Annotated in this window: 108 protein-coding genes and 1 pseudogene (1 of these 109 cut by a window edge); 63 read left to right on the forward strand and 46 right to left on the reverse strand. The window is 65.0% G+C overall.

The genetic code is table 11. The annotated features are described in order from the left end of the window. The 4 genes and pseudogenes from QCE64_RS24930 to QCE64_RS24945 all read left to right on the forward strand — a co-directional run. Positions 1-2,102 (forward strand): hemagglutinin repeat-containing protein (locus tag QCE64_RS24930; RefSeq protein WP_310006815.1); only part of this gene is annotated, 2,102 nt, incomplete at its 5' end. Further along, a complete protein-coding gene (locus QCE64_RS24935) occupies positions 2,099-2,365 on the forward strand; it encodes a hypothetical protein (RefSeq protein ID WP_310006816.1) in 267 nt (88 codons plus the stop codon). The genes QCE64_RS24930 and QCE64_RS24935, both read left to right, overlap by 4 nt. Further along, the gene (locus QCE64_RS24940; RefSeq protein ID WP_310006818.1) at positions 2,353-2,628 is read left to right on the forward strand and encodes a hypothetical protein; all 276 of its coding nucleotides are present in this window, start codon (positions 2,353-2,355) and stop codon (positions 2,626-2,628) included. Before QCE64_RS24935 ends, QCE64_RS24940 begins: the two co-directional genes overlap by 13 nt. 371 nt (positions 2,629-2,999) lie before the next feature. Continuing rightward, positions 3,000-4,788 (forward strand): annotated as a pseudogene (locus QCE64_RS24945) (ShlB/FhaC/HecB family hemolysin secretion/activation protein). A gap of 52 nt (positions 4,789-4,840) precedes the next feature. On the opposite strand, the gene QCE64_RS24950 reads toward QCE64_RS24945, so the two are convergent. Next, positions 4,841-5,092 (reverse strand): hypothetical protein, encoded by a 252-nt coding sequence (locus QCE64_RS24950; RefSeq protein WP_310006821.1) that lies wholly within the window; start codon positions 5,090-5,092, stop codon positions 4,841-4,843. A 198-nt stretch (positions 5,093-5,290) separates the two neighbouring features. Between QCE64_RS24950 and QCE64_RS24955 the strand changes: the two genes are divergently transcribed. The 4 genes from QCE64_RS24955 to QCE64_RS24970 all read left to right on the forward strand — a co-directional run bounded on the left by QCE64_RS24955 (position 5,291) and on the right by QCE64_RS24970 (position 8,112). After that, positions 5,291-5,737, forward strand: coding sequence for an SOS response-associated peptidase family protein (locus QCE64_RS24955; protein WP_309936099.1), 447 nt, complete (start codon positions 5,291-5,293; stop codon positions 5,735-5,737). A 2-nt stretch (positions 5,738-5,739) separates the two neighbouring features. Then, positions 5,740-5,979, forward strand: a complete 240-nt coding sequence (locus QCE64_RS24960) for a hypothetical protein (RefSeq protein ID WP_309921876.1) — start codon at positions 5,740-5,742, stop codon at positions 5,977-5,979. Positions 5,980-6,129: 150 nt separating this feature from the next. Continuing rightward, positions 6,130-6,633 carry a DUF1993 domain-containing protein gene (locus QCE64_RS24965; RefSeq protein WP_310006823.1) on the forward strand — a complete coding sequence of 168 codons (504 nt, stop codon included), beginning with the start codon at positions 6,130-6,132 and terminating at the stop codon, positions 6,631-6,633. Positions 6,634-6,810: 177 nt separating this feature from the next. Next, complete coding sequence (locus tag QCE64_RS24970; protein ID WP_310006825.1) at positions 6,811-8,112, forward strand: sugar efflux transporter; 1,302 nt, start codon at positions 6,811-6,813, stop codon at positions 8,110-8,112. Positions 8,113-8,184: 72 nt separating this feature from the next. Here QCE64_RS24970 and QCE64_RS24975 read toward each other — a convergent pair whose 3' ends face one another. Next, complete coding sequence (locus QCE64_RS24975) at positions 8,185-8,346, reverse strand: DUF1328 family protein (RefSeq protein WP_035508907.1); 162 nt, start codon at positions 8,344-8,346, stop codon at positions 8,185-8,187. 531 nt (positions 8,347-8,877) lie between these two features. On the opposite strand from QCE64_RS24975, the gene QCE64_RS24980 reads away from it, so the two are divergent. From QCE64_RS24980 to QCE64_RS24990, 3 genes are all read left to right on the forward strand, one after another. Beyond that, complete coding sequence (locus tag QCE64_RS24980; protein ID WP_309936096.1) at positions 8,878-10,794, forward strand: AAA family ATPase; 1,917 nt, start codon at positions 8,878-8,880, stop codon at positions 10,792-10,794. Between the two features lie 72 nt (positions 10,795-10,866). Then, entirely contained in the window at positions 10,867-11,778 is a 912-nt protein-coding gene (locus QCE64_RS24985; protein ID WP_309921886.1) for a LysR substrate-binding domain-containing protein, read from the forward strand. A gap of 97 nt (positions 11,779-11,875) precedes the next feature. Next, on the forward strand, positions 11,876-13,117 hold the full coding sequence (locus QCE64_RS24990) for an MFS transporter (protein WP_309921888.1): 1,242 nt from the start codon (positions 11,876-11,878) through the stop codon (positions 13,115-13,117). Between the two features lie 10 nt (positions 13,118-13,127). On the opposite strand, the gene QCE64_RS24995 is transcribed toward QCE64_RS24990, so the two are convergent. The 4 genes from QCE64_RS24995 to QCE64_RS25010 all read right to left on the reverse strand — a co-directional run bounded on the left by QCE64_RS24995 (position 13,128) and on the right by QCE64_RS25010 (position 19,695). Further along, positions 13,128-13,478, reverse strand: a complete 351-nt coding sequence (locus QCE64_RS24995; RefSeq protein ID WP_309921891.1) for a hypothetical protein — start codon at positions 13,476-13,478, stop codon at positions 13,128-13,130. Between the two features lie 24 nt (positions 13,479-13,502). Then, positions 13,503-14,345 carry a serine hydrolase gene (locus QCE64_RS25000; protein ID WP_309921894.1) on the reverse strand — a complete coding sequence of 281 codons (843 nt, stop codon included), beginning with the start codon at positions 14,343-14,345 and terminating at the stop codon, positions 13,503-13,505. Between the two features lie 295 nt (positions 14,346-14,640). Next, the gene (locus QCE64_RS25005) at positions 14,641-15,009 is read right to left on the reverse strand and encodes a hypothetical protein (RefSeq protein WP_310006828.1); all 369 of its coding nucleotides are present in this window, start codon (positions 15,007-15,009) and stop codon (positions 14,641-14,643) included. Between the two features lie 471 nt (positions 15,010-15,480). Beyond that, entirely contained in the window at positions 15,481-19,695 is a 4,215-nt protein-coding gene (locus QCE64_RS25010) for an RHS repeat-associated core domain-containing protein (RefSeq protein WP_310006830.1), read from the reverse strand. Positions 19,696-19,727: 32 nt separating this feature from the next. On the opposite strand from QCE64_RS25010, the gene QCE64_RS25015 reads away from it, so the two are divergent. From QCE64_RS25015 to QCE64_RS25030, 4 genes are all read left to right on the forward strand, one after another. Continuing rightward, on the forward strand, positions 19,728-19,868 hold the full coding sequence (locus QCE64_RS25015) for a hypothetical protein (RefSeq protein ID WP_310006833.1): 141 nt from the start codon (positions 19,728-19,730) through the stop codon (positions 19,866-19,868). Between the two features lie 228 nt (positions 19,869-20,096). Then, positions 20,097-20,384, forward strand: coding sequence for a hypothetical protein (locus tag QCE64_RS25020; protein ID WP_309924185.1), 288 nt, complete (start codon positions 20,097-20,099; stop codon positions 20,382-20,384). After that, positions 20,384-20,782, forward strand: a complete 399-nt coding sequence (locus QCE64_RS25025) for a hypothetical protein (protein ID WP_310006835.1) — start codon at positions 20,384-20,386, stop codon at positions 20,780-20,782. The genes QCE64_RS25020 and QCE64_RS25025 overlap by 1 nt, the downstream gene beginning before the upstream one ends. A gap of 280 nt (positions 20,783-21,062) precedes the next feature. After that, complete coding sequence (locus QCE64_RS25030; RefSeq protein ID WP_310006837.1) at positions 21,063-21,449, forward strand: hypothetical protein; 387 nt, start codon at positions 21,063-21,065, stop codon at positions 21,447-21,449. A 33-nt stretch (positions 21,450-21,482) separates the two neighbouring features. On the opposite strand, the gene QCE64_RS25035 is transcribed toward QCE64_RS25030, so the two are convergent. From QCE64_RS25035 to QCE64_RS25055, 5 genes are all read right to left on the reverse strand, one after another. Then, positions 21,483-22,718, reverse strand: a complete 1,236-nt coding sequence (locus QCE64_RS25035; RefSeq protein WP_310006839.1) for an MFS transporter — start codon at positions 22,716-22,718, stop codon at positions 21,483-21,485. After that, entirely contained in the window at positions 22,715-23,935 is a 1,221-nt protein-coding gene (locus QCE64_RS25040; RefSeq protein ID WP_310006841.1) for a YbfB/YjiJ family MFS transporter, read from the reverse strand. The genes QCE64_RS25035 and QCE64_RS25040 overlap by 4 nt, the downstream gene beginning before the upstream one ends. A gap of 133 nt (positions 23,936-24,068) precedes the next feature. Beyond that, the gene (locus tag QCE64_RS25045; RefSeq protein ID WP_310006843.1) at positions 24,069-24,983 is read right to left on the reverse strand and encodes a LysR family transcriptional regulator; all 915 of its coding nucleotides are present in this window, start codon (positions 24,981-24,983) and stop codon (positions 24,069-24,071) included. Between the two features lie 70 nt (positions 24,984-25,053). After that, positions 25,054-25,473, reverse strand: coding sequence for an organic hydroperoxide resistance protein (locus QCE64_RS25050; protein WP_310006844.1), 420 nt, complete (start codon positions 25,471-25,473; stop codon positions 25,054-25,056). 44 nt (positions 25,474-25,517) lie between these two features. After that, positions 25,518-25,790, reverse strand: coding sequence for a hypothetical protein (locus QCE64_RS25055; protein ID WP_309933634.1), 273 nt, complete (start codon positions 25,788-25,790; stop codon positions 25,518-25,520). Positions 25,791-26,115: 325 nt separating this feature from the next. Between QCE64_RS25055 and QCE64_RS25060 the strand changes: the two genes are divergently transcribed. Genes QCE64_RS25060 through QCE64_RS25070 form a run of 3 tightly spaced genes read left to right on the forward strand, consistent with a single transcriptional unit; the run spans position 26,116 to position 28,350 of the window. Further along, entirely contained in the window at positions 26,116-26,259 is a 144-nt protein-coding gene (locus QCE64_RS25060; RefSeq protein WP_309924204.1) for a hypothetical protein, read from the forward strand. After that, a complete protein-coding gene (locus QCE64_RS25065; protein WP_309933636.1) occupies positions 26,246-26,986 on the forward strand; it encodes a response regulator in 741 nt (246 codons plus the stop codon). The genes QCE64_RS25060 and QCE64_RS25065 overlap by 14 nt, the downstream gene beginning before the upstream one ends. Further along, positions 26,983-28,350, forward strand: a complete 1,368-nt coding sequence (locus QCE64_RS25070) for a HAMP domain-containing sensor histidine kinase (protein ID WP_309933637.1) — start codon at positions 26,983-26,985, stop codon at positions 28,348-28,350. Before QCE64_RS25065 ends, QCE64_RS25070 begins: the two co-directional genes overlap by 4 nt. Here the strand turns inward: QCE64_RS25070 and QCE64_RS25075 are convergent, their stop codons facing one another. The 6 genes from QCE64_RS25075 to QCE64_RS25100 form a co-directional block, all read right to left on the reverse strand. Next, complete coding sequence (locus QCE64_RS25075) at positions 28,351-29,127, reverse strand: glycosyltransferase family 2 protein (protein ID WP_309924210.1); 777 nt, start codon at positions 29,125-29,127, stop codon at positions 28,351-28,353. It abuts the gene before it with no gap. A gap of 62 nt (positions 29,128-29,189) precedes the next feature. After that, on the reverse strand, positions 29,190-30,005 hold the full coding sequence (locus QCE64_RS25080; protein ID WP_309933638.1) for a lysophospholipid acyltransferase family protein: 816 nt from the start codon (positions 30,003-30,005) through the stop codon (positions 29,190-29,192). Further along, positions 29,998-30,855: a MipA/OmpV family protein gene (locus QCE64_RS25085; RefSeq protein ID WP_309933639.1), complete on the reverse strand. Its 858-nt coding sequence runs from the start codon at positions 30,853-30,855 to the stop codon at positions 29,998-30,000. The genes QCE64_RS25080 and QCE64_RS25085 overlap by 8 nt, the downstream gene beginning before the upstream one ends. Next, a complete protein-coding gene (locus QCE64_RS25090) occupies positions 30,852-32,180 on the reverse strand; it encodes an NAD(P)/FAD-dependent oxidoreductase (protein WP_310006845.1) in 1,329 nt (442 codons plus the stop codon). Before QCE64_RS25090 ends, QCE64_RS25085 begins: the two co-directional genes overlap by 4 nt. Before the next feature lie 41 nt (positions 32,181-32,221). Then, positions 32,222-32,938, reverse strand: coding sequence for a 3-oxoacyl-ACP reductase FabG (fabG, locus tag QCE64_RS25095; protein ID WP_309924218.1), 717 nt, complete (start codon positions 32,936-32,938; stop codon positions 32,222-32,224). A 118-nt stretch (positions 32,939-33,056) separates the two neighbouring features. Continuing rightward, on the reverse strand, positions 33,057-33,317 hold the full coding sequence (locus QCE64_RS25100) for a phosphopantetheine-binding protein (RefSeq protein WP_309907769.1): 261 nt from the start codon (positions 33,315-33,317) through the stop codon (positions 33,057-33,059). Positions 33,318-33,777: 460 nt separating this feature from the next. Here QCE64_RS25100 and QCE64_RS25105 point away from each other — a divergent pair, with 460 nt between their 5' ends. The 10 genes from QCE64_RS25105 to QCE64_RS25150 all read left to right on the forward strand — a co-directional run bounded on the left by QCE64_RS25105 (position 33,778) and on the right by QCE64_RS25150 (position 44,295). After that, positions 33,778-34,428 carry a hypothetical protein gene (locus tag QCE64_RS25105; protein ID WP_309924220.1) on the forward strand — a complete coding sequence of 217 codons (651 nt, stop codon included), beginning with the start codon at positions 33,778-33,780 and terminating at the stop codon, positions 34,426-34,428. Between the two features lie 19 nt (positions 34,429-34,447). Continuing rightward, on the forward strand, positions 34,448-36,127 hold the full coding sequence (locus tag QCE64_RS25110; protein WP_310006847.1) for an AMP-binding protein: 1,680 nt from the start codon (positions 34,448-34,450) through the stop codon (positions 36,125-36,127). 20 nt (positions 36,128-36,147) lie between these two features. Then, complete coding sequence (locus QCE64_RS25115) at positions 36,148-37,137, forward strand: acyl-CoA synthetase (protein ID WP_310007375.1); 990 nt, start codon at positions 36,148-36,150, stop codon at positions 37,135-37,137. A 4-nt stretch (positions 37,138-37,141) separates the two neighbouring features. Next, positions 37,142-37,735 carry a LolA-related protein gene (locus QCE64_RS25120; protein WP_310006848.1) on the forward strand — a complete coding sequence of 198 codons (594 nt, stop codon included), beginning with the start codon at positions 37,142-37,144 and terminating at the stop codon, positions 37,733-37,735. 5 nt (positions 37,736-37,740) lie between these two features. Further along, entirely contained in the window at positions 37,741-40,143 is a 2,403-nt protein-coding gene (locus QCE64_RS25125; protein ID WP_310006850.1) for an MMPL family transporter, read from the forward strand. Next, positions 40,140-40,961, forward strand: a complete 822-nt coding sequence (locus QCE64_RS25130; RefSeq protein ID WP_310006851.1) for a polysaccharide deacetylase family protein — start codon at positions 40,140-40,142, stop codon at positions 40,959-40,961. Before QCE64_RS25125 ends, QCE64_RS25130 begins: the two co-directional genes overlap by 4 nt. 32 nt (positions 40,962-40,993) lie before the next feature. Beyond that, complete coding sequence (locus QCE64_RS25135; protein ID WP_310006853.1) at positions 40,994-41,734, forward strand: class I SAM-dependent methyltransferase; 741 nt, start codon at positions 40,994-40,996, stop codon at positions 41,732-41,734. A 73-nt stretch (positions 41,735-41,807) separates the two neighbouring features. Continuing rightward, positions 41,808-43,016 (forward strand): beta-ketoacyl-[acyl-carrier-protein] synthase family protein, encoded by a 1,209-nt coding sequence (locus QCE64_RS25140; RefSeq protein ID WP_310006855.1) that lies wholly within the window; start codon positions 41,808-41,810, stop codon positions 43,014-43,016. Continuing rightward, the gene (locus QCE64_RS25145; protein ID WP_309933651.1) at positions 43,013-43,813 is read left to right on the forward strand and encodes a beta-ketoacyl synthase chain length factor; all 801 of its coding nucleotides are present in this window, start codon (positions 43,013-43,015) and stop codon (positions 43,811-43,813) included. The genes QCE64_RS25140 and QCE64_RS25145 overlap by 4 nt, the downstream gene beginning before the upstream one ends. Beyond that, positions 43,807-44,295 carry a hotdog family protein gene (locus tag QCE64_RS25150; RefSeq protein ID WP_309924232.1) on the forward strand — a complete coding sequence of 163 codons (489 nt, stop codon included), beginning with the start codon at positions 43,807-43,809 and terminating at the stop codon, positions 44,293-44,295. Before QCE64_RS25145 ends, QCE64_RS25150 begins: the two co-directional genes overlap by 7 nt. Here the strand turns inward: QCE64_RS25150 and QCE64_RS25155 are convergent. The 4 genes from QCE64_RS25155 to QCE64_RS25170 all read right to left on the reverse strand — a co-directional run bounded on the left by QCE64_RS25155 (position 44,253) and on the right by QCE64_RS25170 (position 47,727). Next, the gene (locus QCE64_RS25155) at positions 44,253-45,023 is read right to left on the reverse strand and encodes a class I SAM-dependent methyltransferase (protein WP_309924234.1); all 771 of its coding nucleotides are present in this window, start codon (positions 45,021-45,023) and stop codon (positions 44,253-44,255) included. The genes QCE64_RS25150 and QCE64_RS25155 overlap by 43 nt on opposite strands. A 551-nt stretch (positions 45,024-45,574) precedes the next feature. Next, complete coding sequence (locus tag QCE64_RS25160) at positions 45,575-45,877, reverse strand: hypothetical protein (protein WP_310006857.1); 303 nt, start codon at positions 45,875-45,877, stop codon at positions 45,575-45,577. Between the two features lie 314 nt (positions 45,878-46,191). Next, entirely contained in the window at positions 46,192-46,929 is a 738-nt protein-coding gene (locus QCE64_RS25165; RefSeq protein WP_309924236.1) for a hypothetical protein, read from the reverse strand. A gap of 216 nt (positions 46,930-47,145) precedes the next feature. Then, positions 47,146-47,727, reverse strand: coding sequence for a flavin reductase family protein (locus tag QCE64_RS25170; RefSeq protein ID WP_309924238.1), 582 nt, complete (start codon positions 47,725-47,727; stop codon positions 47,146-47,148). Positions 47,728-47,906: 179 nt separating this feature from the next. Here QCE64_RS25170 and QCE64_RS25175 point away from each other — a divergent pair, with 179 nt between their 5' ends. The 3 genes from QCE64_RS25175 to QCE64_RS25185 all read left to right on the forward strand — a co-directional run bounded on the left by QCE64_RS25175 (position 47,907) and on the right by QCE64_RS25185 (position 51,341). Beyond that, positions 47,907-48,650, forward strand: a complete 744-nt coding sequence (locus QCE64_RS25175; protein WP_310006859.1) for a PadR family transcriptional regulator — start codon at positions 47,907-47,909, stop codon at positions 48,648-48,650. 40 nt (positions 48,651-48,690) lie between these two features. Further along, positions 48,691-49,521, forward strand: a complete 831-nt coding sequence (locus tag QCE64_RS25180; RefSeq protein WP_309924241.1) for a siderophore-interacting protein — start codon at positions 48,691-48,693, stop codon at positions 49,519-49,521. 83 nt (positions 49,522-49,604) lie between these two features. Next, positions 49,605-51,341, forward strand: a complete 1,737-nt coding sequence (locus QCE64_RS25185) for an IlvD/Edd family dehydratase (protein WP_310006861.1) — start codon at positions 49,605-49,607, stop codon at positions 51,339-51,341. Here the strand turns inward: QCE64_RS25185 and QCE64_RS25190 are convergent, their stop codons facing one another. From QCE64_RS25190 to QCE64_RS25215, 6 genes are all read right to left on the reverse strand, one after another. Beyond that, on the reverse strand, positions 51,342-52,118 hold the full coding sequence (locus tag QCE64_RS25190) for an ABC transporter permease subunit (protein WP_309924244.1): 777 nt from the start codon (positions 52,116-52,118) through the stop codon (positions 51,342-51,344). Next, entirely contained in the window at positions 52,115-52,873 is a 759-nt protein-coding gene (locus tag QCE64_RS25195; RefSeq protein ID WP_310006863.1) for an ABC transporter permease subunit, read from the reverse strand. The genes QCE64_RS25190 and QCE64_RS25195 overlap by 4 nt, the downstream gene beginning before the upstream one ends. Beyond that, entirely contained in the window at positions 52,870-53,730 is an 861-nt protein-coding gene (locus QCE64_RS25200; RefSeq protein ID WP_309933665.1) for an ABC transporter ATP-binding protein, read from the reverse strand. The genes QCE64_RS25195 and QCE64_RS25200 overlap by 4 nt, the downstream gene beginning before the upstream one ends. A gap of 7 nt (positions 53,731-53,737) precedes the next feature. Further along, positions 53,738-54,733 carry an ABC transporter substrate-binding protein gene (locus QCE64_RS25205; RefSeq protein ID WP_309933669.1) on the reverse strand — a complete coding sequence of 332 codons (996 nt, stop codon included), beginning with the start codon at positions 54,731-54,733 and terminating at the stop codon, positions 53,738-53,740. Positions 54,734-54,921: 188 nt separating this feature from the next. Next, on the reverse strand, positions 54,922-55,671 hold the full coding sequence (locus tag QCE64_RS25210; protein ID WP_309924252.1) for a GntR family transcriptional regulator: 750 nt from the start codon (positions 55,669-55,671) through the stop codon (positions 54,922-54,924). Positions 55,672-55,741: 70 nt separating this feature from the next. After that, positions 55,742-56,617 (reverse strand): LysR family transcriptional regulator, encoded by an 876-nt coding sequence (locus QCE64_RS25215; RefSeq protein ID WP_310006865.1) that lies wholly within the window; start codon positions 56,615-56,617, stop codon positions 55,742-55,744. 500 nt (positions 56,618-57,117) lie between these two features. On the opposite strand from QCE64_RS25215, the gene QCE64_RS25220 reads away from it, so the two are divergent. Next, on the forward strand, positions 57,118-57,813 hold the full coding sequence (locus QCE64_RS25220) for a GntR family transcriptional regulator (RefSeq protein WP_310006867.1): 696 nt from the start codon (positions 57,118-57,120) through the stop codon (positions 57,811-57,813). Positions 57,814-57,826: 13 nt separating this feature from the next. Here QCE64_RS25220 and QCE64_RS25225 read toward each other — a convergent pair whose 3' ends face one another. Then, positions 57,827-58,291, reverse strand: coding sequence for a universal stress protein (locus QCE64_RS25225; protein ID WP_310006869.1), 465 nt, complete (start codon positions 58,289-58,291; stop codon positions 57,827-57,829). Positions 58,292-58,468: 177 nt separating this feature from the next. On the opposite strand from QCE64_RS25225, the gene QCE64_RS25230 reads away from it, so the two are divergent. Next, the gene (locus QCE64_RS25230; protein ID WP_309924262.1) at positions 58,469-59,737 is read left to right on the forward strand and encodes a LysR family transcriptional regulator; all 1,269 of its coding nucleotides are present in this window, start codon (positions 58,469-58,471) and stop codon (positions 59,735-59,737) included. Between the two features lie 130 nt (positions 59,738-59,867). Further along, on the forward strand, positions 59,868-60,536 hold the full coding sequence (locus QCE64_RS25235; protein WP_309924264.1) for an O-methyltransferase: 669 nt from the start codon (positions 59,868-59,870) through the stop codon (positions 60,534-60,536). A gap of 59 nt (positions 60,537-60,595) precedes the next feature. On the opposite strand, the gene QCE64_RS25240 is transcribed toward QCE64_RS25235, so the two are convergent. Continuing rightward, positions 60,596-62,170, reverse strand: a complete 1,575-nt coding sequence (locus tag QCE64_RS25240) for a SulP family inorganic anion transporter (protein ID WP_309924265.1) — start codon at positions 62,168-62,170, stop codon at positions 60,596-60,598. 82 nt (positions 62,171-62,252) lie between these two features. Beyond that, positions 62,253-62,900, reverse strand: a complete 648-nt coding sequence (locus QCE64_RS25245) for a carbonic anhydrase (RefSeq protein ID WP_309933678.1) — start codon at positions 62,898-62,900, stop codon at positions 62,253-62,255. Between the two features lie 277 nt (positions 62,901-63,177). On the opposite strand from QCE64_RS25245, the gene QCE64_RS25250 reads away from it, so the two are divergent. Together QCE64_RS25250 and QCE64_RS25255 are read left to right on the forward strand one after the other, a co-directional pair. Then, positions 63,178-63,999 carry an alpha/beta hydrolase gene (locus QCE64_RS25250; RefSeq protein WP_309925291.1) on the forward strand — a complete coding sequence of 274 codons (822 nt, stop codon included), beginning with the start codon at positions 63,178-63,180 and terminating at the stop codon, positions 63,997-63,999. A gap of 77 nt (positions 64,000-64,076) precedes the next feature. Then, on the forward strand, positions 64,077-64,487 hold the full coding sequence (locus QCE64_RS25255) for a hypothetical protein (RefSeq protein WP_309924269.1): 411 nt from the start codon (positions 64,077-64,079) through the stop codon (positions 64,485-64,487). Between the two features lie 24 nt (positions 64,488-64,511). Here the strand turns inward: QCE64_RS25255 and QCE64_RS25260 are convergent, their stop codons facing one another. Next, entirely contained in the window at positions 64,512-65,267 is a 756-nt protein-coding gene (locus QCE64_RS25260) for a FadR/GntR family transcriptional regulator (protein ID WP_309924270.1), read from the reverse strand. A 550-nt stretch (positions 65,268-65,817) separates the two neighbouring features. On the opposite strand from QCE64_RS25260, the gene QCE64_RS25265 reads away from it, so the two are divergent. Next, positions 65,818-66,243, forward strand: a complete 426-nt coding sequence (locus tag QCE64_RS25265) for a hypothetical protein (RefSeq protein ID WP_309924272.1) — start codon at positions 65,818-65,820, stop codon at positions 66,241-66,243. A gap of 52 nt (positions 66,244-66,295) precedes the next feature. Here the strand turns inward: QCE64_RS25265 and QCE64_RS25270 are convergent, their stop codons facing one another. Next, positions 66,296-66,544 (reverse strand): hypothetical protein, encoded by a 249-nt coding sequence (locus tag QCE64_RS25270; RefSeq protein WP_309933682.1) that lies wholly within the window; start codon positions 66,542-66,544, stop codon positions 66,296-66,298. Positions 66,545-66,716: 172 nt separating this feature from the next. Here QCE64_RS25270 and QCE64_RS25275 point away from each other — a divergent pair, with 172 nt between their 5' ends. Continuing rightward, positions 66,717-69,386 (forward strand): excinuclease ABC subunit UvrA, encoded by a 2,670-nt coding sequence (locus QCE64_RS25275; protein ID WP_309933683.1) that lies wholly within the window; start codon positions 66,717-66,719, stop codon positions 69,384-69,386. On the opposite strand, the gene QCE64_RS25280 is transcribed toward QCE64_RS25275, so the two are convergent. Then, positions 69,377-70,120: a YdcF family protein gene (locus QCE64_RS25280; protein ID WP_310006872.1), complete on the reverse strand. Its 744-nt coding sequence runs from the start codon at positions 70,118-70,120 to the stop codon at positions 69,377-69,379. The genes QCE64_RS25275 and QCE64_RS25280 overlap by 10 nt on opposite strands. 399 nt (positions 70,121-70,519) lie before the next feature. Between QCE64_RS25280 and QCE64_RS25285 the strand changes: the two genes are divergently transcribed. The 5 genes from QCE64_RS25285 (at position 70,520) to QCE64_RS25305 (ending at position 76,628) form a co-directional block, all read left to right on the forward strand. Continuing rightward, positions 70,520-70,771: an acyl carrier protein gene (locus tag QCE64_RS25285; protein ID WP_309817013.1), complete on the forward strand. Its 252-nt coding sequence runs from the start codon at positions 70,520-70,522 to the stop codon at positions 70,769-70,771. Further along, positions 70,768-72,021 carry an acyl-CoA dehydrogenase family protein gene (locus tag QCE64_RS25290; protein WP_310006874.1) on the forward strand — a complete coding sequence of 418 codons (1,254 nt, stop codon included), beginning with the start codon at positions 70,768-70,770 and terminating at the stop codon, positions 72,019-72,021. The genes QCE64_RS25285 and QCE64_RS25290 overlap by 4 nt, the downstream gene beginning before the upstream one ends. 4 nt (positions 72,022-72,025) lie before the next feature. After that, positions 72,026-73,093, forward strand: coding sequence for an amino acid--[acyl-carrier-protein] ligase (locus QCE64_RS25295; protein WP_309924280.1), 1,068 nt, complete (start codon positions 72,026-72,028; stop codon positions 73,091-73,093). Next, positions 73,090-74,094: a DUF1839 family protein gene (locus QCE64_RS25300; protein ID WP_309924281.1), complete on the forward strand. Its 1,005-nt coding sequence runs from the start codon at positions 73,090-73,092 to the stop codon at positions 74,092-74,094. Before QCE64_RS25295 ends, QCE64_RS25300 begins: the two co-directional genes overlap by 4 nt. Positions 74,095-74,162: 68 nt before the next feature. Next, positions 74,163-76,628: a glycosyl hydrolase 2 galactose-binding domain-containing protein gene (locus QCE64_RS25305; protein WP_310006875.1), complete on the forward strand. Its 2,466-nt coding sequence runs from the start codon at positions 74,163-74,165 to the stop codon at positions 76,626-76,628. Here the strand turns inward: QCE64_RS25305 and QCE64_RS25310 are convergent. Genes QCE64_RS25310 through QCE64_RS25320 form a run of 3 tightly spaced genes read right to left on the reverse strand, consistent with a single transcriptional unit; the run spans position 76,623 to position 80,300 of the window. Then, on the reverse strand, positions 76,623-77,564 hold the full coding sequence (locus QCE64_RS25310) for a Gfo/Idh/MocA family oxidoreductase (protein ID WP_310006877.1): 942 nt from the start codon (positions 77,562-77,564) through the stop codon (positions 76,623-76,625). The genes QCE64_RS25305 and QCE64_RS25310 overlap by 6 nt on opposite strands. Positions 77,565-77,599: 35 nt before the next feature. Beyond that, a complete protein-coding gene (locus QCE64_RS25315; protein WP_310006879.1) occupies positions 77,600-78,529 on the reverse strand; it encodes a dihydrodipicolinate synthase family protein in 930 nt (309 codons plus the stop codon). A gap of 37 nt (positions 78,530-78,566) precedes the next feature. Continuing rightward, positions 78,567-80,300: an IlvD/Edd family dehydratase gene (locus QCE64_RS25320; protein WP_309933695.1), complete on the reverse strand. Its 1,734-nt coding sequence runs from the start codon at positions 80,298-80,300 to the stop codon at positions 78,567-78,569. 121 nt (positions 80,301-80,421) lie between these two features. Here QCE64_RS25320 and QCE64_RS25325 point away from each other — a divergent pair, with 121 nt between their 5' ends. Next, positions 80,422-81,396, forward strand: coding sequence for a LysR family transcriptional regulator (locus QCE64_RS25325; RefSeq protein ID WP_309924290.1), 975 nt, complete (start codon positions 80,422-80,424; stop codon positions 81,394-81,396). Here QCE64_RS25325 and QCE64_RS25330 read toward each other — a convergent pair. Further along, positions 81,360-84,902, reverse strand: coding sequence for an indolepyruvate ferredoxin oxidoreductase family protein (locus QCE64_RS25330; RefSeq protein WP_310006881.1), 3,543 nt, complete (start codon positions 84,900-84,902; stop codon positions 81,360-81,362). The genes QCE64_RS25325 and QCE64_RS25330 overlap by 37 nt on opposite strands. Positions 84,903-85,005: 103 nt before the next feature. On the opposite strand from QCE64_RS25330, the gene QCE64_RS25335 reads away from it, so the two are divergent. The 11 genes from QCE64_RS25335 (at position 85,006) to QCE64_RS25385 (ending at position 94,154) form a co-directional block, all read left to right on the forward strand. Further along, positions 85,006-85,911, forward strand: coding sequence for a LysR family transcriptional regulator (locus QCE64_RS25335; protein WP_309924295.1), 906 nt, complete (start codon positions 85,006-85,008; stop codon positions 85,909-85,911). Between the two features lie 157 nt (positions 85,912-86,068). Further along, positions 86,069-87,373 carry a dicarboxylate/amino acid:cation symporter gene (locus QCE64_RS25340; RefSeq protein WP_309817039.1) on the forward strand — a complete coding sequence of 435 codons (1,305 nt, stop codon included), beginning with the start codon at positions 86,069-86,071 and terminating at the stop codon, positions 87,371-87,373. A gap of 13 nt (positions 87,374-87,386) precedes the next feature. Next, entirely contained in the window at positions 87,387-88,343 is a 957-nt protein-coding gene (locus QCE64_RS25345) for an amino acid ABC transporter substrate-binding protein (protein ID WP_309933702.1), read from the forward strand. Between the two features lie 229 nt (positions 88,344-88,572). After that, positions 88,573-88,821 (forward strand): hypothetical protein, encoded by a 249-nt coding sequence (locus QCE64_RS25350; protein ID WP_309933704.1) that lies wholly within the window; start codon positions 88,573-88,575, stop codon positions 88,819-88,821. A 26-nt stretch (positions 88,822-88,847) separates the two neighbouring features. Beyond that, positions 88,848-89,072: a hypothetical protein gene (locus tag QCE64_RS25355; protein WP_310006883.1), complete on the forward strand. Its 225-nt coding sequence runs from the start codon at positions 88,848-88,850 to the stop codon at positions 89,070-89,072. A gap of 41 nt (positions 89,073-89,113) precedes the next feature. Beyond that, the gene (locus QCE64_RS25360) at positions 89,114-90,106 is read left to right on the forward strand and encodes an amidohydrolase family protein (protein ID WP_310006885.1); all 993 of its coding nucleotides are present in this window, start codon (positions 89,114-89,116) and stop codon (positions 90,104-90,106) included. 775 nt (positions 90,107-90,881) lie between these two features. Continuing rightward, entirely contained in the window at positions 90,882-92,141 is a 1,260-nt protein-coding gene (locus QCE64_RS25365; RefSeq protein WP_309924312.1) for a hypothetical protein, read from the forward strand. A 58-nt stretch (positions 92,142-92,199) separates the two neighbouring features. Continuing rightward, positions 92,200-92,892 (forward strand): NAD(P)-binding domain-containing protein, encoded by a 693-nt coding sequence (locus QCE64_RS25370; RefSeq protein WP_309933709.1) that lies wholly within the window; start codon positions 92,200-92,202, stop codon positions 92,890-92,892. Positions 92,893-93,297: 405 nt separating this feature from the next. Then, a complete protein-coding gene (locus tag QCE64_RS25375) occupies positions 93,298-93,555 on the forward strand; it encodes a hypothetical protein (RefSeq protein ID WP_309924315.1) in 258 nt (85 codons plus the stop codon). 42 nt (positions 93,556-93,597) lie between these two features. Further along, complete coding sequence (locus QCE64_RS25380) at positions 93,598-93,855, forward strand: hypothetical protein (RefSeq protein WP_309924317.1); 258 nt, start codon at positions 93,598-93,600, stop codon at positions 93,853-93,855. Positions 93,856-93,896: 41 nt separating this feature from the next. Beyond that, positions 93,897-94,154 (forward strand): hypothetical protein, encoded by a 258-nt coding sequence (locus QCE64_RS25385; RefSeq protein WP_309924319.1) that lies wholly within the window; start codon positions 93,897-93,899, stop codon positions 94,152-94,154. An 83-nt stretch (positions 94,155-94,237) separates the two neighbouring features. Here the strand turns inward: QCE64_RS25385 and QCE64_RS25390 are convergent, their stop codons facing one another. The 4 genes from QCE64_RS25390 to QCE64_RS25405 all read right to left on the reverse strand — a co-directional run bounded on the left by QCE64_RS25390 (position 94,238) and on the right by QCE64_RS25405 (position 99,097). Then, positions 94,238-94,609: a BON domain-containing protein gene (locus QCE64_RS25390; RefSeq protein WP_309924322.1), complete on the reverse strand. Its 372-nt coding sequence runs from the start codon at positions 94,607-94,609 to the stop codon at positions 94,238-94,240. A 203-nt stretch (positions 94,610-94,812) separates the two neighbouring features. Next, entirely contained in the window at positions 94,813-96,360 is a 1,548-nt protein-coding gene (locus QCE64_RS25395) for a DHA2 family efflux MFS transporter permease subunit (RefSeq protein ID WP_309924324.1), read from the reverse strand. Between the two features lie 25 nt (positions 96,361-96,385). Next, a complete protein-coding gene (locus tag QCE64_RS25400; protein ID WP_309933711.1) occupies positions 96,386-97,546 on the reverse strand; it encodes an HlyD family efflux transporter periplasmic adaptor subunit in 1,161 nt (386 codons plus the stop codon). Positions 97,547-97,576: 30 nt separating this feature from the next. Next, on the reverse strand, positions 97,577-99,097 hold the full coding sequence (locus QCE64_RS25405; RefSeq protein WP_309924327.1) for an efflux transporter outer membrane subunit: 1,521 nt from the start codon (positions 99,095-99,097) through the stop codon (positions 97,577-97,579). Between the two features lie 744 nt (positions 99,098-99,841). Here QCE64_RS25405 and QCE64_RS25410 point away from each other — a divergent pair. Then, the gene (locus QCE64_RS25410) at positions 99,842-100,117 is read left to right on the forward strand and encodes a hypothetical protein (protein ID WP_309924330.1); all 276 of its coding nucleotides are present in this window, start codon (positions 99,842-99,844) and stop codon (positions 100,115-100,117) included. 60 nt (positions 100,118-100,177) lie between these two features. Here QCE64_RS25410 and QCE64_RS25415 read toward each other — a convergent pair whose 3' ends face one another. Continuing rightward, entirely contained in the window at positions 100,178-101,635 is a 1,458-nt protein-coding gene (locus tag QCE64_RS25415; RefSeq protein WP_310006887.1) for a PLP-dependent aminotransferase family protein, read from the reverse strand. An 87-nt stretch (positions 101,636-101,722) separates the two neighbouring features. Here QCE64_RS25415 and QCE64_RS25420 point away from each other — a divergent pair, with 87 nt between their 5' ends. Further along, complete coding sequence (locus QCE64_RS25420; RefSeq protein ID WP_309933714.1) at positions 101,723-102,352, forward strand: FMN-binding negative transcriptional regulator; 630 nt, start codon at positions 101,723-101,725, stop codon at positions 102,350-102,352. A 73-nt stretch (positions 102,353-102,425) separates the two neighbouring features. Here the strand turns inward: QCE64_RS25420 and QCE64_RS25425 are convergent, their stop codons facing one another. Then, the gene (locus QCE64_RS25425) at positions 102,426-103,457 is read right to left on the reverse strand and encodes a porin (RefSeq protein WP_309933716.1); all 1,032 of its coding nucleotides are present in this window, start codon (positions 103,455-103,457) and stop codon (positions 102,426-102,428) included. A gap of 233 nt (positions 103,458-103,690) precedes the next feature. On the opposite strand from QCE64_RS25425, the gene QCE64_RS25430 reads away from it, so the two are divergent. Continuing rightward, positions 103,691-104,992, forward strand: coding sequence for an aspartate aminotransferase family protein (locus QCE64_RS25430; RefSeq protein ID WP_309924341.1), 1,302 nt, complete (start codon positions 103,691-103,693; stop codon positions 104,990-104,992). Positions 104,993-105,001: 9 nt separating this feature from the next. Here QCE64_RS25430 and QCE64_RS25435 read toward each other — a convergent pair whose 3' ends face one another. From QCE64_RS25435 to ampC, 3 genes are all read right to left on the reverse strand, one after another. Beyond that, a complete protein-coding gene (locus QCE64_RS25435; RefSeq protein WP_310006890.1) occupies positions 105,002-106,972 on the reverse strand; it encodes an aconitase family protein in 1,971 nt (656 codons plus the stop codon). Between the two features lie 93 nt (positions 106,973-107,065). Next, positions 107,066-107,959 carry a LysR substrate-binding domain-containing protein gene (locus tag QCE64_RS25440; protein ID WP_309924346.1) on the reverse strand — a complete coding sequence of 298 codons (894 nt, stop codon included), beginning with the start codon at positions 107,957-107,959 and terminating at the stop codon, positions 107,066-107,068. Between the two features lie 3 nt (positions 107,960-107,962). Further along, entirely contained in the window at positions 107,963-109,153 is a 1,191-nt protein-coding gene (ampC, locus tag QCE64_RS25445; protein WP_404987437.1) for a class C beta-lactamase, read from the reverse strand. 102 nt (positions 109,154-109,255) lie between these two features. Between ampC and QCE64_RS25450 the strand changes: the two genes are divergently transcribed. From QCE64_RS25450 to QCE64_RS25470, 5 genes are all read left to right on the forward strand, one after another. Further along, positions 109,256-110,137 (forward strand): LysR family transcriptional regulator, encoded by an 882-nt coding sequence (locus tag QCE64_RS25450; protein WP_309933722.1) that lies wholly within the window; start codon positions 109,256-109,258, stop codon positions 110,135-110,137. 110 nt (positions 110,138-110,247) lie between these two features. Beyond that, the gene (locus QCE64_RS25455; RefSeq protein ID WP_309924349.1) at positions 110,248-110,757 is read left to right on the forward strand and encodes a MarR family transcriptional regulator; all 510 of its coding nucleotides are present in this window, start codon (positions 110,248-110,250) and stop codon (positions 110,755-110,757) included. A 4-nt stretch (positions 110,758-110,761) separates the two neighbouring features. After that, positions 110,762-112,864 (forward strand): FUSC family protein, encoded by a 2,103-nt coding sequence (locus QCE64_RS25460; protein ID WP_310006892.1) that lies wholly within the window; start codon positions 110,762-110,764, stop codon positions 112,862-112,864. Positions 112,865-112,898: 34 nt separating this feature from the next. Further along, a complete protein-coding gene (locus QCE64_RS25465; RefSeq protein WP_309817100.1) occupies positions 112,899-113,108 on the forward strand; it encodes a DUF1656 domain-containing protein in 210 nt (69 codons plus the stop codon). Beyond that, positions 113,105-113,186: the beginning of an HlyD family secretion protein gene (locus tag QCE64_RS25470; RefSeq protein ID WP_309924354.1), read on the forward strand. Its footprint extends 884 nt past the window's final position; 82 of the gene's 966 nt are visible here — the first part of the coding sequence; it begins with the start codon at positions 113,105-113,107; its stop codon lies beyond the right edge, outside the window. Before QCE64_RS25465 ends, QCE64_RS25470 begins: the two co-directional genes overlap by 4 nt.

Here is a 113,186-nt window from a genome sequence, read left to right on the forward strand (position 1 = left end):
TCGCCGGCTCGAACATCAGCGCAAGCGACGTGGTGCTCGCCGCGAAGGATCAGGTGAACGTCGTCAACACGACCGACACGGCGTCGACGCGCAGCTCCAGCAGCACCAAGAGCACGAGCGTCGGTCTGTCGTTCGGCACGAACGGTTTCGGCATATCGGCGGCGATGGCGAACGCGCACGGCGACGCCAACAGCGACGCGGCAATTCAGAACGCGTCGCACGTTACGGGCGCGAATAGCGTCGCGATCATCTCAGGCGGTGATACGAACGTGATCGGCTCGCAGATCGCCGGAAGACAGATCGCGGCGGACGTCGGCGGCAATCTGAACATCGCAAGCGTGCAGGATACGACCGTCAGCGCGGCGCATCAGAGCAGTACCGGCGGCGGCTTCACGATCAGTCAGGGTGGCGGCGGCGCGAGCTTCAGCGCACAGAACGGCCACGCGGACGGGAACTTCGCACAGGTCAAGGAACAGGCGGGACTCTATGCGGGCGACGGCGGCTTTGACGTATCGGTCAAGAGCAATACGGCGCTCACGGGGGCGGTCATCGCGGGGGCGGATGACGCAGCGAAGAACAGTCTGTCCACGGGAACGCTGACGTTCGCGGACGTCGGCAACCACTCGCACTATTCGGCGAACAGCATCGGCGGATCGGTGGGCCTGTCGCCGGGTCCGAGCTCCGACAAGGCTGTCGGCACTGCTTCAGTGCCGGGCTCGGGCGGGCCGGTGCCGATGATCGGCCAGCATGAGAGCGGCGACCAGAGCGCGACGACACGCAGCGCGATCAGCCCGGGCACGATCACGCTGACTGACGGCGCCTATCAGGCGCAAGACATCGCGAGCCTGAGTCGCGACACGACGAACACGAACGGGACAGTAGCGAGCACGCCCGACGTGAATGAGATCCTGAACAAGCAGGCAGACACGATGCAGGCCGCACAGGCGGCGGGTCAAGTGGTCGCGCAAGGTATTGGCGCGTACTTTGATATGAAGCACGCGCTGGCCGTCGCCGATCACGATCAGGCGACAGCCGACGCGACGGCTGAGGGCGGAAGGGACCGGGTGATTGCGCACGTCATCGGCGGCGGCTTGATTGGCGGATTGGGCGGCGGCGGCATCGACACGGCAGCCGGCGGCGCTGCGGGCGCGGGAGTGGCGTCGGGATTCGCGCCACAGCTGAGTGAAATAGCCGAGGGTGTGGGAAACGCGACCGGCTCGAAGACGCTTGGAAATTTCGCAGCGAATGTAGTCGCGGGCGCGGGCGGCGCGTTGGCAGGTGGCGAAGCAGGCGCCGTGACCGCCAGTAACGCGGATTTGTACAATCGGCAGTTGAACCAGAAGGAGAAGAAGACGATCGCGGACCAGGCGAACGGAGATGCGGCCGAGGCCAGTCGGTTGACCAAAGCGGCGTGCTATGCGGTGAAATGTTGGGCCGAATACGCGCCGGGCAGTGAGCAATATAACGCTAACTTTGTGAGTCAGCTTGAGGCGTCACAGCTCGGGCCGGAACTCGCGTGGGTGAACAATCAGAAGGAGGCGGGATTGTTCAATTACACGCCCGGGCAGAAGGTCACGGATATGGTGAAGAGTGATCCAACGGGCGTGGCCCGGGATCTGGCGAAAACGATAACTGGTGGCGTGACGACTAAGACTGGTGCGACGCTTTGTACAAATGGCCTCGGCTGTGTTGTTGGGGGCGCGATGGTTGCCCTCGGATTAAGTGATATGGCCGAGGCGGGAAGCGATCTCTATAACCGTTACAACGGCATCAACTTGCCTGGTGTAAATCCGTTGCGCAATGGCTTCAATGAAGTCCTCCCCTCCGGATGGGGAAACATCGCATACGATGGGCTGAGTCTTGCTGCCGCTGTCGGCGCCCTCTATGCGCCCGTGCCACTCAAAATGGGCACTGCGGATGGCCTTGGACGCCCCGGGTCTATGTTCGGTGTCACAGTGTCAAGATTCAACAACAAGTGGTTAGTTCCATTCACCGGCATAGCAGCCCCCTATGGAGTCAATCAGGGCATCTTGATCTATGGAGTCGGATCAAAAGGAGCGACCGTTGCAAACGACATCAAAAAAGCAGGAGGCGATAAGTGAACTGGAGACGTCTCTACGCCGTTATTCAGATACTTGGCACCGTCGGCTGCATCTCGATCGCGGCTGCCGGCCTGTACTCTGTGATCTTGATCGGCATATGCAGAAGGCTTATCGGATTGAGCGAGAACGTTTCTGTATTTGCCATTGGTATCCCGAGCTTCCTGCTTCTGCTAACAGTCTTTGTTCGGTATTTGCCGGCTCACCTTCGCAAGGCTGGCATGCTGAGCGATGCCCCGGAGAAATTTGGTCCTTGGTTCAAATGAACTGGAGACGTCTCTACGCGACGGTTCAAATTTGGTTCATGGTGCTCTTAACCTCAGGTGCGACGGCCTTATTCTGGGCGTTCGTGATTGCAGGCATTTGCCGCCTAGCGCTCGGGATAGATGAGAATCGCGCCATGCTGTTCATTGGTGGGCCGCTCTTCCTGGCATTGCTTGTCTGGCTCATCAGATCGCTACCTAGCACCCTACGTAAGGTCGGCATGCTGAGCGATGACCCTAAAAGCTTCGGCCCTTGGTTCAAATGAATTGGCGAAGCATTCTCGCGGCAGAGCGCACGATTACGATAGTTGGCAGCATAGCTGTTGGTTCGAGTGTTCTTTATGCATTCATAGTGGCTGGCTTATGCAGAATCATGTTTGATCTAGGAGACGTTACGGCGTTGCTCTCGATCGGACTTCCCTTGTTTTTGGTGTCGCTAGTCCTACATGTCTGCCTCCTTCCAAAACATCTCCGTAGGGCTGGAGTGATCGATTAGCGTCTGACCTTGTATTTCGGACATTGCTTGTTACGTGTCCGACGCCGCTTCGCTAAAGTAGTTCTCGCGTATCCCAAGGGATGCGCGACCTCGATGTCTTTGCCTCGCCGCGCGCCAGGTTTCTTAGTCCGAACAAGCCACATGAAGGTAAACAACCGCCTGACGGCCCTTCCCCTTACCGCCCTTGTGTCATTCGCCAGTCATGCACAGCAGGCTCCGGCGATCGCGGACGAAGCGGCGGCCGTGCGCCAACGCCGAGCAAAACCAGCAGGTACAACAGCAACGCGACGCGCAGCAACGTGACGCGGCCGTGCGCGCGCCGGTCGTGCGCTCGACGGTGCCGGCGGTCACGGCCTATCCCGACTTGCCGCACGAAGCGCAGTGCTATCGCATCGACACGTTCGCGTTGATGGTCCCGGATACGCTATCCGACAACGCGCGCGTGCAAGGTGCGTCGGCGCTGCCGTTCGATCACTTCGCATTCGCGCGTGAGTGGGCGGATCACTATCGCGGGCAATGCGTCGGGCGCGAGGGAATCGCGGTGCTCACGAAGGGTTTGCAGCAGGCGATACTAAGCCGCGGCTACGTGACAACGCGGGTGCTCGTGCCCGAGCAGGACATCGCAAGCGGTACGTTGTCGTTCGCGCTCATGCCCGGCGTGATTCGCGAGATTCGTTTCGTTGAACCCGTCACGCGGGCGTCTTGGCGCTCTGCGTATCCCGCACGGCCGGGCGACCTGCTCGACGTGCGTGCGCTTGAGCAAGGCATCGAGCAGATGAAGCGGCCCGCGAGCCAGGACGCCGACATGAGAATCGAGCCGACCGACCGGCCCGGTGAGAGCGACATTCTGATTTCGCTCAAGCGCTCGAAGCCGTGGACGCTCGTCGCCTCGATCGACAATTCGGGCAGCCGCGCGACCGGCAAACTTCAAGGCAATGTCAGCCTCGGCCTGGACAACCCGTTCGGGCTGAACGACGTCCTGACCGTCGGCGCGTCGCAAGACCTTTACTTCGACGACAAGGGACTCGGCTCGCACGGCTTCACCGGCTCGTATGCGGTGCCGTGGAGCTACTGGACGGCGTCGCTGTTCGGCTATTCGAGCACGTACTACCAGCAGATCGCGGGCGTCGCGCAAACCTTCGTCTCAAGTGGCAACACGCAGACAGCGGGGATCAGAATCGCGCGCGTGCTACGGCGGTCTCAGAGTGACGTGCTCGGGGCCTATGTGCAGCTGTCGAAGCGGTTCGGCGCGAGCTTCATCAACGACACCGAGATCGAGATCCAGCGTCGCAATAATACGTTCATCGAGGCCGGGCTGACGGACCGGCACTACTTCGGCGGCGCGCAGCTTGACGCCTCGCTCGGCTACCGGCAAGGCGTGGGCGGCCTCGGTGCAACGCCCGACCCGGCGCCGCTTCCGCAGATTCCGGCTACCTCGACGAGCCAGCCAAGCGGCCCGACGTATCGCTACCGGATGGCCGTGCTCGATCTCAACCTCTCCATGCCGTTCGTCCTGGCGGGACAGCCCTTGCGCTATGTGACGAGCTTTCGCGGCCAGTACTCGGCTGATCGGCTGTTCTACGTCGACGACCTCGCGATCGGCAGCCACTACACCGTGCGCGGCTTCGACGGCGCGCAGATGCTCGCGGCCGAACGCGGTTTCTACTGGCGCAATGAGGTGCAGGCGCCGCTCGGACAAACTCGCCAGTCGCTTTACACCGGTGTCGACTATGGGCGGGTTTTCGGGCCGAATACGGCGTTTCTGGCCAGCACGCAGTTGGTCGGCGCCGTGATCGGGATCCGCGGCGGCGTTCCGTTCAAGGCCGGCGGTTTGAGTTATGACCTGTTCGCCGCGACGCCGATCCATAAGCCGGCGTCGCTCGTCACGGCGCGCGTGACGTTCGGTTTTCAGGTGACGGCGCAACTCTGAGGCGTCCGGGACGCGTGGTGTCCCGCCTCAACGTGCCTTGATGAGCGCCACGCTACTTGCTCAAGGCCGGGCTGTTGTGAAAGCTCATCTCTCGCATGTCCACCGGCGCATACGGGTCTTTGACCCGTTCCACGATCGTACCGACGCGCTCCTTTTCCGCCAGCATGCGGGCTTCGAGCTTTTTCATCTGCCGCCATTCGGTTTCCAGCTCGCGCATGCGCCGCCGGATCGACGCCTCGATCGGGTCGATCTGGTTGCACAGGTCGTTGAGCACCAGGCGGCTGCGGATCAGGTCGAGCAGCACGGCCCGCGTGATGGGCCGCTCGCGATATTGCTCCTGTAGCGCGCGCAGCCTGGCCATCGGAAGCGGATCAACGCCGGCAAGCGATAGTCGGGCAATTCGGAGGGGTTCATCATCGGGGCGACATACTGTATGGATGAACAGTATGTCGCTGTGCTCGGGTCGGGCCCACTGCGTAAATGAATCTGACCCGGGGGACGCATGTGCACGAGCTACAAAGTAGGCGACAAAACCCGCTGGGCGGGCTTCCCGGCCTTCAGCGAGTTTCCGCAGCCTGATTTTGACTACCGCGACGAGGTCTATAAGGACTATGCGGCGCCGATCTTCCGCCGGCTCGACGGCGCGCCCATGACCAGTCCGGCCAGCTTCGGCATCGTGCCGCGCAAGCACATTCCCGAGAACGTCAAGGTCTTCGACACCATGAACGCGCGCGCCGAGACAGTCGGCGAAAGACGGAGCTTCAGCGGCGCATGGAAGAAGCTGCAACTGTGCCTGATCCCGTGTATCGGCTTCTACGAGCCGAGCTATGAGACGGGCAAAGCGGTACGGTGGCGCATCGGCATGGCAGACGGTTCACCGCTGGCGATCGCGGGTCTGTGGCGCGAATGGGATGACCCGAAGGCACAGCGCTCAGTTTCACCATGTTGACAGTGAACGCGCAGGATCACCCGCTCATGTCGCGGTTTCACAAGCCCGGTGACGAGAAGCGCAGCGTCGTGATCGTGCGCCCCGACGCCTATCAGGACTGGTTGTCGTGCAGATCGACCGACGAGGCGCGCTCCTTTCTCACCCTTTATCCGGCGGGCGCGATGATGGCCGAAGCGGCGCCAATGCCGCCCCGCAAACCCAAGCCAAGCGCTGACGGCACGAGTCAGCCATGGTTGATCTAACGACGCGTTAGCCGGGTGACGTTCGATTCCTGGTGAGCACCTCGTCCGCAATGGATGATGTTGTCCGGCAGACATCAGTTACAAACGCACTAATCAACTGGAGTGGTGTCTCCTTAAGCCCCTGCGAACCTCTGTTACGGGAGAACGGCAATGTATGCACTGGCTATCGCGCAGTGCGCGGAAGCAGTCAGGACGATGGACACTTATCTGGACCGCGCCGAACGCTTCGCGCAGGCGAAGAAGTTCGATGTCGCCGTGTTGCTCTCGACACGGCTCGCGCCCGACATGGCGGGATTGCTGTATCAGATCCAGAGCGCCTGCGACTATCTCAAGGGCGGCGCTGCCTATCTTTCCGGACAGCAGCCGCCGCGGCACGAAGACAACGAACAGACGCTTGCCGAAGCGCGCGAACGCATCCGCAAGACACTCGCGTTCGTCGGGAGCGTGACGGCAAGTCAATACGATGACGCAGCCAGCCGGATCGTGAAGGTATCGTGGGTGCCGGGCACACTGTCGGGCGAGAACTACCTATTGCAGATCGTGATTCCAAACGTGTACTTCCACGTCGCGATGGCGTATGCGATCTTGCGTGCCAATGGGGTCGATGTCGGCAAGCTGGATTTCATCGGCAAGGTGAATGCCATCGACGAGTAAGACGCGTGACCCTGCCGTGAAGCACCGCCAAATATTTTGTTACAGCAAAACCGCCCGGCGATGGGCACACTGCGCACTGGCCCGCAAGTCTCTGCCCTGCCAAGTGCGCGGAACATCGCTTGCGGGCCCTGCACGCTTCAAACGCTTTGAACGCCACGGCCCACCCTTCCCCGCCCGATGAACGCCCGCCTGCTCAGCCTCACCCGCATTCCGTTTTTCCTGCCGCTCTCCGCGGCGACGCTGATGCTGGGCATCGCCATGTCGTTCACCGCGCCCTATCTATCGCTCTTCAGCGTCGAGCAGGCGGGCATGACGCCGCTGCAACTCGGCCTCTTCATGACGATGATCGCGGCGAGCGGCGTCGTGACGAGCGCCTTCGCGGGCAAATGGACGGACCGTCGCGGACATCATCGCGAGTTGTTGCTGGCGGCGTTGATTGCATCGGCGCTCGGCTTCCTGCTGCTGTGCCTGGTGCGCAACTACGCGGGGCTGATGAGCATCGGCATCGCGTTCCTCGGCGCGGGCGGCGCGGCCATGTCGCTGGTGTTCTCCTTCGCGCGCTCCGCGCTGCCCATCGAAGACGAAGCCCAGCGCGCCTTCGCGCTCGCCACGCTGCGCACGGTACTTTCCATGGCATGGGTGTTCGGTCCGTCGGTGGGCGCGCTGGTGCTGGCGGGCGCGGGCTTCTACGGCCTCTTCCTGTTCGCGGCGGCCTGCTTCGCGGCATGCGGTGTGATCGTCTGGCGCATGCACGATTCACCGAAGGGCGACCCGCACAGCGCACCCGCGCATTACGCCGGCGACCCGTCGTCGCTGCTGGAAGTCACCGCGCCCGATACCGAAACGCTCGCGCCGCCGCATGCCGGCATCTCACATCCGCGCGCGGACATCTGGCGCGCCACGGTGGCGCTGACGCTCATCGGTCTCGCCGCCAGTGCGACCATGATCGTGCTGCCGCTCTATGTCGTGCACGGCATGCACGGCACGCGCATCGACGTGTCCATCATGCTGGGTCTCGGCGCCTTCCTCGAAATCCCGATGATGCTCGCGCTCGGCGCGCGCGGCTCGCGTCTCGACAAACAGCGCTGGCTCGCCGCCAGCGCCGCCGTGCACATGGTGTACTTCGTCGCGGTGGCGGCGTCGCCCGGCATTCACATCCTGATTCCGATGCAAGCGTTCAGCGCCTTCGTAGTGTCGGTGACGTCCTGCCTCGGCATGACCTACATGCAGGACCTGATGCCGCGCAGCCCGGGCGCCGCGACTGCCTTGTTCTTCAATGCATCGCGCGTCGGCTCGATCCTGTCCGGCGTGCTATCGGGTGTGCTGGTCGCGGCGCTGGGCTATCGCGGCACGTTTCTCGTGTGCGGCGCATTGACGCTGGGCGCATGGGTGCTGTTCATCAATCCGCCGATCGCGGACTATGCGAGGCGCGCGCATCGGTACTGGAAGGCGCGTCGAAGCGAACGGTTGGCGAAATGAAAGACGGGGAAATCCGGACAAAAAAAAGCGTCGTGCCGCGTGGCGCGGACACGACGCTGGCCAGCCGAAGCGTCATCGCCTCATCAGGCCCATCACCAGCGTGACGAGGAAGATCACGAGGAAGATGAAGAACAGGATCTTCGCGATGCTTGCCGCTCCCGCGGCAATGCCGCCGAAGCCAAGCGCCGCGGCGATGATCGCGATGATGAAGAAGACCAGCGCGTAGTAGAGCATGACGGTATCTCCCGGGTTATCGAATGTTCCGCGCTTCGCCTGTCGCACGGATCGTGCCTGTAGCAAATCATGGACAAGCAAGCAGTATTCCTTACCGGATGGAGCGGACAGTTTTGCCGTGCTATCCTTGGCTCGCCCTTGCGTACGCCATCGAACCTGCATCGATTTGCGAGCGTGGAGCGCCCGCCTGCGAACGGCCGTTAACTAACGCGGACCGTTTGCCGTTAGATAAAAACAGGACGTTAAATCGACAAGGCGCGGGCCCGCTCCCGTCCCTCGTGCCGTTCCGCGTTAATGAATGGTCATGCAATACGGGCGCCATTCCAGCGGAGCCTCCCGAACAGGGCCATGCCCGCATGGTTGACGATCTGCGGTTCAAGGTCGATCGCCTTGCCATCTGAAGCGCCATACGAGTCCTGGCGCGTACGGCAGGCATCCCGCCACCGTGACGAGTCCGGCATGCCCGGATGTCTCAGTCCCCGACGAAAGCTTTGAGTGCGGCGCCCTCGCGGCCCCATTAGGAACGAATTGATGAAATCGGTAAGGAATTCGCTGCGGTCGCGCGTCGGCCGCCTTGTCGCGTGCGGCGTGCTTGCCGTCGCGCTCGTGGCCACCGTGGGCTTTGTCCATTGGCGGCACGAACAGCGCCTCGCAGCGCCCTCGGCCGCTGCCCTGACCGGCGTCGCGCACCAGATGCGGCATGACGCGTCGGCGTGGTCGCATCAGGAGAAGGATGCCTCCGCCATGCTCGCCGATATCCGCGCCGGCCAGGTGGCCGCCATCGGCGTGAGCCGCGAGGCGATCCTCGTCTCGACGCTCAAGGGCGACAAATACTATGTCGCCGATCACAACGGCGCGTTCTCGAATTCCCTGCTGCTCGGCGACCTGAAGCCCGGCAGCGCCACGCCCTATCAGCTGGTCTGGCTGCCGGACGCGGAGGTACGCACGGGCACGGCGCAATGGAGCGAAATGTTCGACCGCTCGCGCGATGCGCTGAGCCTGCTGCTGCCGCTGCTGATGATCGGCGGCCTGCTGTGGTTCATGCGCCGCGAGATGCGCGGCGGCGCGCAGTTGCTCGGCAAGTCGCCGACGCTGCGCTTCGACGACGTGATCGGCGCCGGCGAGGCGAAAGCCGCGCTCACCGACGTCCGCGCCTGGCTTTCCGAGCCCGCGCAGTTCACCGGCATGGGCGTGCGCGCGCCGTGCGGCATCCTGATGACGGGCGGTCCGGGCGTCGGCAAGACGCGGCTGGCGCAGGCGCTGGCGGGCGAATGCGGCGCGAACTTCATCGCCATCACGGGCAGTTACTTCAGCGCGAAGTACTACGGCGTCGGCATCCAGAAGGTCAAGCATCTGTTCGAACTGGCGCGCAAGAATGCGCCGACCGTCATCTTCATCGACGAAGCCGACGGCCTCGGCAAGCGCACCGACACGGGCGGCGGCCCGGTCGAGGCGGAAAGCAACCGCATCATCAACCAGCTGCTCGCGGAGATGGACGGTTTTGCGTCGAATGAAGGCGTGATCATCGTTGCGGCGACCAACCATCCGGACAATCTCGACGAAGCGCTGCGCCGTCCCGGTCGCTTCGACCGCACGGTGCAAGTGCGCCTGCCGAGCCTCGAAGACCGCTCCGAGATCCTGCGCTTCTATGCGGACAGCCTGAAAAAGAAGAGCGACGACATCGACTTCGAACAGCTCGCGCGGCTCACGACGGGTCTCTCGCCGGCGTCGCTCTCGATGATCGTCAACCAGGCGGGCCTCGTCGCGCGCAAGGCCGGCACGCGGGAAGTCGCGGCCGCGCACTTCCTGGAAGCAATCAAGATCGCGCGGATCGGCGACATCAACGGCGCGGAACGCGCGCTGTCCGACGACGAACGCACGCGCATTGCGGTGCACGAGGCGGGCCATGGACTCGTGGCGGCGCTGCTCGGCACCGGCGTGCTGGAGGAAGTCACGATCCTGCCGCGCGGCGGCGCGCTTGGCGTCGCGCTGATCACGAAGATGCAGGACAAGCATCTGTATCGCGAGACGGAATTGCGCAACGAGATCCAGGTGCTGCTCGGCGGACGCAACGCCGAACTGCTGATGTTCAACGAAGCATCGAGCGGCGCCGCACATGACTTGCAGGAAGCGTCGCGCATCGGGCTCGACATGGTGTCGAAGCACGGCTTCAACAGCGACGGCAACCTCTTCAGTCTCGCGGCGCTGCCGCAGCAGTACGCGGGGCTGCAACTGAAGAACTCGATCGAACACGCGAACGCGCTGCTGCACGAGCTCAACGATGCGTGTTTCGCGCTGTTGCAGGCGAACGCGCCGGTCCTGCGGTCGATCGCCGAGCAGTTGCTCGACGAGGAGACCGTGCCGGGCGAAACGGTGTACCGGCTGATCCGCGAGCATGCGGATTCGCTCGCCAATCTCGAAAGCGACGACGAAGCGCTGGCGGCGTAAGCGCCGCATCGGCGGGCGGCCCGCCCGGAGCGATGGCACACTAGGCGGCAACGCCGTCGCTCCCGGTCTTCCATGCCCCTTCGCCTGCCTCCGCTCAATGCGCTGCGCCTCTTCGAGTGCGCCGCGCGTCATCGCAGCTTCAAGCTCGCCGCCGCCGAACTGAACGTGACGCCGGGCGCCGTGAGTCACGGCATCGGCGCGCTGGAGGACATGCTCGGCGTCGAACTGTTCGTGCGCGAGCCGCGCGGCCTGTCGCTCAGCGCGGCCGGCGAGCTCTATCTTCCCTATATCGCCGAGGCGTTTTCGCTGATCGCCATCGGCACCCGTTCGCTGCCCGACCGGCGCAACCGCCGCTCCATCTCCGTCACCTGCGCGCCGACGCTCGCCGCCCGCTGGCTGGTGCCGCGTCTCGGCGATTTCCGTGCGCGCTGGCCCGAAATCGACGTGAGCATCGATACGTCGCGGCGGCAGGCGGGCTTTCCCGTCGATGGCTTCGATTTCGGCCTGCGCCTGAGCCGCGGCCCGGTGGACGGCGCCGCGTGGCTGCGCCTGTTCGGCGAGCGGCTCGTGCCGCTGTGCAGCCCCGCATACCGCGCGATGCTCGCCGCCAGCGGCGACGCACCGGATCTCACGCGCGCGACACTGATCCACGTCGATACCGCCAGCCAGGACTGGCAGGCGTGGCTCGATGGCGCGGGCATGGCGGGGCTCGATCTGCGCGGGGGCCTGCGCTTCGACACCGTGCAACTGGGCTTCGAGGCGGCGGCGGCCGGACTGGGCGTGGTGATCGGCCGGCTGCCGCTGGTCGAGCGCGAACTGGCGCAGGGCACGCTGGTGCAGGCATCGGAGAAGGTGGTCGAAACGCAGACCGCCTACTGGCTGTGCGACACGCCGCAGGCCGGCGAGCGCGCCGATCTCGCCGCGTTCAAGGCCTGGCTGATCGAGCAGGCGGCCGGATTCGACCCGAGCGAGCCGCGCGGTTGAAGCTGGGTTGAACTGCGCTCAACCGCCGGCGAAAACTTTTCGTTTGTCAGCACGCCCGTGCGCCTGCGACGATGCCCGGCAAGGAGGAACACCGTCCATGTCGTCACTTTCATTCGATGCAAAACGCACCCGCATCGCGGCCTGGGCGCTGATCGGCGCGGCCGGCCTGATCCTGAGCGCCGCCATGGGCGTGCGTCAGACCTTCGGGCTGTTCATCGGCCCGTTTTCCTTCGATCGCGGCCTGCCGGTCACGCTGATCGCCTTTGCCATTGCGCTGCACAACCTCGTCTGGGGCTTCGCGCAGCCGTTCGCGGGCGCCGCCGCCGATCGCTACGGCGCTGCCCCTGTCGTCGCCTTCGGCGCCGCGACCTTCGCCTGCGGACTTGCCATCGCGGGCGCGGCGACCTCGGGCTGGATGTTGATGCTCGGGCTCGGGCTGCTGGTCGGCATCGGCATCAGTTGCACGAGCTTCGGCGTGGTGCTCGCGACGGTGGGACGCGTAGCCTCGCCGGAAACCCGCAGCCTCGCGATGGGTCTCGCCAGCGCGGGCGGCTCGCTCGGGCAAGTGCTGATGGTGCCGTTCGCGCAGGCCGTGCGCGTGCACGCGGGCGTGCCGGCATCGATGTATGCGCTCGCCTTCGTGCTGCTGCTGATCGCGCCGCTGGGCATCGTGCTGGATCGCGCCAGCCGGAGGCGCAAGGGGCAGGTTCAGACGCAGCCCGCGGCATTGCCGCTGCGCGAGACACTGGCTTACGCGGCGCGCCATCGCGGCTACCGGCTGCTGACGCTCGGCTTCTTCACCTGCGGCTTCCAGCTCGCGTTCATCGCGACGCACCTGCCCGGCTATCTGCTGCTCTGTCACATGCCGGTGGGACTCGGCGCGACGGCGCTCGCGCTCATCGGCTTCTTCAACATGATCGGCAGCTGGGGATGCGGCTGGCTCGGCGGACGCTGGCGGCAACATCATGTGCTGGCGTGGCTCTATCTGATCCGCGGCGGCACCATCGCGCTGTTCGTGCTGTTGCCGACGACGAGCGTCTCAGTGGTGCTGTTCGCCGCCGTCATGGGCCTGACTTGGCTCGGCACCGTGCCGCTCACCAACGGCCTGATCGCGAAGGTGTTCGGCACGCGCCATCTCGGGACGCTGTTCGGTGTCGTGTTCCTGAGCCATCAGCTGGGCTCGTTTCTCGGCGCATGGCTCGGCGGCTATGTGTTCGATACCACCGGGTCCTACTCGCTGATCTGGGGCGCGACGGCCGTCGCAGGCCTGGTCGCGGCGCTGCTGCACTTTCCGATCGACGACCGTCCGCTCACCGGCGACTCGCTCGCCACGGCGTGAGCGTATTGGCTTACGACGGATTCAGGCAGCCGCGCACCATCGTCGCGTAAAGCGGATCGGCGACGCGCCGCTCGAAGTATTCGACGAGTGTCGAGCCCGCGTCCTGCCGCACGCTCACGCCGATGGTCACGCCCTTGAAGTAGGTCTCCGCGCGCAACCGGACGGCGCCGTCGTGCTTCACGCGGCTGAACTCGCGCGTGCCGTTCTTCCAGCGCGCGGCGATGCACTCCGCCACCTCGGACACCTTCGCCGCCGTGCGTTCCCTGAACACCGGCGAGCGCGCGAACACGCTGTCTTGACGCGAGCACGCCGCGATCATGATGCACAAGCCGATCATCGATACGACATGCCGCGTTTTCATCGGGAGCTCTCCGGGGTGGCGCGTTCAACGGCGACGCGCCGCGTGGTTCGCGTTTTTCATTAACCAGCTGCGCAGGTTCACGGCATCCTGGACGTGCGCGTGCGCGTCAGGTGCGCCGAGAATCACGAACACGACCTGCCGCCCATGCACCGGCGCGATCACGATGAGGCAATGGCCCGCCTCGTTCGTAAAGCCGGTCTTCTGCAGGCCGACGCGCCATGCCGCGTTGTACACCAGCGGATCCGTGTTGCGATACATCAGCGGGCCCGCGCCGCCGAGCACGAGCTTGTGATGCGAGGTCGCATAGTCGCGGATGGTCGAATAGCGATACGCCGCGCGGGCCAGCTTGGTGAGGTCGCGCGCCGTCGAGACGTTGTGCGGCGACAGGCCCGTCGGATCGACGAAATGGCTGCGCTGCATGTGCAGACGCTTCGCGGTGCGGTTCATCGCGCGCACGAAGCCAGGACGTCCGCCCGGATAGTCTCGGCTCAGCGCGAACGCCGCCCGGTTCTCCGACGACATCAACGCAATGTGCAGCATCGTCCGGCGCAGCAGCAGCGAGCCCACCGGCAGGCGCGAGCGCGACCACTTGAGGCGGTCGACATCGGCATCGGTGATGCGCGCGGGCTTGATGAGAGAACGCTTCGAGTCGAGGACGACCATGGCTGTGAGCAGCTTGGTCAGCGAGGCGATCGGCAGGCGCCGGTCGGCGTGGCGCGCGTACAGCGTCCGGCCCGTGGCGAGATCCACGGCGATGGCGGCGCGTGCGTGCACAAGCGGTTTTGAGACGGCGCGCTTCGCGTGCGCAATGAGCGGCACGAGACTCGCGAAAAGGAAGATGAAGAAGACGAGGTGGAATCGGATCATGACGCGTTCAGTTACGCGTCGGGTGGGAAGGGGTATGCAAGGGCGACGGCATGGAGGTGGCGGCGGAAGCGGCGACAAGCGGGAAGCACGCTACCGTAAGGGGCGAGGCTTAAGTGGGACTTAAGGGCGTGGTTTAAGGGAATCTTCAACCTTCTGGACTCGGAGAGAAAGCCTTCAGGTTGCCCGGCCGATGCGCCTCCGCCGATGCTTCCAGTCGATTCACACTCGCTCAAGTCGATTCGTTGCAGGATGGCTCATTTTCAGAGCAAAGATATTGGAAAAATTTTTAGAATATTCAATAGAGAAAAGTGACTATTTCCTGGAGGGTCCAGAATTCGCGTCCATTCTCCCCTACCTTAATGTACTCAGCGCTCATCTTCAATTTCTCCGGCGACAGATTGTCAGGGTTGCCTGTGCATAAATTTCCCAATGAATCGAGATCGATCACAGATAGAACTCCTTCAATCACACCCACCGAAAATTGATCAGCAACGACTGTCCATGTGTTATTTTTTTGGCAAAAAATGATCAAAAACCTTCCATGGGAATCAAGCAACTTCTCCATATTGCTGGCTGCTTCCTTCTCCTGACGAAGAAAGTGCTCCATAGATGAGAACGCAGATGAAGCTTCTCTGCACGCCATAGGATTCTGTTCTCCTACCATTCTGTCTTTTTCATTTATCCGAAAGGGAGTGAATATGTAATGATGTGATGATGTGTGGTGTCCAGGCCGATTCAGCGCCCCGCTTTCTTGACGCTCAATCCTCGCAAGTAAGTTTTTCAGGCCATATTGGCAAAAGATCTTATAACATGTTGCTTGGCTTCACTTTAAACGAACGATAGGCCGCGCAAGCGGCTCTCCGTTTATTTGTGGCACCCGATTACTTATTTGTAATCGTCAGGCACATGTGAAAGCTGACGCTCACTATCCCAAACCGTCGGCTTTTTCTTTTCGTTAAACCATTTTTCTCCACCCGAGATCCACTTAGCCCGTTTTGCTCTTGCGCTTTCTGGAGTGCAATCTTCATAACCGAATTCAGTGCCGCAGCAATCACATATCTCCCATGATGGAGTCTTTCCGTCATCTCCCCACGGAAGAAATGATAGATCGTAACCGCATACTCTGCAATGACAACTATTGCGCATGATAATAGTCCAGGTTCGTTGGGAAGCCGTGATCTGCCGGATTCGGCCTGAACATGGTTTTCGGCGTGCCGTCTGGAAGAGTCACGGCGAAAGTATTTGTTGACGGCTCATAATACACTTTCTCACCATTCGACCTTGCTTTCATCAAAGTACCAGTTGATGGCGATTTCGTAAATTCTCGAGTTCCTTCAAGATATTGCTTCGCATTTTTAAATTCGGGAAATTCACCCTCATGTTTCGTCCAATGATCGAAAGCATTCTTGACGGGCGACTTATTCCTGGTAGCACTCCAGCAAGTCAACCCCCAAGGATCAATCCAGCTTATGGTATTCGGTGCGTATTGATACGGATTCGGGCCGCCAAGCAAGCCGATAGGGTCTCGAGAGACAAAACTGCCCGTCTGCGGGTCGAAGTACCGGTGCCGGTTATATCTCAGCCCACTCTCATAGTCTTCATATTGACCTTGCAGCCGGATCGGTTGCTCGATGCGCTCCGTCTCGACCCGATCGACTCCGCCGGTCACGCCGTAGTGTACTTCCCATACGATCTCGCCGTTCGTAATGCGCAGGCGTACTGGCGCGCCGTTCGGGTCGTTTTGGTAGAAGTAAAGATGCTTCGATGAGGCGGACTTTGTCTGCATCGCCAGGGGCTCGAAGCTGCCCAGGTGGTAGGCATAGAAGCGTGCTGTGTCGTGTTTGTTCGAAGCGCTCCGTACCTCACCCGCCATCGCATCGCCGTCCCACAGGAACCAGGTTTGCGAACCGTGCTGGCTATGTTTTCCATGCCACGCCTCGGTCGCCCGCTTGCCGATGCGCCGTCCCAGCGCGTCATAGCGATACGCCCAGCGCTCGTTGTGCGTGTTCTCGAAGCCCACCAACCTCCCGAACGCATCCCACTCGAAGTGCTGCACACCCTGTCCGCCGCCTTGGCGTATCACCAGTTGGCCCGCCGCATCCAGTAGCCAGCGCGCGCCATCGTTGTGGTGTAGTTCTCGCCCGCGGTCGTCGTCGCATACGACCTTGAAGCGGTCTCCGTGGGCGTCGTAGGCGAAATACTTCAGCCACCCGACCGGATCTGTGTGCGCCACAATACGCCCGAGCGGGTCATAGCTGAATTGATCGCTACCGGAGCGGCTGTCGCGGCGTTCAATCAAATTGCCGCTGATGTCATAGCGGAAGTGCGTGTCGTCGTCGTGCACGCCGGCGCGGCGGGTTGCATGACGCGCCAGGCGTCCTGCGTGGTCATATTCGTAGACGTGTTCGAGGCTTCCGGTGAACTGTGTACGAGCCAGCCGTCCCGCAATATTGCGCGTGAAGCGGATTGGCTCGTTGTCGTCGATCTGGATGGATTGCGGCGCGCCCAGCGCGTCATACGTGTACGTGAGCGTCTGCTCGAACACGGAATCGGCTGTTTGCAGCTTGCGCGTCTGCTCAGTCAGACGCCCGGCCCCGTCGTAGGCATACGCGAGCGTTCCCGTCGCGTCGACGTGCTGTTGCAGCTCCATCAGCAGTTGCCCATCGAGGTCATAGGCGCGCTTGACTATGCCGTTTGCATTGCTTGCGCGGATCAACTGGCCGCGCTTGTCGTACGTGAAGGCTTCGCTTTGATCGCTGCCTGCAACTGCGCGCCGTGTGATACGCCCCAACGGATCGCACGTCACCGTCAGCACCTGCCCCAACGGATCGATGCTCTGCGTCAGATGCCCCGCCGGATCGTAGACGTAGCGGCGCGAGCGCTTGTCATAGCCGATTTCCTCGATCAGCCGTCCCACCGCATCGCGCTTCAGATGCCACGTTTCTCCTCGCGCATTGGTCACGCCGACCAGTTGCTCTTCCGTGTTGTAGCGATAGTGGGTGACATTGCCATTGGCGTCGATGCGGCTCGCCAACTGGCCCTGTCCAAAGAAGCTGAAGCGCGTGATGTGGCCCGCTTCATCGGTGTACTGCGTGAGGTTGTCCTCGGCGTCGTATTCGCAGTACACCAGGCGATACCCCGGCAGCATGCAGGCCGTAAGTCGCCCCTTGGCGTCCCATTTATAGGTGGCGGCTTCCTCGCCCGGCGATTGCCGTTCGATCAGCTTGCCGCGCGCGTCGTGCTTCAATCGCGTGGTGCGACCCAATGCATCCGTCAAAGCGGCGACATAGCCCAGTGCGTCATAGGCGAGTGTCGTGACCTGTTGCGCGGCGTTGCGCACCTTTACGAGCTGGCCGCGGGTATCGTGGCCGAATGCGGTGACAAGGCCCGAGGGCGTGATCTGCTCAACGAGATTTCCGCGCGTGTCCCACGTTTGCTTCCACTGGCCGCCTTCCGGATCAGTAATAGCGATAGGCCGCAGATTGTCGTCGTACTCCGTGCGCGTCGCGCTGCGATCCGGCAGCGTGTGCGTCAGCAGATTGCCGCACAGATCGTATTCCCACGTGGTCCGGTTCCCGGCAGGGTCCACTGCTGCAACGGTGCGTCCCAGCCCGTCATAGCGATAACTGGACATGCCACCCAACTGATCGATCAGCATGACCGGCAACCCGCGTTGATCGCATTGCAGGCGCATGAGTCCGCCCAGCGAATCGGTGATGCGCGTTTCGCGATAGGTCAGGTCATAGTCGAAGCGATAGTCATGAAGACCGCCATCGCCCCATGCGTGATCGACGCGCCACAGACCGTCGTCATGCATTTGATGCGAGTAGTAAAACGACAGACCATTGCGATCCGTATGCCGCACCATGACGTGCTCGCCGGCATAGCCGAAGCTGTAGGGATGATCGAGCGCATCGTGGACCGCGATCAGATCGCTGCGCGCATTCTGCTCATAGCGCACCAGCGGCCAGCGTTGGCCTTGCGCGTCGTGCAATGTCACCCTACCGATGCAGCCGGGCACATCGCCCGCAGCGCAGTGCACGAGGCGGCCCGTCGTGGCATCGCCCGACCATTCGATGAAGCGCAGTGCGCCTTCACTGGGTAACTCGATACGCCACGCATTGCCGTTCAGATCATTGAATTGCGTAAGCCACGACTGGAGCGGTTGCTGCGGACTGGCGGCAAGCGCCTGATCGCGCCATTGCTCGGGCATCGCGAAGCGGTGTTCGATGCCTTCCCGACTTCGCACGATCAACCGCGTGCCATCGAGATAGAGCGCATAGCCGCCTATGCCTTCGATGATGCGCGCACCCCAGCCTTCATCCGCTGGCATCTGATCGAAGCACACCCATTTGTCAGGGAAGCAGACAATGCTGCCAATTTCCCCATCGTGCTCAAAGAGTTCGATACGGATATCAGCAGGCGATTGCCAGCCGCAGCCCACTGCGCCCAGACGGGTGTCGTGACTTGCGTAACGACGGTTCCACACGAGCGGCAGCCGTCCCGGCACGGTGAAATCGTGCTGCTGCACCACGACCTCACCCGTGATGCCGTTGACCGGTTCGCCAAAGACCCATCTGGCGACCAGACTGACGAAGTTGCCCCATCGTCCGTTGCCCACGCGATCCTGAATCGCCCTGGACACGTGGCAGGCACGCGACGGTTTGGACAGGCCATGGGAGAAGGCTGCACGCATCGCCATGCCCGCGAGCGCCGCGATGCTGGGCACGGGCGGTCCACCGACGAGTACGGGGCGGGATGCCGGAATCGGCAGCATGATCGAGGTGGGCAGCGACATGCTTCCACGCCGCGTGTGCTCGCTGTTGTGCGACAACGAGAGCATCCCTGCGAACCAGCACGTCAACGCCGGCAGCACCGCATAGGCCATCGGATCGCCATTGGCATGCACGGTCATGCTGCCGAGGACGGCTTCGCCGTTACCCGCGGGCTTGGGCGCGTCGGACCCGGTGAACACGCCGCCAATCGGAAAATGCAGCCCAGGCAGATGCATGGTCTGCGTGCCGGCGGTCGAGCGCATCAGGCCATTGATCCAGATCGGACCACCCCCACCGCCGGCGGTCACCGCAACGGCCATCACGCCCGCCGCGACTGTCGCTGCACTCACACTGCGCATCCCAAGCTTGACGATGGCTCCCGCACTCATCGCCACCATGCCCGTCGACACCATGCTGCCGACACCTTCCGGCAGCGTCGACAGGTATTCCATCGGATCGAGCACGAAGCCCACGTGCGGATGCGGCAGCGGCAAGACGACGCCCACGGGCGTCTGAATCAGATGCACGTCCACGCCGACGACGGGCGTCAGGTGCGTGACCGCCAGCATGCCCATCAGGCTTCTTCCCTGCCGATTGGCTGCTGAACATGGATTTCCGCCATGCTCAGCTTGAGATCGATCCGGCAATGGTCAACCAGATGGATAAGGTGCCCTGCCTGCATCATGCGCCCGAAGCCTCGTTGATCGAAGCTATCAAGCCTCCTGCATCCAGCCCTGCAACGGAATGATTAAAGTCTGAATTGTGAAATTGATGAAGGGAAGCAGATGCGCTGCATTCCCGGGGACAGTTCCGACAGCTTCTTGATGGCCCTTGCCACTACCCCAACCAATGCCGCGATCACGCCCGGGCCCATCGTTCCAAACCGACACTGTGACGGCGGCGCGTCGTGCGGCCGTGTTGCCGGTGGCGGCGGCACAAATCCCATTTCCTCAACTTCCTCGAACAGGAGAATGCCATGCGCGTTGGTCAGAGCCCCTATCCTCAGCAAACCACCACCGACTATCTCGATCCTCAAAGTCATCAGAACCTGAACCGCGTCACTCAGAAACCCGACGGCGGTTACAGCGTTAAGGACTATAACGGCCGCCGCAACGTCGGCTCGCTGCACGAATACGACGCCTCGCGCAAGCCCCTCCAGTCGACGGTTTCGATCCCGGCGAAGGCCGGGGCGGCACGCTTACCAAGGTCAAGTTCCATCCCGACGGCAGTCGCACGGTGTCCAAGCTGGGGCAGAACGCGTTGATGACTTATGACGTCGGCAAGGATGGCAAGGAAACGAATATTCAAAGCCGGCCATTGACGGCGAATGAATTTCGGGATTATTTGAAGTGGCGATCCGAGGCTGACACGCCGGAAAACGGAGCCGATACGCAATCGGAGGCCGCGCCTTCACCTCAGGCAGCAACTCAGCAACAGACGGCCCAGGCTCCCGAGCCTCCGGCTCAGCAACCCATGGACGATGTCTCACAGAACACCGGGCAGCAGCCGACGATGACCCCGCAGACCGCGCTCCAGCAGCAACCGGCGACGGCCATGCAAACCGCAGCGCAGCGGCAGACAACACCCGATCAGCAGACCGCCTTGCAGCCGTTGAAGCGACCACGCAGAGTTATTTCGATCCGCAAAGCGGCCGCGAATTGAACCGCCTGGTTACACGGCCTGACGGCAGTCACACCATTTACTCGTTCAACGAAAATGGCAAGGAAGCGAGACAGGACAGCTTTGACAGCAGCGGCAAGCCCACGCATTTGATCGGCTACGATCACGGCGAGGGTCCGGGGGGGACGTTGACGGTTTCCAACTTCAAGAACGACGGCCGCGACGTAACGAAGGCGAATCAAGCCGGCATGACAACTACTCGGTCGACGCCAACGGCAACGAGTCGAATATTCATGGGCAGGCGCTGACGCCGCAAAACAACGTGAACTATGCGACATGGCAGCAGCCGGGCGCCGCGGCACCACAGCTCGCCAGCGCACAGGCGCAGACTCCAACGCGGTTGCAGTTGGCACCGGCTCCGACGCAACAGCAGCAGCCGGCAACACAGACTCCGTCGCAACAGGATCAACGGGATCAACAGGAGCAACAGGAGCAACAGGAGCAACAGCCAACACAAACTCCGACACAGCAGCAACAGCCGGAAGCCCAGCCCTCCGCTGAGCAATCGCCCGCCGCAGCCGACCCTGCCAACCAGCCCGACACCACGGCTGTGAACAGCGACGCTCCGGCCAAGGAAGCTCCGGAAGCCCCCACCGCTTCACAACCGGACACAAACTCCGTCGATACGTCCTCCACCCAGAGCGACTAACCTTCCCAGGCGCGCCCACCCGGGCGCCGAACCTCACCGCGTGCGCGCCCACCCCGCAAGCCCCGCGCACGCGATCAACAAACTGCCCGTCACAAAAAACACCGAATGCAGGCCGAGCATCACGCCGATCTGCCCGCCGATCACCGGCCCGATCACCTGTCCGCTGAACTGCGCGGATTGCAGATATCCGAGCAGCGTGCCGCTGCTGTTCTCATCGACGGCACTGCGCGCGAGCTTGGCGATGGACGGCAGCAGTCCCGCCAGCGTCATGCCCATCACCACGCGCAGTCCGGCGAGCTGCCACCAGTGGTGCACAAAGGCTTGCGGCAGCATCGCGAAACCCGTCAGCACGAGACAGCCGACGATCACGTTCCAGCTGCCGATACGATCCGCCAGCGCGCCCAGCCGCGCCGCCGTCAACATGCTGCCAAGCGCCGAGCACGCCATCACGAGGCCCGCGATGCGCGTCACGTGATCGCCCGCCACGCCGAGACCGCTGATGTACACCGTGATGATCGGCTCGATCGACATGTTGGCGAGCAGCACCATCATCGCCGTCGCGAGCAGCGCGGCGACCACCGCGTAATTCGTGCGCCGGGCCGATTCGGCAACATGGCGCGCGCCGCGGCGCTTGGCATCGCCGGGATGGAAGTCCTCCCTGACGAACACGATGCTCAGCAGCGCGGCCACCGCGATCATCCCCGCGCCCGCGAAGAAGGTCCCGCGTATGCCGATCAGCCCAGGCAGGAACCCGCCCACCAGCGGCCCGGCGAGATTGCCGGCGAGCGCGCCCGTCGAGAGGATCCCGAGCGCCCAGCCCGCACGTTCGCGCGGGGCCTGCGTGCCGATCAGCACCGTCGAGGCCGACGCATAGCCGCCGATCAACCCCGCCAGCAGCCGCAGCGCCACGAGCTCATACACCGAATGCGCGACGCCGATCAGCGACATCACCACCGCCATGCCGATGGCGGCGCGCACGAGCATCGGCTTGCGGCCGTAGCGGTCGGCGAGCCGGCCCCAGAGCGGCGCGGTGACGGCGGTGCCGAGAAAGGTCGCGCTGAACGCGACGCCTGACCACTGGATCACACCCGCCCGCGACTCGACGCCCAGCTGCCGTACGTAGAGTGGCAGGAACGGCAGCAGCATGCTGAGACTGACGAGCGTCGTGAACGAACCGAACACGCAAACCGCGAGATTGCGCCGCCAGTAGCCGGCGTTGCGTTCGGCGTAGCCAGTCGGCGGCACGGCCGCTGACATGATCTGGCTCATCGCGTTTCTCCCCGTGTCGCCGCGAACAGGTCGATGGCGAGCGCCATCACGAGCGCCCCCGCGCCGATGCCGAACAGCACGCGGTAGTCGCCGCCGCTGTTCGCAAAGAGAAACGACATGCCGTACGCCGCGAGCGCCTGCAGGATGGCGAAGGACGTCGTCGCGGTGCGCCACGCGCCCTTCTGCTCCGCCGGATGATGCGCGAGCAGTTCGTTGACCCGCCCCAGCACGAGCGGCACGATGCCCGGCGTGAACGCGCCGACCATCACGCTCGACACCATCAGCAGCGCCGTGTTCGAGGTCAGCGCGGGAATCGCGACGGCCAAGGCCTGCAGCAGATAAGCCACGCGCAGTGCCGGCCCGAAGCCGGCGCGATCGGCGAGATGACCGGCCAGCAACGGCCCGGCAATCGCGCCGATGCCGTACAGCACCCAGAACTCGGCGCCGGCATCGACACCCTTGCCGAGACCGCGCGCGACGAAATCCACCAGGAAAATCATGTGCGGCACCAGACCGGCCGCGTTCAGCGCGTATTCGGCGAAGAGCGCGCGCAACGCGGTCGGCCGCGTGGCCTTCGCGTGACGGCGCGGCGCTGCTTGAGTCACATGAGTCACATGAGCGGGTGCATCCTGCGCAGGCCAGCCCCGCCACGCGACAACGGTCAGCAGCAGCGACACCACCGCGAGCCCGAGCCACGTCGCCGTGAGTCCATGCCGCAGCAGCAACGGCACGATCGTGCCCGAGGCCGCGATGCCCAGCCCGATGCCCGTGAAGATCGCCCCGCTCGCAAAGCCGCGCCGCGCGGGCGCGACGTGCGCGATGATCGTCGGCGCGGCGAGCACCATCAGCGCGCCGCCCGCGATGCCCGAGAGAAAGCGCCACGCGAAGAACCATACGAACGACAGCGGGATCGCGCAGGCGACGAATGCCAGCGTGGCGAGCACCATCATCGCGCGCAAAACCGTCGCGGCGCGCGCGTGGCGGGCGAAGACACCCGCCATCAACGCGCCGGCGAGATAGCCGCCGAGATTGGCCGCGCCGAGATAGGCGGCCGTCGAGGCCGGAAACCACTGCGCGCCGATGATCGCCGGCAACAGCGGCGTGTACGCAAAACGCGCCAGCCCGATGCCCACCAGACTCGCACTCGCGCCGGCCAGCACGCCGCGCCACACCTGAAACGTGCCGCGTTCCGTCCGATTGAAAACTGCATCACTCATACCGCCTCCACGACTGCGGCGAACGCGGTCTACGCATCCTGCCCATGGAGTCAATATAGTTTCAACCGGTTGTCGAGAGAATCAGCACTCAATGGAAGACACTCTTCCGAGCGGCGGTTGAATCACATGAAAATCAATCCAGTCGCAGCCGCTTGAATTCGCGGCGCAGGCGCGGTGTCGCGAAATCGACGAATGCGCGCACCTTCGGCACGGCAAGGCGTCCGTGCGGTGTGAGCAGATGTACGGGCAACGGCGCGTGCTCGCGATCATCGAGCACGATCTGCAGCGACGCATCGCGCACTTCCTTCGCGACGTGATACGAGAACAGCCGCACGAGGCCGTGCCCATCCACCGCCGAAGCAATCGCCGCCCGTACCGTATTGACGATGAAACGCGGCGCGAACTGCACGACTTGCGGAATCGCCGCGCCGCCCGAGGTTGGAAAGCTCCACGAATCCAGGCCGAAATGGGTCATCGAGACAATCTCGTGGCGGGCGAGATCGGCGGGCTGGAGAATCGGCGGATGCTTCGCCAGATAGCGCGGCGACGCCGCCACGACGCGCCGCACCTCGCCCACTGGCACCGCCACCAGGGTCGAGTCCGGCAGATGCCCGATGCGCAGCGCGATATCGATGCCCTCGTCGATCAGGCTCACCGGCCGGTCCAGCAGTTGCAGCCGCACGGCAACCGCCGGAAAGCGCGCGATGAAGTCGTCGAGCATGGGGCGCAGCAGATCTTCGCCCGCCGCGACCGGCGCGGTCAGCGTCAACAGGCCGCGCGGTGCGGAGCGTTCGTGGGCGATCAGGAGATCGGCTTCCTCGAGATCGGTGAGGATCCGGCGGCACGCGGCGGCATAGCGCTCGCCGGCGTCGGACAGCTTGATGGTGCGCGTCGTGCGATGCAGCAGCGCCGTGCCCGTGTGCTCCTCCAGGAACGCGATGGCCCGGCTCACGGCGGCGGGCGAGCGGCCGAGCCGCCGTCCCGCGCCCGCCAGGCTGCCTTCGTCCAGCGTGGCGATGAAGACTTTCATCGCGTCGATTCGGTCCATTGGGGGATCGGCGGCGCCGGGTCGTCTCGAGAAGCGCCCAGTCTAACGCGGGCGCCCCTTCCGGGCCGCGTCAGACCACGGTGATCGTCACGTCGATATTGCTCTTCAGCGCCTTCGAATACGGACAGGTCTGATGCGCCATCTGCGCGATCTCTTCGGCCAGCGCGCGCTCGATGCCCGGCAGGCTCACGTTCAGGCGCGCACGCAGCAGATAGGCATCGCCGTTCATGCCGAGATCCACTTCCGCGTCGACGGCCGTCCCGGCGGGAAGGCGCGTTGTCAATTTCGCGGCGGCCTTGCCCATCGCGCCGATGAAGCACGCCGACCAGCCCGCGGCCAGCATCTGTTCCGGATTCGTGCCCGGTCCGGTCGAGCCCTGCGGCGAGAGCTTCACGTCGAGACGGCCGTCGGTGCTGCGCGCATGGCCTTCGCGGCCGCCGACGACGCGGGTCTTGCCGGTGTACAGCACGGTATCGATCTGGGTGGTCATGATTAATCCTTGTCCTCTGTTGATGACTGGTTGAACTGAATGGTTTAGTGATGAGCGAACAGCCGGGCGGTGTCGCTGACCGCCACGGCGCGCGCGCCGGATTGCGACCGGGTGTCGTCCATGCCGCCGTAGGCCTCGGCCGGCGCGGCTGCGGCTTCCTGCGCGAGGGTCTGCACGCTGACGCCGCGCTGCGAGGCGGGCGCGCCGGCCAGCGGGTCGTAGTGCGGCGCGGGGCCGTAGCCGCTGCTGGCGAAGGCGGAACCGGCGGCGGCCGCGCTGGCGGCGATGATGGCGGCGGTAACGAAGTGCTTGATCATGATCGGTGCTCCATACGAGAGAGTGATTAGTGATGACGGGTGCGTCGGCTGAAAGTCCCTGCTGCGCCGTCGGTGGATGCATTTGAATGCCCGGAGGTATCCGGCATGTGTCCGGCAAGCGGGTCCGCTGCAATGTTTTGTATCGGCCACGCGGCAGATACAGTGAGATACGAAGGCCGCGCGCGCTGCCGTTCGCCGCGACATGCGATGGCAACCTTATGTATCGCCCGGCATGCGGGATACACTGCGATACAAACCATCCGCCGGGACGCGCTATAACGCATTCATCGACGCAAACAACGCGTCACCCGCCGGAGCTTCCCGCATGAAACGCTTGCTCGCGATGTTCGCCTTCCTCGCAGGCGGCCTCGCCACCGAATTGGCCCATCCGGTCCAGTGCCTGCTCGTCAATCCGGGCCGGATGCAATCCTGGCGTCAACGACCACGGTCCATCGATGGAAAACACTGACCACGTATTGATCGTCGACGACGATCGCGGGATCCGCGAACTGCTCGCGTCCTATCTCGAGAAGAACGGCATGCGCGTGTCGCTGGCCGCCAATGGCCGGCAGATGCGCACAGTGCTGGAGCAAGGCGCGCCGGACCTGATCGTGCTCGACCTGATGCTGCCCGGCGAAGACGGTCTCGTGCTGTGCCGCGAACTGCGCGCGGGCAAGTTCCGCGACGTGCCGGTGCTGATGCTCACCGCGCGCAACGAGGAAGCGGACCGGATTCTCGGCCTCGAAATGGGCGCCGACGACTACCTGCCCAAACCCTTCGCGGTGCGCGAGCTGCTGGCGCGCATCAAGTCGGTGTTGCGCCGCACGCGCATGCTGCCGCCCGGCATGGAAGTGAGCGAATCGAGCTCGATGCTCGGCTTCGGCGACTGGAAACTCGATACCACCGCGCGTCATCTGCTGGACGCCGAAGGCACGATGGTCTCGCTGTCCGGCGCGGAATACCGGCTGCTGCGCGTGTTTCTCGATCATCCGCAACGCGTGCTGACGCGCGATCAACTGCTGAACCTGACGCAGGGACGCCAGGCCGACGCCTTCGACCGCAGCATCGACCTGCTCGTGTCGCGGGTGCGCCAGCGGCTGCGCGACACCGCGCGCGAGCCGCGTTACATCAAGACGCTGCGCAGCGAAGGCTATGTGTTTTCTGCCGAAGTCAAACCGCTCGGACCCTCAGAATGAGCACACTATCCACCGCTTCCACGACTGCCGCCGCCGCTCCGGCTGCGGCGCTGCTGCGCGGGCCGCGCACGCTGTTCGCGCGACTCGCGCTGATTCTCGTCGTCGGGCTGGCGCTCGCGCAGACCTTTTCGTTTCTGCTGACCATGCACGAACGCGACGACTCGATGACCCACATGATGGTCGGCTACGTCGAGCGCGAGGTGGCCACGTCGGTCGCGCTGCTCGATCACCTGCCGCCGGACGAACGCGCGCAATGGCTGCCACGCCTCGCGCGACGCAGCTACAGCTTCGTCCTCGGGCCGGGCGAGAGCGGCACGCCGCCCGCCGCGCCGCTCTCGGCGCGCTTCGCGCAATCGATGGTCGCGGGCGCCGCAGCGGGCCTCGGCACGCACGTTCCGCCCACCGTGAACGCCGTGCCCGGCGGCAAGGAACACTTCCAGGTGCATCTGAAGCTCTCGGACGGCACGCCGCTCACCATCGACATGCGGCCGATGGTCGGCATGCCGCTGTCCGACTGGCTGCCGCTGGTGCTGCTGCTGCAGCTCGTCGTGCTGGGCGCGTGCTGCTGGCTCGCGGTGCGCATCGCGACCGGGCCCCTCAAGCAGCTCGCGCGCGCCGCCGACACCCTCGGCCCCGATCTCAAGGCCAGCCGCCTGCCGGAAAGCGGACCGGAGGAAGTGGCGCATGCAGCGAAAGCGTTCAACGCGATGCAGGACCGCGTCGCGATGTACATGACCCAGCGCATGCAGATTCTCGCGGCCATCACCCACGACCTGCAGACGCCGATCACGCGCATGCGGCTGCGCGTCGACACGATGGACGACGACGCCACCGGCGCGCGCCTGCGCCAGGACTTGCAGGAAATGGAATCGCTCGTGAAGGAAGGCGTGACCTACGCGCGCACGCTGCATGGCACCCAGGAAGCGCCGCGGCGCATCGACCCGGACGCGCTGTTCGAGAGCATCGCCGACGACTATCGCGATGCCGGGCAGGACGTGACGCTGCGCGGCAGCATCGGCGGCGCGCTGATGGCGCCGCCGCAGGCGCTCAAGCGCGTGGTGGGCAATCTCGTCGATAACGCGCTGAAGTATTCGGGCGCCGCCGAGATCGAGACCGGACGGCAGGACGACGGCCGCGCGTTCATCGCGGTGCTGGATCGCGGGCCGGGGATTCCCGAGGAGTCGCTCGCCGCCGTATTCGAGCCCTTCGTGCGGCTGGAGGAATCGCGCAACCGGCAGACGGGCGGCACCGGACTGGGACTTGCGATCGCCCGTCAGCTGACGCTCGCGATGGACGCCTCGCTGACGCTGCACCGGCGCGAAGGCGGCGGGCTGGAAGCGCGGCTGGTGCTCAGGCCGGCGTAGTCATCGCCCCATGAGAGCCATGAGTCTGCGGACGGCCAGAAGCGGAAGCCGCAGCACGAAGCCCGCCAGCAGCCTGAGGTGCATCCACGTCAGCAGCAGGTTGTCACGGCCATACTGGAAGTGCGACACGCCGCCCTCTTCCGCCGTGAAATAACGCACCGGCGCGTCCAGGTTGATCGGGCGCACACCGCGCCAGCACAGCCGCACCACCGCTTCGGGATCGAAGTCGAAGCGGCGCATGAACGGCTGCGAGCGCATCACGGCGGCGAGCGGCGCGATCGGATAGACGCGAAAGCCGTACAGCGAATCGCCGATGCCCATCCACAGCGTCTCCAGATTCGCCCAGCCGTTCGATATGCGCCGGCCCTGCACGCGCAGTTGCGGCGCGCTCGCGTCGAAGCGCGGACGGCCGAGGATCATCGCGTCCGGCGCGGCGCGCGAGCTTTCCATGAATTGCGGAATCAGCGCGGCGGGATGCTGGCCGTCGGAGTCCATCGTCAGCGCGTGAGTGAAGCCCAGCCGCGCCGCTTCCTCCAGCCCTGCGAGAATCGCCGCGCCCTTGCCGCGGTTGTGCGGCAACACGATCACGCGCAGGCCCGCATCGGCTTCGGCCATCTGCGTCAGGCGTTCGGCGCTGCCGTCGGTGCTGCCGTCCACGACGACCCACACCGGATTCCACTGCTCGCGCGCGCCGCGCACGGTTTCCTCGACTTTCACACCGGGGTTGTAGCTCGGAATGAGGACGAGGTGCGTGGACGATGCGCGTGACGAAAGCATTGAGAAGAAATCGAACGGAACGGGATGCGACGAATTTTAACGGCTGTGGGACAACCCGCCCGTCAGCTGCGTGGACGATGCGGGTCCAGTTCGCCGGCATAGAAGCGCTGCAATTCGGCGATGAAGCCTTGCAGCGCGGCGTGATCGCGTGCCGGCGGCGCGAAACGGCGACCGAGCGTGACGCGGTAGGTGATCGGCAGCGCGGGCTTGCGGAAGATCTGCCAGCCCTTGCCGAGAAAGCCCGAATCCGTCTCGATGATGAGCGTCTGCACCGGCGCCTGCGCGCGCGCCGCAATCAGCGCAATGCCGCCCTTCAGCGGATTCACGGACCCCGAGCCGACGCCGGTGCGCGTGCCTTCGGGAAACAGCAGCAGTGGACTGCCGCGCTGCAATTCGCCGACGGCCGCGCGAATCAGCCCGACCGGCGAGTCGTTGACGATATAGCCGGCGAGCAGCGCGCCCGGCCCGAGGAACACGTTGCCCGCGACATCGCCCTTCATCACGCAGCAGGTGTCCGGCACGCGCGACGCGATCAGCAATGCATCGAGCAGGCACGGATGGTTCGGCGCGAGGATCATGGCCGGCTGGCCGGCGAGCGCATCGAGGGCCGAGAGATCGAAACGGCACGCGCCAAGCGAACGCAGCAGCACGAAATACAGATGCCAGACGCGCTGCACCGCCGCGCGGCCGACGCGCCGCCCGTCAGCGGCAGACAGCACGCGCCGCAGCAGCCACGCGAGCGGACACCACGTCAGACACACGAGCGCCAGCACCAGCAGCGCAAAGTAGAACGCCACGCATTGCCACGCGTATTCGAGCCCGCCGCCCGCCGTGATGCGTTCGCCCGCGCCGCCGATCTTGCGCTGCGCGTCACTCATCGCTCGCCACCATCTTCGACGACTGCCCGAACACCCACGCCACCGCGATGCCGCCCGACAGCACGCTCTTCTGCCGCACGAGCGGGCTGTCGTCGAAGTGCGCGCCCGCGAGATTCGCATAGCGCACGAACGCGCCGACCCAGTAGCGGCTGAAGCGCCGCGACATCGACACCAGCGCCTGCGAGCCGGCGTAACCGCCGCTCGCATGGAAGGCCGGACGCGCGGCGGTCGCGTATTGCGGGGCGACGGTGTAGTAGTGATCGCTGTACTTGCTGTCGGCGAACATCGGGCCGGCGAACACGGCCGCGTGCAGCCCGGAGACGTGGCCGACGTCGGTGAAATCGAGATTCAGGTTCGGCGTGAACTGCCAGCCGACCGTCTTCGGCGACGACTCCAGCGTGATGCCCAACCGCACCGGCATGCGCAGGTCCAGTTGCATGTCGCGCGATGCCGAACGCCACAGATGCACCTCCACCGAAGGCCCGACCTCGATGGTCGGCTTCAGGTCGGGCATGCCGGCGCGGGCGTTGTCGTCGCGGCTCGACACGGGCAGCGAACCGAGCACGCTGATGTTGAAGTTCACGCGATCGGTGTCGAGCAGTTGGCCGCGCACGCCGTCGCGATCGGCGCGCAGATACTTGCCGCGATACACGATGTACGGAAACGGAAAGACCCACGCGCGCGTCTGGTCCGAGCCGGGATAGTGCGGAAACGCGGCCACGCCTGCGCCGACGCCCACTTCCCAGAGCGGCTTTGAAGGCGGCGGCGCTTCATCGGCTGCGGCGGAGGCCGTCATGACTAGCGCGAGCCACGCGAGATGCGCTGGACGGAACACGGTCGGCGTGATCAATTGGCCGGCCGCTCCATGTGCTCCGCCTCGCTCAGGTTGCGCCGCCGCATGCGCCACGCGCGCAGCGAATTGCGAAAGTCGAGCGCCGCCGTCACGTAATAGACGCCCTTGAACGCGCGCAGCGAATGCCAGATCGGCGTCTTGCCGAAGATGTCGCCCGCCAGCAGCGACAGCAGCGCCTCCTTCATGCGCAGCGGATTGCGCGGGCCCATGAAGAGATTGCGCATCGTCGGCGACGTCATGCGATAGATGAACCACGAGAATTCGCGCGGGCCATGGCGCACGTCGCGGTCGAACTTCGCGAGCGCGGCCTGGGCGCGCGCCGGATGCGCCAGCGCCGTGTCGATGGCTTCCGCGCCCGCGAAGGCGCTTTGCATCGCCAGCATCACGCCGGAGGAGAACACCGGGTCGATGAACGCGAAGGCATCGCCGAGCAGCAGGAAGTTCGGCCCGTGCGTCATCTCGCCGGTGTACGAATAATTGCCGGTGGCGTGGACTTCGCTGACGAGCTTGGCATCCTTCAGGCGTTCCGCGAGCGGCGCGCACAGCGCGATGGTGTCGCGGAAAAACGCTTCCACCGAAGTGCCCTTCGGCCGCTGCCTGAGATACGCGGGCCATACGACCGCGCCGATGCTGGTCGTGCCGTCCACGAGCGGAATGAACCAGAACCAGCCGTGCTCGAACCAGAACACGGTGATGTTGCCTTCGTTCTCGCCGGGGTTGCGCTGCGCGTGGCGGAAGTGCGCATAGAGCGCCGACGAATTGTGCCGCTCGTTGCGCCGCTTGGTCTTGAAGTGATTGGCGAGCAGCGTGTCGCGGCCCGAGGCATCGACGACAAAACGCGCCTGCACCGTCTCGCTGCGGCCGTCATCGTGCTCGGCGTGGATGGTTGCGCTCGCGCCGTCCGCCGCGAACACGACTTCGCGGGCGCGGCACCCTTCGCTCACTTCCGCGCCGTGGCGGGCCGCGTTGCGCAGCAGGATTTCGTCGAGTTCGGAGCGGCGCACCTGATAGGCGCTCGGCATCGACTTGTCCCAGGCGTCGGCGAACAGGAAGCGCTGCATGCGCCCGTCATGTTGCGGCGACACGAATTCCGCCGCCAGCTTGACCATGCCGATGCGGCGAACCTCGTCGGCCACACCGAGTTGCTCGAACAGGCGCAGGTTCGCGGGCAACAGCGACTCGCCGATATGAAAGCGCGGATGCCGCGCCTTCTCCAGCACGCGCACGCGATAGCCGCGCCCGGCGAGCAGCGTCGCCGCTGTCGATCCGGCCGGTCCGCCGCCGATCACGGCCACGTCCCAGGCCTGCGTCGCTTCAGTCATCCACGCTCCTTGTTTTGTCTCGTTTCGGCAGATGCGCCGGTTCAGGCGATCCCGCCATTGATCGACAGTACTTGCCCGGTGACATACGCCGCCGCGTCCGACACCAGGTACGCGACCATGCCCGCGACTTCCTCCGCCGTGCCCGCGCGCTGCGCCGGCACCAGCTGCTTGATGCGCTCGGGTGGAAACGCCGCGCCGAGCATCGGCGAATCGATGACGCCGGGCGCCACCGCGTTCACCGTGATGCCGCGCGACGCCAGTTCCTGCGCGAGCGCCCGCGTCGCGCCGATCAGCCCGGCCTTCGCCGCGGCGTAATTGACCTGTCCGCGATTGCCCATCAGCCCCGCCACCGACGACAGATTGACGATGCGTCCGTGGCGTGTGCGGATCATCGGCAGGAGCAGGGGCTGGGTGACGTTGAAGAAGCCGTCGAGCGTGACATCGAGGACGCGTTTCCATTGCCGGCGCGTCATGCCGGCCATGGGCGCGTCGTCATGGATGCCGGCGTTGTTTACCAGGATCTGCACCGGCCCGTCCGTCAGGATGCGTTCGATGGCGTGCTGGGCGGCGTCGGGATGGGTGACGTCGAAGGCGATGGCGTGCGCCGTGCCGCCCGCCGTGCGAATGGACTCCACGCACGCTTCGGCCCGCTCGACGCCGCCGTTGGCGTGCACCCAGACTTCGTGTCCCGCGGCGGCCAGGGTCCGGCAGATGGCCTGTCCGATGGCGCCGCTGCCGCCCGTCACGAGCGCGCGCATGGCTCGGCTTGTGTCATCGATTGCACTCCGCTGGTTGATTGCGCCGTCCAGTCTCGAGGCACTGGATTTCACCCGCGTGAAGGCGCCCGAGCCAAGAGGCTGAGCGCCGTTATGGGGTCTAGCGCGTGCGATGCGCCGCGACGTGTGCCGCGAGCGCGCCCAGGCTGGCGAAAATCTTCTGGTTGTCGGGATTGTCCGAGCGCAGCTCGAACCCGTATTTTTTCGAGATCAGCAGCGCGATCTCGAGGATGTCGATGGAATCGAGCCCGAAACCTTCTTCATACAGACGCGTGTCGGCCGATACGGCCTTGGGATCGACGTCCTCGAGATTCAGATCGGCGACGATCAGCTCGGCCAGCTCTCTTTCCAGTTCGTTCATCGTATTTGCAGAGCGGCGCAAAAAAACGCGCCAAAGGCCGCCCGGCGATAGTGCCCCGCGCGCTTGCGCACGCTTCCGGCGGCCTGATTTCGAGATAATTGCGGTTCGCGAAATTCTAGACGAAGCCCCTTGGGACGCCTAGTAGGAAAGGTAACCGCTCGTACGGCAGGCCCCTATGCGAAATTTCTGAGAAGAATCAGTGATTTCCACGCGGGACCGGGCGCAGGTGGCCGTAGGGTAGAATCCGGCCCGTCCGACGGTTGTAAGAGCATCGAACAATCGGTTACAGACCGGGCGCGCACCCGCACGAGAAAATAAGCGTCAGGCAGGCGACTGCCGCATTTTTGTTCAACAAACGGGCGTTTTCGACAACGCCGCAGCCGCAATTCATGGTGCGTACTCTTTTTCTTCCGCGAGCCTGCTCGCAGCCGTTGGTGCATCTGCTTCCGGAGTCCGGCCGGTGAAGGCCGCCCGCGTCCTGCGCGCGGCGGGCGTCGTCGCCGGCATCGTCGCGTACCAGTGCGCCGCGCATTACGCGGTGTCCACGCCGGGCGCGCACGGCATCGGCCTGGCGCTGGTCCTCGCGCCGCTCGCGCTGATCCTTTTGAACGCCGCCGCGCGTTCCTCGGCGCGCGCCTGGCTGCTGCCGCTCTGGGCGCTGGCCGGCGTGGTGCTGTGGCTCGGACGGGCGCCGCTCGTCGAGCATTTCGGCTGGGGGTTGTGGATCGAGCACGCGGGCTTCAACCTCGCGCTCGCCTGGACCTTCGGACGCACCCTCGCGGCCGGTCGCGAGCCGCTCTGCACCCAGTTCGCCACCCTCGTCCACGGCCGCATCGAGCCGCGCGTGATGCGCTACACGCGCGGCGTCACGCTGGCGTGGACCCTGTTCTTCAGCGCCACGGCGCTGGTCTCCACGGTGCTGTTCGCGGGTGCGTCCATCGTCACGTGGTCGACGTTCGCGAACTATCTCGCGCTGCCGCTCGTCGGACTGATGTTCGTCGTCGAATATGCGTGCAGGCGCATCGCGCTGCCGGGCATGAAGCCGTCGAGCATCATGGACGCCGTCCGCGCGTATTCGCAGTCCACGCAGATGCGCCGCGGCGCGCCATGATCCGCCGGGCCCGTTACTCATGCAGACCTTTCCGCTGGTTTTCCACGCATCGCCCGATCAGACGCTCGCCTGGCGCGATGGCGCGCCCGTCAGCGTCCGCGCGTTCCTCGCCGACGTGCGGCGCGTGGCCGCCGCGCTGCCCGAGGGCGGGCATGTGTTCAACGTCTGCGCGGACCGCTACCGCTTCACCGTGAGCCTGTGCGCGACGCTGTTATCGGGCCGCATCAGCCTGCTGCCGTCCACGCACACGCCCGAGATGGTGCGCGCGCTGGCGTCGTTCGCGCCGGACGCGTTCTGCCTGCACGACAGCGACGACTGCGCGATCGACCTGCCGCGCATGCGCTATCCCGAAGACGCCGCGCCCTGTGACGGCGCCGACGATCCCGATGTGCCGATGATCGGCGGCGCGCGCGTCGCGGCCTATGTGTTCACGTCGGGCTCGACCGGCGCGCCGGTGCCGCATCGCAAGACCTGGGGCTTCCTGGTGAAGAACGTGCGCGCGGCGGCGGCGCGTCTCGGTCTGCTCGGCGGCGCGCCCGCCACGCTCGTGGGCACGGTGCCGCCGCAGCATATGTACGGTTTCGAATCGACGGTGCTGCTCGCCCTGCTCGGCGGCCTCGCGTTCAGCAACCGCCAGCCGTTCTATCCGGTCGATATCCGCGCCGAACTCGCCGCCGTGCCCGAACCGCGCGTGCTGGTGAGCTCGCCGATCCACCTGCGCGCGCTGTTCGCCAACGAAGCGCCGCTGCCGCCCGCCGCGCTGGTGCTGTCCGCTACCGCGCCGCTGTCCGAGAAACTGGCGCTGGACGCCGAGGCGCGGCTCGCCGCGCCGCTGATGGAAATCTACGGCAGCACGGAAACCGGCCAGATCGCGACGCGCCGCACCTCGCGCGGGGCGGCGTGGGAATTGTTCCCCGATGTCACCCTGACGCCGCGCGCCGATGAAACCGGCGACACCACCATGTGGGCCTCGGGCGGACACGTCGAGACGCCGGTGCCGATGGGCGACGCACTCGAACTCATCGACGGCGCTTTTTTCCTGCTGCACGGACGGCGCGCGGACCTGATCAACATCGCGGGCAAGCGCACTTCGCTGGCTTACCTGAATCATCAGCTGAATGCCATTCCGGGCGTCATCGACGGCGTGTTTCACATGCCCGACGACACCCACGCCGACGACGAACCCGTGCGCCGACTGATGGCGCTCGTCGTCGCGCCGGAACTCGACGCGGCGGAATTGCAACGCGCGTTGCGCGAACGCATCGACGCCGCGTTCATGCCGCGTCCGCTGCTGTTCTTCGATTCGCTGCCGCGCAACGCCACCGGCAAGCTGCCGCGCGACGTGCTGACGCGGCTGGTCGCGCAGGAACGCGAGCGGCGCGCGGCGCTGTCGTTTTCGGTGCCGCCCGGCCATCCCGCGCTCGCCGGGCACTTTCCTGGGCGGCCGATCGTGCCGGGCGTCGTGCTGCTCGATCACGCGCTCGATGCGCTCGGCATCGCGCTCGGTCAGCGTTTCGATGCCTGCCGGATCGATTCGGCCAAGTTCCTGAGTCCGGTGGCGCCGGGCGAGGCGCTGGACGTCGCGTATGAGACGGCGGCGAGCGGCGCGATCCGCTTCACGATCCGCGCGGGCGCGCGTGCGGTGGCGAGCGGTTCGCTTACCGCACCGTCCGCACCGTCCGCACGGTCCGCGACGTGAGCGACATGAAGCGCGCGCGCATGAACCGCGACGACTGGGCCGAGCGCCAGGAACGCAGCAATTTCGCGTTGCTGCGCTTCATGACGTGGATTTCGCTGCGCTTCGGACGCCGCGCCGGGCGCGTGCTGCTGCGGCTCATCACCGCCTATTTCGTGCTGTTTTCGCCGGCGGCGCGGCGCGCGTCGCGCGGTTATCTGAATCGCGCGCTCGGGCGGCATGCGGGCTGGCGCGACGGCTATCGGCATGTGTTTTCGTTCGCCTCGACGATCCACGACCGCATCTACCTGCTCAACGAACGCTTTGACCTGTTCGACATCCGCACGCACGGCGTCGCGGACGTCGAGGCCGCGCTCGCGGACGGCGGCGGCGCGTTCCTGATGGGCGCGCATCTCGGCAGCTTCGAGGTGGTGCGGGCGATCGGCCGGGCGCAGCCACACATTCGCATTGCGATCACGATGTACGAGGAGAACGCGCGCAAGATCAACGCGATCCTCGCCGCCGTGAATCCCGCCGCGCATCACGACGTGATTGGCCTCGGCAAGGTGGACGCGATGCTCAAGGTGCGCGAGCGGCTCGAAGCCGGCAGCCTCGTCGGCATCCTGGCGGACCGCACGCTGCGCCAGGCCGGCGACACGCTCAAGGAACGCGACTTCCTTGGCGCGCCTGCCGCGTTTCCGCTCGGCCCGCTGCACATGGCGGCAGTGTTGCGGCGGCCGGTCATCTTCATGACGGGGCTGTATCTCGGCGGCAACCGCTACGATATCCACTTCGAGACGCTCGCCGATTTCTCGAAAGTGGAACGCGGCGAGCGCGCCGCCGCCGTCGATGCCGCGCTCACGCGTTACGTGGCCTTGCTGGAGAAGTATTGCCGGGCGGCGCCGTACAACTGGTTCAACTATTTCGACTTCTGGCAGGCCAATGCGGCGTCCGCGCCGCAACGCGCGTCCAAGGCATCCGGCGCCGCCCAGGCTGCAGATGCCTGCGTGCCCGAAGTCGCACGGGATTCCTGAGCTTATGCGAGTTTTGATCGCGGCCCTGACCACTGCGCTGGTGTGCGGCGCTTCCTCACTCGCCACCGCCGCCGACGCGCCTTCCTCCGCGTGGACGCTCGACCGCCTGATGAACACGCTCGGCGCGAAGAAATCCGGCCGCGCGCATTTCACCGAGACGCGCTATCTGAAGATCGCGCAGGAGCCGCTGGAGTCGTCGGGCGAACTGGTGTTCGTCGCCCCGGATCATCTGGAAAAGCATACGGTCAGTCCGAAGCCGGAGAACCTGGTCGTCGATGGCGACATGCTCACCGTCGACCGCAACGGCCATACGATCACCATTCCGCTGCGCAATTACCCCGAACTGGGCGCGTTCATCGAGAGCATCCGCGCGACGCTCGCCGGCAACCGCTTCGCGCTGGAGCAGGCGTACCGGGTGTCGGTGACGGGCAAGGGCAACGACTGGACGCTGACGCTCGTGCCGATCGATTCGCGCATGCAGAAGAAGGTCAGTGAAATCACGCTCGCCGGGACCGGCGCGGCGCTGGCGCGCGTCGAGATCAGACAGGCCGACGGCGATCATTCGCTGATGCGCCTGCAAGACGCTTCCGCCCACTGACGCCGATGTCCTCAGGCACGCGCGGCCTCGTCGCGGTGTGGCGGGTGCTGCGCCAGCCCGCCGTGATCCTCTGGGTGTGCCTGCTCGCGGCGTGCGCGGGCGTGATTGCGCGCACGCAGTTTTCCGCCGATCTCTCCGCCTTCCTGCCGCGCACGCCGAGCGAACAGCAACGCGTGCTGGTCGAGCAACTGCGCGACGGACTGGTGTCGCGGCTGATTCTCGTCGGCATCGAGGGCGGCGACGCGGCCGGGCGCGCCGAGGTGTCGCGCAAACTGGCGGCCACGCTGCGCAATGACGCGCGTTTCTCCGCGATCCATAACGGCGAGCCGGTCGCGCAGGCGCGCGACGAGCGCTTCGTGTTCGAGCATCGCTATCAGCTGAGCCCCGACGTGACGCCCGAGCGTTTCAGCGAGGCGGGCCTCAAGGATGCGCTGGCGGGCAGCCTCGACCTGCTCGAATCGTCGGCGGGCATGATGGCGAAGGACCTGCTGCCGCACGATCCGACCGGCGAAGTCACCGCGCTCGTCAGCCAGCTCGACAGCGGCGCGCAGCCGCCGTTGCAAGATGGCGCGTGGGCGTCGCGCGACGGCCGGCGCGCCGTGCTGCTCGCGCAGACCGCCGCCGCCGGCTCCGATACCGACGCACAGTCCGCCGCGCTCGGCGCCCTTCAACATGCCTTCCGGCAGGCCGCGCCTTCGGCGTCGCCATATCGCCTGCTGCTGACGGGTCCGGGCGTGTTCGCCGTCGAGACCCGCGACACCATCATGCGCGAGGTGCGTTGGCTGTCGGCGGCGAGCATCGCGTTGATCGTCGTGTTGCTGCTCGCCGTGTACCGCTCGCTGCCTACCCTCTTGCTCGGCCTGATGCCGGTGCTGACGGGCGTCGCGGCCGGGGTCGCCGCCGTGAGCCTCGTGTTCGGCACGGTGCATGGACTGACGCTGGGCTTCGGCACGACGCTGATCGGCGAGGCTGTCGACTATTCCATCTACCTCTTCGTGCAGTCCGCCGGCATCCGTTTCGGCGGCCGGCGCGAGTCGCTCAAGGACTGGGTCGCGGGCTTCTGGCCGACCATCCGTCTGGGCGTGCTGACGTCGATCTGCGGCTACGCGTCGATGCTCTTCTCGGGCTTTCCGGGCCTCGTGCAACTCGGGCTGTATTCGATCGTCGGCCTGGCGACGGCGGGCATCGTCACGCGTTTCGTGCTGCCGTATCTGCTCCCGGCCAACTTCGCGATTCGCGATGTCTCGCGCCTCGGCACGCTGCTCGCGCGCGGTGCGGCGCGCGCCTCGAAGCTGCGCGGCGCGCTCGCGGTGCTGCTGATCGCCGCGCTCGCCGTGCTGCTGATGCAGCGCCACGGCCTCTGGAGCCAGGAACTCGCGGCGCTGAGTCCGGTGCCGAAGGCCAGCCAGGATCTCGATGCCCGCCTGCGCGCGGATGTCGGCGCGCCGGACGTGCGCTATCTCGTGGTGGTGTCGGCGGCGACGGAGCAGGCGGCGCTCGAACGCGCGGAGGCGGTCGCGCGGCCATTGCAGCCGCTCGTCGATGCACACGTGATCGCTGGTTTCGAAAGCCCGGCGCGCTATCTGCCGAGCGAGGCGGCGCAGCGCGCGCGCATCGCCAGCCTGCCGCCCGCCGACACACTGCGCACGCGGCTCGCCGACGCACTGCGCGAGCAGACCGTTCGTATCAAGCCGGAGGTGTTCGAGCCGTTCATCGCCGATGTCGACACGGTCCGCGCCCAGCCGCCGTTGCATCGCGCCGACTTGCAGGGCACGTCGATGGCGCTGGCCGTCGATTCGCTGCTCACCGGAAGCAATGGCCGCTGGACCGCGATGCTGCCGCTGCGCGCCGCCGCGGGATCGGACCTGCAGGCGCAGCGGATTCGCGCGGCGCTGGCAGAGGCGCACGTGCCGGACGCGCTGTTCGTCGACATGAAAGCCGAAGCCGACCGGCTCTACCAGAACTACGTGCACGAGGACATCCGGCTGTCGCTGGGCGGCTTTGCGGCGATCGTCGTGCTGCTCGTGCTCGCGCTGCGCTCGCCGGTGCGCGCGGCCCGCACGCTGGCGCCGCTGGTGGCGGCGGTGATCGTCGTGATCGCCGGGCTGGCGGCGGCGGGCAAGGCGCTGACGATCCTGCATCTGATCGGCATGCTGCTGATCGTCGCGGTCGGCTCGAACTACGCACTGTTCTTCAATTACCGCCCGCACGCTGAACGCGGCGCCGTTTCGCCGCAGACGCTGGTCTCGCTGCTGATCGCCAATCTGGCGACGGTGCTCGGCTTCGGCCTGCTGGCGCTGTCGCATGTGCCGATGCTCGAAACCTTCGGACTCACGGTCGGCCCCGGCGCGATTCTCGCGCTGCTGTTCTCGGCGATTCTCGCGCCGCGTCCGGAGTCCCGACGATGAGTTCGCCCCTTGCACCGCCCGGACAGCCGCGCCGCTGGCGGCCAGCGCCGCTCGTCGGCGGCGCGGCGACCGTGCATGCGGGCGCGCTGGCCGCGCTGCTGGCGGCGCCCGCAAGCTGGCCGTGGGCGGCGGGCGGCGTCGTGGCCTCGCATCTGGCGCTGACGGCGGCGGGACTCTGGCCGCGCAGCGCGCTGCTCGGCCACAACTGGACGACGCTGCCGGACACGGCCGGCGCGTGCGTGGCGATCACCATCGACGACGGTCCTTCTCCCGAAGTCACGCCGCGCGTGCTCGATCTGCTCGACCGGCATCAGGCTCGTGCGACCTTCTTTTGCATCGGCGAGCGGGCGCGCGAACATCCAGGCATCGTGCGCGAGATCGTCGCGCGCGGGCATGCGGTGGAGAACCACAGCCAGCGGCATCGGCATCATTTTTCGCTGCTGGGGCCGCGCGCGATGCGGCGCGAGATCGAAGCCGCGCAGGACACGCTCGGCGATATCACGGGCACGCGGCCGCTGTTCTTCCGCGCTCCGGCCGGCTTGCGCAATCCGTTTCTTGAGCCGGTGCTGTGCGGGCTCGGCCTGCATCTCGCCAGCTGGACGCGGCGCGGCTTCGACACCCGCACCGGCGACGCGGCGCTCGTCGCGCGCCGTCTGCTGGACGGCTTTGCGCCGCGCGACATCCTGCTGCTGCACGACGGCCACACCGCCCGCGATGCATCCGGCGCGCCGGTCATCCTCGCCGCGCTCGACACCGTGTTGCACGCGGCCGGCGCGCGCAGCCTCGCGACCGTCACCTTGCGCGAGGCGATCGCGTAGACTGCACGGGCCCATCGTTCATCAGGTCCCGCATGGTCCCGGCCGAGCTCATCGAGACAGCCCGTCGTCCTTTCCGCGCCGCAGGGCGCTTTGCGTGGCATTTCGCGGCCGCCAAGCTGCGGCACGATCCCTTCTTCTCCCATCTGCTCGCGCACGGCCTGATTCCGGACGGCGCGCGCATCCTCGATCTCGGCAGCGGTCAGGGGCTGCTGGCCGCCTGGCTGATGGCCGCGCATGCCTGGCATCGCGATGGCGCGCCCGGCACATGGCCCGGGCATTGGCCCGCGCCGCCGCTGCTGGGCTCGCTGCATGGCATCGAACTGACGCCGCGCGATATCGAGCGCGCGCGCATCGGCTTGCGGGCGCATCGGGCGCGCGTGCAGTTCGTCTGCGACGACATTCGCGCCGCGCCGTTTCCGCAGGCGGACGTGATTGTCGCGTGCGACGTGCTGCATTACGTCGATGCCGACGCCCAGGAATCGGTCCTGCGCCGCATCCGCACGAGTCTGGCGCCGGACGGCATGCTGCTGCTGCGCGTCAGCGACGCGGCAGCGGGCTGGCGAGCGGGCCTCGACCGGGCCGTCGATTTCGGCATGCAGATTGCGCGCTCCGGCCGCGCGAACGGTCTGACCTGCCGCAGCGAGGCGCAATGGCTGGCCTTGCTCGACGCGCTCGGCTTCAACGTGACGACCCGTCCGATGGGCGACGGCGCGCATGAGGCAAATCGGCTGATGATCGCCCGCCTTGGGCGCATCGGCCGCCTCGGTCGCTGAGCCCCTGAGCCCCGCCCGGCGCGCGACAGAGCGTTTGTTACAATTCATCGAATATCGAATGCCTGAGCCCGTAGTGAACCCTTTTCTGCTGACGCACTTCACCGCCACGAGTTGCGCGGGACGCGGCCTCGACGCGACGCGCGCCGCGCTCGTCGAAGGACGCGGCGGACTCGCCCCATGCGACTTCGACGGGGCCAATCTCAAGACCTATACAGGCAGGGTTGCCGGCATCGAGGACGAACCCGTCCGCGCCGATCTTTCCGCCTTCGACTGCCGCAACAACCGGCTCGCGCAGATCGCGCTGACCCAGGACGGTTTCGACGCGCGCGTGCGGGACGCCATTGCGCGGGTGGGCGCGGCGCGCGTCGGCGTGTTCATGGGCACGAGCACGGCGGGCATCCTCGAAACCGAGCTTGCCTATCAGCGCCGCGATCCGCTCACCGGCGCACTGCCCGCCGACTTCAACTACGCCGCCACCCACAATCCGTTTTCCCTCGCCGCCTTCGTGCGCGTGTATTTCGGCGTGCGCGGGCCGGCGGTGTCGGTGTCGTCGGCGTGTTCGTCGGGGGCGAAGGTGTTCGGCTCGGCGCGCCGCATGCTCGATACCGGCCTGATCGACGTGGCCGTGGTGGGCGGCGTCGATACGCTGTGTCTCACCACGCTCTACGGCTTCAATTCGCTCGAACTGCTCGCGCCGGGACCGTGCAGGCCGTTCGATCTGCATCGCAACGGCATCAACATCGGCGAAGCGGCGGCCTTCGGGCTGCTGGAACGCGATACGCCCGAGGCCGACGCTCACGCGATTCGCTTCCTGGGCATCGGGGAAACGAGCGATGCGCATCATATGTCGTCGCCGCATCCCGAGGGTCTCGGCGCGCGCATGGCGATGGAACAGGCGCTGGCGAGCGCCGGACTCGATGCACGCGACATCGGCTATGTAAACCTGCACGGCACCGCGACGCCGAGCAACGACGCCGCCGAAAGCCTCGCGCTGAACAGCGTCTTCGACAGCGTGCCGTGCAGTTCCACCAAAGGCGCGACGGGGCATACGCTCGGCGCGGCGGGGGCGCTCGAAGCCGTCATTGCGGCGCTGGCGCTGCAACACCAGATGATCCCGGCGGGCGCGAATACGACCGAACCGGACCCGGCGCTCGGCCTCGATTACGTCACGGCGACGCGCCGCGCACCGTTGCGCGCGGTGCTGTCCAACTCGTTCGGGTTTGGGGGCACCAATTGCAGCCTGGTGTTCGGGCTGGGCGCGCGCGAAGGGGGATCGGCATGATTCCGCTGCGCGCGTATATCGAAGGGATCGGGGTGATCGGGCCGGGGCTTGCGGACTGGCCGCAGGCTGCGGAGGTGCTGACGCAGCGCGCCGCGCTGCATGCCGCCCGGACCGTGTTGCCCGCGCCGGCCGGACTGCCGTCCGCCGAGCGTCGGAGGACGGGTCCGGTAGTGCGCGCCGCGCTCGCCGCCGCGCATGAAGCGGTGGCGCAGAGCGGCCGCGACGCCGCGACGCTCGCGGCCGTGTTCGCGGCATCCGGCGGCGATGGCGGCAACTTCCACGCGATCTGCGAAACCCTCGCGAGCGACGAGCCGCAACTCTCGCCGACCCGTTTTCACAACTCGGTGCACAACGCGCCGGCCGGCTACTGGAGCATCGCGACGCGCGCGATGGCGGCGTCGAACGTGCTGTGCGCGTATGACGGCAGCTTCGCAGCGGGGCTGCTGGAGAGCCTGGCGCAGGTGAGCGTCGATGGCGCTGCAACCCTGCTCGTCGCCTACGACACGGACTACCCGGAACCCTTGCGCAGCGTGCGTCCGATCGACGATGCCTTTGGCGTGGCGCTCGTGCTCGCGTCGCAGAAGAGCGAGCGCTCGCTCGCGTGCATCGAGGCGCGGCTGTGCGCGACGCCTGTCTCCGCGCTCGATGATGCCGCGCTGGAAGCGCTGCGCGTGTCGAATCCGGCGGCGCGGGCGTTGCCTTTGCTCGAAGCAATCGCCGCCTCGCGCACAGCGAGCGTGGTGCTCGATTATCTCGACGACACGCAGCTTGCCGTGGAAGTTGAATCGGTATGTTGAGCGCGGCCCGGACGTTGAATCGCGATGAAATCGCCGCGCGCATTCCGCACGACGGCGCGATGTGCCTGCTGGAATCCGTCGTGGCGTGGAATGCGGAACGCATCCGCTGTACTGCGACGAGCCATCTTGCCGCCGATAACCCGTTGCGCTTCAAGGACCGGCTCGCGTCGGTGTGCGGCATCGAATACGCGGCGCAAGCCATGGCGACGCACGGTGGGCTGATCGGCACGGAACGTGGGCAGCGTCCACGCGCCGGTCTGCTGACGAGCGTGCGCGGCGTGGACCTGTTCGTTGATCGGCTCGACGGGCTGGATGGGCCGCTCGATATCGAGGCCGAGCGTATCGGCGGGGATGAGAACACGGTGCTGTATCGCTTCAGCGTGCAATGCGCCGGGCGGCTGCTGCTGAGCGGCCGCGCTGCTGTGATTCTCGATGCGGGTCAGTCGGCAGGTTGTGCTGCGCCGGGTTTGACTGCGCAGTAGGCTGAGAAGATGCCGAGTTCCACCTCGCGGCGCACTTCGATGAAACCGGCGCTCCTGATTGCCGCCAGCACGGTCGCAGGCGGCACGCAGGCTTCGATGCTGTCCCAGTAATAGCGCATCAGCTCGACGCTTTCCCCCTTCTTCCCCACGACACGCGCAATCAACGGCACCACGCCGCGCATGTAAAACTTCAGTGCTGCGAGGCCCAGGCCATGTTCGGGGCGCGTGATTTCCAGCACGCACAAACGGCCGCCGGGCGCCAGCACGCGGAAGTATTCATCGAACACACGGGTCAGGTCGCCGACGTGGCGCAGCGCGAAGCCCATGCTCAGGAAGTCGTATGAGACGTCATCGCAGGGCAGCTGCTCGGCACTGCCGATACGCGTCTCGACGCCAACCGGCAACTGCGCCTGTCCGACCATGCCCGGGCTCGGATCGACTCCGGTGACGAGCGCCGCGTCGCCGGTGATCGCGACGGCCTCCTTCGTGACGAGACCGGTGCCCATGCCGACATCGAGCACGCGCATGCCCCGCTTAAGGCCCGCCGAGCGCAGCGCCCGATTGCGATACCACGGGCCGGAACCCAACGCCATCGCGCGTTCGATGGCGTCGTAGTCGCTCGCGGTGCGGTCGAACATGCCGCGCAGCCAGGTGCGTCGGTTGGATTCGTCGGGGTAGTAGGCGGTCAGGGGTTCGTGCGGGACCTCGGGGCGGGAGGGTTCACGCATGGTGGTTGGGGGTTGGTGGGGTGTTCGTCGAATGACGAGCATTCGGTTGCAGCGATTGGGTCATGAGAATCATGAAGGGAAATCCGCTGGAAGGGTTGACAACGGAGTATCGCGGGTGGAGGGGCTGGAGTAAATGGGTGGTTGGGGTTGGGGCATGCATGCAGCGTTCGTTCGGTCAGCGCTGCTGGATTCCAGACTACCCCTGTCTCTTATGAATGAATTGAAGATCTTTTGATGAGAATTCTCCATTTTCAATAAAAATGAATTGCAGCTCCTTATTAGAGAAATACGATGGGCTATGCAGTCCATCTTCTCTTGACATCGAATACTGGAGATATTCTTGAGAGCTAGCGAAAAACCCTCGTCTCTCCTTCCTTTGTTCGAAAAGGACAACGGTGTTTCCGTAGCTATTTTCCAGGAGAAATTGCGAATTCACCCGTTCGACCGGATGACTGACCCGCGTCCACAGGGGTCCGCAGGTGGAAGTATCCAAAGCGCAGTATTACGGCGGGGAAGGAAAGAAGCGCAGATATGCCTCTATCGCCCGGGCCTCATTGGACTGTGTTTCCCTTAGCGCCTGCGACGCCAGAAAATACATCCATCTTTGAAATCCGCTTCGATTCAAGTTCACATTCGTCGACGGCCAGTGCGCTGCGAAGTAGTGAAGGAACTCTGGCCGGAGTATAGAGTTCGGGTCGCTCTGGAATCTGCCAGCGGTTTTTCGATTCAGGCGCTTGCGATGCCGCATTCAGAACGCAGAAATTCATTTGGCATTGAGCATGCAAAAGGCTTGATGCAAGGGCGCTTCTAACAGGGAAGCTGGCACTCCACTCCGCCTCGACGGCGCGCCACATTACCTCGATCTCCAGTGCAGCATGTCGCCGCGGTAGTCACCACTGCAGCCAGCACTGCATTCATCGAGGCCACCGTCGACCAATCCCGTGCAGCAACGCCGCCGTGCCGGCACGGCGTGCGCGACGCAATCCGACGCCGATGGGTCCTTCCTGACTGGTCAGCCGCCCTTGCTCAAGAGCGCGACGGACAACGCGCCCAGCACCTTGCATCATGCAATCCCGCACGCAGAACGCGAAATACTCTTTGGCATTCGGTATGCAAAAGGCTTAATACCGAGTCCCATCCGAAGCAAATGGAAGCGATTCGCAGTGCGTCAATCAGCCGCGACCGCAGCATGTTGTACTGTCCTTGCACTTCCGCCGACGGCCGCCGCAGCAAAGCCCGGATCCATCGTCCCAGAACTCACCACCGATCGATCAGCTGCAGGCGCCGGCAACGCCAGCGTCATCGCACGCTGTGCGCGCCGCATCGAGTTGCGGACACGCCGCTCCGGCCGGCTCAGCATTCCGCCGCCCACGAGCGCCACGAATGAAGCCACCAACGGAACCGCGAGCAGCATCGTCGCGAACTTGAACAACCCGAGCCGCAGCGGACTGCGCGCCGCCCATGCCGACCAGCCGGTTGCAAAAACAACATAGGCAAGGCCGGCGGGCGCGCCGGCAAGCTCGGGCGCACCCACCCACTGCGCGAAGGGCAAAGGAAAAACGAGTACGAAAAGCGCGACGCTCGCGAGGGCATGCACCAGCAGCGCCCGCCGACGTCTTGCCAGACCGCTCAACGACCAGAACGCCAGCACCAGCACGAACGGCGGACACGCGGCTACGACGATCGCCAGCGTCAGATAGACCAGCACGCCTGCCAGCAGATTGCGCGAGTAACCCGCCGACGACGCATACCACACCAGATACGCCGCCGCGGCCGCCCCCACGCAGGCGAAGTACGCCACCATGCCGCTCTGCCCGTCGGGCGCGACGACGAGTCTCAGCAACAGCAGGCTCGTGAAGGCGATGAGATAAACCAGAAAACGCAAGACCGAAAAACGTTGCTGCATGCCACACCCCAGTTCCCCTGACGGCTTCGCGGTCCTGGTCCGGCTGATGTGCCGGGGAGACCGTCTGCGTCCGTCTGTCGCCTGCGTCCGCGTTCGGATGACGGATCGCGAGGCTCAAGATGTCGCCGCCAATGGCCAATGAGGCGTTCGCGATCGACTTTTATTTATCGACTGAGGAATGGGAAATCTTTAGTGCGCAATAAAACGCACCGGCAGTCAGCGCGGCAGCGTCCTGGCCTTTTTCATCGCGGACGCACTCACGAAATTTCCCGCGCCGAGATGGTGCAGCGTATGCAGCGGCTCGTTGGACTCGTCAAGGTGCCAGTGGCCCTCCGAGAACACGACAGGGTCCGCGGCCGCCGCGACGACTTCCGCGAAACACGTGTCGTACGCGTCCTCGGTGTGCTTCTCGTCGATGAGCCTGCACTCGAGCCACGCCGCACAGTTCTTCTCGATCAGCGGCAGCCCGAGCACCGGACCTTCCACCGTTTCGATGCCGAAGGTATCGAATTTGTCGAGTTCGCGTCCGTCCGTCGTGCCGACCGCGTAGGTCATGTCCATCGCGGCCGCGCCCGGCACGATCACGCCGAATATCCCGCTCGCAGCGGCGAGTTCGCGTGTGAACGTGCGCTTGTCGATGACGATGGCAATGCGCGGCGGCGTGAATTCCACCGGCATCGACCAGGCAGCGGCCATCACGTTGCGGCGGCCGCCGTGTGCGCTCGTGACGAGCACCGTCGGACCATGATTGATGAGGCGGCTCGCGTGTTCCAGCTTGACGGGAAGAAAGTGGCTCATGGGGTTTCTAAAAAAAGTGGAACGATTTGCGTGGAAAAAAAGCGGAACAGATGACGTGATTTTAGGCGGCGACCGGCGCACACGCCCTGGATCCGCTCGAAGCCGATAATTCAGCTTGACAGACACTCTTACGATATATATCTTTAGATATGTTTTACGACATATCTGGAGCGTACCTCATGAAATCCCGTTGCTTTCAACATGCACGTGAAGTCGGCTTCCGTGCATCTGGTTTCGATTTCCCCTTCGATGCACCCGAGTGGTTCGAACGGTTTGCCATCGAGCGCCGCGGCATGATCGGGCGCCATGGCCGTGGCGGCGGACGCTTCGGCGGCGGCCCTGGCGGTCCCGGAGGCATGGGTGGGATGGGCGGCATGGGCGGGTTCGGCGAAGACGGCATGCCGCGCGGCCGCAAGTTCTCGTCCGACGACCTGCAATTGCTTCTCCTCGCCATGCTGGCCGAGGCGCCGCGTCACGGCTACGAACTCATCAAGGCACTGGAAGACCGTTCGAACGGCTTCTACGCACCCAGTCCCGGCATGGTGTATCCGGCGCTCACGTATCTGGAAGAACTCGGCCACACCACCGTCGAACTGGAAGGCAACCGCAAGCGTTACGCGCTGTCCGAGACCGGCCGCGAGTACCTCGCGGCGAATCGCGAACGCGTGGACATCATGCTCGCGAAGCTCACGCATTTCGCACGCAAGATGGATCTCGTGCGCCGCGCCTACATGGGCGAGGACGTCGAGGACCCGAGCGGCGACACCGGCTGGGTGCCCGAGCTGATCGCCGCGCGGCGCGCGCTGAAGAAGGCCATGCTGCTGCGCACGAACGCATCGGCGGACGAACAGCGCCGCATTGCCGCGATCCTCGCCCGCGCCACGGCCGAGATCGAACAGAACCCCGCGCCCAAGCAGGCGTAACCAGGACGCAAGAAAAAACGGAAAAAAGGAAACGCATACGATGATCGATTCCATCCTCCAACACCGGCCCGACCTCGAAGTCACCCGCGTCCGTCACCCGCTCAGGTTTCGCCTGGTGCGAGTGCAGCGCGTGCAGACGCTGAACCCTTTCCTCGTGCGCGTGACCTTCAGCGGCGACGATCTCGCTGACTTCGTCAGCGCCTCCTTCGACGATCACGTCAAGCTGTTCTTCCCGGCGCCGGGCGAGTCCATGCCCGCGCTGCCGCAATCGAGCCCGGACGGTCCGGTCTTCGATCCGTCGAAGCCCCGTCCCGTCGCGCGCGACTTCACGCCGCGCCGTTTCGACCCGGCCGCCCGTGAACTCGACATCGAGTTCGCGCTGCATGAAGCCGGTCCCGCCACCGACTGGGCGTCGCAAGCCGCGCCAGGTCAGTATCTCGGCATCGGCGGGCCGCGCGGGTCGTTCGTGATTCCAGTGCAGTTCGACTGGCATCTGCTGATCGGCGACGAAACCGCCTTGCCTGCGATCGCCCGACGCGTCGAAGAGCTGCCTGCCGGCACGCGCGTGGCTACCTTGATCGAGGTGGCCGAGCCATCCGCGCGCATTGAATTCGACACCCATGCCGACCTCTACGCGCAATGGCGTTATAGAAACGAAAGCGAGCATCCCGGCGGCGCGCTGTTGCTCGCCTTGAGGGAGACCTACATGCCCGAGGGCGAAGGCTATGTATGGGCCGCTGGCGAAGCGACGCTGATGCGCGCAGTGCGCCAGTTGCTGACCACCGAGCGCGGCATCGACAAGCGGCGCATCCGCGCGTCCGCCTACTGGAAGCGCGGCGAGCAAGGCGTGCATGGCAGCATCGAGGACTGAGCACACGCGGTCCGCTTTCATGGCGCGGACAGCCGGACCCAAAGCCGCGATAATCGCGTCATGGAGACAACCGGCAACCAGACATGACCGACGACACCAGCAATAAGCCACGCGGCCTGCGCAAATCGCTGACGAGCTATGGAGACAACGGCTTTTCGCTCTTTCTGCGCAAGGCCTTCATCAAGGGCGCGGGCTATACCGACAGCGCGCTCGACCGCCCGGTCATCGGCATCGTCAACACCGGCAGCGCGTACAACCCCTGTCACGGCAACGCGCCGCAGCTGATCGAAGCGGTCAAGCGCGGCGTGATGCTGGCAGGCGGCCTGCCGATGGACTTCCCCACCATCTCCATCGCCGAATCGTTCTCGCAACCGACGAGCATGTATCTGCGCAACCTGATGTCGATCGACACGGAAGAGATGATCCGCGCGCAGCCCATGGACGCCGTGGTGCTGATCGGCGGTTGCGACAAGACCGTGCCCGCGCAGTTGATGGGCGCGGCATCGGCGGGCATTCCTTCCATTCAACTGATCACCGGCTCGATGCTCACCGGCGCGCATCGCGGCGAACGCGTCGGCGCATGCACCGATTGCCGGCGCTACTGGGGCCGCTTTCGCGCTGAAGAAATCAATGCCGATGAAATCGCCGCGGTCAACAACCAGCTCGTCGCGAGCGTGGGCACCTGCTCCGTGATGGGCACCGCGAGCACCATGGCATGCATCGCCGAGGCGCTCGGCATGACGGTGCCCGGCGGCGCATCGCCGCCGGCGGTGACATCGGACCGCATGCGCATCGCCGAACTCACAGGCGCCCAAGCCGTGAAGATGGCGCACGAGCAGCTCACCATCGACAAGATCCTCACCGCCGAGGCCTTGGAGAACGCCATGCGCGTGCTGCTCGCGATCGGCGGGTCGACGAACGGCATCGTGCATCTGACGGCCATCGCGGGACGCATGGGCTATGAAGTCGATCTGAAGGCCCTCGACCGCATGGGGCGCGAGACGCCCGTGCTCGTCGACCTCAAGCCTTCCGGCGCGCATTACATGGAAGACTTTCACAAGGCCGGCGGCATGGCGAGCTTGCTGCGCGAGCTCAAGCCGCTGCTGAACCTCGACGCCCTCACCGTGACGGGACGCACCCTCGGCGAGGAGATCGACGCGGCGGGCCCGGCGTTCGCGCAGGACGTCGTGCGCCCATTCGACAGGCCGGTCTATCCCCAAGGCGGCATCGCCGTGCTCGAAGGCAATCTCGCGCCGGGCGGCGCGATCATCAAGCAATCGGCGGCCGACGCACGGCTGATGGAACACGAAGGCCGCGCGGTCGTATTCGAGAACGGCGCGGACCTCGCGGCGCGTATCGATGCGGACGACCTCGACGTCACGCCGGACGACATTCTCGTGCTGAAGAACATCGGGCCCAAGGGCGCGCCGGGCATGCCGGAAGCCGGCTATATCCCGATCCCGCGCAAGCTCGCGGTGCAGGGCGTGAAGGACATCGTGCGCATCTCGGATGGCCGCATGAGCGGCACTGCGTTCGGCACCATCGTGTTGCACGTGACGCCGGAGTCCGCCATCGGTGGACCGCTTGCGCATGTACGCAATGGCGATCGTATTCGTCTGAGCGTATCGAAACGGGAATTGAGCCTGCTGATCAGCGATGAAGAACTGGCGGCGCGCGCGCAGGCATCGCCCGTGACGGAACCGAGCGCGGATCGCGGCTATCGCAAACTCTTCTACGACACGGTGACGCAGGCAGACAAGGGCGTCGACTTCGACTTTCTGCGCGCGGCACGCATGCGCGGCGTGACGCCGCGCGGCTGATCAGTCTTCATGCGTGAGATGTCGCTGCCACGCCAGGAACAGCATGTTCACCAGCGTCGCGAACACGAACAGCATCAGCGCGAGCGCCATGATCGTGCTGGTCTCGTTGCGGTTCATCGCGATCATCAGCAGGCGGCCGATGCCGCTCTGCGATGCGAACATCTCGCCGATCAGCGTGCCGAGCAAGGTCAGCGAGAAGCCGATGCGCAGGCCTGCGACCACCTCGGGCACGCACGCGGGCAACAGCACGAAGCGCGCGAAATCGCCGGGACTCATGCGATAGGTTCGCGCCGCCCGCGCGTAAATGGGCGGCATGTTGCGCACGGCATTCATCGTAAACAATGCAATCGGCACGATGCCATGCATCACGCCAAATACGATCTTGGCCCATAGCCCAAGGCCACACGCGAGCAGCACCACCGGGTATAGCGTCACCTTCGGGATCGAATAGAAGCCCATCATCAGCGGCTCCATCACATCTCCGGCGAGGCGTCGCGCCCCCAGCAGCAAGCCGATGCCGACGCCCGCCACAGCGGATATCGCAAACGCCGATGCGAATGCGAGCGACGTCACATAGAGACTCTGCGGGAAGTCCACATCGCTCACGATATGCACGGCGCGCTGCACGGTATGCAAAGGCGTCGTCAGCACATCGGGGCCGAGCCATTCGCTCAGGATCTGCCACAACGCGACGAGCACGACGATCAGCACGAGCGCATCCGTCCAGCGTCGCGCGGCGCGCGGCTTCGCGACAGCGGAGGCAAGCGCCGTACTCATGCCGCCTCCCTGCGGATACGCCGGTACAGCCGCTTCTCGACTTGCCGCAGCAAGCCGTTGATCGTCGTGACGAAGACCAGCATCAGCACCATGAGGCCATACATGACGGCGTTGTCGAACGCGTTGTAGGCGAACGCGATCTGATAGCCGAACCCCGAACCCGACAACACGAATTCGCCGGCCACGACCGCAATGAACGCATACACCACGGTCAGCTTGATGCCGGTGAAGACGAACGGCAGGCTGGCGGGCAGCGTAATCAGGCGAATCTCGTCGAGGGTGCTCAGGCGGCATACGCGCGCGGTGCGCAACAGAACACGCGGTACGCGCTCGAGACCGTTGAGCGTGTTGACGGCCATCGCGACCACCGCGAACAGGAAGCCGATGCCCACCAGCGGCCAGCGATTGAGCCCGAAGATCACGATCAGGATCGGATACAGCACGAACACGGGCACCGCGTAGTACGAGAGCAGCAAAGGGTCGAGCACCCGGCGCAGGCGCGGCAGCCTGAACAGCACCACCCCGCCGATGAAGCCCGCAATCACCGCGAGCACCACGGCCAGCAGGGCGCTGCTGAGCGTCTGCACGATATCGAGCGTGAACTGCCCCGACGTAAGGATCTGCCACGCGCTGAGCGCCATGCGCGAAGGCGGAATGAACGATACCGGGTTGATCCAGGCGAGACGCGTCGCCACTTCGAGCAAGGCGAGCAGCGCGACGACCAGCCCGATGCGCCAGCGCGCCGCCTCGTTCATGGCCGGCTCCCGAGCGCCTTCAATGCCTCGTCGCGCAGCAGGCCCCACACTTGCGCGGTCAGCTCGCCGAAGCGCGGATCAAGCGCGATGGTGCTGTCGCGCATACGCGACCAGCCGGTCTCGATGGTCGCAATGAAGCGCCCCGGACACGCCGACATCACGCCGATGCGATCCGAGAGCAGCACCGCTTCATCGATCGAATGCGTGATCAGCATCACGGTCGCGCCGGTATCGCGCCATAGCTTGAGGGTTTCGTCGCCCATCAGGAGGCGGGTCTGCTGATCGAGCGCGCCGAACGGTTCGTCGAGCAGCATGAGACGCGGCCGGACCACCATGGCCCGCGCAATGCACACGCGCTGCCGCATGCCGCCCGACAATTGCGCGGGATAGGCGCGCGCAAACGACGCCAGGCCCATGAACGAAAGCGCATGCTGAACGCGTTCGCGCACTTCGTTTTCCGGAACGTTGGCGCGACGCGCGGCGAACGCGGCGTTATCGAATACATTGAGCCAAGGGAAGCTCGCGTCTTCCTGGAACACGACCGCCACGCCGTCGGGCACCTGTCGTCCCACCGGCTGCCCCTCGAACTCGACCGTGCCGCCGCTCGCCGGATTCAGGCCCGCGAGCACGTCGAGCAACGTGGACTTGCCGCAACCCGAAGGACCGACGACAGAGAAGAATTCCCCCGCGCGCAATTCGAGGCTCACCGGTCCGAGCGCATGAAAAGGCGGCTTGCCCGCGGCGCCGGGATAGATGCGCGTGACGTCCGTCAGGCGCGCCTGGATGCGCTGCTCGCCGGACGCGGCGGGCTCGCTCGACACCACCGATATCTTCGTGCGACGGGGCAGCACGCTCATTGCTGACTCACTTCGCCGCGCGCAAGTCGGCGGGCAACTGCGATTCGTCGATGATCTTCGTCCAGTCGAACGCACCATCGGGGATGGCCTTGACGAGAATCAGGCCCTTGAGCACTTCGTCCATGCTCTTGCGATCGAAGCCGCCTTCGCTCCAGTATTTCGGATCGGCATCGAGCACGTTATTGATCGCCGAGGCCGCGACGCCGGGGTCCATCTTGTACTGCTTCGCGAGAATCTGCGCGGACTCCTCGCGATGCGCGGCAATGTACTGCACGGCCTTGCGGCGCGCCTTGATGATGCCGCGTATCACTTCCGGATGCTGCTTCAGGTAGTCCGTGCGCACGATGCCGACGGTCTGCGTTTCGTTGGGCACGATATCGCTCGAACGGAACGCGATGCGCAACTGATCCTTCTTCGCGCTATAAGACGGCTCGGTCATGTAGGCCACGTCCACGGCGCCCTGCTGCAGCGACGTCAACATGCCGCTCGAACTGCCGACCGGCTTGCGCTGCACCTGCCCCGTCAGACCGGCACGATCCAGCGCGATGGTGACGATGGTATCGGTCGTGGACTTCGGACTGCTGTAGCCGATGGTCTTGCCCTTCATCTGCTGGATGTTGGTGATCGTGCCGTTCTTCTGTTCGACCCACACGAGATCCGCGAGGCTTTGCACGCCGCCATGCACGATGGTCAGGTCGACGCCCTGCTTGACCGCCGAAATAGCCGCAGGCAGCGCGACTTCGCCGTAAGGAATTTCGGATGCCATCGCGTTGCGCACTGTCGTGCCGCCGCCTTCGGAGGTGATGAAACCCGTGACATCGACGCCTTCTTCCTTGAAGAAACCCTTGTCCATGGCCACCGCGAAGGGCACGCCGTACATGCCGTCGCCCCAGTGCGTGACGGTGAGCGGCGCGGCCTGAACACGAGCGGTCCCTGCTATGAGTGCAGCGGCCGCCATGAAGGAAAACAGACCGGCTCTCCCAAGCTTCCCAAGGGCAAACATGGAGGCGTCTCCGTGCATGAACGGCGGCTTCGTCCGTCGTGCGCGAAGTCGCGCACAGGCGGCCGCCTTTTGATTCTGGACACAGTTATCGCGGATAACCGTGCAAGTTAATGTATGCATTAAATTCGTGAAAGTCCAGTTTGATGCAGGGCGTAGATACCCTTGTCTGGCACGCGCCAGACGATGTATCAGGCCTGCTGAATGCCGTATTGCTGCAGCACGGCGGTTTGATCACGCCAGCCCCGTTCGCGATGAGCGCGGTAGAGCGCACTCGCCTTCGCTGCATCGCCGCAGCGCAATGCTTCGATGATCGCGCGATGTTCCTCGATCGACTTGGCAGGCTGCGGATGCGGTCGGACTCGCTGCGTGAAGCGCCTGACGCGATGCACCTGGTCACGGCAATTCATCACGATGCTACGCAGCCGCGCATTGCCGCTGAGCGCCACGAGGCTTTCGTGGAAGACCTCGTCCGCTTCGGCCCAGGTCAGCATGTCGCCGGCTTCGAGTGCGCGGACCATCGTGTCGCAGGCATCGACGAGCGGCGTGAGATCGACGTCGGGCTGCGCGGCGACGAGCCCCGCGGCCGTGGATTCGAGGCTGATCAAGACCTGATAGATGTGTCGGATGTCGGAGATCGACGTGGGAACGATGCGAATGCCGTGACGCGGCACGATCTGCACGAGTCCCTCTCCCTGGAGTCTCAACGCGGCCTCGCGGATGGGCGTGCGGCTGAAGCCCAGCATCAGGCCCAGTTCCTGTTCGAGCAGATAGGACCCCGGCGTGAGTTCGCTTTCGATGATGCGGCGACGCAGTTCGCCGTAAGCGAGATCCGCTGTGTTGAGCCGGGCGGGCTTGGCGGTGGCGACGGGATGATCGTTCGAGATGACCTTCACGCGCCTTGCTGGATGCGGCGCGACCGTGCTGCGCGATGCGGCCATGCTGGACTCCCTGAAGGAAACTCCGCGTTGAGCCGATGGTACTGCATCGGAACCTTCATCATCCAACCCATCAAGCGCGCGCAAGATGGGCGACCAGTTTCCTGCACGCCTCGGGCAAGGCATCGGGGGAGCGTATGGCGATCAGCAGTTCGCGCATCGCCCAGGTATCCGTGAGCGGAACGAAGCCCAGCCCGTGCTGCCGCGCCACCGCTTCCGGCATGACGCCGAAACCAAGCCCCGCTTCGATCATCAGGCACTGGGCGTCGTAGCTCGACACCTGCATCCGCACCCGCACCGAGCGCCCTATTTCGTTGGACGCCCGCGTGAGACTCAGCGTGATGGCGGCGTCGACGGGCAGCGTGATGAACTCGTGTTCGAGCACGTCGGCAAAGGCCGTCGCTTGCCGCTGCAGCAGCGCGTGTCCGGGCGGCGCGACGAGTACAAGGTGATCTTCGCGATAAGGCATCGTATGGATCGCATAACCATGCGGAAGGGACGTGAAGATACCGATATCAGCCGCATTGCCGGCTACCGCGCGCACTACGTGCACGCTCGGCTTCTCGTCGAGTTCGATGCGCACATGGGGATGGAGCACCGCGAACGACTGGAGATCGCGCGGCAGGAACTGCACGATCGACGAGACATTCGCCACGATGCGCACGACGCCGCTCGTGCCGCCCGAGTACTCGCGCATCTGCACGACGATGTCGTCGATCTGATGCAGTGCGCGATGCGCGAGCGTCCTGAGCCGCTCGCCCGCTTCGGTGGCTACGACACCCTTGTTCGTGCGGCGCAACAAGCGCACGCCGATGGAAGACTCGATCTCGCTGATGCGACGGCTGACGGCGGCGGCTGCAATGTGTTCGCGTTGCGCAGCGGCGGCGATCGTGCCGGCATCGACCACGGCAAGGAAGAGTCTCAGCGAGAGCGGATCGAGCGTCTGCATGAACGATGTCCTCGTTACGGCCAGCAGTTCGCGTCGTCTTTTTGGGGGCGCTGGCCATCGCATGCGGCGATGGCGGCATGACGAAGCGTTGCTTTGCCGTCATCGCCGCATCACGCAGAATGCGCGCAAACGTTACCGTCTGACGGAAAGACATGCAATAGGCATCTTTTGACGACTTTCTTTTTGCACGACACCACATCCTCATCACGCTCGGCCGCACATGGGCGGCAATCGGCCTCGGGGGCTTGGCGTTGCCGCAAGAAATCTGAGGTGCGATCGGCTTCTCTCCCGATCGCGCGGCCGCGCGCAAGTCCATTTCAGCCGCCCCTTCGGGGGCGGCTCTTTTTTGCCCGGAAAGCTCCGGCGCCGTACTGTTCAATGCATACATTAAACAATGCGGCGAGTTTCTTTTCTTATAATGAAGACAGCCTGTCGCCCGAAGGATCAGCGGGCCGACCTGTCCTCCGTGCATCGACGGCAACGTTATCGGAAAGCCCAGCATGGCTCCAGCCCGACCCGTTGAAGCAATCAGCAAGCCACGCGAGAAATCCACCGACACGGTCTATCTCGCGCTGCGTGAGCAGATCCTCAGCAACGCGCTGCGGCCCGGCACCCAAATGCTGGAACAGGAACTGGTGCAGTGGTTCGGGGTGAGCCGCACGCCGGTGCGCGAGGCGCTGATCCGCTTGCAGAATGAACGCCTCGTACAAATCATTCCGCGTCACGGCATGCGGGTGCGCAATGTGTCGCTGACGGACATCGAGGAAGTGTTCCAGGTGCAGACCAGTCTCGAAGCCACGGCCGCCGCTGCCGTCGCCGCGCGCAAGCCCGGCGTGAAGGAGTTCAGGCCGCTCGAAAAGGCCTGCACGGACATGGACCGCGCACTGGAGAAAGACGACCGCGATGCCTGGGCCGCGGCGCATGACGCGTTCTATGCGCGGCTCGTCGAACTGAGCGGCAATCCGCGTCTCATGCAGATCGTCGGCGAATGCGTGGATCATGTGCGCCGCGTGCGCGAACTCACGCTGCGGCTGATTGCGCCAGATGCGTCACAAGCACAGACCTTGCGCAAGGTAATTGAAGCCTTGCGCCAGAGCGATGCCGAAGCGGCACAGGCGCTGTGCCGCGACAATCGGCTGCTCAATCTTCAGACGCAGGTCGAAGCGCTTCAGCGCTACCGGATCCTCGACGTCTGAGCGGCTTCATGCGCTACGCGCATTGCAACGTGCGCGGGGTCGGGGCATACGCAATCAGTACGTTGCGGCCGGTCCGGCGGCGCACGATATTGCGCACATGATGCATGCCGATACCGCCGAGCGACGACCTGCCCGCACCCAGCACGATGAGATCCACATCCAGCCGGTTCGCTTCGAGGGCGATCACGCCACCGATGCTATGGCCGTCCTCCGGTAGCCTGCGCGTTTCCCAGTCAGCCTTCATGCCCGCGTTCGCCAGCATCTTCTCGCAATGGCCGCGAATTGCCAGCGCGAGTTGATCGACGAGCTCGGGCATGTTGCAGAAAGTCTCCACTGACCACCCTGCCCACCACGGCGCGGATTCGATCACGTGCAGCAGCGTGATGCGGGCAGCGTTGCCGCGCGCGAGTTCGATGGCCTTCGACAAGGCGGCTTCGCTGAAGCCGGGGCCCACGGCGACGAGAATATGCGGGTACATGGCGTTGCCTCCGTTCGTTGTACGGCACTCTTTTCGAGTGACCGTCGTTGTTTGCATGAAGGCATGATGGCCGCGCAAAGTTAGGAAAGACTGAGCCTGACATTCCTCGCGATGCTTCTGATGCCGCGGCTCGCGATAAATTAAACTGATGGCATCATCCCCGCACGCCGCACGCTCATGGACTCTCGCGATCTTCTCAACCTTGCCTACCTGCGCGCGTTCCGCCTCGTGGCGGAGACCGGCAGCGCCACGCGCGCCGCCGCCGCGCTGTTCCGCGCGCAATCGGCGGTCACGCGTTCATTGCAGGAACTGGAGGCGGCCGTTGGCGAAACCTTGCTGGAACGCCGTCCATCAGGCATGTTGCCCACGCCCGCCGGACGCGCCGTGCTGCTGCGCTGCCAGCGCATCTTCGCGGAACTGGAGGAACTCGCGCAGTGGTGCGCGGCGCGGCAGTCGCGCCGCAGAACTGCGGCGGCCAGCACGCTGCCGGCGTTCCTGCTCAATACGCGCCGGCTGCAACTGTTCTCGGCGCTCGCGCGCCACCGGCACATGCCGAGCGCGGCGCAAACCCTTGGACTCAGTCAGCCCGCCGTCAGCAGCGCCATCCGCATCATGGAAACGGGTGCGGGCATGCAACTGTTCTATCGCAGCCCGCGCGGCCTCCTGTTGACCAGCGAAGGCGAGACCTTCGTGCTGCACGTGCGCCGCGCATTGAACGAACTGCGCCATATCCCCGACGATCTCGCCGCTCTGCGCGGCACCATTCAGGGCGTGGTGACGGTCGGCGCGCTGCCGCTCGGCCGTACGCTCATCTTGCCGGGCGCCATCGCCCGCGTGGCCGCACAGTATCCGGGCGTGCGCATCGTGACCGATGAAAGCGCGTACGAAACGCTCGTCGCGGGACTGCGCGCAGGCGAAATCGATTTCGTGCTCGGCGCGCTGCGTCCGAACGATGCATCGAGCGGACTGGTGAACGAGCGCTTCATGTCGGAGGATATCGTCGTGATTGCGCGCAGCGGGCATCCGCTTGCTCGCTCACGCGGCCTGGCGCTCGCCGATCTCACCACCGCTCAATGGATCCTGCCGCGCAACCAGGCCCCCGCGCGTGGCATGTTCGAAGCACAATTCAAACGCGGCAAACTCAAACCGCCGATGCCCACCGTCGAAACAGCGGACCTCGCCGTGATCCGCGGCTTGCTGCTGCATACCGACATGCTTGCGGCCGTATCGGCGCAACAACTGCATTACGAGCGCGAATCGGGACAACTGGCCGTGCTCGACATCGCGATGCAGAACACCCGGCGCGACATCGGACTCACGCTGCGCGCGGGCGGCTCACCCTCGCCGGCCGCGCGCGCGATGATCGACGCGCTGCGTCTCACCGTCGATCAACTGGGTCATGCCATGCGTCGCGATGCACAAGCTGCCGTGATGTCACGCGCATGACAAGCGCGAGGTGCAATCTGAATTATTTATCGGGGCAGCGGCTTTTGCGGTGCGTGCTTGCGGTGCTGTATGGTGACAGTCGCGCATGGCGTGAACCGCAGGACATCCCAGCGAATAAAGAGGAGTTGGCATGAACGAACAGCAGTGGATCGCAATGGACGAATACCTTTGCGAACGAACCCAGGCGCCGGATGAAGTGCTCGAAGCCGCGCTGCGCGACAGCGTGAACGCAGGATTGCCCGCCATCAACGTCGCGCCGAACCAGGGCAAGATGCTGCACATGCTTGCGAAGCTGCGCGGCGCACGACGCATCCTCGAACTCGGCACGCTGGGCGGCTACAGCACGATATGGCTCGCGCGCGCACTGCCTTCGGACGGCACGCTGCTGACACTGGAAGCCGTCGACGCGCATGCGCACGTCGCACGTGGCAACCTTGCGCGGGCGGGCTTGTCGAGCGTGGCATCGGTCATCGTCGGCGATGCGGTGCACACGCTGCGGTCCTTCGTGCGCGACGGCATCCCGCCGTTCGATTTCATCTTTCTCGATGCCGACAAGAAAAGTTATCCGGCTTATCTCGATCTTGTCCTGCTCCTCAGCCGCCCGGGAACGCTGATCGTCGCGGACAACGTGATTCGTCGCGGGCGGGTACTGGAAACCGGCAGCGATGACCCCGACGTGAATGGCGTTCGCACCTTCTTCGACATGCTCGCCACACATCCCCGCCTCGACTCCACGGCGATCCAGACAGTCGGAAGCAAGGGATGGGACGGCTTCTCGATGTCCATCGTGACTGAATGAGGTTATGAAGTTATCGGGCACGTCTTGCGCGGTGCGCTGCGCAAGACGTGCATCGAACGCTATTCCGATGCGGTACGCGGTCTTGCCGTGCCGAACCAGCGGTTCCGGACAGGCGTGAACGTTTCCTCCTCCACACGCGGCATGTTGCGGCATTCGACGTGCATGTTCCGCGCAGGCGCAGCGGCCACGAACTTGTCGATCTCCTCACGGACATCCGGATCGACATAGTCGGCTCGCGAAGCATCGAGAATCACAACGGCCCCGTCAGGGATCGCGGCGAGTCGGCGCTTCAGCGTCACCTTGCACAGAAACGACACGTCCTTGCGGAACGACAGCAGGTAATGGTCATCGTGCTGCGCCATCGTGATCGGGCGGCGCAGGTTGGCGCGCACGGCGAGGAACAGACTGCATGCAATGCCGATCACGATGCCGATCAACAGGTCGGTGAGCAGCACGCCCGCAATGGTCGCGATGAACGGTGCGAAACGTTCGAAGCCTTCCTTCGCGACGGACGCGAATAGCGACGGCTTGGCAAGCTTCAGTCCCGTGAAGATCAGAACGGCGGCGAGACATGACAGCGGAATCAGGTTGATCACACTCGTCAGGCCGAACACGCTCACGAGCAGCAACACGCCATGCACGAATGCAGACCAGCGGCTCTGTGCGCCCGCCGTCACGTTTGCCGAGCTGCGCACGATCACCGAAGTGATAGGCAGCGCGCCGATTGCGCCGGCCAGCATGTTGCCGATGCCCTGCGCCTTCAGTTCACGGTCCGGATTCGCGGTGCGCTTCTTTGGATCGATCTGCTCGACCGCTTCGAGGCTGAGCAACGTCTCGAGACTCGCGACGATCGCAAGCGTCACCGCAAGCCGCCACACGCCGGGATTGAGCAGTTGGGAGAAGTCCGGCAGCTCGAGCGCTTTCGTCAAGGCCGTGAACGATTCGAGCGAGGGCAATGCCACGCGATACTGCTCGGGCGGCGCGAAGCCCGGCGCAAAGCGGTCGATCAGCAGCGTCGCGCCCACGCCGAAGACGACCACAGCAAGGGGACCGGGCACCAGCCGCACGAGGGCGAAGCGGCGCAGCGCGGCCGTTTCCCACGCCGCGAGCATGCCGAGCGAAACGACCGCGATGACGCAGGCCGCTATCGATACATGTCCATAGGATGTGGACAGCAAGCCGTCGCCGCCCGTGACGTGGACACCATCGTTCGCGAATCCCGCGGCCAGCGGAATCTGCTTGATGATCAACAGAAGGCCGATAGCCGCCAGCATGCCCTTGATGACCGACGAGGGCACATAAGCGGCGAAGCGTCCCGCCTTGAGCATACCGAAGCCGAACTGGATCACGCCCGACAACAATACGGCGAGCAGGAACGCGGAGAAGCTGCCCAGCCCCGCAATGCCACCGACGACGATCACGATCAACCCCGCCGCCGGGCCGCTGACGCTCAATTGCGAGCCGCTCAGCAAGGCAACGACGACGCCGCCGATGATGCCCGCCATCAAGCCGGCAATCGGCTCGACACCGGATGCATTGGCAATGCCGAGACATAATGGCAATGCCACGAGAAACACGACAATGCCCGCGAATAAATCGCGTGGAAGATTGGCTAAACGATTAGCTGCTTTCATGGTTCATTCCGTTTACGCGAGTGAATGCCTGCGAGCGTCGCTTTCGCGACATCGCATAAGAATCAACGGCTGAATTGAGTGCCTAGACTGTTTCAAGCAGAGCAGCGCTTACCTGATCGCTGCCCTGATGACCGGATTCGTTTTCATAACCTGAAGCCAGCACCTTGAGATGTCCGTCATGCAGGCCGAAGATCCACCCATGCACGAGCGGAGGGTTATCGCGTTCACGGATGATGGCGTGCTCGCGCAGCAGACGCACCTGTTCGAACACGCTCAGTTCGGCGAGCCGATTGGCGCGGGTATCGAGGTCCGCAAAGGTGGCGAGATGGTCGCGATGCGTCTCGCCCAGTGCGCATAGCGGCGCGATGCGGCGATTGACATGCGGCAGGTCGTTCGACAACGGCAGCAGCGACGCACGCACGCCGCCACAGCCGTAATGGCCGCAGACGATGACGTGATCCACCTTCAGCACACGCACCGCATATTCGAGCACGCTCAACGTGTTGTCGTCGGATGGACAAAACAGATTGGCGATGTTGCGATGAACGAAGAGGTCCCCGGGATCCGCATTCGTCACGGTCTCGGCAGGCACGCGGCTGTCCGAGCAACCGATCCACAGCACGCGCGGGCTTTGACCTTGCGCCAGGCGCGGAAAGAAGTCCGCATCGGCATGCGCTGTTTCACGCGCCCAGGCAATGTTCTCCAGCAACATTCGTTTAGGTCGTTTCATCCACATTCTCCATAAGCGACATTCAAATAAATAGGGACAAGGTTTAACGCAGCGTGGCGCGCATTCTTACGAATGACTTTCGCAGAAAAAGTTCAGGCAAGTCCAGAGAAAAAAATCCAATGGACTGAGAAACCTGTTTTTTGTGTGTTGCTTGCGATTCAATAGCTTTATTCATTACCTTGCATGCACTGTTCCAATGCATGCTCGCAAGGGAGATTCGCATAACCGCCCGACGGTGTCTGTTAATCTTTGTGCTCTATCTTGCCGATCTTCCAATATGACATTTCAGACAGGCCAGTCTGTTTCTTTTGCCGATTTGAACGGCGGCGCATATCCCGTGCGGGTCGAATACGAATGGCTCAATGCCGAACGCGGCGATGCGCACATCGCCGTATTCCTGCATGAGGGACTGGGATCGGTCAGGTTATGGAAGCGTTGGCCACAAGTGTTGTGTGACCGGCTGCAATGTCGCGGGCTGGTCTTCTCGCGTCCGGGCTATGGGCGCTCGACTCCGCGCCGGCCCGGCGAAACCTGGCCGGTCAGCTTCCTGCATCATCAGGCGCAGGTCGTATTGCCCGCGTTGCTCGATGCGTTGCGCATCGATGCCCGGGAGCGCGCCCGCATGTGGCTCATCGGTCATAGCGACGGCGGCACGATCGCCCTGCTCCATGCCAGCGCATTCCCCGATGCTCTGGCGGGCGCCGCCATCATGGCGCCGCATGTGTTCGTGGAACCCATGACGGTGCAGGCGATCAGGGAAACGCGCGCGGTCTATGAGACCAGTGCGCTGCGCGACAGGCTGGGCGCCTATCACGATGACGTGGATTCGGCCTTTTACGGCTGGAACGACGCGTGGCTCAATCCCGAGTTCCTGCACTGGGACATCACCGCCGAGATCGCCGCGATAAGAAAGCCGCTGCTCGCCATTCAGGGACACGATGACGAATATGCATCGATGCTGCAACTCGACAGGATTCAGGAAGCCGTGCCGCACGCGCGGCTCGTCAAGCTGTCGCAATGCGGACATTCACCGCATCGCGATGCCGCCGATGCCGTGAACGAAGCGATCGCCGCCTGCATTGCGGAACATCGCGAATGACGCTGGCGTGAACGCACGCTGGACCGGCATGTGCTGCGGGCCGTGATAACGTCACCGTTATCCGCAGGGAGAACACCATGTTGCTGTCCGATGAAGAACTGGCGCGTTTGCAGGACGTCGCTCCTTTCCTGGCAAGCGAAGCACGCGGCGCACTGGAAGCCGAGGCGCCCTGTCAGGTGACCGCGGAACTGGCGTCGCACCTGCAGCCCGGCTTGCGCATACGAGCACCGGGTTCGCCGACGACCGATGCCGACCCCGATGCGCCGCCTTACCCAATCGATCTGTTCGTAGGCTTGCCGTTGAGCGAACTGCGTGCGCTCTCGCATGCCGATGAAGCCACACGCAATGACGCCCTTGCACGTTTCGGCGCGGGCTTCTCGCCACGCCTGCTGCGCGCCATTGCAAAGATGGCGCCGCACGAAATTGATCTCGATGCAGGTGTGCAGAACGAAGCCGGCACGCTCTCCGTGATGCTTGACGAGGCGTAGCACGCAGGCTCCAGGCAAAGCGGCTCAGCTCGCCTCCTGGCCCTTCCCCGAAGCCTCATGCGCGCGACGCAGACGCTCCCGGCTGTTCGACAGGTGCATGCGCATTGCGGCGCGCGCGGCTTCGGGATCGCGACGCTCGATGGCGTCGAAGATATCTTCGTGCTCGCGATTCACGCGATCTAGATAGCTGCCGGGATCGTGATGAGCGAGCGCCGCGGAGTTGACCCGCGTGCGCGGAATGATGGTGTTGCCAAGCTGGCTCAGGATGCTGTGGAAGTACCGGTTGCCGGTGGCCTTCGCGAGTTCGAGGTGGAAGGCGACATCGGCGGTGACCGCACTGCTCTCGCCCGCTTCGATCAGGCGTTCGAACTCGTCGAGCGCGCGGCGCATCTGCGCCAGATTCTCGTCCGTGCGGCGCATTGCGGCAAGCCCGGCCGCCTCGGCTTCGAGGCTGATACGCAGTTCGAGAATCGCCATCACGTCGCGTACGGTGAGGTCGCCCGCAGCTTCGATCTGGAAGCGGTCGTGATCGGTTGCCTCCAGCACGAAGGTGCCGATGCCATGCCGCGTCTGTACGAGACGCGCGGCCTGCAGGCGCGAGATCGATTCACGCACGACCGTGCGGCTGACGCCGAGCTGCGCCATGATTTCCGATTCCGTCGGCAGCTTGTCGCCGGGCTGAAGTGCACCGCTGCGAATGCGCTCCGACAACTCGGCGACAACCTCCTCGGTCAGGTTGCGGGAGCGGCGCAGCGCGCCGGACGACAGTGCTTGGGACATGGGAGGACCGGTCTTGAATAGGCTCGATCGCCCATTATAGGGCGCAAGTCAGCTTGTACGATGACTGATCGTTCACGCGGTTTTTTGTATGCATCATGCAGCATGCCAAAGCTGAGACCGCCATGCCGCTGCGACGAACTGCCCCGAAAAAACCTTGCGTTTCAATCGATTAGGGCCGCATCAAACCGTTGATAATCGGTCCTTTGCGGCGTAAAGTTCATGTACCGCATGAAGTGAACGCGCCTGGAACCGCAACCGTGGGCTCCGGGTGTCGGCTGTATCTGCCCCGGCACCCGGCCAGTGGGTTCATTTCGTCGTCAGGCTCGCGTATCCCGGTCCGCATCCGTTGGATTCGCCATCTCCTCGCGCACTCGCGAGCCTGAATAAGGGTTTTCCGGCGTGTCGCTGCCGCGCCCTCGTGCGCCGCTCCCTGTGCCTCTCGCGCTTTTCCCGATCCCTCGGGGCGACAACCGGTATGAACCCGTGTTCACAAAGGCTCGCTTCACGGCGATACTGAATTCGTGGCACCGAGGCAGCAAGGAGACAGGCAATGATGCGAGAAGTATCCGGAGCTTTTTTCGGCTCCCGCAAGCTCGACGAAGCACTCGAAGACCTCCGCGCGGAAGGCATCGCGGGAGACCGTGTCCGCGTGGCCAGCATGACCGGCTTTGCGGACTTTCACAGTTCGGTGGTGCAAAGCGCGGCGGCGCAAAACCAGTGGATCTCAGCCGAATACGCCGGTCACGGCGAACATCTCGGCGTCGTCGATACGCATGAGTACCCGTTCGGTCTCGACATCACCGGCGACGACATTCTTCCGTCGTTCGGCGCGGACGGCGGCGACGCCGACACGCTGTGCGGCCTGACGCGCGTGGTCGTCAGCATCCGCGATGAAGCGGAGATGCGCGCAGTCTGCGATATCTTCTCGCGCCTCGGGACCGACGACATCGACATCGAAGGCGTCGCGGCAGCCTGAAACATTTCGCGCGGACGCGTGCTCCTGCCGTGCTCCGCCGTGCTCGTCATCATCACTGCGCGCTGGACGGCGCGGGCTTCGCCTTCTTTTTGTGCTTCAAATGCAGGCCCTGGCGCGTACTGCCCGGCACGGAGGTATTGTCGCCTCCGGCCGTCGGTCCGGCAGTCGCCGCGCCGTGCGCATTGCCTCCGCCTGAACCGCCATTGCCGTTCCCGCCCGCCATTGCAGCGCCCGATACGCCCATCGCCAGGCTTGCCGTCAGTGTGAGCAGTATCTTCAGTCCGCTTGTCTCTGATTTCATTGCATTGCTCTCCGATCAGTCTCATCACAGTTCTGAACGAGCGCTGACGTCCACGCAATCCACGCGTGAAAGAAATTCTCGCCCGCATTCTGCATTCAACATGCATAACGCAAAATGCCATCCGGCATATGGCATGCTGCATGCAATCTCGAAGCCATCACCACTTTTTGCCATGGATGTCCGCAAAGCCCATCACGCTGTCGCCGCACACGACGATGCCAATGAAAAGTCCAGAGCAGGTTTCGTGCGCGTTCGCGGCGCGCGTGAGCACAACCTGAAGAACGTCGATGTCGACGTCCCCCGCGACGCCCTCGTGGTCTTCACCGGCGTCTCGGGGTCCGGAAAATCCTCGCTGGCATTCGGTACGCTTTACGCGGAAGCGCAGCGCCGCTATTTCGAATCAGTCGCGCCGTACGCACGACGGCTCATCGAACAGGTCGGCGTGCCGCAGGTCGATTCGATAGAAGGCCTGCCGCCCGCAGTCGCGCTACAGCAGCAGCGCGGCGCGCCGAATGCCCGTTCTTCCGTAGGCAGCGTGACGACCCTGTCCAGCCTCGTGCGCATGCTGTATTCCCGTACGGGCAGCTATCCGCCGAAGCAGCCCATGCTTTACGCGGAGGACTTCTCCCCGAACACCGTGCAGGGCGCGTGTCCCGTCTGCCATGGCCTCGGACGCGTGTACGAGGTCACGGAGAAGTCAATGGTGCCGGACGACTCCCTCACCATCCGCGAGCGCGCCATCGCCGCGTGGCCGCCCGCCTGGCACGGTCAGAACCTGCGCGACATCCTCGTGACCCTCGGCTATGACGTCGACACCCCCTGGCGCGATCTGCCGAAGAAGGACCGCGACTGGATCCTCTTCACCGAAGAGCAGCCGACCGCACCGGTCTACGCCGGACTCACACCGAAGGAAACCCGCGCGGCATTGAAGCGCGGCGCCGAGCCGAGCTATCAGGGCACCTTCACCGGTGCGCGGCGCTACATCCTGCATACCTTTGCGCACACGCAAAGCGCATTGATGAAGAAGCGCGTATCGCGCTTCATGGTGGGCAGCGACTGCCCTTCGTGCCACGGCAAACGGCTGAAGAAGGAAGCGCTCTCCGTCACCTTCGCGGGACTGGACATCGCGGGATTCGCGCATCTGCCGATGAACCGCCTCGCCGACCTGCTCGCGCCCATCGCACGCGGCGACTGGTCCACGCAGACGCAGCCGCATGGCGAGACATTGGACAAGGCCGCTCGCCGCGCGGCCACTACGCAACGAGTCGCGGCCGGCGGCTCGGCTCACAAGGCGGCGCCCGATGTGCGCCGCACCGCGAATCTTTCGGACGAAAAACGCGCCGCAGCCGAACGCATCGCCGCCGATCTGCTGGAGCGCTTACGAACGCTCATCGATCTTGGCCTCGGCTATCTGTCGCTCGACCGCGCGACGCCAACGCTCTCGTCCGGCGAACTACAGCGCCTGCGGCTCGCCACGCAACTGGCGTCGCAACTGTTCGGCGTCGTGTATGTGCTCGACGAACCCTCGGCCGGACTTCATCCTGCGGACAACGAGGCGCTCTTCGTCGCGTTGCAGCGTCTCAAGGCCGCGGGCAATTCGCTGTTCGTCATCGAACACGATCTGAACACGATGCGCCGTGCCGACTGGCTCGTCGACGTCGGTCCGGCCGCGGGCGAAGGCGGTGGTCATGTGCTCTACAGCGGCCCGCCGGAAGGCCTTGCAGCCGTCGATGCCTCGCAGACCCGTGAACACCTGTTCGCGCAACATCGTGCGGTCGAGCGCGCGCCGCGCCGGCCGCGTGGCTGGCTCAGGCTTGCGCGCATCGAGCGCAATAACCTCGATGGCGTCGATGCCGCCTTTCCGCTCGGCGCCTTCACGACGGTCACCGGCATCTCGGGCTCGGGCAAGTCGAGCCTCGTCAGCCAGGCTTTGCCGGAGCTCGTCGCCGAACACCTCGGACGCGCCCTCGACGACGCCACCGAAGACGAATCCGACCCATTGCTCGCGACACCGGACGCGCCCGCAGGCGGAAGCATCGTCGAAGGCATGGAGACGATCAGGCGTCTCGTGCGTGTCGATCAGAAGCCCATCGGCCGCACGCCCCGCTCGAACCTCGCGACCTATACCGGCCTGTTCGATCACGTCCGCAAGCTCTTTGCGGACACGCCGAGCGCGCGCAAGCGCCGCTATGGCGCGGGCCGCTTCTCCTTCAACGTCGCACAGGGGCGCTGCCCCACGTGCGAAGGCGAAGGCTTCGTCAGCGTCGAACTTCTGTTCCTGCCGAGCGTGTACACGTCCTGTTCGACCTGCCACGGTTCGCGCTACAACGCGCAGACACTGGAGATCGAATGGCACGGCAAGAACATCGCGCAAGTGCTGGACATGAGCGTCGATGCCGCATGCGCTTTCTTCGCCGATGAACCCAACATCATGCGTGCGCTTGCCGTGCTGCGCGACATCGGGCTCGGCTATCTGCGCCTGGGTCAGCCGGCCACCGAGCTATCGGGAGGCGAGGCGCAACGCATCAAGCTCGCGACGGAACTGCAGCGCGCCCATCGCGGCGACACGCTCTATATCCTCGACGAACCCACCACCGGCCTGCATCCCGCCGACGTCGACCGCCTGATGCGCCAACTGCAAGGGCTGGTCGATGCGGGCAACACAGTGGTCGTCGTCGAACACGACATGCGCGTGGCCGCGCATTCCGACTGGGTCATCGACATGGGCCCGGGTGCCGGCGAGGATGGCGGCAAGGTGGTGATTACGGGTGTTCCCGATGCAGTCGCGAAGCATGCCGAAAGCCGCACTGCGCGCTATCTGAAAGAAGCGCTTCAGCGCTGAGCACCGGGCTGCACGCCCGGATACAGCCCGATCCAGTGCCACACCCAGAACCGCATGATGCCGATCAATTCATGCAGCGCGAAGTTCGAATCGATCCATCCTTCAGGATGCGGCACCCACCATGATTTGGGATTCCGTATGAAGGCTACGCCGGGCTGCGGATCGATGCCGAACACCTGAAAAGCCAGCAGCGCGCGCTGCATGTGCAGCGAGGACGTGACGAGGATCGACGTGTCGTATCGCCGCGACCGTAGGATTTTCTCCGTATTGCGCGCGTTGGCGTAAGTGTCGAGACTCGTGTTTTCGAGGATCAGGTCGCGGCTTTCGACACCCCGTTCGAGCAGCAAAGGTCCGATGACATCCGCTTCGCTCAGCTCGTGACGCTGTGGATTGCCGCCGCTCACGATCACGAGGCAGTCCGGTTCGCGCATCCGGCACCGCTTGTACAGCGACGCGCCGAGATCCACGCGTGTGATGGTGTCGCCTTTCGGAATCAAATGCCGGTTGCGGTCGTACTCGGTCCCGCCGCCGAGCACGATGATGACCGTGTGCGGACCGAAGCGCGGCTCGGTCATGACGGCATGCCCGTCGTTTGCAAGCCTCATCAAGGGTCCGGCCAGCCAACCGCCGACCAGCCAGAAGAAGGCGCCCGCCATCAGCAGAACCGCCACGCGGCGCTTCCTCCACACGATGAACAGTGCGACAAAGCCCAGCAGAAAGGAGAACAGTACCAATTACCTCACCCCGTGAGTCAGTTTTCAAATGCCTTGCAGTCTCGCATAGTTTTTGCAAGGCACAGGCTCGTGGAAGCTGCAGGTCTTACCTGAAGCAGTGCAGCAGCCAGTCTGAAGGATTGACGCGAAATGCTGCGTGCCGGATATCGCACATAGCACGCCTTTGCTCTTGAAGGCCCACCGTGCGCCATCGCACGGACGTCCCGGCCTCGTAATTCGTTAAATACGATCAAACAACAAACAAGAAGGTGAGTGCGAGGGCTCTCGTGAAATCGTCTTCACGAAAGTGAACAACACCACCCCATTTCGCTCCGGAGCGAAGACGACATTCGACCACCACGCTACGTCGCCTTCCGGATTTAATGCACCGTTGGCCGGGTACAAGGGAAAACACAGACAATGAAAACTGAATTGCGCCGCATCCTCGCCGAGTCCGCTCGGCTCGACGTGCCTGTCGATACGCTCTCCGACAGCGACGATCTCTACGCCGCCGGTCTCTCATCGCTCGCCACGGTTCACGTGATGCTCGCGATCGAAGACGAGTTCGGCATCGAGATCCCCGATCACATGCTCACGCGCCGGCTCTTTTCGAGCGTCGATTCGCTCGCGGCCGCCGTCGAGGAGTTGCGCCGCTCGCAGGCGGCCGCATGAACGCGCCCGCTCAGGAGCTCGAGGCGGCGCAACTGGCACAGAGCATGAACGCACGCAGCGAAAGCGCGTTGATCGATGCTGCAAAGCGTGTCGCCGCCGTCGCGGCGCGGCACGCCGATGCAGTGGATCGTGAAGCGCGCTTTCCTGCGGAAGCGGTCGCTGCGATGCGCGAGGAGCGTCTCTTCTCCGCGATGGTGCCGGTGGAACACGGCGGCGACGGACTCTCGCTGACCGGCGTGGCCCGCCTGTGTGAAGCCCTCGCCCAGGGCTGCGCCTCGTCCGCGATGATCTACGCCATGCACCAGAGCCAGGTCGTGTGCATCGTCGATCATGGCGCCAACGTGCCCTGGCAGCGCGCGTTCCTCGCGCGCATGGTGAACGAGCAACTGCTGCTCGCGTCGGCCACGTCCGAAGAGAACATCGGCGGCAACATGCGGACGAGCGCATGCGCGGTCGATCTCGTCGACAACGCGTTCCAGATCGAGAAGATGGCGCCGACCATTTCGTACGGCACCTACGCGGACTGCATTCTCGTGACGGCGCGCCGTCATCCGGATGCACCGCCTTCCGATCAGGTCCTGATCGTCGCGCCGCGTGAAACGCTCACGCTCGAACAGCGCGGCACGTGGGACACGCTGGGCATGCGCGGCACGTGCAGCCAGGGCCATCGGCTCACGGCAAGCGGCATCGCCGAGCAGATCCTGCCTGCGCCGTTCTCGAAGATCGCCGACGAAAGCATGCTGCCCGTATCGCACACGTTGTGGTCGTCGGTGTGGTGCGGCATTGCCTGCGATGCAGCGAATCGCGCGCATCAGTTCTTCCGCAACCAGGCGCGCGGCAAGCCCGCCCTGCCTCCTTCGGCGGCGCGGCTCTCGCAGATCATCACGCTCATCAGGATGATGCAGGCGCGCCTGCGCGAATCGCTCGCCAACGTCGAGGCCGCGAGCGCCGAACGCGCCATCCGCCGGGCCACGCAAGGCAACGACGACGACGCGCCGCTTACGGCGTCGATCGGCATCAACGCAGACCTCAACATGCTCAAGCTGGCGATTTCGCAGTCGGCGCTGCACGTGGTGCAGGAGACGCTGATGATCTGCGGCATGGCCGGCTACAAGAACGACACGCCGTTCAGCGTGGGACGCCATCTGCGCGATCTGCATTCGGCGCCCCTCATGATCAGCAACGACCGCATTGAATTGAACACGGCGAACCTGCTGCTTGCGCAGCGCGCCGCAACGGGAACCCTTTGACGCTATGAACATGCCGACAGAACAGGCCGCCATGATGCAGGCCGAAGCACAAGCTCAAACACAAGAGACGCAGGCACCGTACGACAAATCGGACCTGACCTTGCGGGACCGCCTGATTGAAGCGGGCATCCTCATCGATACCGGCGAAGACGGCCTCTATGGCCGCAGCGAAGTGTTCGAGGACATCGTCGAGCGTCTGAACCAGGCGATCACGCTGCTCGGCGCCGACCAGCACGCCGAAGTGCTGCGCTTCCCGCCGGCCATGCGCCGCCGCGACTTCGAAGACAGCGAATACCTGAAAAGCTTCCCGAACCTCGCCGGCACGATCCATTCGTTCCAGGGCAATGATCGCGGGCATCATCGCCTGCTCGAAGCGCTCGACAAGATCGTGCACATCGGTGAAGAGGAAGAGCGCTCCGACGACTGGATGGATCAGCAGAAGCCCACGCGCCTCGTGCTCACGCCGGCCGCATGCTATCCGATCTATCCGCTGGTCGCGAAGCGCGGCAAGCTCGCCGCCGACGGCGCGATCTTCGACGCCTTCTCGTACTGCTTCCGTCACGAGCCGTCCATCGATCCGGGCCGCATGCAGATGTTCCGCATGCGCGAATACATCCGCGTGGGCAGCCCCGAACAGGTGATGGCGTTCCGTCAGAAGTGGATCGAGCGCGGCTCGCTGCTGATCGAACTGCTGGGCCTGCCGTATGAGATCGATCTCGCCAACGACCCGTTCTTCGGCCGCGGCGGCAAGATCGTCGCGGACAGCCAGCGCGAACAGCAACTCAAGTTCGAACTGCTGGTGCCGGTCGCGACGCCCGACCGTCCCACGGCGTGCCTGTCGTTCAACTATCACCAGGACCACTTCGGCGAGCTGTGGCACATCAGCCAGGCCGACGACCAGGTCGCGCACACCGCCTGCGTGGGCTTCGGCATGGAACGCACGACGCTGGCGCTGTTCCGCCACCACGGCCTCGACGTCAACGCATGGCCGGAGCAGGTGCGCCAGCTGCTGTGGGGCGACAAGGCCGCGCTCATCGCCCAGGGTCTCGACAAACTGGGTAACCGGGCATGAACGCACGCTCGCCGGCTGATGCCGTGACGGACACGTCCGCGCCCGCGCATGGCGAATATCGCCAGCACGCGCTGCATCGCGACGAGCGCGTGTGGCTGGAGACGAACTGCTACGTCGACTTGTGGATCGAGCTGCTGCATCACTACGGCTGCGATCCGCACGCGGCGCTCAGTTTCACCGTGACGCAGGACTTCGAGGGCGATCAGTTCACGTTCCCGAAGTTCTCGCTCGACGATATCGCGCGGCTCTATGGTCTCCAGGCCCAGGAGCTCGCGATCTACGACACGGTCGAGGCGCACGTGGTGGAGCAGACGAAGCGCGGCCAGATCGTGGTCGCGGAGATGGACTCGTACTGGCTGCCGGATACGCGCGCCACCGCGTACCGGCAGACGCATACGAAGACGACCATCGCCATCGACGCCATCGACGCGCAAGCGAAGCACATCACATATTTCCACAACGCGGGGTATTTCTCGCTGTCCGGCGAGGACTACGACGGCGTCTTCCGTCTGACGCCCGGTCTCGCGAGCGACGTGCAGGCGCTGTTTCCTTACGTCGAATTCGTGAAGCGCGCGCGCGATCCGCTGCAAGGCGAAGCGCTCGTGCAGCGTTCGGTGGAACTGCTCAAGCTGCGTCTGCAGGACCGGCCGGCGTCGAACCCGGTGGCGCAATGGCGTGCGGCGTTCCCCGAGCACATGCGTGCGATGCTCGAACGCGACCCGGCGTATTACCACCTCTACACGTTCAACATGATGCGTCAGATCGGTTCGAACTTCGAGTTGCTGTCGAAGTATCTCGGCTGGCTGAACGCACATGGCGTGGACGTGCCGGGCGAGATCCAGGCAAGCGCTCAGGCGATTGCAAGCGAAGCGATGGTCATGCAGTTCCGTCTCGCGCGCGCCCGCATGCGCTCGCGCACCGACCTGTGCGAAGACTGCCTCGGATCGATGCAGACTTCGTACGACAAGGTCATCGAGCCGCTCGCCGCGCGCTTTCTCTGAAGACCGAAGCCGCGTCGCGATGACGCGGCTTCTTCAATGTTCCCTTATTCCATTCACGAGGAAGAGTCATGCACGTCTCGCTCGCGCACGCGCCGCGACGCCTCGCCGACGGCTGGCAATGCGTGAGCACGCCCGCGGGTGCCTGCGCGACACCGGCTTCGCTCGACACGCAGACACACTGGATCGACGCGCCCGTGCCGGGCACGGTGGCTTCGGCATTGCGCGCAACCGGCGTGAAAGACGAAGCGCTGGCTCAGCCGTTCGCGCATGCGGATCATTGGTATCGGCTGAAGCTGAGCGGGCACGGCAAGCGCCGGCTGCGCTTCAATGGCCTTGCAACCATCACCGAAGTCTGGCTCGACGACGTCAAATTGCTCGACTCGGATTCGATGTTCATCGCGCATGATCTCGATGTCGAACTGAAGGGCGAGCACGTGCTGCACCTGTGCTTTCGTTCGATCGCGCCCGCGCTCGCCGCGAAACGGGGCCGTGCGCGCTGGCGTCCGAAGCTCGCGCAACCGGCCACGTTGCGCAACGTGCGCACGACGCTGCTCGGTCACATGGCGGGCTGGTGTCCGACAATCCAGCCGGCCGGACCGTGGCGCGCGGTGGAACTGATCGGCGAAGCGCAGGGCTGTATCGAGTCGATCGAGATGCGTTCCCGCGTGGAAGGCAATGACGGCGTGCTCGATGTCGCCGTGCGCTTCTTTCATGCGCAGGAGGCCGCGCCGGTGCGGCTCGAATGCGGCGAAGCGCATGCGGTCATGCAATGGCAGGACGCGCATACGCTGACCGGCCGCGTGCAGGTTCCGGACGTGCGCCTGTGGTATCCGCATACGCACGGCGAACCCTTCCGCTATGCCGTCAAGCTTGGCGATATCGCGCTGGGCGAGATCGGCTTTCGCACCGTGCATGTGGATCGCGGCGCGGATGGCCAGGGCTTTCAGCCGGTCGTGAATGGCGTGCCCGTGTTCGCGCGCGGCGCGTGCTGGACCTCGGCGGATATCGTCGCGCTCGACGCGCCGCATGAGAAGCTCGAAGCCCTCTTCACGCTGGTCCGCGACGCGGGCCTCAACATGATTCGCGTCAGCGGCATCACGCTGTACGAGTCGGATACGTTCTATGAACTCGCGGACCGTTACGGCGTGCTCGTCTGGCAGGACTTCGCGTTCGCCAATTTCGATTACCCCGATGACGAAGCCTTCCATCTGAGCGTGCAGCGTGAAGCCCGCCAGTTCCTCGCGCGCACGCGGCGTTTTGCTTCGCTGGCGGTGCTGTGCGGCGGAAGCGAGGTGCATCAGCAGGCCGCGATGCTCGGCCTGCCCTTCGACGCCTATCAGCAACGCCTGTTCACCGAGTGGCTGCCCGAGGCGATCGCTGCGGAGCGGCCCGATGTCGCCTATGTCGTGAACTCGCCGAGCGCCGCGCCCGGCGATACCGAGTCGATGCCCTTCGGCACGCGCGGCGGCATCACGCATTACTACGGCGTGCCCGCGTATCAACGCTCGTTCGATGACGTCCGCCGCGCACAGGTCCGCTTCGCGTCAGAGTGTCTGGCGTTCGCCAACGTGCCCGACGATGTCGCCTTGCGCGCGCTGCCGAATCCGCGCGCGCACGAGCCGCGCTGGAAAGCCGGCGTGCCGCGCGATCCGGGTTCCGCCTGGGACTTCGACGACGTGCGCGAGTACTACATGCAGTCGCTCTATCGACAGGACGTGCCGCGCTTGCGCTATGAGAATCCCGAGCGCTATCTGGAGCTGTCGCGCGCAGTGGTCGCCGATGTCATTGGCGCTGTGTTTTCCGAATGGCGCAGGCAGGGCTCGACCTGTGCGGGCGGCATCGTGTGGAATCTGCTCGATGTGAGACCCGGCGCGGGCTGGGGCGTCATCGACGTGCTGGGCGCGCCCAAGAGTGCACTGCATGGCCTCGCGCGCGTGCTTCAGCCCGTGCAGGCGCTGTTGCTCGACGAAGGGCTCGAAGGCCTCGACGTGCATCTCGTCAACGAGACGGCGCACGAGATTCGCGGGCGTGTGGAACTGGCGTGCCTGCGTGAAGGGTCGGTGAAGGTCGCGGGCGGCGCGTGCGATATCGTGCTGCCCGCGCGCAGCGTGCAGCGCATTTCATCGAACCGGCTGATCGGCGCCTTCTTCGACAGCGCGTATGCGTACCGCTTCGGCCCGCGCGCGCATGATGTCACGCACGTGGTCCTGCGCGATGCCGGCACCGGCGAGACCTTGTCCGAAGCCTTCCATTTCCCGGATCCATCGATCGGCGAGCGGCGCGACATCGGCCTCAAGGCGAGCGTGGAGAAAGACGGGGATGGCTGGAGTCTCGTGATCGAGACCGCGCAGCTGGCGCGCTGGGTGCACATCGATGACCCGGACTATCGCGCACGCATCGACTGGTTTCATCTCGCACCCGGCCAGCCGCGACGCATTCCGCTCGTGGCACGGCACGCAAATGTGCGCGCCGCGCCGGAGGGCGATGTGTGCGCGGTCAATGCTTCGCGCAGTGCGCCTTATCGGGCGTCATGAACGCCCGAAGGCCTCGGTGCCGACGATGCGTCCGTTCAGGAACGCATCGGCAACGAGGCGCAACGGACGCACATCGACGTCGCTCGTGTTCGTCGCGATGAGTTCGTGAAAGCGCTCGTACAGCGCGGGATATTCGCGCTCCGGGCCTGCGTCGATGTCCTTGCCCGCAATGGCAAGACGCTTGCCGCCCTCACGCAGCGACAGACGGCCGCCTTCCGTTTCGATATCGATGTCCCATTCCTCGACCGGGCCATGCCGCCAGTCGAACACTGCGCGCACGGGCGCGCCGTTGCTTGCAACGCAATCGAGTTCGGCGGCGATGGGCGTCGCGGTATCGGCGGGCGTGGTCAGCGTCGCGCCGCGCAATGCGACCTCATGCGGCAGGATGCGGGTCACGATGGAGAGCGCGTTGATGCCGGGATCGAATACGCCGAGACCGCCTGGCTCCCAGATCCACTCCTGTCCCGGATGCCAGCGCCGCACGTCCTCTTTCCAGCGCACTTCCACTGACCGCAGCGCGCCCGCTTCCCGCGATGCCAGCCATGCACGCGCCGCTTCGACAGCCGGCGCTGCGCGTGAATGCCACGTCGCAAACAAGGTGCGGCTACGCGCCCGGGCGATCTCGTGCAGGGCCTCGACCTCGCTCACGCTCGCGCCCGGCGGCTTCTCCAGCATCACATGCTTGCCCGCTTCGAGCGCGGCCCGCGCCTGTTCATAGCGCACTTGCGGCGGCGCGCACAGCGACACCGCGTCGATCCCTGGCTCGGCAGCCAGCAGCTCGCCGACATCCCGATAGTTGCGCACGCCATCCACGCTCGCATGACGGCTCGCGCAGGCGACGAGCTCGAACCCGGGCTGGGCGGCGATGGCCGGCAGATGCTGATCGCGCGCGATCTTGCCGATGCCCACTACGCCAAGCCGAACGACTCCTTCCATGTCCTCTCTCCTTTGCATGAAGGCGTCACGATACCCTAGCGGGCCCAGCGCAACACCAGCGGATCGAGACGGCGCGCGATGGCGATGAGTTCGTCGCGCGTTTCGCGTCCCATCGCAGGCAGCGGATGACGCGGCGCATCGCAGGCAATGACGCCGCCTTCCTTCATCAGCGCCTTGGTCGCCAGCAAGCCGGCCTGACGGTTTTCGTGATTGATGAGCGGCAGCCAGCGCTGATAGAGATCGAAGGCATCGTCGGTACGTCCTTCGCGATGCGCCTCGATGATCGGCCGGATGCCATCCGCGAAGCCGCCGCCCGTCATCGATCCGGTCGCGCCCGCGTTAAGGTCCGCGAGCAGCGTGATGGCTTCCTCACCGTCCCACGGACCTTCGATGGCTTCGCCGCCGAGGCCGATCAGCTCGCGCAGCTTGTTCGCCGCGCCCGGCGTTTCGATCTTGAAGTACGACACCTGCTCGATCTCGCGCGCCATGCGTGCCAGGAAGGCCGCTGAAAGCGGCGTGCCTGCGGCGGGCGCGTCCTGGATCATGATGGGGATCGTCAACGCGTCCGAGAGGCGCGCGTAGAACGTGTAGATGGCGCTCTCGGGCACCCGGAAGGTCGCGCCATGATACGGCGGCATGGCCATGATCATCGCGGCGCCCAGCTCTTGTGCGCGACGGCTGCGCTCCACGCACACGCGCGTGCCGTAGTGCGAGGTGGTGACGATCACCGGCACGCGGCCCGCCACATGTTCGAGGATCGTGCGCGTGAGGACGTCGCGCTCGTCGTCGGCCAGAGAGAACTGCTCGGAGAAGTTGGCGAGGATCGCCAGGCCGTCCGAGCCCGCGTCGATCATGAAATCCACCGCGCGCTTCTGGCTCTCCAGATCCAGTTCGCCGCTGTCGGTGAAGGTCGTCGGCACGACCGGAAAGATGCCGCGATAGCGTGGACTGACGTGACGGCTCATGCTGGCGTCCTCATGGTCTCGGGTTCTTCAAGCGCACTCAGTGCGAATGTCTCGGCACCGCCGCACCGCGCATGCCGACGAGAAAGTCGAGGTCGCAGCCCTCGTCCGCCTGCAACACGTGGTCCACATACAGCCGCTGATAACCGCCGTCGCCATGCGAACGCGGCGGCTTGCGGTCGCTCATGCGGCGCGCCAGCTCCTCTTCGCCGATGTCCAGATGCAGCGTGCCGGCGTCGCAATCGAGTTCGATCCAGTCGCCGTCGCGCACGGCCGCCAGCGGCCCGCCCGCCGCCGCTTCGGGCGCCACGTGCAGCACCACCGTGCCGTACGCCGTGCCGCTCATGCGGGCGTCGGAGATGCGCACCATGTCCTTGATGCCCTGGCGCAGCAGCTTCGGCGGCAAGCCCATGTTGCCCACTTCGGCCATGCCCGGATATCCCTTCGGCCCGCAGTTCTTCAGCACGAGCACGGAGTCCTTGTCGACATCGAGCGATTCATCGACGATGCGTTCCTTGTAGTGCTCCAGATCCTCGAACACCACGGCGCGGCCGCGATGCTTCAGCAGTTCCGGCGTGGCGGCGGAAGGCTTCAGCACCGCGCCGCGCGGCGCGAGATTGCCGCGCAGCACGCGGATGCCGCCGTCCGCGATCAGCGGATGATCCAGCGTGCGGATGACTTCGTCATTGGTGATCGGCGCGGTCTTGACGTTGTCCCACAGGGACTTGCCGTTGACGGTCAGCGCGGCCGGATGCGGAATGAGCCCGGCTTCGCCCAGCCGCCGCAGCACGGCGGGCAGCCCGCCCGCGTAATAGAACTCTTCCATCAGGAAGCGGCCCGACGGCATCAGGTCGACGATGGTCGGCGTGTCGCGGCCAATGCGCGTCCAGTCTTCGAGTTCCAGCGGCACGCCGATGCGCCCCGCAATCGCCTTCAGGTGAATCACCGCATTGGTCGACCCGCCGATTGCCGCGTTGGTGCGGATCGCGTTCTCGAAGGCCTCGCGCGTCAGGATCTTCGAGAGCGTGAGACCTTCCAGCGCCATCTCCACGATGCGGATGCCCGACATGTGGGCGAGCACGTAGCGGCGCGCATCGACGGCGGGAATCGCGGCGTTGTGCGGGAGCGAGGTGCCGAGCGCTTCGGCCATGCACGCCATAGTCGAGGCGGTGCCCATGGTGTTGCAGGTGCCCGCCGAACGCGACATGCCCGCTTCCGCCGAGAGGAACTGATGCAGGTCGATCTCGCCCGCCTTCAGCGACTCGTGCAGTTGCCACACCGCCGTGCCGGAGCCGATGTTCTTGCCATCGAGCTTGCCGTTGAGCATCGGGCCGCCGGTCACGACGATGGCCGGAACGTCGCAGCTGGCCGCGCCCATCAGCAGCGCGGGCGTGGTCTTGTCGCAGCCCGTGAGCAGCACGACGGCGTCGATGGGATTGCCGCGAATCGCTTCTTCCACGTCCATCGCGGCGAGGTTGCGCGTGAGCATCGCGGTCGGGCGCAGGTTCGATTCGCCGTTCGAGAACACCGGGAACTCCACCGGAAAGCCGCCCGCCTCGTAGACGCCGCGTTTCACGTGTTCCGCGACCTTGCGGAAGTGCGCATTGCAGGGTGTGAGTTCGGACCAGGTATTGCAGATGCCGATGATCGGCCTGCCGTCGAACTCATGGTCCGGAATGCCTTGGTTCTTCATCCAGCTTCGGTACATGAAGCCGTTCTTGTCATTGGTGCCGAACCATTGCGCGGAGCGCAGCTTGGGCTTGGGGGCGGACATGTGTCTCTTCCGTGTCAATTCGTTATGCGCCCGAGTGTATGCCTGCGGGTGATAATCTACTAATGAAAAGATGGACTTCATCGATAACCATTCCGGCATTAGTAATAACCCGGGTTCATTCATGAATACGAGTGTCTCGAACGTCCGCAACCATCTGAAGACGCGTCAGCTGCTGCTGATCGCGGCGCTGGCGGAGGAAGGCAATGTTCATCGCGCGGCGGCGGCGCTCAACATGACGCAGCCGGCTGCATCCAAGACCCTGCGCGAACTGGAAGAAGCGCTCGGCGTCACGCTGTTCGACCGCGAACCGCGCGGCGTACGGCCCACGCTGTATGGCGAAGCGGTCATCCGCCACGCGCGCGCCGTGCTCGGCAGCCTCGATCAGGCGCAGGAAGAACTGCTTGCGTTGAAGTCGGGAAGGCTCGGTCACGTGAGCATCGGCGCGATCACGTCGCCCGGCGTGCGGCTGCTGCCCGCCGCCGTCGCGGCCGTCAAGCGCCTGCATGCGGACATTCGCGTGTCCGTCGAGATCGACGGCAGCAATGCGCTGCTCGAACGTCTCGCGCAGGACAAGCTCGACATCGTGATCGGGCGCCTCTCGGCGGAACAGGACAACGTGCAGTTGCGCTATGCGCCGCTCGCGGGCGAACCGGCGCGCGCCGTGGTGCGCGCGGAGCATCCGCTGCTGAAGAGAAAGAACCTGGCGCTCGCCGACGTGCAGCAGGCCGCGTGGCTCGTGCCGCCGGCGGGCAGCGTGCTGCGGCATCGCTTCGACCTGATGTTCCAGCGCGCCAGCCTCGCGCCGCCGTCGAACGTGGTCGAAACGGCGGCGATCCTGTTCGTCACCCAACTGCTCGAACAGAGCGACATGATCGCCGTGCTGGCGGAAGACGTGGCGCGCTATTACGCGCGTCATCGCATCGTCGAGATCCTGCCCTTGCAGATGGATTGCCGCATGGACGACTACGGCATCGTCACGCGCGCCGACCGCCTGCTCACGCCCGCCACCGAAACCATGGTGCGTGCGCTGAAGGCCGCCGCGCTCGACGTGTATGGCGCTCAGGCCGTCGCCCTGGATTCCACCGGCGCGCGATAGCTTGCAAGCAGCCGCTCGCGCTTGACCTGCACCGCCGCCATGTTGCGTTCCTTCACATGGCCGAAGCCGCGAATCTCATCTGGCAGCTTCGCGAGTTGCAGGGCCGTATCGAGGCGCGCGTCGTCGAGCGTGGCGCAGAATTCATCGGCCAGCGCCATGTAGTCCGCGATCAGACGGCGCTCAGCGCGGCGCTCCGCGGTCTTGCCGAAGACATCGAAGGGCGTGCCGCGCACGCCCTTGAGCCGCGCGAGCGCCCGGAACGCATGCAGCGTCCAGCCGCCGAAGCGCTGCTTGACGAGATGCCCGTGCTCGTCGCGTTTTGCGAACAGCGGTGGCGCGAGATGAAACGACAACGCGTAGTCGCGGCCCGGCTCGCCTTCGAACTGGTCGCGCAGCTTGTCGAGCCACGCCGGATCGGCATACAGGCGCGCCACTTCGTATTCGTCCTTGTACGCCATCAGCTTCGCGAGGTTCACCGCGACCGCGCGCGTCAGCGGCAGCTTCGCATGGCCGCCCAGGCCTTGCTCCCTGGCGCGGATACGCTCGACCACGTCGCGATAAGCGCGCGCATACGCCGCGTTCTGATACGCCGTCAGCAGGGCTTCGCGCGTGGCGATCACCTGGTCGAGCGACTCGGGCATCTTCAGCACGATGGTCTGCCGGCCTGCATCGAGCAAGCTGCCCACGCCGTGCTGCGCCACATGACGTCCCCATCCGAACGCCAGCCAGTTCTTCTCCACCGCCACGCCGTTCAGTTCGATCGCGCGCTTCAGGCTCGCCAGTTCCAGCGGCAGCCAGCCCTTCTGCCACGCGAAGCCCAGCAGCAGCGGATTCGCGTAGAGCGTGTCGCCGAGCAGCTTCAGGGCGAGCGCATTGGCGTCGATGAACGCGCAGCCCTCGCCCATGCTCTCCGACAACGCCTGTTCCGTCTGCGTGGCCGGGAAGCGCCAGTTGGCGTCGGTGATGAAGTCCGCCGTCGGCGTGGCGCCGCTGTTGATCGCCGCCTGCGTGATGCCGTGCCGCGTGCGCGACAGCACGTCCTTCGACGCCGACACCACCGCATCGCACCCGATCACGAGCCGCGCCTCGCCGGTCGCGATGCGCGTCGCGTGCAGCGCCTGCGGCGTGGGCGCGATCTGCACATGGCTCAGCACGGCGCCGCCTTTCTGCGCGAGTCCGGCCATGTCGAGCACGGTCACGCCCTTGCGTTCGAGATGCGCGGCCATGCCGATCAAGCCGCCGATCGTCACCACACCCGTCCCGCCGACGCCTGTCACGAGCACGCCATACGGCTTCGCCAGCTCGGGCAGTGTGGGCAGCGGCAGCGCGTCGAAGTCGGGCGTGGCGCCTTTTGCTGCGCGCGGCTTCCTGACCTGTGCGCCCTCGGCGGTGACGAAGCTCGGGCAGAAGCCCTTCACGCAGGAGAAGTCCTTGTTGCACGCCGACTGGTTGATCTTGCGCTTGGTGCCGAGCGCCGTGTCCAGCGGCTCGACCGAGAGACAGTTCGATTGCACCGAGCAGTCGCCGCAGCCTTCGCACACGGCGTCATTGATGAACGCGCGGCGGGCCGGATCGGGATAAGTGCCGCGCTTGCGGCGCCGGCGCTTTTCGGTGGCGCAGGTCTGATCGTAGATGAGGATCGTGGTGCCCGGCGTGTCGCGCAGCTCGCGCTGGATGCGGTCCAGTTCGTCGCGATGATGCACGCTCACGCCTTGCGGCAGCACGACCGTCGCATCGTACTTCTGCGGCTCGTCCGTCACGATGACGATCCGCTTCGCCCCTTCCGCGAACACCTGATGCGCGATCTGCGGCACCGTCAGCACGCCGTCGACGGGCTGGCCGCCGGTCATCGCCACCGCATCGTTGTAGAGAATCTTGTAGGTGATGCTCGCGTTCGCGGCAATCGCCGCGCGCACCGCCAGCAGGCCCGAATGAAAATACGTGCCGTCGCCGAGATTGACGAACACGTGCTTGTCGCCCGAGAAATGCATCTGGCCGATCCACGCCACGCCCTCGCCGCCCATCTGGCTGAAGGTTTCCGTGTTGCGGTCCATCCACATCGACATGTAATGGCAGCCAATGCCCGCCAGCGCGCGCGAACCCTCGGGCACGCGCGTCGACGTGTTGTGCGGGCAACCTGAACAGAACCACGGCTTGCGTTCGGCCTCCACGCGCGGCTTGCTTGCTTCGCGCTCCTTCGCCTCGATGGTCGCGACCCGCGCCAGCATGCGCGCGCGCACGTCGGCGGGAAGGTCGAGATGCGCAAGACGCCGCGCGACCGCCTTCGCGATCAGCGCCGGCGAGAGCTCGTGATGCGCCGGCAATAGCCAGTCGCCGCGCGGCACGGACCACTCGCCGCCTTCGTTGTTGCGTTCGTCGAACTTGCCGTAAATGCGCGGGCGCACATCCTCGCGCCAGTTGTAAAGCTCTTCCTTCAGCGCATATTCGAGGATCTGCCGCTTCTCTTCCACGACGAGAATCTCTTCCAGACCCGTGGCGAACGCGCGCGCGTCCTGTGCATCGAGCGGCCAGACGCAGCCCACTTTCAGCACCCGCAGGCCGATCTGCGCGCAGGTGTCATCGTCGAGACCGAGGTCGATCAGCGCCTGGCGCACATCGAGATAAGCCTTGCCCGCCGTGATGATGCCGAAGCGCGGCGTGGGCGAATCGATCACGACGCGGTTCAGCTTGTTCGCGCGCACGTAGGCCAGCGCCGCGTACCACTTTTCGTCGAGCAAGCGGGCTTCCTGCGCGAGCGGCGCATCGGGCCAGCGGATGTTGAGGCCGCCTTCCGGCATCGCGTAATCGGTGGGCGTGACGATGTGCACGCGGTCCGGATCGAGATCGATCGACGCAGTCGACTCCACCACGTCGGTCACGCATTTCATCGCCACCCACAGGCCCGAATAGCGGCTCATGGCCCAGCCATGCAGGCCGTAGTCGAGATACTCCTGCACGTTCGACGGATACAGCACCGGCATGCCCGCCGCAATGAACGCGTGATCCGACTGATGCGCGACCGACGACGACTTCGCCGCATGATCGTCGCCCGCCAGCACCAGCACGCCGCCATGCGGGTCCGTGCCTGCCGAATTTGCGTGCTTGAAGACGTCGCCGGTGCGGTCCACGCCCGGTCCCTTGCCGTACCACATGCCGAACACGCCTTCGCGCGTGGCGCCGGGCCACAGGTTGATCTGCTGCGTGCCCCAGATTGCCGTGGCCGCGAGATCCTCGTTCACGCCCGGCTGGAACACGATATCGTGCTCCTTCAGGTGCGCCTTCGCCTTCCATAGCGACTGATCGAGCGCACCCAGCGGCGAACCGCGATAACCCGAGATGAAACCCGCCGTATTCAGCCCCGCCAGCCGGTCGCGCGCTTTCTGAAGCATCGGCAGACGGACCAGCGCCTGCGTGCCGCTCAGGTAGACGCGGCCTCGCTCCAGGGTGTATTTGTCGTCGAGTGAAACGTCGGCGGAAGCCAGCGCAGCGCGATCGGGTGCATTCATGGGGCTCGTCTCCAGATTCGGGATTTTTAGTTTTTCCCGAGTATAGGAAGGCGGTCCGCCATCGTAAAATCATGAATAAACAACTCTGGTATCTGAAAATCAGATGACGTTCGATCTCACCCTGCGGCAATTGCGCTATTTCGTGGCCGCTGCGCAAACCGGGCAATTCTCGATGGCGGCCGCCAACCAGCACGTGTCGCAATCGGCGATCACCCACGCCGTGCAGGCGCTCGAAGACGCGCTCGGCACGAAGCTGTTCGAACGCCTGCCGCAGGGCGTCGCGCTGACGCCCGACGGTCAGGACTTCCACAATCACGCGCGCCGCGTGCTCGACGCCGCCCGCGACGCCATGCACAAGCCGCCGTTCCGTTCGCACGACATGCGCGGCGTCGCGCGCATCGCGGCCTCCTACACGCTGCTCGGCTATTTCCTGCCCGAGTTGCTGGCGCGTTTTCGCGCGACCTATCCGTTTATCGAATTCGATCTCCGCGACATGGAACGGGCCGACATCGAAACCGCGGTGGCGAACGGAGAGATCGACATCGGCGTGGTGCTGCTCTCAAACCTGGAACGCGCCAGCCGCTTTCATACGCAAGTGCTGATGCGCTCGCGCCGGCAGTTGTGGGTCGCGCCTTCGCATCCGCTGGCGCAGCGGGAGGCGGTGTCGCTCAAGGACATCGCCGCGCATCCGTACATCATGATTACTGTCGACGAAGGCGAGCACTCCACGATGCGCTACTGGCGCAAGAAGCGCATCGAGCCGGCGGTGACCTTTCGCACGAGTTCGATGGAAGCGCTGCGCGGGCTCGTGGCGCACGGCTTCGGCGTCACGGTGCTGTCCGACATGGTGTTCCGGCCGTGGTCGCTGGAAGGCAAGCGCATCGAGGCGCGGCCCGTGCACGACGTGATTCCCCACATGGAAGCCGGCATGATCTGGCGCAAGGGCGCCGCACTGAACGGCCCCGCCACCGCATTGCAGCAGTTCCTGATCCACGCGTGCGGCGGCTGAAGTCGCCCGGACTCACGCGCATTCCGCTATTTTTTCGCAAGCGACGCCATTAAAAAGCCGCAGTAGAATCTGAGCAGTGCCGGAAATCTTGCATCGCCCGTTCCATCCGAAATTTGACATGCAATCTGATTGACATGCAAACCATGGAGGTTTGGAGATGAAGAAGAGTTCGTCCGCCGTCTGGATCCTGGTCGCGATGGTTATCGGCATCGGGCTTGGCTACATGGTCTTCACCAGCTTTCCAGACAAGAAAGCCGCGACCGAGATTGCCGGTTACATCTCCCTCGTCTCCGATGTCTTCCTGCGGCTGATCAAGATGCTGATCGGTCCGCTCGTCTTCTCCACACTGGTCGTCGGCATCGCGCACATGGGCGACGCCGCCTCGGTCGGACGCGTGTTCGCCAAGGCGCTCGCGTGGTTCGTCACCGCCTCGCTGGTCTCGCTGCTGCTCGGCCTGCTGATGTCCAACCTGCTGCGGCCCGGCGATAACCTCGGTCTGCCGCTGCCCGACATCGGCGCCTCCGCCAATCTCGCCACTTCCAAGTTCACGCTGAAGGACTTCGTCGGCCACATGGTGCCGCGCTCGTTCGCCGAATCGATGGCGAACAACGAGATCCTGCAGATCGTCGTGTTCTCGATGTTCTTCGGCGTCGCGCTCGCCGCGCTCGGCGAGAAAGGCAAGGTGCTGCTGGATGCCATCGACCAGCTCTCGCACGTGATGCTCAAGATCACCGGCTACGTGATGAAGCTCGCGCCGCTCGCAGTGCTGGCCGCGATGGCCGCGACCGTCGCGGTGAACGGGCTGTCGATCCTGATGAAGTTCGCCGTCTTCATGGCCGACTTCTATCTGAGCCTGTTCATCCTGTGGGGGCTGCTCGCGCTCGCGGGCTTCTTCTTCCTCGGGCGGCGCGTATTGAAGCTGCTCTCGCTCATCAAAGAGGCGTTCATGCTGTCGTTCGCAACGGCGAGTTCGGAAGCGGCCTATCCGAAGATTCTCGACGCGCTCGACCGCTTCGGCGTGCGCCGCAAGATCTCCAGCTTCGTGATGCCGATGGGCTATTCGTTCAACCTCGACGGCTCGATGATGTATTGCACCTTCGCGTCGCTGTTCATCGCGCAGGCCTACAACATCCATCTGTCGCTGACCACGCAGCTCACCATGCTGCTGATCCTGATGCTGACGTCGAAGGGCATGGCGGGCGTGCCGCGCGCGTCGCTGGTCGTGATCGCCGCGACGCTCAATCAGTTCAACATTCCGGAAGCGGGCTTGCTCCTGATCCTGGGCGTCGATACCTTCCTCGACATGGGCCGCTCCGCGACCAATGCCGTGGGCAATTCCATCGCCAGCGCGGTGGTGGCGAAGTGGGAAGGCGAGTTGCTGTCAGAGCGGGACGCGGACGCCAACGCCGCGCGCATCGAAGCCGAACAGGACGCCTCGCTGGCGCATCCCGCACAGGTCTGAAGAGGAGCGTCTCATGAAGATGCCGCGCTTCTGGAAGTGCGCGGCGTGGGCTGCGCTCACGCTGTCCTGCGCCACGCACGCCGTCTACGCCGCCGATGACGACGTGCAGCCCGCGCGCCCCGTCAACGATCCCTACGCGCCCGCCACGCTGACCGGCACGCTCGCGAAGGTGCGCGACTCCGGCACCATCGCGATCGGTTATCGCGATGCGTCGGTGCCGTTCTCGTATCTCGACGCACGGCGCACGCCCATCGGCTATTCCATCGAACTGTGCAAGTCGCTGGTTGCGGCCATCGAAACGTCCATACACCGGACGCTCACGATTCGCTGGGTGCCGGTCACGCCGGATACGCGCATCGATGCCGTTGCCGGCGGCAAGGTGGACCTCGAATGCGGCTCGACCACCAGCAATCTCGCGCGTCAGCAGCGCGTGGCCTTTTCGCCGATCATCTTCGTCGCCGGCACCAAGGTGATGGTGAAGAAGGATGCGCCGATGAACTCGTTCCGCGATCTCGCGGGCAAGCGCGTCGCGGTGACGTCCGGCACCACCAACGAAACCGCGCTGCGCGAACTGGACAGGAAGTTCCAGCTCGGCATCCATCTCCAGGTCGTGCCGGATCATGCACAGGGCTTCGCGCAAGTGGCGGACGGCCAGGCCGATGCCTTCGCCACCGACGACGTCCTGCTCTACGGCCTGATCGCCGCGAACGCCGGCAAGGGCGGCGCGTACCGCGTGGCGGGCGATTATCTGTCGTATGAACCCTACGGCATCATGTTCCGCAAGGACGATCCGCAACTGGCACAAGTGGTGAAGGACACCTTCCAGGAACTCGCGGCCGACGGCGAGATCGAGCGCCAGTACAAGCGCTGGTTCCTGACCCGCCTGCCTTCAGGCACGAGCCTCGACATGCCGATGAGCGCGCAACTCGTGGGCATCATCGAAACGCTCGCGGGTGGCGAACGGCGGTAATCGTGCTCATGCCCTCCGGTGCTTGAATTGCCTTCACCGCTTGCCCAATATCCGCGTACGTCCGTTTCTGATGCCCCCGACGACCTAGTCATTCTTTCGCGGGTGCAAGCGCCCCCCTTGCCCCGCATCAAGGTTCGGACGATCCGAACGCATGTTTCGTTGCCCGCCCCCTGTTCCGCAAAGCACCCCGTGTCTATGTTAAAGCCTTACTCAGACACGGGGCTACGCGATGAACACCAACCAGCGCGAGGTCTCGACCGTTGCCGGATTGCTCGACGCCGCGGCGAATGCGGCGATCCGGCAAATCACGGTGACCGCCGACATCGCGGACATGCCGGGCTTCCGGCTATCCCCCGGACAAACGCTGACGGCCACCAGGGCCGAGGGGCGGCGGCTTCGACTCCATCTGGCAGCACACGGCGACGCATCGTTCCCGCAAGCAGAGGGTGGCGCATGCGCGGCGCGTGATCTCTGCTGAAAACACCGCGACAAAGGATTGAATCGATGAGCACGGTAGACACCGCGTTGCACTGGATCGGCGGCGAGTGGCTTGACTCACCGCAACATCGCGATTCAATGGACCCCGCCACCGGTGAAGTCATCGGCCGCTATGCCGGCGGCTCTGAATCCGGGGCACAGGCCGCCATCGATGCGGCGAACCAGGCGTTCTCATCCTCCAACTGGAAGCGCGACTCGGCATGGCGGGCATTGCTCAAGCCTGCCGCCTAGGCCTGGCGACGTTATATCGATCAGACTCCTGGGAGGCAGTCATGAAAGGCAAGATCGTTCTCGAGGAACACTTGAGTACCGCGCTGAACAACAGCCTCTGGGACAGCGCCGGCGAGGCCGCACGCAACGGCAAAGCCTGCATGAGCGACGTCAACATGCGGCTTATGGACGTCGAACGACGTCTCGAAGAAATGGACCGCAACGACATCGACATCGCCGTACTTTCGCTCGCTTCCCCTGGTGCCCAGTCGATCGTGGATCTCAATCAGGCCGTTGACTTCGCGCGGCGGACTAACGACGAGATCGCCGAGCGTTTCACCTCGCGCCAACCACGCCGTCTTCGTGCGTTCGCGACCGTCGCTCTGCAGTCGCCCAAAGCGGCCGCCGATGAACTGGAGCGTGCCGTTAAACAGCTAGGCATGGTCGGCGCATTGATCAATGGCTATACGAACCTTGGCAGCGCTCATTCGGCCGAGTATCTCGACGAACCTCCACTATGGGAATTCTGGGCGCGAGTCGCCGAGCTGGGCGTACCGGTTTATCTGCATCCGCGCGAGCCTCTGCCGTCGCAGCAACGCATCTACCAAGGCTATCCCGCACTGGTCGGATCGGCGTGGGGATTCGCGCATGAGACGGCGACGCATGCGATCCGCTTGATGTTGAGCGGTCTGTTCGACCGCTATCCGAAATTGAAAATCATTCTTGGTCATCTGGGCGAAGGCCTGCCTCTCATGCTGCCGCGACTCGAGCACCGCTTGCAGATGCAGCACGAGGGCGCCGGCCGCGGTGCTGCACGGAAAACCGTCGGCAAGTACATGCGCCGCAATTTTTATCTCACCACGAGCGGACACTTTCACACGGGCGCCCTGCATGCCGCTCTCGAAACAGCCGGTGCCGACCGTGTGATGTTCTCCGTCGATTACCCCTACGAAAGCATGGCGACAGGAAGCGAGTGGTTCGACAAGACCGACATGAATGAAGAGGTCCGGGAGAAGATCGGCCGGCACAACGCGATGCGTCTGCTCAACCTGTGAAAGTTCGAATGCTGGTCCGGGTGAGCTGTAGCGTTTGCGAAGCGGATTCACCCTGGTCGGTCGCGGTAAGTGAACGCGATGCGCGACTACAACGAGCAACTTCACGAGCACGTCAACGAAAGCGAGTGTGACCGTCGGTCGGGACAGCTGTCTTTTGGCGATGCGACGGTCCGCGCTCGCGTGCTTTTGTCTTCTTCCATGGATAGCGCATGCGACGCAGGCTTCGGCGGACTCGTCGGGAGAGGTGCTCGCGCTCATCGAACGTTGGGTAAAAGGCTGGAACGCGCATGACGCGCGGGCGCTCGGCGAGCTGATGACTCCCGACGTCGATTCTGGGCCATGGGTGTGGACAGGTTGGCAATCAGGGAAACCGACCAGATCACTGTCGATCGGGCGGTGCCGGTTGCGGCTGAAGTGTCCGAGTCGTGCAAGGAAATGCCGACGGTTCGAATCGTTGACAAGGTGAGGTCGCTCGAACAGGAAGGCCAGTCAAGTATCTTTGACCGTCATTGAAGCGGTTACCTTGGGCGCGTGGCGTCACCTTCCAGGAACTCGCGGCCGATCCGCCTGCCTTCAGGCACCCGCCTCGACATGCCGATGAGCGCGCAACTCTTGGGCATCATCGAGACACTGGCGGGCGGCGAACGGCAGTAAGCGCCGAACGCTTTCGCCTGGCAGTTCGAACCCGCCGAACTCCGCTTTCGTGCGCCGCCCTCTAGGCGGCGCTCTCGTCTGTGACTATTTTTGACACAAATTTTCGTCACGGACCTCTCTCATGAGCGCAAGCGAGCGCAACGTCTCGACCCTGGCCGGTTTGCTCGAGGCCGTATCGAGCGCGGAAGTTCAGCACATTGCGGTCACCGCCGACATCGCGGACCTGCCGGGCTTCAGGCTGCTGCCCGGCCAGACGCTGAGCGGCGCCGGCAGCGATGTGAAGCTGCACTTCGCGAAGGGCGAGGACGGCGTGCAGCTGACCACGGACAACTGCGTCGCGCGCATCGAACTGAACGCCGATGCAGACCGGCGCGCCATTCATAACGACACGAGCGTGACGCGCCTCGGGCGCATCGACCTGCACGATCTCCGCACGCGCGGCGTGGTGCAGCTGCTCGCGCGCGACAACGTCCGCAGCGGCCATATCGCGGCGGAAAACATAGACATCATTGCGGCCGATGCACGTGCCCACGCAACCCGGCATCGCGGCTATGGCGTCGAGGTGATCCCGGGCGTCTTCACCGTCTGGAACCAGCACGACGATCATTACGTGACCATCACGGCCGACCTCACGGCCGTCAGCGCCGGGCGCGGCGGCGCGCCGGTGAACGGCAGCGGCGTCTTCGTCGGCGGCGCAGGCGATGCCGGCGGCCAGCTGATCGTCGGCCGCATGGAGACCGGCGCCATTCACAGCGACGGCGGCATCGAACATGGCACGGCGGACCGCATTGCGGGCGGCGTGTTCGTTTCATCCGGCGCCTGTGTGGAGACCGTGCACAACCGCGGACCCGTGACGACCTACGGCGCGAACGACATGGTGCTGGACAACTGGGGCACGGTCGGCTCGTGGATCGCAGAGGAAAAGGTCACGTCCTACGGCCCGAGCGCCACCGGCTTCGTCAACTTCGGCACGCTGGGTATGCTGCGGACCCACGCGACGATCGAAACCTTTGGCTTCGGCGCGCGGGGCTTCAGCGACTACGACGGCACCGTGCAACTCGCCGATATCGACCGCATCGTCACGCATGCGGATGGCGCCGTCGGCATCCAGGTGAGCCGTCCACTCGGCTTGCTGACGGTCCGGCGCGGCGTCGAGACGCATGGGGCGACGGGCGAATCGATGGTGAAGGGTGTCGTCGTCACGCTCGATGCCACCGCGCTCTGCATCCGCAACGGCGCCGCCGTGCGCAAGATCGCCGTCGATGGCGGGCTGCTCACGCACGGCCTGGGCGCCATGCCGCTCCGGCTGCACGGCAAGGTGGAGGACCTGCGCATCAGCGACGGCGCCGGAGCCATGGGCGGCGGCTTCGCAGCGACGTGAGCAAGAACAACAGCGCCCGTGCGACGCGCGCAATCAGCATGGCGAGAGGAACCCAGGCATGAAAACGGCAATCATCGGTCTCGATCAGATCGGCGCCAACCTGTCGCGCAGTCTCGCGCTCGCAGGCGAGTCCATCCTGATTGCGGATCGCGATCACAGGAAGTCGCTGGCATTCGCGATGCAATGCAATGGCCGCGCGCGCGCCGTCAGTGTCAGCGAGGCGATCCGTCGTGCCGACATCGTGATTCCGTGCATCCGCTTCGGCGCCATTCAGGATCTGTTCGAGCGTTACCGCGAAGCGTTGAAGGGCAAGATCGTGGTCGATCCGTCGAATCCGATTGCGCCTGATGGCCAGGGCGGCGTCATGAAGATCGTTCCCGACGATGAATCGGCCGGCCAGATCCTCGCGGCGCTTATGCCGCCCGGCACGAAGTTCGTCAAGGCATTCGCGTCGATCCGTCCGGAGTCGATGCATGCGGCCGCCAACCGCTGGCCCGATCCCGCCGTGCTGTTCTATGCCGCCGACGACCTCGCGGCCGGCGACGCCGTCGCGTATCTGATTGCGCTGAGCGGCTTCGTGCCGCTGTGCGTGGGCGGTATCGACCAGTCGATCCGCATCGAGGCGTTCGGCGATCTGAGCGAGTCGGGCGGGCTCGGCAAGCTGGTTTCGTACTGGGAGGGCCGCGCGCTGCTGAAGGCGTCGCCGCGGCATGCGTGCACCTCTGCGATGAAGGAGGCCAAGCCGGTCTAGACAATCCGAAAAAAGCGGAAGGGACTTCACAGAGCCGAACCGCACGCCTGCACGAAGAGCGCGCCTCTTCGTGGTTTGTGCCACGTCCTCTACCTCCTCCGGAGGACTTGCCCGCTTCCCGAAGCGGGCTTTTTTTTCGTGCGGCTTCAGGCAACCGGACGCGCTGTTCGGCACCCGGCAACAGGTGATCGGCAGGCTGTCTCGCCGGACCCGACACCCGGCCGCGGCGCACGCGCGCTCAGGCGAGGCATCAACGCATAATGAATTCAAAATGCATTAATACAATCAACGACTTACGAAAAATATCAAGCGCTGGCACCGCGCCTGGCACGGCTCTCGCAAATGATGCTGCGAGCGCAACGAGACATGCTCAACCAACCCAACCAGCCATCCAGGAGATTCATCATGTTGAAGATCGACAACCTCGCCGTCAGCAAAGAACTCGACCGTGCCGAAATGGGCGCCATCGTCGGCGGCAGCGTGTTCCAGAACAACGGCGTCAACGCCAACCTGCAAGCCGTCGGCGTGTCCTTCGCCAGCCCGCAGACCAACGTCGCGCCCGTCACGCAAGTCGATGCCTCACAGCACCTCGACCTCGACGTGAAGTCGATCACGAAGTCGGTCGGCGCACTCGGCAGCGCGCTGGGCGGCATCGCGATCTGATCCACATCCATTCCATACCAACCGGCCATCAGGAGACCCGTCATGTTGAAGATCGACAACCTCGCCGTCCACAAGGACCTCGACCGTGCCGAAATGCGCGCCATCGCAGGTGGCTTCAGCATCATGCAGAACAACGGCATCAATGCGAACTACCAGAGCGGCGTCTCGTTCGCGAGCCCGCAAGTCAATGTGGCGCCCGTGACCCAGGTCGATGCCTCGCAATACACCAAGCTCGACCTGACGAACGTGACGAAGTCCCTCGATTCCCTCGGCAGCCTGCTGCAGGGCGTCAAGTTCTGATTCACCTGTTGAAGACCCCTCTCATCTCAAGGAGCATCATCATGTTGAAGATCGACAACCTCGCAGTCAGCAAGGACCTGGACCGTGCCGAAATGAGCGCCATCGCTGGCGGCAGCGTGTTCCAGAACAACGGCGTCAACGCCAACGCAGAAATCGGCGGCGTGTCCTTCGGCAGCGCACAGACCAACGTCGCACCGGTCACGCAAGTCGATGCGTCCAACCACACGAACCTCGACGTGAAGACCATCACGAAGTCGGTCAGTGCGGTGGGCAGCCTGATCGGCGGCATGGCGCTGTAAGCAGGACGTCACGCGGGGAGAAGGAACCAGGACAACTGTCTCCTTCTCCCCCTCTGCTTCACCGCTTCACCGCTTCGTCTTTTTCATTGCCCGCCTTCCTGGATCGTCAGCGAGTTCTTCACCGAGCGCACGCCGCTCACCCCCTTGGCGATCGACGTGGCCTGATCGATCTGGCTCGCATCCTGCGCATAACCCGCCAGCGTGATCGCGCCGCTCTTCGCAATCACGTTCATGCCGACTACATCCACTCCGCCCTTCTGAAGCGCCTGCGCCACCTTCCTGCTGAGCGCGCGATTGGCCTGCCGCATTGCCTTCTTCGACGTGCCGGCGCTCGCCGCGGGCGTGCCGGACTGACCCGCGGCCGCGCCGGAATCGCTGGTCTGCGACCACGCACTGACGGATGAAACGAGCACCACTGCCACGCCGGCCAGTCTGAGCATCTGAATCAGTTTCATTGTCGAGCTCCTGTCCTTGAGGCCACGCTTGAGGTCATGATTGAGGTCATGTTCGAGACCACGATGGGCCGCGCCGTTTCATCAGGGCGCGCCTCGAATCATTCTAGTCGGCGCCTTGCAGGATGAAAGTCGAACTTGCACGCCTTCTTGCCGGAAAGCGCGCTGCCAGACACGCTTTCAGGTCTGATCAAAGCACGCGTGCTTCAGTGCGCGATGACCGTCGTATCGCCGCCTTTGTCAGGCTTCGTGATCCAGATCAGCGGAATGATCGCGATCATGACGATGGCCGCGCCGTAGAACACGTCGTCGAGGCCGAGCATCGCCGATTGCGTCTGCACCGTGCTCTGGAACAGCGCGTACGACGCGCCCTGCCCCAGGCCGAGCAGCGAATGGTAGGCCTGCATCTGCGCGTTGAACAACGGGTTGTTCGGGCTGGAATGCTGGGTCAGGATGGCGTGATGCAGGATCGTGCGGTCGTTCCATACGACACTCGCCAGCGACGTGCCGATACCGCCGCCCAGCGTACGCGCGAAGGTGGAGAGGCCGGCTGCGGCCGGCACTTTTTCCGGCGGCTGTCCCGACAGGATGATGACGGTCAGCGGCGCGAAGAACAGCGCCATCGGGATGCCCTGGAGCAGCGTGGGCAGCACGATGTAGTCCTCGCTCAACTGGACATAGAAGAACGAGCGCATGTAGTACACGATGGCGAAGCCGATGAACGCGAACGTGCCGATCACGCGCGCGTCCGAGCCCGGCAGCATGCGCCCCACGAGCGGCGAGCCGATCACCGCGAAGATGCCGAGCGGCGCGGTGGCGAGGCCGGCATCCACCGCGCGGTAGCCGAGATAGTCCTGCATCCACTGCGGCAACAGGACGAGCGTGCCGAAGAAGATCGCGTAGGCAATGGAGATCGAAATCGTGCCGCCGAGGAAGTTGCGCTGCCTGAAGAGCGTCAGGTCGACGATCGGGTTGGGGTCGGTCAGCTCCCAGACCACGAACAACGAGAACCCCACCACCGCGCAGATGCACAGCACGACGATCGTGCCCGACGAGAACCAGTCGAGGTCCTGCCCCTTGTCGAGCATCACCTGCAGGGATGCGACCCACAGGATCAGCAGCACGAGTCCGACTACATCGACGGGCAGCTTGTGCACCGGCGTATCGCGGCGGCGATAGATCATCCATACCGTCGCGGCCGCGAACAGGCCGACCGGCACGTTGATGAAGAAGATCCACGACCAGCTGAAGCTGTCCGTCACCCAGCCGCCCAGCGCGGGTCCGATGATCGGGCCGGTCACGACCACCATCGAGAACAGCGAGAGCGCGAATGACGACTTCGCCTTCGGCCATGAACTGAGCAGCAGCGCCTGCGACATCGGGATCAACGGCCCGGCGACCGCGCCTTGCAGCACGCGCGCGAGCAGCAGCACCGGAAAGGTCGGCGCCATGCCGCACAACCATGACGCGAGCGTGAACAGCAGGATCGCGGTGACGAACAGGCGCACCTGTCCGACCCGCGCCGTGAGCCAGCCCGTCAGCGGAATCGAGATGGCGTTGGCCGCGGAAAACACCGTGATGACCCACGTGCCCTGGTCGCCGGACACGCCGAGGTTGCCTGAGATGGTCGGAATGGCGACGTTGGCGATCGACGAATCGAGCACCGTCATGAAGCCGGCGAGGCCCACGCTGAATGAGCCGAGCGCGAGCGTCGCACCCGTCAGCGGAGGAAGTTCCGTGGAGTCCTTGGACATGGGATCGTCGAAGCTCGGGCGGGGATTATTTGTTGTGGTCGACGATGCGCGCGATCGCGGCTTCGGCTTCTTCACCGTAACGGGCGAAGACGTCGGTCCGGTCCGCGGCGCCGGCGGCAAGGACCGGCATCGTCGAAACTTGCGCGCCCGACGTGTTCTTCACGTCGACGTCCGCGTTCATCGAAAGCCCCACGCGCAACGGGTGCTTGCGCAACTCCTCCGCCGGAATGCCGATACGCACCGCCAGCCGCTGCACGATCTTGATCCAGTTGCCGGTCGCGTTCTGCGCGGGCAGCAGCGCGAGCGCCGAGCCGGTGCCGGGCGTGACGCCCACCACCTTGCCGTGATAGACGACCGAGGAGCCGTAGACATCGGCGGTCAGATCCACGGCCTGACCCATGCGGATATGGCGCAGCTGCACTTCCTTGAAGTTGGCATCGACCCATACCTGATCGAGCGGCACGATCGACATCAGCGGCATGCCGGGCGAAACGCGCTGCCCGACCTGCACCGACCGTTGCGCGACATAGCCCGTCACCGGCGCGGGCAAGGTGGTGCGTGCATAGCCGAGCCAGGCGTCGCGCACGCGCGTGGCGCTCGACAGCACGTCGGGATGATCGGCGATCGTCGTGTTGGCCGTCAGCGCGAGATTGGCGTTCAACTGCTGCCGGGCCGCGTCGAGCGCGGCTTGCGCGGACACGACCGCCTCGCGCGCATGTGAAACGTCTTCCTGCGAAACGGCGCCGCTCGTGCCGGTATCCAGGCGCCGCCGCAGATCGGCCTGCGCCTTGGCGAGATCCGACTGGCGTTGCTCGATCTGGGCGCGATACAGGTCGTTGTCCACGTACAGGCCGCGCGTGCGGCGCACCGTCTGCCCCAGATCGGCTTCCGCCTGCTTGAGCGCGATGCGCGCATCGGCGGGATCGATCTGCACGACCGTGTCGCCCACGCTCACGAGCTGGGTGTCGTTCGCATTGACCGCGATCACCGTGCCCGAGGTCTGCGGCGTGATCTGCACGATGTTGCCGTCCACATAGGCATCGTCGGTCTCGATGTGATAACGCGCGACCAGCAGGTAATAGACGCCCCAGCCTATGCCCGCCAGCACGGCCACGGCAAGGATCAGCGTCAGCAGCCATTTGCGGCGCGCGGCTTTGACGGGCGCCGGTGACGCGGGAGAGTTCATCGATAGCTCCGGCAAGACTCGAAAATGCGGTTATTCCTGGCCCGGCCGCGGGGCAGGAATCGGTGTCGTGGGTGTGGTGGGCGTAGCGGGCGTCGTCGCCGCGAGGGCTGCGCCGGAGCCGTCGAAACCGCCGCCCATCGCCCGGATCAGCGCGATCTGCATGCTGCGGCGGCTCATCTCCAGCGTGACGACCGTGGTCGCGGCGGCGAGCCGGTTGTCGTCGGCATCGAGCAGCTGCAACTGCGCGATCAAGCCGGCCCGGTAACGCACCAGCGCAAGCTGCCAGGCCTTGGTCTGCGCGCTCAGCGCACGGCGCGCCTCCACCAGTTGCGCGTCCGTCGAATGAATCTGCGCGACCTGGGTTGCCACGTCCGAAAGCGCATTGACGAGCGTCTGGTTGTAGGACGCGACGTCATAGTCGAAGTCCGCGTAGCGGCCCTTCAACTGGGCGCGCAACGCGCCGGCGTCGAAGATCGGCAGATGGATGGCGGGCGCAAACTGGATGGCGCTGCTCTGGGCGGTCAGGAACTGCCCCCAGCCGAAGGCGTCGAGTCCGGCCACCGCGGTCAGGTTGATGTCGGGGAAGAATTCGGCCTTCGCTTCCTTCACGTTCTGCATGTCGGCATCGACCTGCCAGTACGCAGCGACGATGTCCGGACGGCGCGACAAGAGGTCGGCCGGCAGGTTGTCGGGCAGCATGATCGGCTCGCCCGTCCCGAGCGACGGCCGCGCGATGCTCAAGCCGCGATCCGGGCCCGCGCCGAGCAAGGCGGCGAGCTGATAGCGGGTCGCGATGATCTGCCCGTCGAGACTCTTGACGTTGGTGTGCGTGGTCGCCGTTTCGCCCTCGGCGGTCTGGCGCTCGACGTCGGTATCGAGTCCCGCAGTCACGCGCCGGTCCGTGATCCGTCCGATGTCCTGACGGTTCTGCACCTCGCTGTCCTGGAGGTCGTGCAACGCATAGAGGCGCGCCAGGTCGTTATAAGTGCTCGCCACCGATGCCGCGAGCGTGATGCGCGCCAGTTGAGCCTCGGCGTCCGCAACTTTTTGCTGCGACACGGCCTGGTGCAGGCGATCGCGGTTCTTGCCCCACAGATCGAGATCCCACGACGCGCTCAGGAGCGCCGTGTTCTCGCTTTGCCAGGTGCCGCCATAGGGCGGCGGATAGAGGGTGTTCAGCGTGAAGCGTTGCCGGTTCCATTGATAACTGCTGGTCACGTTCGGAGCCAGTCCGGCGCGCGCGCCGCCGACCAGCGACACCGCCTTGTCGATGCGGCTGAGCGCCTGCTCGATCGTCGGCGCGTCCTTCAGCGCTTCGTCGATCAGCTGCGGCAATTGCGGATCGCCAAACTGCATGGCCCAGTCCATCGCCGGCCACGCGCCGTGCTCGGCGGGCAGGCTCGCGCCGGTTTCGTAGTGCGATGCCGGCGCAATCTGTTTGTCGCTGCCGATGCCCATGTAATTGACGCAGCCGGCCAGGCTCAGCGCCGCGACAGACGCGGGCCAGGGGGACAGACGCCGCCGTCCGTGCTTCCTGAGAGGGTCGTTCATGTGTCCGGCTCGACTGCGCGTGATCGCTTCCTGAAGAACAAGGGCATGGGCGCGACGATTCCTTCGACGGGAAGTGACGAGCGGGTCGCGCAGCACGTATCGCTACGCCGAGTCCGCGATGCCATGACGGCGTCTGTGCAACGGGAACAGATGGATCCCCGCGCGATTCCCGCGGCCCGTGTCGACCACGCAATCCGTGTAGTCGTCGAAGTTCGTCTGGATCAGCCCACAGCCTTTCTGCGAAGTTCCGGCAAACGCCACCATCGATAATATCGACCCCGCTATGAGGATCGAAACCGTTATCGTCACTGCTCGATTCATGACAGCCACTGTTGAAGAAGTTGAAGCTCGACGACGCTCTTTCATCGGCGCGATCCCTTCGGATCTCGAAGCGTTGAACGAAACGTCCGGACGGTTCGAAGCATAGTCGCGGCATGTCGGCCGGAACAGAGCGCGGCGGATGAATCGCCGGTTCGACGCTGTCGAACGGCTGCGTGGGAGCTGTTGTCGCGATGGTTGGTCCGTGGCCGACACATTGCGGCTTGCCGTTTCATCGGCGCCGACAGTCCGGTGGCCGCCAAGATGGTTTCGCAACCGGGATCAAACCCCACTCAGGCTTTCCGCACAAGGCTCCGGCGTGATCTTCAGGTTGCGTGCGCGCTCCTGGCACACCTCTCGCATAAGCAGGTGCGAGCGCAACGATTGGTGCTCAACCAACCCACCGAACCACCCAGGAGACTGACCATGCTGAAGATCGACAACCTCGCCGTGACCAAGGACCTCGACCGTGCCGAAATGGGCGCCATCGTCGGCGGCACCATTTTCCAGAGCGGCACCATCTTCCAGAACAACGGCATCAACGCCAACGGGCAGATGGGCGGCGTGTCGTTCGCAAGCCCGCAGACCAACGTAGCTCCCGTCACGCAAGTCGATGCCTCGACCCACACCGACGTCGATCTGACCAACGTCACGAAGCAACTCACCGCCGTGGGCAGCGCGCTGGGCGGCATGAAGCTGTAAGCATCGCCGGGCAGCACACGAGGAGAAGACGCGCACGCGCGTCCTTCTCCTTTTTTCTTTTCAGGATTCGAACGCCTCCACGACGCGCCCCAGCGTCGCAATGCCCTGGCGAATCTCCTCCACGGTCAGGCTCGCGTAGCCGAGCATCAGCCCCGCGACGCGGGCCGAAGCCGCGCGACGCGCACTCGCGAACAGCGGCGACACCGGATAAACGCCGATGCCTGCTTCGTGCGCCGCGGCGACCAGCGCGGGTTCATCGTCGGGCCGCAGCGACGGCAGCCACAGCACCACATGCAGTCCCGCGGCCGTGCCTGCCACGCGCGCGTCGGCGGGCAAAGATGCGGCAATGGCGTCCAGCAGCGCCGCGCGCCGCCGCTCGTACTCGCGACGCATGCGGCGCACATGCCGTTCATATGAGCCGCTTTCGATCAACGACGCCAGCACGCGCTGTTCGAGCACCGGCGCGTGACGGTCGCTCAGACGCTTGGCCTGACGGAACGCGTTCACCAGCGCGTCGGGCAGTACCAGATAGCCGAGCCGCAAATGCGGCGACAGCGCCTTCGAGAATGTGCCGATGTAGATCACGCGGCCGCTCGAATCGATGGACTGGAGCGCATCGATCGGACGCTGGCCGTAGCGGAATTCGCCGTCGTAGTCGTCTTCGATCACCCACGCTTCATGCGCCTGCGCCCATTGAAGCAGGCCGAGCCGACGTCCCACCGGAAGCACCCCGCCGAGCGGAAACTGATGCGAAGGCGTCACGTAGACCAGCCGCGCGCCGTCCGCCGGCAGACAGCGCGTGTCGAGGCCGGAGTCGTCGACGGGCACCGGCACGAGCCGCCCGCCGGCCGCCTCGAAACTATGCCGCGCGATGAGGTAACCGGGATCCTCGAAGGCAAAGGCATCGCCGGGATCGAGCAGCAGCCGCGCGCACAAGTCGATGCCCTGTTGCGCGCCGCTCACGATCAGGATGCGTTCGGCGTCGCAGACCAGTCCGCGCGCCCGCCGCAGATACGTCTGCAATGCGCGGCGCAGCGCGGCGTCGCCTTCGGGGGGCACGTAGTAGAGGCTGTCTTCCTGGCGCAGCAACTCGGCTTGCCAGGCGCGCCGCCAGAGTTGCGCCGGAAACTCGCGCGCGGCCACCGCGCCATACAGGAAGTGGATGCCGCCCGGCGCGGGCAGCGGCAGCGGCGGCGTTGCGATGCCGGCCACGCGCCGCCCGAAGTCCGACAGCACCGGCGCGCGCACCGACGAACGCGGCGCTCCCGTCACGGCGGGCGCAACGGGCGGACTCGCGACCCGCGCCGCGCGTCCCGCCGACGTGAGCACGAAGCCTTCCGCCGCGAGCTGCTCGTAGACGGCGGTCACGGTGGTGCGCGAGACCGCGAGGTCCGCCGCCAGCGCGCGGGTCGAAGGCAGGCGGGCGCCTGCGGGCAGCGTGCCGTCGGCCATCTGGGCGCGCAGCATGTCGTAGATGCGCCGGCTGGTTCCGGCACCCGGCTCGCCAAACTGGCCCATGCGAATTCACCAAAACTGGATCTTCTCATTGTGCCTGTTTCACGCGAGAGTGTCGTCTTCCGCACCCGCCCCGTTCGAGGACTCACGATGTACATTCCGCCGCACTTCGCCGTCACGCGTCCCGACGAACTGCATCGCATCATCCATGCGCATCCGCTCGGCATGCTCGTCACGCATGACGCTACCGGGCTGGACGCGAACCACATTCCCTTCGAGTTCGATCCGGACATCGGCACGCATGGACTGCTGACGGCGCACGTCGCGCGCGCCAACGACATCTGGCAGCGCTGCCCCGCCGGCACGCCGGTGATGGTCGTCTTCCGGGGCGCGCAGGCCTACATCTCGCCGAACTGGTATCCGAGCAAACACGAGGCGCACAAGCAAGTGCCGACCTGGAACTACGAAGTGGTCCACGCGCATGGCACGCTCACGATCCGCGACGACGAACGCTTCCTGCGCGGCATCGTGGCGCGCCTGACGCGCCGTCATGAGGCGAACGAACCGGCGCCGTGGAAGATGGGCGACGCGCCGGCCGATTTCATCGAAGGCATGCTGCGCAATATTGTCGGGATCGAGATTGCGCTGACCTCGCTGGTGGGCAAGTCCAAGCTCAGTCAGAACAAGGAAGCACGCGACCGCGAAGGCGCCGCCGATGCACTCGCCGCGCGGGAACACGACGAACTCGCCGAACAGATGCGCCGGGCTGGTCCGGCTTGAGCCGCAGCGGGGCGTTTTCAGCTCGCAAGTCGCCTTGCGCATCGGCTTGCTGCATCGCTTCTGATCGCGCGTGTCAGAAGCGCTCGATCATGCCCAACTGCACACCGCGTATCGGCGCGCCAGGATAAGCCGCCGGCAAACCGACCACGTTCACGCCGCGCAGCGTGAACGTCGCGTCGCTCCGATTGCGCAGCAGCGCGCCGCTCGCGTACAGCAGCAGCGCCGGCGACACATCGTATTCGCACGCGACGCTGAACTGGTCGGCATCGTTGTCGCCGCCCGAGCGGTCGCGCGCGAATGCGTAGCCCAGCGATGCACGCAAGCGCGGTGAAAACGCATAGCGCATCGATACCGATACGCCGTCGTCGTGATAGCGCGGCGTGCCGCCGTCGCCGTTGAAGTACGAGACGAAGGCCGTCGCATGGCCGAAGCGATACGACACGCCGCCGAGATTGGAGCGCAACGCGCCGCTGCCGTTGGTCTGCTGATGCGCATACGAGACCCGGAACGGGCCGTTGCGATACGCAAAGGTTTCATACGAGCCGCCGAGGCCGTTGCCGTCGCCGGTGTCGCGCAACGCGAGCATCAGCGTGGTCGTGAAGCCGTGGAAGTCCGGCGACAGATACGCAATGCCGTTGTCCGTATAGGGCGTGATCTTCGACAGGTTGTTGAGCCCCGATGCAATCGTGCCCGCGCCGAATGCATCGAGCCCGCCCTTGAACGGGATATAGATCGGCGAATACTGGCGGCCCATGCGCAGTTCGCCCCACGGCGCGCCGACGCCGATCCACGCCTGCCGGTTGAAGATCGTGTTGGCGGTGGCGAAGGTGCCGTCGGCCGAGCTGAAGCCGCTCTCCAGATCGAACAGCAGGCGCGTGTCGCCGCCCAGCGCCTCCGAGCCGCGCACGCCGAAGCGCGAGCCGCGGTACGCGCCCGAATCCATGCGCGGCGTCCATGAGGAACCGGGATCGGTGACTTCGATGCTGGTGTCGATCACGCCATAGAGCGTGACACTGCTCTGCGCGTGCACTGCGCCACAGGTGAGCAAGGTGGCGAGTGAGAGAAAGGAATGTCGGATTGCGCGGGCGGTTCGGTTCGGCACCATCGATGAAGTATTGTTATTCGATTGAAAGCGCGAATGAAAGCGCCCGCATGCGAGACGGCCGGGCGCGCCGCCCGACATCATAACCGTGGCAGAAACAATCCGTGCCTTCGTGCAAAAACCGGCAACAGGTATTAGCCTCCTTTCTGGCTCACATTAGAACTATTCGATTCTCCGTCGCCGCAGCGCCCACTAGACTGCAGGTTCCTTCCTGTCATTCCGTCCGGAGACGCACCGTGTCCCTGAACCAAGACGCACACTTCTGGCGCAACGCTCAAGACCATCTGATCCGCTACGGCGCCACCTTCCAGCCGATGATCATCGAACGCGCGCAAGGCAGCTTCGTCTATGACGCCGACGGCCGCGCCATCCTGGACTTCACCTCGGGACAGATGAGTTCGGTGCTGGGCCACAGCCATCCAGAAATCGTCTCGGTGATCAACGAGTACGCGGGCAAGCTGGACCATCTCTTCAGCGGCATGCTGTCGCGGCCGGTCGTCGATCTCGCGACGCGCCTCGCCGAAGTCGCGCCAGGCGCTCTCGAACGCGCGCTGTTGCTGAGCACCGGCGCTGAATCCAACGAAGCCGCCATCCGCATGGCGAAACTCGTGACCGGCGGCTATGAAGTGGTCGGCTTCGCGCAGTCGTGGCACGGCATGACCGGGCACGCGGCCTCCGCCACATACAGCGCGGGCCGCAAGGGTGTGGGACCGGCCGCCGTGGGCTCGTTCGCGATTCCCGCGCCCTTCACCTACCGGCCGCAATTCGAGCGCAACGGCCATTACGATTACCTCGCCGAACTCGACTACGCGTTCGACCTCGTCGACCGCCAGTCGAGCGGCAATCTCGCCGCCTTCATCGCGGAACCCATCCTGAGTTCGGGCGGCATCATCGAGCTTCCCGAAGGCTACATGGCGGCGCTCAAGCGCAAGTGCGAGGAGCGCGGCATGCTGCTGATCCTCGACGAGGCGCAGACCGGCGTCGGCCGCACCGGCACGATGTTCGCCTGCCAGCGCGACGGCGTCACGCCCGACATCCTGACGCTCTCGAAGACGCTCGGCGCAGGCCTGCCGCTCGCGGCCGTGCTGACCACCGCCGAGATCGAGGAACGCGCGCACGAACGCGGTTATCTGTTCTATACGACGCACGTCTCCGATCCCCTGCCCGCCGCAGTCGGCTTGCGGGTGCTCGACGTGGTCGAGAACGAAGGACTGGTCGCCCGCGCGGGCAAGATGAGCGAACGGCTCAGGAGCGGCCTGCTGGATCTGATGGAGCGCTTCGACTGCATCGGCGACGTGCGCGGACGCGGCTTGCTGCTCGGCGTGGAAATCGTCAAGGACCGGCGCACCAAGGAACCCGCCGATGGCCTCGGCGCGAAGATCACGCGTGCATGCATGGAACTGGGTCTCAGCATGAATATCGTGCAGTTGCCGGGCATGGGCGGCGTGTTCCGCATCGCGCCGCCGCTGACCGTCAGCGAGGAAGAGATCGACCTCGGTCTCGACCTGCTCGGCCAGGCGATCCAGCGCTCGCTGTGAGCGTGGCGTTCAGGCGGCGTCGGCGGCGAAGCGGCTGCGCAATTCCGCGAACGACATCACGCTGCCTGCCAGCGCGCTGGCCGCGACCGTCGGCGGGCTGGCGAGCCACACCTTGCCCGGGCCCGAGCGGCCCGGGAAGTTGCGGTTGATCGCGCTGATCGTCACCTGCGCGGATTCCGTCGACGACCCCGGACCGCAGTTCGCGCAGGCCCCGCAAGCGGGCTGAAGCAGGATCGCGCCGACTTGCTCGAACGCCTCCACATAGCCTCGCGCGATGCAGTAGTCGCGCACGTCCTGCGTGCCAAATTGCAGATACAGCCTGACGTGGTCGGGCACGCGCAGTCCGCGCGCCGCCGCCCAGGCGAGCACCGCGTGATAGTGATCGAAGTCTTCGCGCTTGCCCGCCGTGCAGGAGCCGCCATAAGCGATATCGATACGCGGCCGTTCACCGAGCGCCGCCAGCGCGACGCCATTGCCCGGATCGCCGGGTGCGGCGAGCATCGGCGTGAGCTGCGCGCAATCGATCTCGATGCGGCCCGCGTACTGCGCGTGCGCGTCGCTGTGCATCCACGGTTCGATGACGAACTCGATGCCGCGCCGCTCCCTGAGAAAGCGCACCGTCTCCTCGTCCGGCGCGACGATGCCCGTGAAACCACCCAGCTCGGCGGTCATGTTGGTGAGCGTGGTGCGCTCGTCGGTGGACAGGGCCGCGATGGCCGTGCCGGTGAATTCGAACACCTTGCCCACGCCCGCGCCTGAGCGGATCGCCGGGTCCGCGAGAAGATGCAGCACGATGTCCTTCGCGGTCACACCGGCGGGCACCGGTCCGCGCAGCTCGATGCGCAGCGACTCCGGCACCGTCATGCGCACCGCGCCCGTGACGAAGGCGTTCGCCATGTCCGTCGTGCCGACGCCGAACGCGACGCAGCCCAGCGCGCCGCTATGCGGCGTATGCGAATCCGTGCCGGCCACGACCTGTCCCGGCAGCGCGTAGCGTTCGGCCATCATCGCGTGCGAGATGCCTTCGGAGCCTTCTTCGACTTCGCTGGCGTTTTCGTTCAGATAGCCGTGATTGCGCACGCCGTAGTCGCTCGCGAACGCACGATGCGCCGCCGACAGTTCGCGCACGTCCGGCAGCAAGCCGTTCTGTACGTGCAGTTCGCTGCGATGCGAATACGACAGATGATCCTCGAACGCGAGCATGCTGTTCGCGTCGTGCAGCGCGAGCGGCCGGCCGAAGGTCGCGTGCAGCATGTGCGCGGCCATGCCGGTGTAGTACTCGTGGATGAAGCGCCAGTCCGCGCGCACGAAGATGCCGCTGCCCGCTTGGATCGAGGCATTCGTAACGTCCGTGGTCAACGCGTGGCGCGCGAGAATTTTCTCGACAAGGGTGCGCGGCGCGGCATCGTCGGAGGGCGCGTTGATGCTCACGCGGCGCATATGCGCCTGGCCGTATCGCAACAGGCCGCCGCTGCGCAGAATCGCGGCTGCGAGCGGATCGCGCCCTTCGACCAGTTCGTCTATGTCGATCGCCTCGCCACGGCGGATGCGCTCGATCAGACCGAAGTCCGTCGAGGTGAACAGGCCGAGATTGTCCGCGTTCTGCCGATAGATGCGCTCGAAGCTGCGGGCGATCACGAGCCGGATGCCCGCGTAGTGCTCCGCGAGCGGGCTGTGTTCGCGCGATGAACCCTTGCCGTAGCGGTTGCCCGCGACGGTCACCTGGAAGCCGCCGGCGCGCACGGCATCGCGGCCCAGCGGACGGCGGCCGTCCACATGGAAGCCGACATACGGACACTGGCCGAGCCGTTCGTCGAAACGCGTGAGTACGCTGATGGGCGTGATTTCGTCGGTGGAGACATCGTCGCGCAACGGGGCTGCCGCTTCCGCCGACAAGTCTTCGCCCGCCAGTTGCCGCTCGACCTTGTCCGCGTCCGCGCTCAGAAACAGAATCCGCCCGTTCAATTGCAGTGTGGCCATCGCATTCTCCCTGCCTGCCAATCTAGACCGGGACGCATGCGCGGCGGAAGTGCCGGATGGGCAGCGGGGACATCGCGGTATGCGATGTCCGGGTTAACCCTCTTGCTCCACCAACACGTCGATCAGCGCCTGCACGACCTTCAGCCGCGAAGACTTGCGCGGCGCATGCACGCACAGCGAACGCGCGCTGGCCCAGGTCTCGTGCAGCGGCACGCGCACGAAGCTGTGCGATCCCGCGAAGGCGGACGCCGCGCTCGTCGGCACGATGCCGATGCCCAGCCCCGCCTCCACCATGCGGCACTGCGCGTCGAAGCTGTTGACGGTCACGGAGACGTTGAGCGGCGCGCGGGCGGCGTCGGCGTGTTCCTTGAGCGTCTGATCGAGCGAGCCGCCCGCCTGCAATGCCACGAGCGGAAAGCGCACCACGTCCGCGAAACTCAGGGCATCGGCTTGCGCGAGCGCGTGATCGGGCGGCAGCACGACCATCAGCGGATCGGCGGCGAAATGCCAGGTATCGAGACCCGCCGGTGCATTCGAGCGCGCCGAGATGCCGACGTCCGCGCGGTCGTCCAGGCACGCGCGGATGACTTCGTCGCTGATCTGCTCGGTCAGGGCGATGTCGACGAGCGGATAGCACGCCTTGAAGCGCGTCAGGCGCTCGGGAAGAAAACCCACGATGGCCGACGCATTCGCATGCAGCCGCACCACGCCGGCCACCTGCCCGCTCAGCGACTGGATCTCGCGCGCCATGCCTTCGAGCTGACGGTGGATGGAGCGCGCGCCGGCATAGGCATGCTGGCCTGCCTCGGTCATCTGCACGCCCGCCGGCGAGCGGATCAGCAGCGCCGCGCCGATGGCGCTCTCCAGGTCCGCGATCCGCCGGCTCAACGCCGAAGGCGCGATGTGCGCGCGGCTCGCGGCGCGCGCGATCGATCCCTCCTCGACCACGGAGATGAAGAGTTCAAGACTGTAGGGATCGATCCGCATGCGTCATCGTTTTTTGTTCTGGGGTGCGCCGGTCAGCGCCGTGATGATCGCATAGGCGGCCTTCACCCGGTCGTCGTTCGGGAGGTTGCGGTTCGCCAGCATCACGATGCCCACGCCCTCGCTCGGCACGAACGCGATATACGTGCCGAAGCCGTTCGTCGAACCGGTCTTGTTGATCCAGACTTCATCGCGCGGCGGCTGCGGCGGATCGATTGCGGTGACGGGCGTCGGGTTCAGGATCATCGCCTGGCCGTTTCCTTCCAGCAGCGCGGGCAACGCCGCCGGATACGGATACTGCTCCCAGATCAGGTCCTGCGTCATCGGACCCGCCTTGAAGTAACCCGTGTGCGTCGCGGTGACCGCGCGCTGCCATGCCGGATCGACACGTACCTGATTCATGTTGATCTGCATGAAGCGCGTCAGGTCGGCTGCCGTGGTGCGCACGCCATACGCCTCGGAAGACAGCACGCCGCCTTTCATGCGGATCGGCCGGTCGTCCTGTGCATAGCCTTGGGCATAGTCGCGCTGCTTCGCGGCGGGTACGTGCATGTAACTGTGCGTCAGGCCGAGCGCGGGAAAGAGGCGCGTCTGCATCAGCGCGTCGAAGTCCTGGTTCATGGCCTTCGCGGTAATGAGCCCCAGCGTGCCGATACCGGGATTCGAATACGTGCGCACCGTGCCGGGCGGCCGCGCCGGTCGCCACGTGCTGAAGTAGTGCAACAGCTGGGCGTTGTCGTGGATGTCGTCGGGAACCTGCAGCGGCAAGCCGCCCGGCGTGTGCGTGCCGAGATTGAGCAGCGTGACCTTGCCGAACTCGCTGCCGTTCAGGGACGGCAGATACTTGCCGACGGGATCGTTCAAAGACAAGTCGCCTTTCGTCTGGGCATACGAGGCGAGTGTCGCGGTGAAGGTCTTGCTGACGGAGCCGAGCTCGAACAGCGTATCGCGCGTGACGGGCTGCTTCGTCTCCTTCGATGCCACGCCGTAGTCGAACACATACGCCCGGCCTCCCACCACAACACCCACCGCCATGCCCGCAATGCCGTGCAGCGCCATCAGGGGCTTGATGGTTTCATCGACCGTGTGCTGCACGCTCGCCTTATCAGAACCTGCGGCGAACGCCGCACAGATTGCGCCGCCAAAAGAAAAACTGGCCAGTGCCAGACACACCATCTTGCGGATTTTAATGTTCATCGAAGCTTCTCTTAATTGCCGTGATTGAGCCGAAGCGAAATATCCGCCGTTTCAGGCTGCGCCGCAATCGACGATAATTTGCCCAAGCCAAAAGAAAAACTTATGCGAAACCTGCGTCCTTATCTTCCGCTGAATGCGTTGCGCGCCTTCGAAGCCTCGGCACGGCACCTGAGTTTCACGCGCGCCGCACAGGAACTGAGCGTCACCCAGGCCGCCGTCAGCCAGCAGGTGCGCGCACTCGAAGAACGTCTCGGCACGCCGCTCTTCAAACGCCTGCCGCGCGGTCTCGGCCTCACCGACGAAGGCCGCGCGCTGCTTCCCGTGCTGAGCGATTCGTTCGGCCGCATGGAAGCGGTGCTCAAGCAGTTCGAGGGCGGGCATTTCCACGAGGTGCTGACGGTGGGCGTGGTCGGCACGTTCGCGGTCGGCTGGCTGATGCCGCGCATGAAGGCCTTCGCGCAGACGCATCCGTTCGTCGAATTGCGGCTGCTCACGCATAACAATCTCGTCGATCCGGCATCGGAAGGACTCGACTTCGCCATTCGCTTCGGCACCGGCGCCTGGCCCGCGACGCACAGCGCCATGCTCCTCGACGCACCGCTCGCCGTGCTCTGTACGCCCGAGATCGCACGCAACCTGCGCACGCCTGCCGACCTTGCAAACCAAGTGCTGCTGCGCTCCTATCGCGCGGACGACTGGACCAGCTGGTTCGAAGCCGCCGGGCTCGACGCCTGGACCCTGAACGGCCCCGTGTTCGATTCCTCGCGCCTGATGGTCGAAGCCGCGTTGCAGGGCGCGGGCGTCGCGCTCGTGCCGTCGCGCATGTTCGAGCGCGAGTTGCGTACCGGACTGCTGGCACGGCCGTTCGACATCGAAGTGAAGACCGGCAGCTACTGGCTCACGTGGCCGCGCTCGCGGCGCCTCTCGCCGGGCATGCGGCTGTTTCGCGACTGGATCGTCGCCGAAGCAGGCGCGACGCCCTGAGCCTTTTCGACGGCCCGCTCCAGCAAGCAAGCAAGCTGAAAGAAAATTCCTCCGTTGTTTATCGTTCGATAGGAGGCTAACGAATAGAGTTCTGGCTATAATCGCGGCCCATGACCTCTCTCGACCTCCTGCGCCGCTCCGTCAGCAGCACGCTCGTGCTCGCGGCGCGACGCTGGCGCCGCACCAGTCACGGCGTGCTCGCCTCGTACGGTGTATCGGAAGCCTGCGCGGTGCCGCTCCTGACCGCCAACCGCCTCGGCGAGGCCGTCCGCCAGGTGACCCTTGCGGAACATGTCGGCATTGAAGGGCCTTCGCTGGTGCGGCTGCTCGACCAGTTGTGCGCGGCAGGCCTCGTGCGCCGCGACGAAGACCCGGAAGACCGCCGCGCCAAGACCATCACGCTGACCGACGAAGGCCGCGCCGTCACCACGCGCATGGAAGAGCGGCTGATCACGCTGCGCGCGCGGCTGCTCAAGGGCGTGAGCCGCGCCGATCTGGAAACCACGTTGCGCGTGCTCAACGCCTTCAGCGACCTGTCCGACGGCAATCTCCTCGCCGCGATGGCCGCCGTCGAACCGCAGCCCAAGCCGGCCCGGCCCGCCGCGAAACGCGGAGCCTAGCCACATGTCCTTTCCTTCCGCGCGCGAATGGCTCTTCTCCGCCAAGACCTTCGCGGCCGCGATGATCGCGCTGTACATCGGCCTCGCGCTGCAATTGCCGCGTCCCTACTGGGCGATGGCGACCGTCTATATCGTGTCGAATCCCTTCGTCGGCGCGACGCGCTCGAAGGCGCTCTATCGCGCGCTCGGCACGATGATCGGCGCGGCGGGCGCGGTGCTGATCGTGCCGCCCTTCGTGGAATCGCCGTATCTGTTCAGCGTGGTCGTCGCGCTGTGGACCGGCACCCTGCTCTATCTCTCGATGTTCGACCGCAGCGCGCGCAGCTATGTGTTCCTGCTGGCGGGCTATACCTTGCCGCTGATCGCGCTGCCCGCCGTCACGGACCCGACCATCGTCTTCGACCTGGCGATGACCCGCACCGAGGAAATCCTGCTCGGCATCGTGGTGGCGAGCGTGGTGGGCAGTGCGGTGTTTCCGAGCCGGCTCGCGCCCACGCTGGTCGAACGCACGGACGCCTGGTTCCGCGACGCCGCGTTCTATGCGAGCGAAACGCTCTCCGGCCATATCGCGGGCGCGACGCTCTCGGCGACGCGCCAGCGGCTCGCGGCCACGGTCAATGGCCTGGAACTGCTGCTGAGCCAGCTGACCTACGATCACGCGCGGCCCGACATCATCCGCCGCGCGCGCGCTTTGCAGGGCCGCATGCAGATTTTCCTGCCGCTGATTTCATCGATGGCCGATCCGCTGATCGAACTGTTCGACAAGCACCGGCAATATCCGGAAGGGCTCGAAGCGCTGCTGAAGGACGTGGCCGACTGGGTCGGCACGCCTGCGCCGCGCTCGGCGGAAGAGATCGAGCACGAAGCCGCGCCGGATGCGTTCCGCGCGCGCATCCTTGCCATGCGCCCGTCCGTCGAGGCGCTGGCCACGCTGGACGGCGCGCTGCTCTCCAATGCGCTGTGGCGGCTCGGACAGGTGATCGACGTGTGGCAGGACATCCGCGCGCTGCGCGCGGCCATCCTCAACGAGACGAGCGAATGGCGTCCGCACTTCCGCCACTGGCGGCTGGGCGGCACGGCGCGCTTCTTCGACCGCGGCATGATGCTGTTCTCGACCGGCGTCGCGGTGAGCGCGATCATCGTCGCGTGCAGCCTGTGGATCGAATCCGGCTGGAACGACGGCGCCGGCGCGGTGACGCTCGCAGCCGTGGCCTGCTGCTTCTTCGCCGCACTCGACGAACCCGCGCCGCAAGTCTTCACATTCTTCGTCGCGACCTGCATGAGCGTGGTGCTGGCGGGCCTGTACGTGTTCGCAGTGCTGCCGCACGTGCATGATTTCCCGATGCTCGTCATCATCTTCGCGGTGCCGTTCCTCATCATCGGCACGCTGATTCCGCGCCCGCGCTTCAATCTCGTGACCATGCTCGTGGCGGTGAACACGGCCACCTTCATCAGCATCCAGAGCGCCTACGAGGCGAACTTCTTCGTCTTCATCAACAGCAACCTCGCCGGCGTGGCGGGCCTGCTGTTCGCGTTCATCTGGACGCGCATGACGCGGCCGTTCGGCGCGGAACTCGCCGCCGCGCGGCTCACGCGTTCGGCGTGGGCGGATATCGTGGTGAGCGCGTCCTCGGCGGAAGTCATCGACGATCAGCGCAATCTCTACGCGCGCATGCTCGATCGCCTGATGCAACTGCTGCCGCGTCATGCATCGAGCGATTCGCAGCGCCATCCTTCCATCGAGAGCTTCCGCGATTTCCGCGTCGCGCTGAATGCCCTCGATCTGCGCCGCTCGCGCCGCAAGCTGCCGGCGGAACTCCAGTATTCCGTCGATGCCGTGCTCGACGCGCTGCGCGGTTATTTCCAGTCCTGCATCGCGCGCCGCGCGCGCCAGCCGGTGCCGCCGGAACTGATTCGCGGCATCGATTCGGCCAGCGCGCAAGTGGCTGCCCGCGCCATTGCGCAGTCGCCCGCCGCCGATGCCGTCGCCGAAAGGTGGCTGCGCGACACGCTGCATGCGCTGGTCGGCATGCGCCTGTCGCTGCATCCGCCGGAAACACAAACGGCCGCGCAGAACGGCGCCGCGCCGCGTGAGGAGCCGGCATGATTCTCGTCACCTCCTTGTCAACGGAACGCCCAACATGATCGGCGAAATCGACATCCTTGGCGTGTTCGTGCCGGCCGTGCTGGTGCTGATGTTCGTCGCCTACCTCGTGAACCTGGCGATCCGCACCGTGCTCGCGCGCGTCGGCTTCTACCGGTTCGTCTGGCATCGCTCCATTTTCGATCTCGGCATCTACGTGCTGGTGCTGGGTCTTGTCGTCATCGTTTCGCAGCGGCTCATCTCGTGAAAAAAACCTGGTTCTCCCTCGGGCAGATTCTGCTTACGCTCATCGTCGTGACCATTGCGGCCGTCGTGCTGTGGAAGC

Origin of the sequence: Caballeronia sp. LZ043 (genome assembly GCF_031451075.1) — a bacterium.
GTDB lineage: Bacteria > Pseudomonadota > Gammaproteobacteria > Burkholderiales > Burkholderiaceae > Caballeronia.

What these genes read in the sequence shown, in the direction of transcription:
- QCE64_RS25315 (WP_310006879.1), bottom strand. Translation starts at nt 78,529, where the DNA reads ATGAGCCGTCACGTCAGTCCACGCTATCGCGGCATCTTTCCGGTCGTG.
- QCE64_RS25425 (WP_309933716.1), bottom strand. Translation starts at nt 103,457, where the DNA reads ATGGTGCCGAACCGAACCGCCCGCGCAATCCGACATTCCTTTCTCTCA.
- QCE64_RS24990 (WP_309921888.1), top strand. Translation starts at nt 11,876, where the DNA reads ATGTCGTCACTTTCATTCGATGCAAAACGCACCCGCATCGCGGCCTGG.
- QCE64_RS25380 (WP_309924317.1), top strand. Translation starts at nt 93,598, where the DNA reads ATGTTGAAGATCGACAACCTCGCCGTCCACAAGGACCTCGACCGTGCC.
- QCE64_RS24970 (WP_310006825.1), top strand. Translation starts at nt 6,811, where the DNA reads ATGAACGCCCGCCTGCTCAGCCTCACCCGCATTCCGTTTTTCCTGCCG.
- QCE64_RS25290 (WP_310006874.1), top strand. Translation starts at nt 70,768, where the DNA reads ATGAACGCGCCCGCTCAGGAGCTCGAGGCGGCGCAACTGGCACAGAGC.
- QCE64_RS25160 (WP_310006857.1), bottom strand. Translation starts at nt 45,877, where the DNA reads ATGTGGCGCGCCGTCGAGGCGGAGTGGAGTGCCAGCTTCCCTGTTAGA.
- QCE64_RS25420 (WP_309933714.1), top strand. Translation starts at nt 101,723, where the DNA reads ATGTACATTCCGCCGCACTTCGCCGTCACGCGTCCCGACGAACTGCAT.
- QCE64_RS24955 (WP_309936099.1), top strand. Translation starts at nt 5,291, where the DNA reads ATGTGCACGAGCTACAAAGTAGGCGACAAAACCCGCTGGGCGGGCTTC.
- QCE64_RS25050 (WP_310006844.1), bottom strand. Translation starts at nt 25,473, where the DNA reads ATGACCACCCAGATCGATACCGTGCTGTACACCGGCAAGACCCGCGTC.
- QCE64_RS24965 (WP_310006823.1), top strand. Translation starts at nt 6,130, where the DNA reads ATGTATGCACTGGCTATCGCGCAGTGCGCGGAAGCAGTCAGGACGATG.
- QCE64_RS24980 (WP_309936096.1), top strand. Translation starts at nt 8,878, where the DNA reads ATGAAATCGGTAAGGAATTCGCTGCGGTCGCGCGTCGGCCGCCTTGTC.
- QCE64_RS25065 (WP_309933636.1), top strand. Translation starts at nt 26,246, where the DNA reads ATGGAAAACACTGACCACGTATTGATCGTCGACGACGATCGCGGGATC.
- QCE64_RS25210 (WP_309924252.1), bottom strand. Translation starts at nt 55,671, where the DNA reads ATGGCCGCATCGCGCAGCACGGTCGCGCCGCATCCAGCAAGGCGCGTG.
- QCE64_RS25345 (WP_309933702.1), top strand. Translation starts at nt 87,387, where the DNA reads ATGAAGATGCCGCGCTTCTGGAAGTGCGCGGCGTGGGCTGCGCTCACG.
- QCE64_RS25460 (WP_310006892.1), top strand. Translation starts at nt 110,762, where the DNA reads ATGTCCTTTCCTTCCGCGCGCGAATGGCTCTTCTCCGCCAAGACCTTC.
- QCE64_RS25340 (WP_309817039.1), top strand. Translation starts at nt 86,069, where the DNA reads ATGAAGAAGAGTTCGTCCGCCGTCTGGATCCTGGTCGCGATGGTTATC.
- QCE64_RS25255 (WP_309924269.1), top strand. Translation starts at nt 64,077, where the DNA reads ATGTTGCTGTCCGATGAAGAACTGGCGCGTTTGCAGGACGTCGCTCCT.
- QCE64_RS25040 (WP_310006841.1), bottom strand. Translation starts at nt 23,935, where the DNA reads ATGAGTGATGCAGTTTTCAATCGGACGGAACGCGGCACGTTTCAGGTG.
- QCE64_RS25295 (WP_309924280.1), top strand. Translation starts at nt 72,026, where the DNA reads ATGAACATGCCGACAGAACAGGCCGCCATGATGCAGGCCGAAGCACAA.
- QCE64_RS25110 (WP_310006847.1), top strand. Translation starts at nt 34,448, where the DNA reads ATGCAGACCTTTCCGCTGGTTTTCCACGCATCGCCCGATCAGACGCTC.
- QCE64_RS25265 (WP_309924272.1), top strand. Translation starts at nt 65,818, where the DNA reads ATGATGCGAGAAGTATCCGGAGCTTTTTTCGGCTCCCGCAAGCTCGAC.
- QCE64_RS25090 (WP_310006845.1), bottom strand. Translation starts at nt 32,180, where the DNA reads ATGACTGAAGCGACGCAGGCCTGGGACGTGGCCGTGATCGGCGGCGGA.
- QCE64_RS25195 (WP_310006863.1), bottom strand. Translation starts at nt 52,873, where the DNA reads ATGAACGAGGCGGCGCGCTGGCGCATCGGGCTGGTCGTCGCGCTGCTC.
- QCE64_RS25035 (WP_310006839.1), bottom strand. Translation starts at nt 22,718, where the DNA reads ATGAGCCAGATCATGTCAGCGGCCGTGCCGCCGACTGGCTACGCCGAA.
- QCE64_RS25350 (WP_309933704.1), top strand. Translation starts at nt 88,573, where the DNA reads ATGAACACCAACCAGCGCGAGGTCTCGACCGTTGCCGGATTGCTCGAC.
- QCE64_RS25310 (WP_310006877.1), bottom strand. Translation starts at nt 77,564, where the DNA reads ATGGAAGGAGTCGTTCGGCTTGGCGTAGTGGGCATCGGCAAGATCGCG.
- QCE64_RS25135 (WP_310006853.1), top strand. Translation starts at nt 40,994, where the DNA reads ATGGTCCCGGCCGAGCTCATCGAGACAGCCCGTCGTCCTTTCCGCGCC.
- QCE64_RS25025 (WP_310006835.1), top strand. Translation starts at nt 20,384, where the DNA reads ATGACTTATGACGTCGGCAAGGATGGCAAGGAAACGAATATTCAAAGC.
- QCE64_RS25465 (WP_309817100.1), top strand. Translation starts at nt 112,899, where the DNA reads ATGATCGGCGAAATCGACATCCTTGGCGTGTTCGTGCCGGCCGTGCTG.
- QCE64_RS25395 (WP_309924324.1), bottom strand. Translation starts at nt 96,360, where the DNA reads ATGTCCAAGGACTCCACGGAACTTCCTCCGCTGACGGGTGCGACGCTC.
- QCE64_RS25145 (WP_309933651.1), top strand. Translation starts at nt 43,013, where the DNA reads ATGATTCCGCTGCGCGCGTATATCGAAGGGATCGGGGTGATCGGGCCG.
- QCE64_RS25365 (WP_309924312.1), top strand. Translation starts at nt 90,882, where the DNA reads ATGAGCGCAAGCGAGCGCAACGTCTCGACCCTGGCCGGTTTGCTCGAG.
- QCE64_RS25250 (WP_309925291.1), top strand. Translation starts at nt 63,178, where the DNA reads ATGACATTTCAGACAGGCCAGTCTGTTTCTTTTGCCGATTTGAACGGC.
- QCE64_RS25130 (WP_310006851.1), top strand. Translation starts at nt 40,140, where the DNA reads ATGAGTTCGCCCCTTGCACCGCCCGGACAGCCGCGCCGCTGGCGGCCA.
- QCE64_RS25320 (WP_309933695.1), bottom strand. Translation starts at nt 80,300, where the DNA reads ATGTCCGCCCCCAAGCCCAAGCTGCGCTCCGCGCAATGGTTCGGCACC.
- QCE64_RS25235 (WP_309924264.1), top strand. Translation starts at nt 59,868, where the DNA reads ATGAACGAACAGCAGTGGATCGCAATGGACGAATACCTTTGCGAACGA.
- QCE64_RS24975 (WP_035508907.1), bottom strand. Translation starts at nt 8,346, where the DNA reads ATGCTCTACTACGCGCTGGTCTTCTTCATCATCGCGATCATCGCCGCG.
- QCE64_RS25010 (WP_310006830.1), bottom strand. Translation starts at nt 19,695, where the DNA reads ATGGGCATGCTGGCGGTCACGCACCTGACGCCCGTCGTCGGCGTGGAC.
- QCE64_RS25100 (WP_309907769.1), bottom strand. Translation starts at nt 33,317, where the DNA reads ATGAACGAACTGGAAAGAGAGCTGGCCGAGCTGATCGTCGCCGATCTG.
- QCE64_RS25015 (WP_310006833.1), top strand. Translation starts at nt 19,728, where the DNA reads ATGGATTTCCGCCATGCTCAGCTTGAGATCGATCCGGCAATGGTCAAC.
- QCE64_RS25455 (WP_309924349.1), top strand. Translation starts at nt 110,248, where the DNA reads ATGACCTCTCTCGACCTCCTGCGCCGCTCCGTCAGCAGCACGCTCGTG.
- QCE64_RS25005 (WP_310006828.1), bottom strand. Translation starts at nt 15,009, where the DNA reads ATGGTAGGAGAACAGAATCCTATGGCGTGCAGAGAAGCTTCATCTGCG.
- QCE64_RS25075 (WP_309924210.1), bottom strand. Translation starts at nt 29,127, where the DNA reads ATGCTTTCGTCACGCGCATCGTCCACGCACCTCGTCCTCATTCCGAGC.
- QCE64_RS25020 (WP_309924185.1), top strand. Translation starts at nt 20,097, where the DNA reads ATGCGCGTTGGTCAGAGCCCCTATCCTCAGCAAACCACCACCGACTAT.
- QCE64_RS25165 (WP_309924236.1), bottom strand. Translation starts at nt 46,929, where the DNA reads ATGCAGCAACGTTTTTCGGTCTTGCGTTTTCTGGTTTATCTCATCGCC.
- QCE64_RS25205 (WP_309933669.1), bottom strand. Translation starts at nt 54,733, where the DNA reads ATGTTTGCCCTTGGGAAGCTTGGGAGAGCCGGTCTGTTTTCCTTCATG.
- QCE64_RS25450 (WP_309933722.1), top strand. Translation starts at nt 109,256, where the DNA reads ATGCGAAACCTGCGTCCTTATCTTCCGCTGAATGCGTTGCGCGCCTTC.
- QCE64_RS25285 (WP_309817013.1), top strand. Translation starts at nt 70,520, where the DNA reads ATGAAAACTGAATTGCGCCGCATCCTCGCCGAGTCCGCTCGGCTCGAC.
- QCE64_RS25070 (WP_309933637.1), top strand. Translation starts at nt 26,983, where the DNA reads ATGAGCACACTATCCACCGCTTCCACGACTGCCGCCGCCGCTCCGGCT.
- QCE64_RS25275 (WP_309933683.1), top strand. Translation starts at nt 66,717, where the DNA reads ATGGATGTCCGCAAAGCCCATCACGCTGTCGCCGCACACGACGATGCC.
- QCE64_RS25360 (WP_310006885.1), top strand. Translation starts at nt 89,114, where the DNA reads ATGAAAGGCAAGATCGTTCTCGAGGAACACTTGAGTACCGCGCTGAAC.
- QCE64_RS25170 (WP_309924238.1), bottom strand. Translation starts at nt 47,727, where the DNA reads ATGAGCCACTTTCTTCCCGTCAAGCTGGAACACGCGAGCCGCCTCATC.
- QCE64_RS25440 (WP_309924346.1), bottom strand. Translation starts at nt 107,959, where the DNA reads ATGCGGATCGATCCCTACAGTCTTGAACTCTTCATCTCCGTGGTCGAG.
- QCE64_RS25220 (WP_310006867.1), top strand. Translation starts at nt 57,118, where the DNA reads ATGGCTCCAGCCCGACCCGTTGAAGCAATCAGCAAGCCACGCGAGAAA.
- QCE64_RS25060 (WP_309924204.1), top strand. Translation starts at nt 26,116, where the DNA reads ATGAAACGCTTGCTCGCGATGTTCGCCTTCCTCGCAGGCGGCCTCGCC.
- QCE64_RS25335 (WP_309924295.1), top strand. Translation starts at nt 85,006, where the DNA reads ATGACGTTCGATCTCACCCTGCGGCAATTGCGCTATTTCGTGGCCGCT.
- QCE64_RS25270 (WP_309933682.1), bottom strand. Translation starts at nt 66,544, where the DNA reads ATGAAATCAGAGACAAGCGGACTGAAGATACTGCTCACACTGACGGCA.
- QCE64_RS25080 (WP_309933638.1), bottom strand. Translation starts at nt 30,005, where the DNA reads ATGAGTGACGCGCAGCGCAAGATCGGCGGCGCGGGCGAACGCATCACG.
- QCE64_RS25150 (WP_309924232.1), top strand. Translation starts at nt 43,807, where the DNA reads ATGTTGAGCGCGGCCCGGACGTTGAATCGCGATGAAATCGCCGCGCGC.
- QCE64_RS25175 (WP_310006859.1), top strand. Translation starts at nt 47,907, where the DNA reads ATGAAATCCCGTTGCTTTCAACATGCACGTGAAGTCGGCTTCCGTGCA.
- QCE64_RS25200 (WP_309933665.1), bottom strand. Translation starts at nt 53,730, where the DNA reads ATGAGCGTGCTGCCCCGTCGCACGAAGATATCGGTGGTGTCGAGCGAG.
- QCE64_RS25115 (WP_310007375.1), top strand. Translation starts at nt 36,148, where the DNA reads ATGAACCGCGACGACTGGGCCGAGCGCCAGGAACGCAGCAATTTCGCG.
- QCE64_RS25370 (WP_309933709.1), top strand. Translation starts at nt 92,200, where the DNA reads ATGAAAACGGCAATCATCGGTCTCGATCAGATCGGCGCCAACCTGTCG.
- QCE64_RS25120 (WP_310006848.1), top strand. Translation starts at nt 37,142, where the DNA reads ATGCGAGTTTTGATCGCGGCCCTGACCACTGCGCTGGTGTGCGGCGCT.
- QCE64_RS25355 (WP_310006883.1), top strand. Translation starts at nt 88,848, where the DNA reads ATGAGCACGGTAGACACCGCGTTGCACTGGATCGGCGGCGAGTGGCTT.
- QCE64_RS25240 (WP_309924265.1), bottom strand. Translation starts at nt 62,170, where the DNA reads ATGAAAGCAGCTAATCGTTTAGCCAATCTTCCACGCGATTTATTCGCG.
- QCE64_RS25055 (WP_309933634.1), bottom strand. Translation starts at nt 25,790, where the DNA reads ATGATCAAGCACTTCGTTACCGCCGCCATCATCGCCGCCAGCGCGGCC.
- QCE64_RS25190 (WP_309924244.1), bottom strand. Translation starts at nt 52,118, where the DNA reads ATGAGTACGGCGCTTGCCTCCGCTGTCGCGAAGCCGCGCGCCGCGCGA.
- QCE64_RS24995 (WP_309921891.1), bottom strand. Translation starts at nt 13,478, where the DNA reads ATGAAAACGCGGCATGTCGTATCGATGATCGGCTTGTGCATCATGATC.
- QCE64_RS25300 (WP_309924281.1), top strand. Translation starts at nt 73,090, where the DNA reads ATGAACGCACGCTCGCCGGCTGATGCCGTGACGGACACGTCCGCGCCC.
- QCE64_RS25375 (WP_309924315.1), top strand. Translation starts at nt 93,298, where the DNA reads ATGTTGAAGATCGACAACCTCGCCGTCAGCAAAGAACTCGACCGTGCC.
- QCE64_RS24985 (WP_309921886.1), top strand. Translation starts at nt 10,867, where the DNA reads ATGCCCCTTCGCCTGCCTCCGCTCAATGCGCTGCGCCTCTTCGAGTGC.
- QCE64_RS25435 (WP_310006890.1), bottom strand. Translation starts at nt 106,972, where the DNA reads ATGGCCACACTGCAATTGAACGGGCGGATTCTGTTTCTGAGCGCGGAC.
- QCE64_RS25230 (WP_309924262.1), top strand. Translation starts at nt 58,469, where the DNA reads ATGGACTCTCGCGATCTTCTCAACCTTGCCTACCTGCGCGCGTTCCGC.
- QCE64_RS25410 (WP_309924330.1), top strand. Translation starts at nt 99,842, where the DNA reads ATGCTGAAGATCGACAACCTCGCCGTGACCAAGGACCTCGACCGTGCC.
- QCE64_RS25400 (WP_309933711.1), bottom strand. Translation starts at nt 97,546, where the DNA reads ATGAACTCTCCCGCGTCACCGGCGCCCGTCAAAGCCGCGCGCCGCAAA.
- QCE64_RS25125 (WP_310006850.1), top strand. Translation starts at nt 37,741, where the DNA reads ATGTCCTCAGGCACGCGCGGCCTCGTCGCGGTGTGGCGGGTGCTGCGC.
- QCE64_RS25245 (WP_309933678.1), bottom strand. Translation starts at nt 62,900, where the DNA reads ATGAAACGACCTAAACGAATGTTGCTGGAGAACATTGCCTGGGCGCGT.
- QCE64_RS25185 (WP_310006861.1), top strand. Translation starts at nt 49,605, where the DNA reads ATGACCGACGACACCAGCAATAAGCCACGCGGCCTGCGCAAATCGCTG.
- QCE64_RS25225 (WP_310006869.1), bottom strand. Translation starts at nt 58,291, where the DNA reads ATGTACCCGCATATTCTCGTCGCCGTGGGCCCCGGCTTCAGCGAAGCC.
- QCE64_RS25330 (WP_310006881.1), bottom strand. Translation starts at nt 84,902, where the DNA reads ATGAATGCACCCGATCGCGCTGCGCTGGCTTCCGCCGACGTTTCACTC.
- QCE64_RS25155 (WP_309924234.1), bottom strand. Translation starts at nt 45,023, where the DNA reads ATGCGTGAACCCTCCCGCCCCGAGGTCCCGCACGAACCCCTGACCGCC.
- QCE64_RS25385 (WP_309924319.1), top strand. Translation starts at nt 93,897, where the DNA reads ATGTTGAAGATCGACAACCTCGCAGTCAGCAAGGACCTGGACCGTGCC.
- ampC (WP_404987437.1), bottom strand. Translation starts at nt 109,153, where the DNA reads ATGAACATTAAAATCCGCAAGATGGTGTGTCTGGCACTGGCCAGTTTT.
- QCE64_RS25305 (WP_310006875.1), top strand. Translation starts at nt 74,163, where the DNA reads ATGCACGTCTCGCTCGCGCACGCGCCGCGACGCCTCGCCGACGGCTGG.
- QCE64_RS25415 (WP_310006887.1), bottom strand. Translation starts at nt 101,635, where the DNA reads ATGGGCCAGTTTGGCGAGCCGGGTGCCGGAACCAGCCGGCGCATCTAC.
- QCE64_RS25180 (WP_309924241.1), top strand. Translation starts at nt 48,691, where the DNA reads ATGATCGATTCCATCCTCCAACACCGGCCCGACCTCGAAGTCACCCGC.
- QCE64_RS25260 (WP_309924270.1), bottom strand. Translation starts at nt 65,267, where the DNA reads ATGTCCCAAGCACTGTCGTCCGGCGCGCTGCGCCGCTCCCGCAACCTG.
- fabG (WP_309924218.1), bottom strand. Translation starts at nt 32,938, where the DNA reads ATGCGCGCGCTCGTGACGGGCGGCAGCGGCGCCATCGGACAGGCCATC.
- QCE64_RS25405 (WP_309924327.1), bottom strand. Translation starts at nt 99,097, where the DNA reads ATGAACGACCCTCTCAGGAAGCACGGACGGCGGCGTCTGTCCCCCTGG.
- QCE64_RS25390 (WP_309924322.1), bottom strand. Translation starts at nt 94,609, where the DNA reads ATGAAACTGATTCAGATGCTCAGACTGGCCGGCGTGGCAGTGGTGCTC.
- QCE64_RS25000 (WP_309921894.1), bottom strand. Translation starts at nt 14,345, where the DNA reads ATGATCCGATTCCACCTCGTCTTCTTCATCTTCCTTTTCGCGAGTCTC.
- QCE64_RS25325 (WP_309924290.1), top strand. Translation starts at nt 80,422, where the DNA reads ATGAATACGAGTGTCTCGAACGTCCGCAACCATCTGAAGACGCGTCAG.
- QCE64_RS25215 (WP_310006865.1), bottom strand. Translation starts at nt 56,617, where the DNA reads ATGCAGACGCTCGATCCGCTCTCGCTGAGACTCTTCCTTGCCGTGGTC.
- QCE64_RS25045 (WP_310006843.1), bottom strand. Translation starts at nt 24,983, where the DNA reads ATGGACCGAATCGACGCGATGAAAGTCTTCATCGCCACGCTGGACGAA.